This is a genomic window from Pseudoalteromonas sp. NZS127_1 (assembly GCF_015864295.1).
GTDB lineage: Bacteria > Pseudomonadota > Gammaproteobacteria > Enterobacterales > Alteromonadaceae > Pseudoalteromonas > Pseudoalteromonas arctica.
Genome location: NZ_JADYXO010000001.1, coordinates 634,385 through 741,892 on the forward strand (window position 1 = coordinate 634,385; position 107,508 = coordinate 741,892).

At 39.1% G+C, this 107,508-nt stretch carries 86 protein-coding genes and 1 pseudogene; 38 read left to right on the forward strand and 49 right to left on the reverse strand.

Features of this window, described 5'->3' with window-relative positions; translation table 11 throughout:
* Window positions 1-335 precede the first annotated feature (335 nt).
* The 5 genes from I6F50_RS02635 to I6F50_RS02655 form a co-directional block, all read right to left on the reverse strand.
* Window positions 336-809 (reverse strand): DUF1456 family protein, encoded by a 474-nt coding sequence (locus I6F50_RS02635; protein WP_165721539.1) that lies wholly within the window; start codon window positions 807-809, stop codon window positions 336-338.
* 117 nt (window positions 810-926) lie between these two features.
* Window positions 927-2,171 carry a lipoprotein-releasing ABC transporter permease subunit gene (locus tag I6F50_RS02640; protein ID WP_197175245.1) on the reverse strand — a complete coding sequence of 415 codons (1,245 nt, stop codon included), beginning with the start codon at window positions 2,169-2,171 and terminating at the stop codon, window positions 927-929.
* Window positions 2,161-2,859, reverse strand: a complete 699-nt coding sequence (gene lolD, locus I6F50_RS02645) for a lipoprotein-releasing ABC transporter ATP-binding protein LolD (protein WP_165727441.1) — start codon at window positions 2,857-2,859, stop codon at window positions 2,161-2,163. Before lolD ends, I6F50_RS02640 begins: the two co-directional genes overlap by 11 nt.
* Window positions 2,852-4,069 (reverse strand): lipoprotein-releasing ABC transporter permease subunit, encoded by a 1,218-nt coding sequence (locus I6F50_RS02650; RefSeq protein WP_197175246.1) that lies wholly within the window; start codon window positions 4,067-4,069, stop codon window positions 2,852-2,854. Before I6F50_RS02650 ends, lolD begins: the two co-directional genes overlap by 8 nt.
* A 147-nt stretch (window positions 4,070-4,216) precedes the next feature.
* Window positions 4,217-5,089 carry a LysR family transcriptional regulator gene (locus I6F50_RS02655; protein ID WP_197175247.1) on the reverse strand — a complete coding sequence of 291 codons (873 nt, stop codon included), beginning with the start codon at window positions 5,087-5,089 and terminating at the stop codon, window positions 4,217-4,219.
* A 134-nt stretch (window positions 5,090-5,223) separates the two neighbouring features.
* Here I6F50_RS02655 and I6F50_RS02660 point away from each other — a divergent pair, with 134 nt between their 5' ends.
* Both I6F50_RS02660 and fghA read left to right on the forward strand, forming a co-directional pair.
* On the forward strand, window positions 5,224-6,345 hold the full coding sequence (locus I6F50_RS02660; RefSeq protein WP_007375333.1) for an S-(hydroxymethyl)glutathione dehydrogenase/class III alcohol dehydrogenase: 1,122 nt from the start codon (window positions 5,224-5,226) through the stop codon (window positions 6,343-6,345).
* Window positions 6,346-6,417: 72 nt separating this feature from the next.
* Window positions 6,418-7,260: an S-formylglutathione hydrolase gene (gene fghA, locus I6F50_RS02665; protein WP_197119184.1), complete on the forward strand. Its 843-nt coding sequence runs from the start codon at window positions 6,418-6,420 to the stop codon at window positions 7,258-7,260.
* Here the strand turns inward: fghA and I6F50_RS02670 are convergent.
* The gene (locus I6F50_RS02670) at window positions 7,214-7,552 is read right to left on the reverse strand and encodes a hypothetical protein (RefSeq protein WP_165727437.1); all 339 of its coding nucleotides are present in this window, start codon (window positions 7,550-7,552) and stop codon (window positions 7,214-7,216) included. The two genes, fghA and I6F50_RS02670, sit on opposite strands and share 47 nt — an antisense overlap.
* 72 nt (window positions 7,553-7,624) lie before the next feature.
* Entirely contained in the window at window positions 7,625-9,142 is a 1,518-nt protein-coding gene (locus tag I6F50_RS02675; RefSeq protein ID WP_331458694.1) for a BCCT family transporter, read from the reverse strand.
* A gap of 213 nt (window positions 9,143-9,355) precedes the next feature.
* On the opposite strand from I6F50_RS02675, the gene I6F50_RS02680 reads away from it, so the two are divergent.
* Complete coding sequence (locus tag I6F50_RS02680) at window positions 9,356-9,772, forward strand: MgtC/SapB family protein (RefSeq protein ID WP_024590122.1); 417 nt, start codon at window positions 9,356-9,358, stop codon at window positions 9,770-9,772.
* A gap of 107 nt (window positions 9,773-9,879) precedes the next feature.
* Here I6F50_RS02680 and I6F50_RS02685 read toward each other — a convergent pair whose 3' ends face one another.
* Both I6F50_RS02685 and I6F50_RS02690 read right to left on the reverse strand, forming a co-directional pair.
* Window positions 9,880-10,905 carry an energy transducer TonB gene (locus tag I6F50_RS02685; protein ID WP_165742269.1) on the reverse strand — a complete coding sequence of 342 codons (1,026 nt, stop codon included), beginning with the start codon at window positions 10,903-10,905 and terminating at the stop codon, window positions 9,880-9,882.
* A 180-nt stretch (window positions 10,906-11,085) separates the two neighbouring features.
* Entirely contained in the window at window positions 11,086-12,993 is a 1,908-nt protein-coding gene (locus tag I6F50_RS02690; protein WP_165727434.1) for a beta-ketoacyl synthase, read from the reverse strand.
* Between the two features lie 125 nt (window positions 12,994-13,118).
* Between I6F50_RS02690 and I6F50_RS02695 the strand changes: the two genes are divergently transcribed.
* Both I6F50_RS02695 and I6F50_RS02700 read left to right on the forward strand, forming a co-directional pair.
* Window positions 13,119-14,129 (forward strand): GlxA family transcriptional regulator, encoded by a 1,011-nt coding sequence (locus I6F50_RS02695; RefSeq protein WP_101217300.1) that lies wholly within the window; start codon window positions 13,119-13,121, stop codon window positions 14,127-14,129.
* Window positions 14,130-14,217: 88 nt separating this feature from the next.
* Entirely contained in the window at window positions 14,218-15,444 is a 1,227-nt protein-coding gene (locus I6F50_RS02700; RefSeq protein ID WP_197175248.1) for an EAL domain-containing protein, read from the forward strand.
* A gap of 16 nt (window positions 15,445-15,460) precedes the next feature.
* On the opposite strand, the gene I6F50_RS02705 is transcribed toward I6F50_RS02700, so the two are convergent.
* Genes I6F50_RS02705 through I6F50_RS02715 form a run of 3 tightly spaced genes read right to left on the reverse strand, consistent with a single transcriptional unit; the run spans window position 15,461 to window position 18,493 of the window.
* Window positions 15,461-15,973 (reverse strand): MgtC/SapB family protein, encoded by a 513-nt coding sequence (locus tag I6F50_RS02705; RefSeq protein WP_002960746.1) that lies wholly within the window; start codon window positions 15,971-15,973, stop codon window positions 15,461-15,463.
* Between the two features lie 8 nt (window positions 15,974-15,981).
* The gene (locus I6F50_RS02710) at window positions 15,982-17,094 is read right to left on the reverse strand and encodes a GNAT family N-acetyltransferase/peptidase C39 family protein (RefSeq protein ID WP_197175249.1); all 1,113 of its coding nucleotides are present in this window, start codon (window positions 17,092-17,094) and stop codon (window positions 15,982-15,984) included.
* 4 nt (window positions 17,095-17,098) lie between these two features.
* Window positions 17,099-18,493: a RimK family protein gene (locus I6F50_RS02715; RefSeq protein WP_197175251.1), complete on the reverse strand. Its 1,395-nt coding sequence runs from the start codon at window positions 18,491-18,493 to the stop codon at window positions 17,099-17,101.
* A gap of 297 nt (window positions 18,494-18,790) precedes the next feature.
* Between I6F50_RS02715 and I6F50_RS02720 the strand changes: the two genes are divergently transcribed.
* Complete coding sequence (locus I6F50_RS02720; RefSeq protein ID WP_197175253.1) at window positions 18,791-19,129, forward strand: zinc ribbon domain-containing protein YjdM; 339 nt, start codon at window positions 18,791-18,793, stop codon at window positions 19,127-19,129.
* A 273-nt stretch (window positions 19,130-19,402) separates the two neighbouring features.
* On the opposite strand, the gene I6F50_RS02725 is transcribed toward I6F50_RS02720, so the two are convergent.
* From I6F50_RS02725 to I6F50_RS02755, 7 genes are all read right to left on the reverse strand, one after another.
* Window positions 19,403-19,612, reverse strand: a complete 210-nt coding sequence (locus tag I6F50_RS02725) for a zinc ribbon domain-containing protein (RefSeq protein ID WP_007582647.1) — start codon at window positions 19,610-19,612, stop codon at window positions 19,403-19,405.
* A 198-nt stretch (window positions 19,613-19,810) separates the two neighbouring features.
* Complete coding sequence (locus I6F50_RS02730; RefSeq protein WP_024592928.1) at window positions 19,811-20,128, reverse strand: type II toxin-antitoxin system RelE/ParE family toxin; 318 nt, start codon at window positions 20,126-20,128, stop codon at window positions 19,811-19,813.
* Window positions 20,116-20,373, reverse strand: a complete 258-nt coding sequence (locus I6F50_RS02735) for a type II toxin-antitoxin system Phd/YefM family antitoxin (protein WP_010555056.1) — start codon at window positions 20,371-20,373, stop codon at window positions 20,116-20,118. Before I6F50_RS02735 ends, I6F50_RS02730 begins: the two co-directional genes overlap by 13 nt.
* A gap of 323 nt (window positions 20,374-20,696) precedes the next feature.
* A complete protein-coding gene (locus I6F50_RS02740; RefSeq protein WP_007582643.1) occupies window positions 20,697-21,173 on the reverse strand; it encodes a GreA/GreB family elongation factor in 477 nt (158 codons plus the stop codon).
* 181 nt (window positions 21,174-21,354) lie between these two features.
* Window positions 21,355-22,299 carry a protein translocase subunit SecF gene (gene secF, locus I6F50_RS02745; protein WP_165740706.1) on the reverse strand — a complete coding sequence of 315 codons (945 nt, stop codon included), beginning with the start codon at window positions 22,297-22,299 and terminating at the stop codon, window positions 21,355-21,357.
* Window positions 22,292-24,130 (reverse strand): protein translocase subunit SecD, encoded by a 1,839-nt coding sequence (secD, locus tag I6F50_RS02750; RefSeq protein ID WP_197175254.1) that lies wholly within the window; start codon window positions 24,128-24,130, stop codon window positions 22,292-22,294. The genes secF and secD overlap by 8 nt, the downstream gene beginning before the upstream one ends.
* Window positions 24,131-24,238: 108 nt before the next feature.
* On the reverse strand, window positions 24,239-24,700 hold the full coding sequence (locus I6F50_RS02755) for a hypothetical protein (RefSeq protein ID WP_165721524.1): 462 nt from the start codon (window positions 24,698-24,700) through the stop codon (window positions 24,239-24,241).
* Window positions 24,701-24,808: 108 nt separating this feature from the next.
* Here I6F50_RS02755 and I6F50_RS02760 point away from each other — a divergent pair, with 108 nt between their 5' ends.
* From I6F50_RS02760 to I6F50_RS02775, 4 genes are all read left to right on the forward strand, one after another.
* Window positions 24,809-26,587: an ABC transporter ATP-binding protein/permease gene (locus I6F50_RS02760; protein WP_197175255.1), complete on the forward strand. Its 1,779-nt coding sequence runs from the start codon at window positions 24,809-24,811 to the stop codon at window positions 26,585-26,587.
* A 676-nt stretch (window positions 26,588-27,263) separates the two neighbouring features.
* Complete coding sequence (locus I6F50_RS02765) at window positions 27,264-29,342, forward strand: M13 family metallopeptidase (RefSeq protein ID WP_197175256.1); 2,079 nt, start codon at window positions 27,264-27,266, stop codon at window positions 29,340-29,342.
* A gap of 257 nt (window positions 29,343-29,599) precedes the next feature.
* Window positions 29,600-30,313, forward strand: coding sequence for a YebC/PmpR family DNA-binding transcriptional regulator (locus I6F50_RS02770; protein ID WP_010555049.1), 714 nt, complete (start codon window positions 29,600-29,602; stop codon window positions 30,311-30,313).
* A 79-nt stretch (window positions 30,314-30,392) separates the two neighbouring features.
* Window positions 30,393-31,682, forward strand: a complete 1,290-nt coding sequence (locus I6F50_RS02775; RefSeq protein ID WP_197175257.1) for a leucine-rich repeat domain-containing protein — start codon at window positions 30,393-30,395, stop codon at window positions 31,680-31,682.
* A gap of 93 nt (window positions 31,683-31,775) precedes the next feature.
* On the opposite strand, the gene I6F50_RS02780 is transcribed toward I6F50_RS02775, so the two are convergent.
* The 6 genes from I6F50_RS02780 to glk all read right to left on the reverse strand — a co-directional run bounded on the left by I6F50_RS02780 (window position 31,776) and on the right by glk (window position 39,010).
* Entirely contained in the window at window positions 31,776-32,900 is a 1,125-nt protein-coding gene (locus I6F50_RS02780; RefSeq protein WP_165727418.1) for a sterol desaturase family protein, read from the reverse strand.
* A 212-nt stretch (window positions 32,901-33,112) separates the two neighbouring features.
* Complete coding sequence (gene gap / locus I6F50_RS02785) at window positions 33,113-34,117, reverse strand: type I glyceraldehyde-3-phosphate dehydrogenase (protein ID WP_165727417.1); 1,005 nt, start codon at window positions 34,115-34,117, stop codon at window positions 33,113-33,115.
* 9 nt (window positions 34,118-34,126) lie between these two features.
* Complete coding sequence (eda, locus tag I6F50_RS02790) at window positions 34,127-34,747, reverse strand: bifunctional 4-hydroxy-2-oxoglutarate aldolase/2-dehydro-3-deoxy-phosphogluconate aldolase (protein ID WP_002959756.1); 621 nt, start codon at window positions 34,745-34,747, stop codon at window positions 34,127-34,129.
* A 33-nt stretch (window positions 34,748-34,780) separates the two neighbouring features.
* The gene (gene edd / locus I6F50_RS02795) at window positions 34,781-36,631 is read right to left on the reverse strand and encodes a phosphogluconate dehydratase (RefSeq protein ID WP_007582619.1); all 1,851 of its coding nucleotides are present in this window, start codon (window positions 36,629-36,631) and stop codon (window positions 34,781-34,783) included.
* Between the two features lie 336 nt (window positions 36,632-36,967).
* Window positions 36,968-37,981 carry a LacI family DNA-binding transcriptional regulator gene (locus I6F50_RS02800; protein ID WP_197175258.1) on the reverse strand — a complete coding sequence of 338 codons (1,014 nt, stop codon included), beginning with the start codon at window positions 37,979-37,981 and terminating at the stop codon, window positions 36,968-36,970.
* A gap of 36 nt (window positions 37,982-38,017) precedes the next feature.
* On the reverse strand, window positions 38,018-39,010 hold the full coding sequence (gene glk / locus I6F50_RS02805; RefSeq protein WP_010555044.1) for a glucokinase: 993 nt from the start codon (window positions 39,008-39,010) through the stop codon (window positions 38,018-38,020).
* Window positions 39,011-39,301: 291 nt separating this feature from the next.
* Here glk and I6F50_RS02810 point away from each other — a divergent pair, with 291 nt between their 5' ends.
* Window positions 39,302-40,318: a LacI family DNA-binding transcriptional regulator gene (locus I6F50_RS02810; protein ID WP_007582612.1), complete on the forward strand. Its 1,017-nt coding sequence runs from the start codon at window positions 39,302-39,304 to the stop codon at window positions 40,316-40,318.
* 207 nt (window positions 40,319-40,525) lie between these two features.
* On the opposite strand, the gene I6F50_RS02815 is transcribed toward I6F50_RS02810, so the two are convergent.
* A complete protein-coding gene (locus tag I6F50_RS02815) occupies window positions 40,526-43,453 on the reverse strand; it encodes a TonB-dependent receptor (protein WP_197175259.1) in 2,928 nt (975 codons plus the stop codon).
* 777 nt (window positions 43,454-44,230) lie between these two features.
* Between I6F50_RS02815 and I6F50_RS20480 the strand changes: the two are divergent.
* The 3 genes and pseudogenes from I6F50_RS20480 to I6F50_RS02825 all read left to right on the forward strand — a co-directional run.
* Window positions 44,231-44,554 (forward strand): annotated as a pseudogene (locus tag I6F50_RS20480) (substrate-binding domain-containing protein); the annotation flags it as partial.
* A gap of 318 nt (window positions 44,555-44,872) precedes the next feature.
* Window positions 44,873-48,058: a TonB-dependent receptor gene (locus I6F50_RS02820; RefSeq protein WP_197175260.1), complete on the forward strand. Its 3,186-nt coding sequence runs from the start codon at window positions 44,873-44,875 to the stop codon at window positions 48,056-48,058.
* A gap of 72 nt (window positions 48,059-48,130) precedes the next feature.
* The gene (locus tag I6F50_RS02825) at window positions 48,131-50,038 is read left to right on the forward strand and encodes a S9 family peptidase (protein ID WP_197175261.1); all 1,908 of its coding nucleotides are present in this window, start codon (window positions 48,131-48,133) and stop codon (window positions 50,036-50,038) included.
* Between the two features lie 128 nt (window positions 50,039-50,166).
* On the opposite strand, the gene I6F50_RS02830 is transcribed toward I6F50_RS02825, so the two are convergent.
* From I6F50_RS02830 to I6F50_RS02855, 6 genes are all read right to left on the reverse strand, one after another.
* A complete protein-coding gene (locus I6F50_RS02830; protein ID WP_197175262.1) occupies window positions 50,167-52,584 on the reverse strand; it encodes a glucan 1,4-alpha-glucosidase in 2,418 nt (805 codons plus the stop codon).
* A gap of 10 nt (window positions 52,585-52,594) precedes the next feature.
* The gene (locus I6F50_RS02835) at window positions 52,595-54,100 is read right to left on the reverse strand and encodes an MFS transporter (protein ID WP_010555040.1); all 1,506 of its coding nucleotides are present in this window, start codon (window positions 54,098-54,100) and stop codon (window positions 52,595-52,597) included.
* Window positions 54,093-55,952 carry an alpha-amylase family glycosyl hydrolase gene (locus tag I6F50_RS02840; protein ID WP_197175264.1) on the reverse strand — a complete coding sequence of 620 codons (1,860 nt, stop codon included), beginning with the start codon at window positions 55,950-55,952 and terminating at the stop codon, window positions 54,093-54,095. Before I6F50_RS02840 ends, I6F50_RS02835 begins: the two co-directional genes overlap by 8 nt.
* Before the next feature lie 90 nt (window positions 55,953-56,042).
* Window positions 56,043-57,893: a glycoside hydrolase family 13 protein gene (locus tag I6F50_RS02845; protein WP_165740482.1), complete on the reverse strand. Its 1,851-nt coding sequence runs from the start codon at window positions 57,891-57,893 to the stop codon at window positions 56,043-56,045.
* Window positions 57,894-57,895: 2 nt separating this feature from the next.
* A complete protein-coding gene (locus I6F50_RS02850) occupies window positions 57,896-59,386 on the reverse strand; it encodes a tryptophan halogenase family protein (RefSeq protein ID WP_165740484.1) in 1,491 nt (496 codons plus the stop codon).
* Between the two features lie 109 nt (window positions 59,387-59,495).
* Window positions 59,496-62,279 (reverse strand): TonB-dependent receptor, encoded by a 2,784-nt coding sequence (locus tag I6F50_RS02855; protein ID WP_197175266.1) that lies wholly within the window; start codon window positions 62,277-62,279, stop codon window positions 59,496-59,498.
* 662 nt (window positions 62,280-62,941) lie between these two features.
* Between I6F50_RS02855 and I6F50_RS02860 the strand changes: the two genes are divergently transcribed.
* Complete coding sequence (locus tag I6F50_RS02860; RefSeq protein ID WP_165727403.1) at window positions 62,942-64,564, forward strand: alpha-glucosidase family protein; 1,623 nt, start codon at window positions 62,942-62,944, stop codon at window positions 64,562-64,564.
* 92 nt (window positions 64,565-64,656) lie between these two features.
* On the opposite strand, the gene I6F50_RS02865 is transcribed toward I6F50_RS02860, so the two are convergent.
* Entirely contained in the window at window positions 64,657-65,202 is a 546-nt protein-coding gene (locus I6F50_RS02865; RefSeq protein WP_007582598.1) for a TIGR00645 family protein, read from the reverse strand.
* A gap of 239 nt (window positions 65,203-65,441) precedes the next feature.
* Here I6F50_RS02865 and I6F50_RS02870 point away from each other — a divergent pair, with 239 nt between their 5' ends.
* Window positions 65,442-65,684: a hypothetical protein gene (locus I6F50_RS02870; RefSeq protein ID WP_007582596.1), complete on the forward strand. Its 243-nt coding sequence runs from the start codon at window positions 65,442-65,444 to the stop codon at window positions 65,682-65,684.
* Between the two features lie 316 nt (window positions 65,685-66,000).
* On the opposite strand, the gene topA is transcribed toward I6F50_RS02870, so the two are convergent.
* Window positions 66,001-68,709: a type I DNA topoisomerase gene (topA, locus tag I6F50_RS02875; RefSeq protein ID WP_165727402.1), complete on the reverse strand. Its 2,709-nt coding sequence runs from the start codon at window positions 68,707-68,709 to the stop codon at window positions 66,001-66,003.
* Between the two features lie 248 nt (window positions 68,710-68,957).
* Complete coding sequence (locus I6F50_RS02880) at window positions 68,958-72,293, reverse strand: hypothetical protein (protein WP_197175268.1); 3,336 nt, start codon at window positions 72,291-72,293, stop codon at window positions 68,958-68,960.
* 193 nt (window positions 72,294-72,486) lie between these two features.
* On the opposite strand from I6F50_RS02880, the gene I6F50_RS02885 reads away from it, so the two are divergent.
* Window positions 72,487-73,821, forward strand: a complete 1,335-nt coding sequence (locus tag I6F50_RS02885) for a dicarboxylate/amino acid:cation symporter (RefSeq protein WP_197175270.1) — start codon at window positions 72,487-72,489, stop codon at window positions 73,819-73,821.
* Between the two features lie 96 nt (window positions 73,822-73,917).
* Here I6F50_RS02885 and sohB read toward each other — a convergent pair whose 3' ends face one another.
* Entirely contained in the window at window positions 73,918-74,934 is a 1,017-nt protein-coding gene (gene sohB / locus I6F50_RS02890; protein ID WP_197139506.1) for a protease SohB, read from the reverse strand.
* 100 nt (window positions 74,935-75,034) lie between these two features.
* Window positions 75,035-77,464, reverse strand: a complete 2,430-nt coding sequence (locus I6F50_RS02895) for a VolA/Pla-1 family phospholipase (RefSeq protein WP_197175272.1) — start codon at window positions 77,462-77,464, stop codon at window positions 75,035-75,037.
* 206 nt (window positions 77,465-77,670) lie between these two features.
* Here I6F50_RS02895 and I6F50_RS02900 point away from each other — a divergent pair, with 206 nt between their 5' ends.
* The gene (locus tag I6F50_RS02900; RefSeq protein ID WP_197119730.1) at window positions 77,671-78,417 is read left to right on the forward strand and encodes a YciK family oxidoreductase; all 747 of its coding nucleotides are present in this window, start codon (window positions 77,671-77,673) and stop codon (window positions 78,415-78,417) included.
* 83 nt (window positions 78,418-78,500) lie between these two features.
* On the opposite strand, the gene rluB is transcribed toward I6F50_RS02900, so the two are convergent.
* The 4 genes from rluB to I6F50_RS02920 all read right to left on the reverse strand — a co-directional run bounded on the left by rluB (window position 78,501) and on the right by I6F50_RS02920 (window position 81,292).
* Window positions 78,501-79,373 carry a 23S rRNA pseudouridine(2605) synthase RluB gene (rluB, locus tag I6F50_RS02905; RefSeq protein WP_007582584.1) on the reverse strand — a complete coding sequence of 291 codons (873 nt, stop codon included), beginning with the start codon at window positions 79,371-79,373 and terminating at the stop codon, window positions 78,501-78,503.
* The gene (gene scpB, locus I6F50_RS02910; RefSeq protein WP_024590449.1) at window positions 79,370-79,960 is read right to left on the reverse strand and encodes an SMC-Scp complex subunit ScpB; all 591 of its coding nucleotides are present in this window, start codon (window positions 79,958-79,960) and stop codon (window positions 79,370-79,372) included. Before scpB ends, rluB begins: the two co-directional genes overlap by 4 nt.
* 151 nt (window positions 79,961-80,111) lie before the next feature.
* Window positions 80,112-80,633 carry an EF-hand domain-containing protein gene (locus I6F50_RS02915; protein WP_165721507.1) on the reverse strand — a complete coding sequence of 174 codons (522 nt, stop codon included), beginning with the start codon at window positions 80,631-80,633 and terminating at the stop codon, window positions 80,112-80,114.
* A gap of 227 nt (window positions 80,634-80,860) precedes the next feature.
* Window positions 80,861-81,292 carry a hypothetical protein gene (locus I6F50_RS02920; protein ID WP_007582577.1) on the reverse strand — a complete coding sequence of 144 codons (432 nt, stop codon included), beginning with the start codon at window positions 81,290-81,292 and terminating at the stop codon, window positions 80,861-80,863.
* 240 nt (window positions 81,293-81,532) lie between these two features.
* Here I6F50_RS02920 and xthA point away from each other — a divergent pair, with 240 nt between their 5' ends.
* The 3 genes from xthA to I6F50_RS02935 are packed head-to-tail and all read left to right on the forward strand — an operon-like array spanning window position 81,533 to window position 83,804.
* Window positions 81,533-82,339 carry an exodeoxyribonuclease III gene (gene xthA, locus I6F50_RS02925; protein WP_165727397.1) on the forward strand — a complete coding sequence of 269 codons (807 nt, stop codon included), beginning with the start codon at window positions 81,533-81,535 and terminating at the stop codon, window positions 82,337-82,339.
* A 5-nt stretch (window positions 82,340-82,344) separates the two neighbouring features.
* A complete protein-coding gene (locus tag I6F50_RS02930) occupies window positions 82,345-82,992 on the forward strand; it encodes an energy-coupling factor ABC transporter permease (RefSeq protein ID WP_197119731.1) in 648 nt (215 codons plus the stop codon).
* Complete coding sequence (locus tag I6F50_RS02935) at window positions 82,989-83,804, forward strand: putative RNA methyltransferase (RefSeq protein ID WP_165727395.1); 816 nt, start codon at window positions 82,989-82,991, stop codon at window positions 83,802-83,804. The genes I6F50_RS02930 and I6F50_RS02935 overlap by 4 nt, the downstream gene beginning before the upstream one ends.
* Here I6F50_RS02935 and yfbV read toward each other — a convergent pair.
* Window positions 83,801-84,247 (reverse strand): terminus macrodomain insulation protein YfbV, encoded by a 447-nt coding sequence (gene yfbV / locus I6F50_RS02940; protein WP_007582569.1) that lies wholly within the window; start codon window positions 84,245-84,247, stop codon window positions 83,801-83,803. The two genes, I6F50_RS02935 and yfbV, sit on opposite strands and share 4 nt — an antisense overlap.
* A 284-nt stretch (window positions 84,248-84,531) precedes the next feature.
* On the opposite strand from yfbV, the gene I6F50_RS02945 reads away from it, so the two are divergent.
* From I6F50_RS02945 to I6F50_RS02975, 7 genes are all read left to right on the forward strand, one after another.
* Window positions 84,532-85,746 carry an acetate kinase gene (locus I6F50_RS02945; RefSeq protein ID WP_165727394.1) on the forward strand — a complete coding sequence of 405 codons (1,215 nt, stop codon included), beginning with the start codon at window positions 84,532-84,534 and terminating at the stop codon, window positions 85,744-85,746.
* 1 nt (window position 85,747) lies between these two features.
* Complete coding sequence (gene pta / locus I6F50_RS02950) at window positions 85,748-87,907, forward strand: phosphate acetyltransferase (protein WP_165727393.1); 2,160 nt, start codon at window positions 85,748-85,750, stop codon at window positions 87,905-87,907.
* A 226-nt stretch (window positions 87,908-88,133) separates the two neighbouring features.
* Window positions 88,134-88,520, forward strand: coding sequence for an ACT domain-containing protein (locus I6F50_RS02955; protein ID WP_007582563.1), 387 nt, complete (start codon window positions 88,134-88,136; stop codon window positions 88,518-88,520).
* A gap of 3 nt (window positions 88,521-88,523) precedes the next feature.
* Window positions 88,524-89,021 (forward strand): PTS glucose transporter subunit IIA, encoded by a 498-nt coding sequence (locus tag I6F50_RS02960; protein ID WP_197175274.1) that lies wholly within the window; start codon window positions 88,524-88,526, stop codon window positions 89,019-89,021.
* Between the two features lie 4 nt (window positions 89,022-89,025).
* Window positions 89,026-89,370: an ArsC family reductase gene (locus tag I6F50_RS02965; protein WP_197175276.1), complete on the forward strand. Its 345-nt coding sequence runs from the start codon at window positions 89,026-89,028 to the stop codon at window positions 89,368-89,370.
* Window positions 89,370-90,500 (forward strand): succinyl-diaminopimelate desuccinylase, encoded by a 1,131-nt coding sequence (dapE, locus tag I6F50_RS02970; RefSeq protein WP_197175278.1) that lies wholly within the window; start codon window positions 89,370-89,372, stop codon window positions 90,498-90,500. Before I6F50_RS02965 ends, dapE begins: the two co-directional genes overlap by 1 nt.
* Window positions 90,500-91,186 carry a M15 family metallopeptidase gene (locus I6F50_RS02975; RefSeq protein ID WP_010554242.1) on the forward strand — a complete coding sequence of 229 codons (687 nt, stop codon included), beginning with the start codon at window positions 90,500-90,502 and terminating at the stop codon, window positions 91,184-91,186. Before dapE ends, I6F50_RS02975 begins: the two co-directional genes overlap by 1 nt.
* 19 nt (window positions 91,187-91,205) lie before the next feature.
* Here the strand turns inward: I6F50_RS02975 and I6F50_RS02980 are convergent, their stop codons facing one another.
* Entirely contained in the window at window positions 91,206-92,075 is an 870-nt protein-coding gene (locus I6F50_RS02980) for a DMT family transporter (RefSeq protein WP_197119733.1), read from the reverse strand.
* A 511-nt stretch (window positions 92,076-92,586) separates the two neighbouring features.
* Here I6F50_RS02980 and I6F50_RS02985 point away from each other — a divergent pair.
* The 4 genes from I6F50_RS02985 (at window position 92,587) to I6F50_RS03000 (ending at window position 95,662) form a co-directional block, all read left to right on the forward strand.
* Complete coding sequence (locus I6F50_RS02985) at window positions 92,587-93,951, forward strand: COG3014 family protein (RefSeq protein ID WP_165727387.1); 1,365 nt, start codon at window positions 92,587-92,589, stop codon at window positions 93,949-93,951.
* An 8-nt stretch (window positions 93,952-93,959) separates the two neighbouring features.
* The gene (locus tag I6F50_RS02990; protein WP_007582549.1) at window positions 93,960-94,385 is read left to right on the forward strand and encodes a YcfL family protein; all 426 of its coding nucleotides are present in this window, start codon (window positions 93,960-93,962) and stop codon (window positions 94,383-94,385) included.
* 11 nt (window positions 94,386-94,396) lie between these two features.
* A complete protein-coding gene (gene lpoB / locus I6F50_RS02995) occupies window positions 94,397-95,017 on the forward strand; it encodes a penicillin-binding protein activator LpoB (protein WP_007375407.1) in 621 nt (206 codons plus the stop codon).
* Between the two features lie 177 nt (window positions 95,018-95,194).
* A complete protein-coding gene (locus tag I6F50_RS03000) occupies window positions 95,195-95,662 on the forward strand; it encodes a glycine zipper 2TM domain-containing protein (protein WP_165740185.1) in 468 nt (155 codons plus the stop codon).
* Between the two features lie 333 nt (window positions 95,663-95,995).
* On the opposite strand, the gene I6F50_RS03005 is transcribed toward I6F50_RS03000, so the two are convergent.
* On the reverse strand, window positions 95,996-97,213 hold the full coding sequence (locus tag I6F50_RS03005) for a pyridoxal phosphate-dependent aminotransferase (RefSeq protein ID WP_010554238.1): 1,218 nt from the start codon (window positions 97,211-97,213) through the stop codon (window positions 95,996-95,998).
* 367 nt (window positions 97,214-97,580) lie between these two features.
* Complete coding sequence (locus I6F50_RS03010) at window positions 97,581-97,925, reverse strand: Hpt domain-containing protein (protein ID WP_007582543.1); 345 nt, start codon at window positions 97,923-97,925, stop codon at window positions 97,581-97,583.
* A 137-nt stretch (window positions 97,926-98,062) separates the two neighbouring features.
* On the opposite strand from I6F50_RS03010, the gene I6F50_RS03015 reads away from it, so the two are divergent.
* Together I6F50_RS03015 and I6F50_RS03020 are read left to right on the forward strand one after the other, a co-directional pair.
* On the forward strand, window positions 98,063-98,659 hold the full coding sequence (locus I6F50_RS03015) for a tRNA-uridine aminocarboxypropyltransferase (protein ID WP_024590433.1): 597 nt from the start codon (window positions 98,063-98,065) through the stop codon (window positions 98,657-98,659).
* Window positions 98,660-98,683: 24 nt separating this feature from the next.
* The gene (locus tag I6F50_RS03020; RefSeq protein WP_165727525.1) at window positions 98,684-99,466 is read left to right on the forward strand and encodes a CLCA_X family protein; all 783 of its coding nucleotides are present in this window, start codon (window positions 98,684-98,686) and stop codon (window positions 99,464-99,466) included.
* A 48-nt stretch (window positions 99,467-99,514) separates the two neighbouring features.
* Here the strand turns inward: I6F50_RS03020 and I6F50_RS03025 are convergent, their stop codons facing one another.
* Window positions 99,515-100,078, reverse strand: a complete 564-nt coding sequence (locus tag I6F50_RS03025; RefSeq protein ID WP_197175279.1) for a cysteine hydrolase family protein — start codon at window positions 100,076-100,078, stop codon at window positions 99,515-99,517.
* Window positions 100,079-100,177: 99 nt separating this feature from the next.
* Between I6F50_RS03025 and I6F50_RS03030 the strand changes: the two genes are divergently transcribed.
* The gene (locus I6F50_RS03030; RefSeq protein WP_166421413.1) at window positions 100,178-101,101 is read left to right on the forward strand and encodes a GlxA family transcriptional regulator; all 924 of its coding nucleotides are present in this window, start codon (window positions 100,178-100,180) and stop codon (window positions 101,099-101,101) included.
* A 229-nt stretch (window positions 101,102-101,330) separates the two neighbouring features.
* Here I6F50_RS03030 and dcd read toward each other — a convergent pair whose 3' ends face one another.
* Together dcd and apbC are read right to left on the reverse strand one after the other, a co-directional pair.
* On the reverse strand, window positions 101,331-101,915 hold the full coding sequence (dcd, locus tag I6F50_RS03035) for a dCTP deaminase (RefSeq protein ID WP_007582539.1): 585 nt from the start codon (window positions 101,913-101,915) through the stop codon (window positions 101,331-101,333).
* A 6-nt stretch (window positions 101,916-101,921) separates the two neighbouring features.
* Window positions 101,922-102,998, reverse strand: a complete 1,077-nt coding sequence (gene apbC, locus I6F50_RS03040) for an iron-sulfur cluster carrier protein ApbC (protein WP_197175281.1) — start codon at window positions 102,996-102,998, stop codon at window positions 101,922-101,924.
* A 187-nt stretch (window positions 102,999-103,185) separates the two neighbouring features.
* Between apbC and metG the strand changes: the two genes are divergently transcribed.
* Both metG and I6F50_RS03050 read left to right on the forward strand, forming a co-directional pair.
* Window positions 103,186-105,207, forward strand: a complete 2,022-nt coding sequence (metG, locus tag I6F50_RS03045; RefSeq protein ID WP_197175283.1) for a methionine--tRNA ligase — start codon at window positions 103,186-103,188, stop codon at window positions 105,205-105,207.
* A gap of 121 nt (window positions 105,208-105,328) precedes the next feature.
* Window positions 105,329-105,976, forward strand: a complete 648-nt coding sequence (locus tag I6F50_RS03050) for a bifunctional 4-hydroxy-2-oxoglutarate aldolase/2-dehydro-3-deoxy-phosphogluconate aldolase (protein ID WP_165727382.1) — start codon at window positions 105,329-105,331, stop codon at window positions 105,974-105,976.
* An 81-nt stretch (window positions 105,977-106,057) separates the two neighbouring features.
* Here the strand turns inward: I6F50_RS03050 and lepB are convergent, their stop codons facing one another.
* On the reverse strand, window positions 106,058-106,708 hold the full coding sequence (gene lepB, locus I6F50_RS03055; protein ID WP_197175285.1) for a signal peptidase I: 651 nt from the start codon (window positions 106,706-106,708) through the stop codon (window positions 106,058-106,060).
* Between the two features lie 183 nt (window positions 106,709-106,891).
* Here lepB and I6F50_RS03060 point away from each other — a divergent pair, with 183 nt between their 5' ends.
* Window positions 106,892-107,392 carry a fasciclin domain-containing protein gene (locus tag I6F50_RS03060; RefSeq protein WP_165727380.1) on the forward strand — a complete coding sequence of 167 codons (501 nt, stop codon included), beginning with the start codon at window positions 106,892-106,894 and terminating at the stop codon, window positions 107,390-107,392.
* Window positions 107,393-107,508 lie beyond the last annotated feature (116 nt).

Below are 107,508 nucleotides of genomic sequence, written 5' to 3' on the forward strand. Positions count from 1 at the left end.
ATGTTAAAGTAAACGTGATCAAGTTTATGATTCATGCTTTAAGGTCTTAATTTAATATAATTAACTATTACCTTAGCATGAAAAATTGAGATATTTAACGCCAGCTACGTGAATTATTTTTGATTGGAAGTTTGATTTTTATTTATTAAAGATGAATTTAAATTCACAGATTTAAAATCGAAACAGTGCCAAGTGAGTTTTTATATTTTCAAAAGGGAGTTTTAGAAGTATTAGGTTAGGTGTGGATTTGTTTAAAAATATAACAATTAATGGGCTTTATACTGCATTGCGCTCGCAAAAAACCCATTAACTAAAAGCTAATTAGCTAAAACCAGTTACTCAGCAGGCTCTTCTGGACGGTGCTGCTTTTGTACGCCGGTTAAAAACAAGCGTAATATTTGATCGTTACAAACACGGTAATGTTTGTTATCTACTTTTCGAGAAAACGCGCTTAACTCATGCTTACTTAGATCAAAATCAACAAGTGCAAGTGTTGCTATAACATCTTCTGCTTTCATATTTAAAGCAATACGTAGCTTCATAAAGATAATATTGTTGTTTAGCTTTTTCTCAGGCTCTGGTTGCTCACCTTCGCGTTTGCCACGTTGGGTATTAATAAACCCATTTAAAAAGCTAGCAAACTCAGTATCACTTATTGGGGTAAAAGCCTCTTCACCTTCTTTAGTTAACCATGCAATTACTTGCTCTTTGGTGACCGTATGCTCTGCTGATGCAAAAACATTGACCATAGCAGTATCAGTTAAGTTAAAAGTGTAGCGAATGCGGCGTAAAATATCGTTATTAGTCAAAGTAAATCCCAAAGTGAGGTATAGCAACCAAGCAGTTATTGCTTAATTTTAAATAAGCACCTAGTTTAACAGGTTTACTAATACCACCCTATTAATTTTTATCTGAGCTTCTTATACCTAGTTACCAAGCACCTTGGCAGGATCTACGCGCGTTGCTTGCCATGCAGGATAAATAGTGGCAAGTATCGCAAGCACAAACGTAACAATCACTGTAATACCAATGTCTTCAAGTACTAATTTACTTGGTAAAAACTCTATAAAATAAACGCCCTCAAGTGGATTGGCTCCAAATAATTGGCTTATCCACGTAAAAAGCTCACTTATATTAAGCGCTAATACCACACCAATTAGTGTTCCTAGTGCCACGCCTACAAATGCTTGCATTAAGCCTTGCATTACAAAGGTGGCTAAAATAGTACTGTCTTTCGCGCCCATGGTTTTTAAAATTGCGATATTGCCTTGTTTTTCGCGTACTTCCATTACCAAGGAGGACACAATATTAAAACTGGCTACCGCTATAATTAAAAACACCACAATATAAACAATGGTACGTACCATTTGAATATCTTGATAAAGGCTGCCTTGGGTTCTAAACCAACTGGAAACATACACGTAGTCGTCAATAGTTTGGCCCACTTTTAGCGCTATTTGGTGCGCCGAAAACACATCATCAACACTTAACCGCAGCCCTGTTACTTGAGTTTCATCGTAACCCAATGTTTGCTGCGCTTTATTAAGATGTATAAACGCAGCGGTACTATCAATGGGGCCGCCCATTTCTATAACACCTGCAAGGTTAAGTGTTACGCGTTTAGGCGCTAATAATGACTGACCTTTTTGGCCTATTTGCGGAATAAGTAACGTAATGTTGTCGCCTACTTTTGCATCTAACTGTTTTACTATTTGCTTACCTAAAATTACATCGTCAAGGGCTAACTGACTCACTAATTTACCACTGGTAAACTGGTTTACCGCCGATACATTACTCTCGAGCGATGGCTCAACACCTCGAATTTCTATCGCTTTTAGCTGGCTTTTATATTGCGCCATCCCATTCACTGCAATAAATGGCGCAGCCCCTGTTACATGCGGTTGTGTTTGTAAATCCTCAACTTTTTGCGACCAATTTGCAATGGGTCTACTTGGTGCTACATATTCAACCTGCGGCACAACACTTAGCAATCTATGTACTAGTTGCTGCTCAAAACCATTAATTACCGACAGCGCCACAATTAAAACCGCGACACCTAATAAAATACCAATAGTCGACGCTTTAGCGATAAAACTAACAAAGCCGTTTTTTTCATCTTTGTGGCCTGAATAGGCTCTAAAACGTTTACTTAAAAATGCACTAAGCAACATGCTGCGACTCTTTAATAGCTAGTTTTCCATCGTCTAAATAAGCTATTTTGCCTAGCTTATCGGCAAGTTCTAAATCGTGTGTAACTACCACAAAACTGGTGTTTAAGCTTTGGTTAAGCTCATTAATTAAATCGTAAATTTTAATCGCATTTTGTTTATCTAAATTACCGGTTGGTTCATCAGCAAGCACAAGCGCAGGTTTAGTAACCAGTGCACGGGCTATTGCCACGCGTTGGCGCTCTCCACCAGAAAGCGCAGACGGTTTATGCGAGCTGCGATGTGCAAGGCCTACTTTTTCGAGCATATCGAGCGCTTGTACTTTAGCCTCTTTTGCACTTAAGCCTTTAATTAATAATGGCATAGCTACGTTTTCTACCGCGCTAAACTCCATTAATAAATGATGAAATTGATAGATAAACCCTAAGTTTTGGTTTCTAAATGCGGCTTGCTCTGTTCGCGAAAGCTTGGCAACTTCTTGGTTTTTGATTTTAGCGCTACCCGAACTTGCGGTATCTAATGTACCAAGTATGTGTAAAAGCGTACTTTTACCAGAGCCTGAACTCCCCACAATAGCGAGCATTTCACCTTGCTGAAGCGCTAAATCAACGCCTTTTAATACTTCAACTTGGTTGCTGCCATCTTGATAAACCTTACTTAAATTTTCACAACTAATTACTAAATCATTCATAACGTAATACCTCTGCTGGTTTTACTTTTGCGGCTTTACGCGCAGGATATAAGGTAGCTAAAAAGCTCATAGCAATACTGGCAAACGCTATTATTACTAAACTCAAAATATCAAATTTTACCGGAAGCTCTATACCCGCCAATAAGTTTAAGCCCACTAATGCAAGTAGCTCATTTATATATAAACTAAATATTACACCTAAAAATGCGCCTATTGCAGTACCAATTACGCCGTTATATAGGCCTTGCACCATAAACACTTTTTGCACTTGCGAAGGTGTTAAACCTAACGTTTGTAGTATGGCTACTTCACCTTGTTTTTCGCTTACCATCATGGTTAATGCCGATACAATATTAAATACAGCCACCAATACAATGAGGGCAAGCAACATAGACATAATGCGCTTTTCCATAGCAACGGCTGCAAATAGAGTACCTTGGGTACTGCGCCAATCACTGTAATTGTGATCTTTTAAAATACGTTGGCTTGCTTCAATAAATTCATCTAGTTCGAAAGGTTCGTGCAATGAAACACTTAAATTTGGGGCGGTGTTTTTATCCAGCTTTAATACCCGTTGTAGCGAAGCGCCACTCGTAAACGCAAGTGCCATATCTATCTCAGATCCGGTTTCGTATATTGCGGCAACTTTAAATAAACGCTGGCTGGGTACTCGCCCAAGAGGTGTATACGTTGAAGCATTAGGCATAATAACGCGAAGCTTATCACCCACGCTAACGCCTAATTTACGACTCAAATAACGGCTTATAGCAATGTTGTAATTTTTGTTTAATACAGTTTTCCAATCGCCTTGCACTATTTTACCGGTAATTTTATACAAAGAACCGCTGTCGTTATAAAGGCCTTGTAATAAAACGCCGTGCAAGTCTTTATTTGTTTGCACAATAGCTTCGCCGTGGCGATATAAGCTTACATGATCAACATAAGGAGATTGTTCGAGGTCGGTTTTAAGGGTGTTCATTTGGGTGGCAGTGTTTTTACCTGCGCTAACTTCAACATGTGGAATAAGTCCAAGCATATTGGTTTTTAGGCTATTTTCAAACCCGTTCATTACACTGCTTACCGTAAATAATGCCATTAAACCAATAGCGATACCGGCAATAGAAAAAAACGAAATAAACGATATAAACGCATTTCCTTTAGAGGAGCGACTATATCTAAGCCCTATAAATAAGCTAACCGGTTGAAACATATTATTTTTAACACTTATCGTAAAAGTATTGAGCAATAGTAGCACGAAAAAAGTGCCTTTGGGTATGGCGTAAAATGTAAGAAATAATTTAAAAATCTGATACTTGGCTATATTTACAGCAATATGTATTTAACCATTAATTCGCGGTTAAGTTTTCAGCCCTTTAACTAAATAATCGAGCAATACCCGTACATTAGTGGCCACAAACTGCCTTGGTGGATATACGCCCCATACCCCTTCTTGCTGTGGTTGATAGGGTGTTAAAATAGGCACCAATTGCCCTGAGTTAATTTCGTTTTCAATGTAGTAGTCTGGGAGCTGTACAATACCGAGCCCCTTTTTTGCGCCATCCACCAGCGCCCAACCACTATTACACTGTAGCCGCCCCGCTATTTTAATGTGTTTATCGCGCCCATTTTCGTTTACGCGCCAGTAGCTACTATTCCCAATTAAACATTCATGGCTGTTTAGCTCGCCTAAAGTATGCGGCTCACCAAATCGCGCTAAATACTGTGGTGCCGCGCACATAATAAACCGCCGCGCACTTAACCTACGCGCTTTTAAGCTCGAATCTTTTAAGTGCCCAAGCCTTATTGCTAAATCAAATCCGCCCTCTAATAAGTTTTCTTGCTCGTTACTTAGTGTGGCAACAACTTCTACCTCGGGATGATCCTTCATAAAATTATGCACTATAGGCATAATGAACGTTTCCCCATACATAACAGGGGCTGTGAGCTTAATTTTACCCTTTGGTGTAGTTTGGTGCGTGGCAAGACCTTGAGTTGCCTCATCCATAGCATGTTGTAAGTGCTTTATTTGATGTAAATACACTTCGCCTTCTTTAGTTAAAACCACTTTACGAGTAGTACGGGTTAAAAGCTGGGTATTTAAACGTTTCTCAAGCGCCGTAACATGGCGGCTAATATGCGCAACCGAAAGCCCAAGCATTTTTGCAGCCGCAGTAAAGCTGCCCTCCTCCCCTACAGCTATAAACTCATCTATTCCATCCCAACGCGCCATTATTACCATACTGTAAAAGTGTTTTAATAAAATTGAGATTATCATTATTTGAGAAACAAATACAATAAGCACATCACCCAAGCAAATTGGGTCTACAATTATTTTTTAATAGCCAGTTAAAGGAAATAAAACACATGTCTGAATTTATTAAATCAAAAGCTGCCATTGCTTGGGGTCCTAATCAACCACTTAGTGTTGAAGAAGTTGATGTGATGATGCCTAAAAAAGGCGAAGTAATGGTAAAAATTACCGCTACAGGTGTGTGTCATACCGATGCATTTACATTATCAGGCCAAGATCCTGAAGGCATATTTCCTGCTATTTTAGGTCACGAAGGCGCTGGTGTTGTCTATGCTGTTGGCGAAGGCGTAACGAGTGTTGAAGTTGGGGATCATGTTATTCCTTTATACACTGCAGAATGTGGCGTATGTAAAATGTGTACTTCAGGTAAAACTAACCTGTGTTCAGCCGTGCGCGAAACACAAGGTAAAGGCCTAATGCCAGACGGCACTACACGCTTTTTTAAAGATGGCCAACCAATTTATCACTACATGGGGACATCAACGTTCTCTGAGTACACTGTATTGCCAGAAATCTCACTCGCTAAAGTAAATAAAGAAGCATCACTAGAAGAGATTTGCTTACTCGGCTGTGGTGTAACAACAGGCATGGGCGCAGTTACCAACACAGCTAAAGTAAAGCCTGGCGACACTGTTGCTATATTTGGCTTAGGCGGTATTGGTTTGTCTGCGATTATTGGCGCAAAAATGGCCGGTGCGGGTCGTATTATTGGTGTTGATATAAACACCACTAAATTCGATTTAGCTACAAAACTAGGTGCAACTGATTTAATTAACCCAAAAGATTTCGACAAGCCAATTCAAGAAGTTATTGTTGAAATGACAGACGGCGGCGTTGACTACTCGTTTGAATGTATCGGTAATGTTGACGTAATGCGCTCAGCGCTTGAGTGTTGCCACAAAGGTTGGGGAGAGTCAGTAATTATTGGGGTGGCGGGTGCAGGCCAAGAAATATCAACCCGCCCGTTTCAACTAGTAACTGGGCGTGTATGGCGTGGTAGTGCATTTGGTGGTGTTAAGGGCCGTTCACAACTTCCTGAAATTGTTGAGCGTTACATGGCGGGTGAATTTGCTCTTAGCGACTTTATTACTCACACAATGGGCCTTGAAGATATTAATGAAGCGTTTGATTTAATGCACGAAGGCAAAAGTATTCGTACAGTCATTCATTACTAATAAACTGCATTCGTAAAATAGCTTATTAATAAGCCGTAATACTTTTAAGTTTACGGCTTTTAAGGATTAAGTATGTTAGAAAATATCTCAAGTGTAAAAGTGTCTGGCGGTTGGCATAAACAATATACTCACAGCTCGCAAAGTACACATAGCACTATGCGCTTTGCCGTATTTTTACCACCTGGCGCAAGTGAGACAAACAAAGTACCGGTACTTTATTGGTTATCGGGTTTAACCTGTACAGACGAAAATTTTATGCAAAAAGCCGGTGCATTTAAAAAAGCAGCAGAGCTGGGTATTGCTATTGTAGCGCCAGACACTAGCCCGCGTGGCGAGAACGTACCTAATGAAGACAGCTACGACTTTGCACAAGGCGCAGGCTTTTACGTAAATGCCACGCAAGCTCCTTACAACACCCATTTTAATATGTACGATTATGTTGTTAGTGAATTACCAGCACTTATTGAACAACATTTTCCAATAACAAGCACAAAAGCAATTAGTGGTCACTCTATGGGCGGACACGGTGCATTAATGGCTGCACTTAAAAACCCGACTGCGTTTGTAAGTGCCTCGGCTTTTAGCCCTATTGTAAATCCGATTGAATCCCCTTGGGGTGTAAAAGCATTTACTGGTTATTTAGGAAATGATAAAGCGCTTTGGGCACAATATGATAGCTGCGAGTTGATGAAAAACGCAGAGCAAGCTCATTACTTACCCATGTTAGTGAGTCAAGGTGATGCTGATGGCTTTTTACAAGAGCAACTTAAGCCAGAAAGCTTAGTCGCTATTGCTGATAAAAAAGGCTATCCGCTTACACTTGAAATGCAAGCAGGCTATGATCATAGTTACTTTTTTATAAGCAGTTTTATTGACCAACACTTATTATTTCATCATCAGTTTTTAACTGCATAGGCTCATTAGTGTGTAGGGATGACTTTTCTAACTCTACACACTCTTTCAATACTTTACTCACTTGCCTGCATACTTGTACCGTATTGTTATTGCCCTTACCTTTAATAAATTCAACTATAGCCATATCGGCTTCAACACCGAGTTTAGTAAAGCTAAAGCCCTCTTTATCTTTTACAACAGGCCCCGCATTTACTGGGCCAGGTTGAGAGCGCGCTGCCCCATCTAAAATTATACCCGCAGCAGCGCAACCAATTAATACATTTGTAAATAGAATAATCAATAAAGTACGCATTATTAACCCCACCAATATAATTACCTAAATTATATACAATTTTAAAAATAGCATTGTAAAAAAATGTAAGCCTTAGTGCTTAAATTCACGTATGAACTCTTTAATAAAACCCACCAGCTGTAAAATAAAAATAACCAAAAAAGGAAGCGCTCCAATAATAGCAACGCTTCTGTTTAATGGTTCATTATTTTGTACTAGCAAAACAAAAGCGCATAAACCTAGTGCAAACGACCAAGCATACAAGCTCCATGTTTGAACTTCACTTGCACCACTTAATTGGCGAATAACCAAAACAGCAGAGTCTGCTGATGTGGCTACAAAAATGAGTAACAGTAATAAACTTGACCAAATTAATAAACCGCCTTGCCACCCTAATTGCTCAAAAAATACAAACAGCCCTTGCGTATAATCGGCTTTAATAGCCACTAAAATGCCTGCATTGTGCGTTTGATCCCACGCAATTGCAGAGCCCGAAAACACACTAAACCAAATAATTGTCACAAAAGTTGGTACAAATACAACACCTAAAATGTATTGCCAAACCGGCCGTCCTTGGCTAATTTTTGCCAAAAACACACCAACGAACGGGCCCCAAGCTAACCACCAAAAATAGTAATTGTATGTCCAACCTGTTGCCCATGCGGGGTCATTAAGTACGCTTTCAAACTGCCATGTACCTGTGGTTATGAGCTGAATGTAATCCAATGTTCCTCCTACAGCTATGTCTATAATTGGCTTTATAGGCACAAAAATTAATAGCCATGCTATAAGTGAAAATGCTAAAAACACATTAAACTTACTTAGAGTTTGAATTCCTTTTTTAAGCCCCAACTTTGCAGAAATGGTATAAAGCAGCGCAATTAGAAAAATTATAATAAACCCCGAAAATAAAGCCGATTCAACCCCTAGCTCAAGCTCGAGCCCTTTACGCAGTAATAAAGTTGAATTAGCAATTGTGCCCACGACACCAAAAAATATTGCAAGTATGGCAATTAATTTAATGCTAAAGCTCAACTGTAACTGCCAAGCCCGATTAATAACGCCTTTAGTTGCACTGATCACAGGAGCACTAATATCGCCCGCTTTACCACTATTGCGAGTAAGCCCACCTAATAACAAGCCAAATACTGCATAGAGCGCCCATGCATGCGCGCCCCAATTAACTAAGGTAAGTGCCAAACCACTTGTTTGATTGTTAGGATACAAGCTTTGCTTTAAAGGCGAATTAACCGTGTGTAGTGCAGGCTCTGCTACTCCCCAAAATATAAGTCCTGAGCCCATTCCTGCTGCAAACAACATAGAAAGCCAACCAAAGGTACTAAACTCAACAAGTGCTTGCGCTCCTCCTATTTTTCGTTGCCCTAATGGGCTTATAGCAATAGCTATCACAGAAAAAAGTAACAAGTTTACCAATATAAAAAATGGCGAGCCTAAATAACCTAAAATTTTATTAATAGCGGGTTGTAAGTGCTCTGTGAGTAATTCAGGAAATAAAAAAGCAATAACAGATAACCCAACGCAAAATAGTAAGGCTGTTTTTTCAAGCTTAGTGGGTGTGCTTAATGTTTTATTTAAAGGCAAGAGATTCACATAGGTGTCTTTTAGTCTGGATAAAAGAATACGGGGCTTTAAAACTCAGATCAAATTAACTATTGCGTAAAATAGTAATAAAAACATGTAAAAGTTTCCTCAATAATTCTTGTTAAATACAGGTATTAACAATAACTAATTGATTAATAGTCATTTATTCTATGGCTTGCTGTTTGCTTATTATTAACAAAGTTAACCAGCACAGGCTCAATAATGGAAATTGATTTACAGTGGAATGAAATCATCGATAACTTAATACACTTAGGTATTGCATACCTACTTGCACTACCCATGGCTTACGACAGAGAGCGTAGTAATGATGGCGCAGGCCTTCGTACCTTTCCTCTTGTTGCTGTTGCATCGTGTGGGTATGCATTAATTGCTATGTCGGTTTTAGATGGCGCAGAAGCTCAATCAAAAATGTTGCAAGGCATCATTACTGGTATTGGTTTTATTGGCGGTGGCGCAATTTTGAAAAATAACAAATCAACCTCCGGCACAGCAACCGCAGCCAGTATTTGGAATATGGGCTTAATTGGTATAGCTGTAGCGTACAGCCGTTACGAAATAGCCATTTTACTTGCCATTATTAATTTTATAACGCTTAGGTATGTAAAAAAGTTTAAGTAACAGTTTTTTTAATAAGTATTGCAGCAAAATTCCAATGCATTATTTGAATAGCCAAAACTTATTAATGCAATAACTCCCCATAATTTATATGTGGGGAGTTACAATTTTTATAAAAAGCTTTCACCGCTTTGCTTAAGTGTAATTGTTTGTGCTTGAGCGCTTTTTATTAATAATCCACAACGCAAATCATTTTTCGAAATAACAATTTTATCAATTGTATTAGTGTCATAGTCAACGACTTTGTTTTCGCATCTAAGTTGCACTTTGCTCAGTGGTAATTCTGATTCTAATTTAACTTCAGACTTCGACATCATAGGCATTACAGCTTGTTCTGAAGCTAAACTAAATTGTTGCTTAATATCTCCCGAGTTTTTATAAATATCGTTCACTTGAGTTAACAACTGTTCCTTGTTTTGCTCTGTAAAGGTTATGGATTCAATATTGCCTAGTGCATCTATTGCATCATAAGCACGTACATAATCTTGTTTTGATATAAACCACTGTAAAGCGTTTTTAATCACACGTTTTTGAATTTGATCCGGTAGATTAGCTCTAAATAAAAACGCTTCGTAGATATGCTGATCAAAGCTCTTCCAGTCTTGCACAAAATAACTGTGCTGGCTTTTAAGCCATGCAAGCAAAACAATCTCAACCGTATTTTTTGTATGTTCATTTTCTAATTCATCGATACGGCTTTTAGCTTCATCGTATTTCTTTTCGTCGATTAATTTACTAGCTTGCTCATAATCATTAAAAAAGCCGCGAGACGCTTTATCGTTTGAAAAATTAATATGTAAATTTTGCGAACTTACAGTAATGGTTTTTGCTACAGGTATAGTCTCACCATTTAATTTTGCACTTTTGTAGTTGAGCTTAGACACGTAATCCATTACTTCTCTTTGGTACTTTTTTTGCCCAACCGTAGCTACAATTTCTATATCACTAACCTGCCCGCTTTTATCAACCAAGTAACTGCTCAAATTAATCCCCTCTAACCTCGAAGCGCGCGAAGAAGTATTAGTGAGCTGATCGTAGTTTTTATTAATTACTTCTGCAGGAATAAAGTCGTCAGCAAAAACAGAGAGTTGAGTAAAAGTACAAGTTAAAGAAAGCGCTAATATGAGTTTTTTCATCAGTTTTATCCATCCTAGATAGTGTTTATATAATAGAAACAAACGATCAACATAAAAGCAAGTGTAAACACAAAAGATTAGTTCATTTAATGAGCTTTACTTAGAAAAAACTTAATAGTAAATATATTTGAGGCATTAAAAAAGGCGCTTAAAAAGCGCCTTGCTAACAAGTATGTGTGCTTAAAACATATCTTGATAGGAATTTGTTGTGCTAAACGTAATTGCTTTTTCAAAGCCAGGTAACTGAATACTTTGCTCGTCTATTACAATATCGTTGTCGTCAATAAGTCCGTCGCCAAAGCGGTAAATAAGTTCGTACTGGCCTAAATCGGCTTGAGCTTGATACGTTTGTTGCGCGGCTTTAATTGCCACGTTTTTCTGCGCGTAACTACTCATAACTTCATCGCCATGGCGCTTAGCGAGCATTTGCATTGTTACTTTTGGTGAAAGTACGGTAGCTGTTGCATTGTTACCGCCAAAGCCTTTTGAATTTATAAAAGCAATATCCATATCGGCGCATTCGTAATGGCTATTACGAATATCAAGATGATCGGTGTAAACATCATCAGCCACTTTATCAATTGTGGTAATACCCGGCATAATATTATGGCTAAATACACCTAAAGCTATCGCTAATTGGTCGCCACTTGCAGGAGCTATAGTATGACCAACATAGGCTTTTGGCGCTGTCACTTTCCAATTATCAATAGCGAACGTTTGTGCCACTTTGTGATATATCAGCGACTCTGTTACGCGGTTTAGTGGTGTACTTGAGCCATGCGCTAAAATAAAGCTACGTTCTTGCAAAGCTTCTTTGCCTAAAAGGCTCGTTGCTAAAGCAGCCGATTTAGCCATGGTAATATAGTTACCAGGACCAGGTGACGTGATTGATTTTTTTATGCCATCTGCATTTACAAATACATCCGGTACGCAGCCCATAATGTCAGCGCCTAGTTCAAGGGCTAAGGCATCGTCCATTAAAATAGCAACTTGTGCGCCTTCACCTAATGTAAAGCCGCAGTTGTCGCCAAATGGGCGGCTACTTTTGCGATAATCTGGTTCTTCATCACTTGATAAGTTATCTAAACGGCGCAAACCTTCAACATTTGCAAGTGCGCTCATGTTACCAAAGCCTTCAATCACTTCTGGTGTAATAGCACACTCAACACTTGCGACAACCGCAACGCGTGTACGCCCTGCCTGTATGTCGTTAACCGCTGCACGTAAGTTGTATAAAAACGTAGCACAGGCGCCCGAGGTCGAAAACGTAGTACCTACATTGCCCGTAACATACGCGTTAATAAAGTCGGTCGACATTGTATTTAAACCCAGTGCTAACTGCTTAGTACTAACACGGTCGCCTTGTTGGCGCGCCTTTACTAAACCGCCTAGGCCTTTGTCGTCCATTTGGCCAATTACCGATGCTGAATAGGTACCAATTTTATCTGGCTCTACGCTATTCATAATATGCTGCCAATCAAGCCCTGTTGATTTAATAGCATCGGTAGCTGCAAAAATAGTAGCTTGCAGACCACGAGGCTGATAGCGGCTGTTATACATAACAGACGGATCAAACCCAGTCGGAAATTGCCCTGCAGATTTAATCGGGTTATCACGTGTTGAGTCATGCTTAACATCTAAGTCGGCTGCAATAGTTACTTTTACTTTTTTGCCTTCAAGTTCTTCAACTTGCCAGCTAGCTGGAACAGGTGTAGGTAAGTCGCGAGCGCGCGTTTCAAACACAATTGCGTTATCGCTTGATGCGTTTAGCGTCATTTTTTGCTGCCACGGTGTGGCATCTGCATCAAAGTGTTCTTTTTCAATTTTACGAATAAGCGTACCAGCAATAATTTGCTCACCAAAGCGTGCTTCTATGTCGCTTTGCTCAACATTATTACCTTGTGTATCTTGTAATTGGCCGTTTACAACGCTTACTAGATTCATCAGTGTGGCGAGGCCTAAGAATGTTTCACTGCGATCTTGAGCATTTAAACTATCTAACACGATACGGCGATAACCTTGATGAAAAGAAGTACGGCCAGCGGCGTTAATGCCACCCATGCCTACTATAACGGGTAATGCTGTCATAATTTACCTTTAAAAACGTGTTATTAGAAGAACAGGCAGTTTAAATGGATTATGCACTATGCATTGTGCTTTAATAGCCAAATATTCAGCACAAAAGGCCAAAATATACTGGTCGGAGCATTTATATGACTGAAAAAAACACTAATCCACCACTAAACATTGCTATAGCGGTATATCCGCATTTATTAGTTACCAGTTTAACGCTGCCTATCGAGATGTTAAGAGCCGGCGAGGCCTTTGCTAAAGGCCATCTTGATAAGCAAAGCTTTAGACCGCTTGCTATAAATTTAGTGGCTAAAAATGCTGAATTTATACCCACTCGCGCAGGCCTTGCGATAATTCCTGATTGCATAACAACTAACGCCCCCTACAGTGATTTAATTATAGTGCCCGGAATTTGGCGAAACCCGCGCCCTGTAGTGCGTACAAATCAAGGCGTAGTTGATTGGCTAAGCGAGAGCTTTAGCGCAGGCAGCCATATAATTGGTGTAGGCACTGGCAACTGCTTAGTAGCTGAGGCTGGCTTACTTGATGGGCACCCTGCTACAACCCATTGGCACTACGCCAATCAATTTAGCCACGACTACCCGTTAGTGCGTTTAAAACCCGACTTTTTTATAACCCAGTCAGAACGCATGTACACCGTAGCAAGCCTTAATGCCCTTGCAGATGTGATCGTACATATTATTAGTCAGTACTATGGAAAAGCCGCCGCTCAACATGTAGAGCGAAACTTTTCGCACGAAATACGTAAACCCTACGAAGATCAACGCTACTTAGAAGGTGCAGTTGACCGTCATCCCGACGAGCTAATTGCGCAAATTCAGTTTTGGCTAAAAACAAATTTAGCCACCGAGTTAAACCTGCAAGAAGTCGCTGCCCAATTTAGCTTGAGCTACCGTACTTTTACCCGCCGTTTTAGAGCCGCCACTAATCAAAGCCCTATTGAGTATTGGCAACAATTACGCGTAGAGGGTGCGAAGGAGTTATTAGCATCATCAAATTTATCAATTCAAGAAGTGGCTTTAGAAGTGGGATATAACGACCAAGGTCATTTAACACGCGTGTTTAAAAAAGTATTAAGCCAAACGCCTAGTGGTTATAGAAAAGTAGTTAGACGAAAGTTATTTGGATAACCAGGGACGACACTCTAAATTGGCATTTTTTTATACATAAATTATACTCTTATCAATAATATAATTTACGCTATACCAAGGTAACTGCATGAGAGATAAACTTAGTAAGCACCTTTTTGATCCACAAAGCGATGCTTCTATTGAATCAAAGTTATTAAAGTTACTTTCACTTGTACGAAAACATTTGAGTATGGAAGTCGCGTTTATTTCAGAATTCACCAATACTGATCGCGTTTTTAAAGTGGTAGATAATCAAACTACAAATACCTGCGTATCAGAAGGTAATTCAGATCCAATTTGCGAAACTTACTGTAAAAAAATATCCGATAACGAGCTAGAACAAATAATCCCTAATACTCTTGAGCATCCAATAACCCGCAACATGCCAGTCACAGAAAAGCTAAATATTGGCTCTTATATTGGTGTACCCATTATCTTATCCACCGGGAAAATTTATGGAACTTTTTGCTGTTATAAAACCGTATTAGACAATACCTTGAACGACAGAGATTTGTCATTTCTTAGGCTGATTTCTGAAATAGCTACTGAGTTAATCGAAAAAAAGGTTCAATCTGACATTTTAAATAATGAGTCAAAGTCGCTTATTGAAAATATTATAAAAACAAACGATATTACGATTTATTTTCAGTCCATATTTAATTTATCAACCAATCAACTTTCGGGTTATGAGTCTCTGTCACGCTTTTTTATTGAACCCTATAAAACACCTGATATTTGGTTTAAAGATGCTGAAAAACTGGGTTTAGGAGAAGCATTAGAAATACTTGCTATACAAAATACATTACGTTACTTAGATCAATTTGATGAAAAAGCTTATATCACTATAAATACTTCACCTCAGCATATTTTATCAGGCTCAATAGACAAAGTATTACAAAGCATCGATTGTAATAGAATAATTTTAGAAGTGACTGAACATTCACCTATTTTAGACTACCAAGCTATGAGAACCGCACTTCGACCATTAAGAAACCGGGGTGTAAAGCTAGCTATCGATGATGTAGGTGCTGGATTTTCATCTTTTCAGCATATTTTAGAATTAGAGGCAGATATCATTAAGTTAGACATAAGCCTCACTCAAAATATAAACACAGACCGTAGAAAGTTTTTATTAGCTAAAGCACTATGCGGATTTGCCAAAGCAATTAATTGCTCAATAGTTGCAGAGGGGATAGAAAATCAAGAAGAATTAAGCACACTGAGAAAGCTAGGCGTTGATAACGTGCAAGGCTATTTTATTGGGCGCCCAGCTCCGCTTGAAGATGCCATTCAATATCAAACAGTTACGCTCTAATTAAAAAACGCCACTTTTAGTGGCGCTCTGACTCGTTAAACTCTTTTCGATAGTAGCGCTTTTGATAATTTTTTACTTTAGTGTGAACGCCTTTACTTAAGCTTTTAAATTTAGCCTCAAGCACGTCTACACCATATAAAATACCCACCACCAGTACCGAGAGCTTTATAGCAGCGCCTAAGTTTTCAGTCGCTATCATAACGCCTATTGATGCTAGCACCCAAATGGTTGCAGCAGAGGTTACGCCCACTACCGCACCATCTTTTGCGAGCATAACGCCTGCGCCTAAAAAACCAATACCTGTAATTATTTGCCCAACTACACGAGAATGATCTATTACATCCCCTTGTAAATTAAACGCAGTGGATAAAAACAAATACGTACCCAAGGTTATTAACGCAGAGGTACGAATACCGACAGGCTTGCCGCGCAACTGGCGCTCTATACCAATAATGGCACCGCAAAAAGCCGCAGTACCAATTGCCGCCCACGAATACGGGGCTACATCAATTAAATCTAAAAAAGTCACTGTTAACCTTATATTTTATTAGCTATAGCCACCGCCGTTCGTAAACGTTGGCTACCAAATGCTGACATTTTACTAAAATCACTTCGTGCAATAGGCACATATTGGCAATCTATTGCGAGTTGTTTGTCGTTACCGGGCTCACAAAACGGGTCGTGAACATACACGCAATGCTCATCAAGGTGCGTAACACACACCCAATGTGGCGATTTTTTACCATCAAAGCTGTATGTACTAATTAATAACAGCACACTAAAGCCTTTACTTAACCACTGCTCAATATGTTCAAGCTCTACATCTTTATACGTAAGCGGTATATTTGCTTGCGCTATACCATCTACAAATTGCTGATGCACTGTGGCAAGTACCACTTTTTTGTTCTCGTTACGTACGCCATCTAAAAACAAAGGCTCTGTGGTATTAACCATTACCTCGCTTTTAAAACCCCGCTTGTTAGCGGCAAGTGCCAAACCAAACGGATGGCAACCACCATGACCCGATGTCATAAAAATAGTGGTACCTTCACGCCAAAGTGCTAACTCATGTGATTGAGTAAGCTCTGTAGTTGGCTTAAGTGCACCCATAGCCATTAATAGCGCAGCAGGCCCGCACGTAAACTCGGTAGTTTGCTGATACCACGGCGTTAAACGCGCCACCTTTAACTCACTCGTTTGCCGAATGTTTTTTTGCATCCGTAGTGCGTCACTGTGATCGTCGTAATAATCGCTGTATTGACCAAACACCCTGTAACCTAGGCTTTTATAAAGCCCAATTGCACTTTCGTTATTTACAGCTACCTCTAAGCGAAGGTAAATACGAGCCCGCTCACACGTTTCTTTTTCAAGGCTAGTAAGCAGCGCTTTTGCAATGCCCTTACCTTGCATTGTGGGTAGTACAGCAAGCGAATATAAACGCGCTAAACGTGTGCCTTTATGGCACCACACTAGCCCATAGCCGCATATTTGCTCGCCACACTCTGCAACGAGCAAAATACCGTGTTTGGCACTTAGCCAGCGTTTTAAACTACGTGGGCTCAATTTATCGTTATTAAAGCAGGCGCTTTCAACGTCAATCAGTGCAGTTAAATCACTACCAATAGCTTTTCGAATAACAAGCTTGCTCATGTTATTAGCCACGGCCTCGCGCTTCTAAACGTTGTTTAAATTCATCCATAATGATCATGTAAAGTTCGTCGCCTAAATAGCCGTCTTCTACCTTGTGATCAATACTTGGGTTGTCGTTTACTTCAAGCACGTATGCTTTGCCTTGATGCTCTTTAACATCTACGCCATATAAACCCCTACCTACCGTTTTACACGCTTTTAATGCTGCATCTAACACGGCTTTTGGTAACTCAAAGGTTGGCAATGTTTCAAAGCCACCAGAGAAAAACCGTTTAGCGTCGTGGTTATAAATTTGCCAATGGTTACGCGCCATTAAATAACGACATGCATAAATAGCACGGCCATTTAACACACCCACTCGCCAATCGTATTCGGTATACATGTACTCTTGCGCGAGCACTAATGCGCTAAATTCAAACAGCTCTGTAAGCTTAGCTTCAAGCTCATCACGGTTTGACACTTTATAAACACCTTTTGAGAAAGACCCTTCAGGCATTTTTAAAACAAGCGGATACGTAAACGCGTCTTCTAATTGAGCAAGCGTTTCACTTGATTGATCAGCGACTACAACCGTTTTTAAACTTGGCACTTTTTGATAATTAAATGCATCGTGTAAATACACTTTATTACAACAACGTAAAATAGACTCAGCATCGTCAATAACCACTAAACCAAGGCTTTGCGCTTTGCTCGCAAGGCGATACGTTGGGTGGTCAATCGCTGTAGTTTGGCGAATAAATAACGCATCAAACTGAGCAATATTATCAATTTCGTCAAAGCTTAATGCTTGTGCATTAATGCCGTGTTTAGCAGCGGCTTTAATAAAGCGTGCAATGGCGTCTTTATCGCTCGGCGGTACTTTTTCGTTATGATCAACAAGTATTGCCATGTCCCATCTAAAACGACGTTGCACTGAGCCAATGCGCCATTGTGTTTTAGTAAAGTTATCTAGCTTGGCAACAAAGTCGCTGTACTGCTGCTCATTTAAAGACGACAACGAACCTTGTTGTAATAAGCCTTGCTCATCAACAAATAAAATAGGCGCTGGGTATTGTTTAAATACCGACTTTGCTGCTTTTGATTGTAAATCGTTTAGTGCATTACCAAAGTAAAGTGTGCCGTCTATTTGGCCCACATTTAACATAGGGGCTTGGCCACTACGAAGTGCGTTTATTGTTTTTACACTTGGCAAAACTTGGTGCTTGCGCGCCTCAGCAAGTAACGAGCAGTAGTAACCTTTGCTCAAGTATTGGCTTGAGTCGCACAGATTAATAATGCGTGTTTTTGGTTCATTTTGTTTTGGGTAATCACGTAAGTAGGTATTAAACGTAATTACATTTTCGAACGATTGAGCAAGCGTTTGCTCGTTGTTATCAACCACAATTAAGGTTTTAAACACGACTTTTCCTAGTTAAGTCAAAATATAAAAAGCATGCTTAAGTAACATTACTAAGCATTATAAATAGAAACACCCATCGTACTAAGTGGAGCATTGTTGCAAATCACTTAATACGATGGGTGCTTTAACAGGTACCTACTGTACGAGTTAGCGCTTAAATTGCTTAAGCGACATGTGCTTTATATACCCTTTTTTAAAAACGCACAAACGAGATATTTTTAGCGTGAAGATAAAAAATATTGATTAACTAATAACGCAGATTAAAATACGCAAAACAATACCTTATGAGAGTTAAAAATGTCGCTGCCTGCTTGCCCAAAATGCCAATGTGAATATGTTTACGAAGACCAACAACTGCTTATTTGCCCCGAGTGCGCCCATGAGTGGAACCCAAATAATACAAGCGATGAAGACGCAATTTTAGTTAAAGATGCCAATGGCACTTTGCTAAATGATGGTGACAAAGTGACAGTAGCCAAAGATTTAAAAATTAAAGGCAGCTCGCAAGTAATTAAAATTGGCACCAAAGCGGTAGTTAGAAGAGTACTTGATAAAAAAGATCACGAACTTGATTGTAAAGTAGAAGGCATTGGCGAAATGATGGTAACAGCAAAGTTTGTGAAAAAAGCTACCTAAAATTAGATATTTAAAATATAAGGATGTTAGATGAAAAATCATAAAAATAAATTCATCCAAGCCTTATGGTCTGTTATTGAAGCTTATTATTAGTGCGTGTAATAGATTTTGTTTAACTGCTATTAGTTGGTGTATATCTAAAGGTCCACCTACATTTAATAAGGCGAATTATCGCTTAGGTGTGTTTAAGCATTTAACCTCCTCACCTTAATGAGGAGGTATCTCTTGAACTGATCAGTTTACATTTCAGTTAAAGTGCTTTTTAAGCTTTGATTACCCAGTAAAGAAATCAAATACGTTACCAAGTGTTGATGATGAACCTTTATAAAATTCAGTAAAACTACATCGACTGCATGTCACAGCGGTGTACTTTTTATTTTGAACATCAAAAATTCTTGACCAAAAGCCACCCGAAACTCTTATTTCACCGGTATCAAATTCGTTATTATTACACTTAGAGCAAGACCAATTGTTATGTCTCATATTTCAACCTCCATATTATTTATGTACGGTATATTAAACACTTAAGGAACGTGTGTAGCAATTTTTTTAATAAACAAACTATAATTTAGTTCTTATATTGGTTAAGTTGGAATTTTGATAGATGTTTGGATGGCTTTTTAATAATTGCTTTTTATAATAATTAGTATGGGGGTCATACTAATTTCACTCAGGGATTACCTACTTGTTAGCTGTATATTGCGTTAACAACAAAAATTTTCGTAAGTCTCGCTCTTGTCTCATTACGTGCAAAATATATACTTTATCGTTATCTTTTTTGTAAAATATACGACAAGGATTCACGACCAGTTCAAGATAATTTAGGTTAGCTAACTCAATTGGTTTTTTACCTGATTCAGGAAAGAGTTCGAGACGTTCAACTTTTTCAAATATTTTGGAAACCAATTTTTTCGCTGACTGCAAATTGCTTAATGCGATATATTCAGCGATATCGTTAAGATCATCCAAAGCTGGATTAGTCCAAATTATTTCAGCCATTTATTCATTTTATCTTTAGCTTCAACATTCGACATAGTTTCACCACGACTTATTGCCTGCTCTCCTTTTGCAAGAGACTCAAGAATTTGCATACGCTTTTGCATAAATTCATAATCATCAACATCTACTAAGTATGCAGATGGTTGTCCATGTTCAGTTATCAACACAGGTTCTTTAGAGGAATGAAGTTCAGATAATATCTTCGTTGCTTGACGCTTCAATGTTGTTACTAGTTCTACTCTCATAATAATCCCCAAACAAATGTATCACTATAGTAGCACCGAGTAGCCAACTTGGGAAATACAACTAACGAGGCTGTATAACCACTAAAATCAATTAAAAAGGGAGCACCTAACGTCAACCCTGCTCATTTTTAAACTATTAGGTACTTCTCATAATATGCCTTTGTAGAAATTGAAATAAACACCACGTTACGCTATAAAAACATAGCTGTAGGTTGGATAAATGGCGGAGCCATACCATCCGACAATTAATTTATGAATATAAATAAGCGATTATTACGTTGGTATGGCTCTGCCAGCAAACGCTTCTCTTAAAAACCAAAGCTTTATAAAATCTCTACCACCACATATTCGTGGGCTTTACCTGCAATTGTTAACGTAATTTCATCATCAATCTGTTTATTTAGTAACTGCTTACCCATTGGTGCGCCGGGTGTTACAACAGCAATTGCGTGCTGTTTAACGTTTACTGTTAAACCACCAGCTGCAGGGCCTAAATAAAACCATTTTTGGGCTGCGTTATCATCTTCTAAACACACCAGCGAACCGATAGCTATTTTGTCGGTTGGTTTTTCGTTAAATGCAGGCTCAAACAATTCTATGCTTTTATAGCAATCGTTTACGCGCTGGGCTTGGCCTTGTGCTAAATAAGCGGCTTCGAGCCCTAGAGTATCGTATTTATTTTCGGCTATATTTTCTTCATGTGTGGCGGTGTCGTGCGCAGTTTTTGCCGCTACTTTTGCTGTTGTAAGCTGCGCTTCTAGCGCAAAGCGAAGATGTTCGATAACGTGGGTTTTATTCATGGGGATTAGTACAATACAGGCTGTAAAAATAAGGCAGCTAGTTTAACATTTTTGCGGGGCTTAAAACCATTGTTTTAAACCCCGCAAGCTTGGTGGGAATACTAGTGGGGCTTAAATTTGCATTAAACTAACAAAGAGCCGTTGGTTGGTGCAGCTCTTTGCTTGTGTTTTATTAAAAACCTTATGGCATATCTAATAATGTTTGCGTGTGGGCATCTACTTTAACTTCGTAGTTTTTAGCGCTTAAGCCCAATAGTTCCGGCAAGGTTGCCGCTATACAAATAGACGAGAACGTACCCACTACAATGCCGGTAAATAATGCAATAGCAAAGCCTTGCAGTGGTGCACCTGCAAGCAACCAAACGCTCGCAACCGTTGCAAGTGTGGTACCCGACGTTATTAAGGTACGTGTTAGCGTACTTTTAATCGCATTATTAATAATAGTCGCTGGACTAAGTACATTGTTTGATTGAACACGTAAAAGCTCGCGTACTCTATCCCCTACTATTATTGAGTCGTTAAGTGAGTAACCAATAATAGCCAGTAAACTTGCCAGTACGGTTAGGTTAAATTCAATTTGTAATAGTGAAAATAATCCAAGTACGAGTATTAAATCGTGCACTAGCGCTACCACAGAGCCAACGGCTAATCGCCATTCAAAACGTACTGCAAGGTAGATCATTACTGCAATCATTGCAGCAAACATTGCTAAACAGCCTTGATCAAATAACTCATCGCCCACTTGCGAGCCAATATAGGCCGACGATAAAACCTGTGCGTTTATATAATCGTTTTGTGTAACAGCGCTTTGCCAATCAAGGCTATTAGCTGTTGTTGATGTAGTTGATGCACTTGGCGCTTCTCTTAATTGAAAATGACTATTACCTTGCGCAGTTAGCTCAAACTCACCGTTGTGATTTTTAGCAATAAACGATTGAAGCTCTTTTAGTTCAACACTTTGGCTGGTTGTAAACTCAGTTAAATAACCGCCTGTAAAATCTAAGCCAAAATTTAGACCTTTTTGCGTAAGTGTAAATACTGATAGTAGCACTAAGATGGCGCTTAAAAGCATGCCCATAAAACGTAAACGTGTGCCCTTTTCACCTTTCAAAAAAGTGTTAAGCATGTGCTTTTACTCCTGCTTTTTTACCCATTTTTAAATACAACGTTTGGCTTAATATTTTTGATACGTACACACCTGTAAATACAGATGTTAAAAGCCCCAATGCGAGTGTAATGGCAAAACCTTTAACTGGCCCATAGCCTATGCCGTATAAAATAAGTGCAGTGATCATGGTAGTTATATTGGCATCAAATATTGTATTTGCGGCTTGTTTATAACCCTCTTGAATAGCCTGATACGGTGCACGGCCTTGGCGGCGTTCTTCTTTAATGCGTTCAAATATTATTACGTTAGTGTCTACCGCCATACCTATGGTTAGTACTAGGCCTGCAATACCCGGCAGCGTTAACACAACCCCTGGTAATAATGACATTAAGCCCACAAGCGACGTTAAATTTAATATAAGTGCCACGTTTGCAATAAGGCCTAAACGGCGATACCAAAGCGCCATAAATGCAAGCGTAATACCCATGCCTAGCATAAGCGCGGCTAAGCCATTACTAATGTTTTCGCTGCCAAGGCTTGGCCCTATTGTTTGTTCGTGCACAATTGTAACGGGCGCGGTAAGCGAGCCTGCACGTAATAACAATGCTAGGTCGGCTGCAGCTTGTTGGCTTTTCATATTGGTAATACTAAAACGCGAACTTAAATGCTGAGCAATATTGGCAACATTAATAACTTCGCTTTTTTTAACTACTTCGCCTTTAGCATTTTGAGAGTACTCAGAGTAGACCGTCGCCATTGGCTTACCAATATTGGCTTTTGAAAACGCCGACATTGCATCACCACCTTGGCCGTCTAAGCTTAGTTGTACCAATGGTTTACCCCAATCGTCGCGGCCTATGTTTGCATTATTAATATGATCGCCTGTAAAAATTGGCACAGGATCGAGCTTTATCGTTCCGCCCGATTGCATATTAAATGTTTGCCCGCCAATTTCTTTTAATTGATAAAAACCAAGCGATGCTGTTGCACCAATAATACGTTTTGCTTCGGTTGGATCTTGCACGCCTGGTAGCTCTATACGAATGCGATGTTTGCCTTGTTGCTGTGTTACCGCTTCGGTAATGCCTAACTCTTCAATACGCGAACGAAGGGTTGTAAGTGTTTGCCCCATAACCTCTTTATCAAAGCTGCTGCGGCCTTGCTCTGAATAACTAAATTTGGCAGTTTTAACGCTGCCGTTATTGCTTGTTACAACGGCTAAATTAACAAATCGGCTTTGTAGCTCTTCAATAACGGGGGTTAACTTGTCGGTTGCATTAGGCAATGCGTTTATTTCAAACCCCTGCTGAGTTTGCTGCGTTTTTACGCCATGTGCTTTTTGCTTAATAATAATTGATTTAGCTTGTTGATACGCACTGACTAACTGCTCATCAACGGCTTTATCTAAATCTACGTCTAGTACAAATAGCACACCGCCATTTAAATCAAGGCCCAGCTTTATTGGTGATAAACCAAAATCTTGTAACCATGTTGGGCTGGTTGCATGCTCAACAATTTTAACTTGCGTGTTTGGATATTGCGCTTTTATAGCCGCTTGCGCCTGAGCGCTTTTAGTTGGCTCGTTTAAAAGTATATTAATAGTCGATTGCTTATCTAAACCCTGCTCAACCTCTAGCCCTTGTTTATTTAAAAAAGTAACTAGCGTTTTAGTGCTCGGTAAAGATTGCGTTTCGCTGTGCGGCGTACTACTTACGTGCAACCACGATTTATTTGGATATAGGTTTGGTAATGCGCTGATAGCTAATAAAACCAATACTATTAGCATGGCTATATAGCTTAATTTGAACTTAGCCGAAGACGGCTTTTTATCTTTTTTAAAACTTAACATGTTGAATCCTTATTGCCAGCAAAGCTAGCAACGTGCTTTTTAAAAGCACAATTAATCTGCAGGCTAAAACTTTAAAAGTTAAAACCTAATAAAATTAAATAAGGAAAATTAAGCGTGGTAGGTAGTTACAGCTCTGTAGAGTAAGTTTACGTCTTTCCAGCCACTCAAGCGCGACTTTTTACTATTAGTTACAAGCGTATACCAAGGCTGTATAGGATTAATCGCTCTTGGTCGTAAGAATATATGCCTAACAAGATTTTGAGCAAAAAATTCAAAAACCACATCGTATTCTGGCTCACTTTGAACAGTGTGCAAAAACAATGATGAATTATTGGCTGTTAACCTTGGTTGGTGCGCGTCAAAATCGGTTTGATGCGTTTTTTTATGCTGCGAAGTATCTACAGACTTACTAATAGGCTGTATTTTAGTTAAATCGGCAATATCAGTAAGCGAAACCTGCGTACTAATATTGATATTTAAATTTTGTGAGGCGCCCATAGCATTGCTCTGCACACTAAAAAGTGCAGCAAGTAGCAAAAAGGCAGTTAAAAACACTCTAAATTTAAACATTCACGTTTTAAAACTAAAATAAGGGATGCGTAGTATATAAGGGCTAGTATTTGAAATACAATAGCCCTTAGCTATTTACTATCTAATTTAATTTTACTGAGACTTTTAATGCGCCCCAGACAAAGCAGTGAAAAACGACCAGACGCCATGAATTTACGCCAAAGTGTAAAAACACTGTGGCCCTACCTTACAAAATTTAAAGGCCGTGTTTTTATTGCACTTATGGCGCTTATAGGCGCAAAAGGTGCCACGCTTTTAATGCCTTGGGCACTTAAAGAAATTATAGACTCGGTAGATAAGTCGATTAACCCACTGTTGGTTATTCCCGCTTTATTGTTATTGATGTACGGTGCACTGCGTTTTGCCAGTGTATTTTTAGGTGAGATAAGGGATGCTGTATTTTCTCGTGTAACCGAGCACGCCATGCGTGATATTGGTTTAAAAGTATTTAAGCATTTGCACTCACTTGAGCTGGCTTTTCATTTAGATAGGCAAACCGGTGGCATTAGCCGCGATATAGAACGCGGTACGAGTGGCTTAAGCTTTTTAATGCGCTTTTTAATGTTTAATATTGTGCCTACTTTATTTGAAATACTGACCGTTGCGATTATTTTTGGCACGTTGTTTTCTGTTTGGTTTGCGCTTATTACATTACTGGCAGTTGCTATTTATATTACCTTTACTGTGGTGGTTACTCAGTGGAGAAACCGCTTTATTAGAGAAGCAAATGCTGCCGACAATCAAAGTAATACCCGCGCCATAGACAGCCTACTTAATTATGAAACTGTAAAGTATTTTAATAATGAGCAGTTTGAAGCAAAAACGTACGACACCTTTTTAGCAAACTGGGAAAAAGCCCGTTTAAAAAATAGAATGTCGTTGCTCGCGCTCAATTCAGGCCAAGCACTTATTATTGCTTGTGCTATTACCGCGTTAATGTGGTTGGGCTCAACCGAGGTAGTTGCAGGTACGCTTTCTATTGGTGAACTTGTGATGATTAACGCATATATGATTCAGCTATTTTTACCGCTTAACTTTTTAGGTTTTGTGTACCGCGAAATAAGACGCGCCCTAACCGATCTTGAAAATATGCTTGGGCTACTTAACAAAAAACCACAAATAACCGATGCACTTAATGCAAAAGAACTCAATATTAGCCAAGGTGAAATAACATTTAACAATGTAAGCTTTAGTTACGATGCGCATCGCCCTATTCTTAATAACCTTAGCTTTAGTGTTAAAGCAGGCAGCAAAGTAGCCATTGTTGGAGCCAGTGGTGCAGGTAAAAGCTCATTAGCCCGACTGCTTTATCGTTTTTATGATGTAAGCGCTGGTGAAATTAGTATTGATAATCAAGCTATAAATTCAGTAACACTTAATAGTTTACGAAAAGCCATTGCAATAGTCCCGCAAGATACTGTGCTGTTTAACACGACTATTCGTGAAAATATCGCTTACGGTAGGCCATCAGCTAGCGATGCAGAAATTGATGAAGCCATTGCTATGGCGCATTTAAAAGACTTTATAGCCACACTTGATAAAGGCGATAAAACGCTTGTTGGCGAGCGCGGTTTAAAAGTATCCGGCGGCGAAAAACAGCGTATTGCTATTGCGCGCGCTATTTTGAAAAAGTCCCCTATTTTAATTTTTGATGAAGCAACTTCTGCTCTCGACTCTCATTCTGAGCAAGCAATACTCGCAGCAATGCGTGAAGTGGCCAGTAACCATACGAGTATTGTTATTGCTCATCGCCTTTCTACTATTACCGATGCAGACACCATTATTGTGCTCAAAGCCGGACAAATTATTGAGCAAGGTAAGCACGATGAGTTACTTACACTCGCCGGAGAATACGCCCGTATGTGGGAACTACAGCATAAAAAATAAGGGATAGTAGGCGTGAGTTTACCTCGCGCTTTTTGAGCTAATTTAAACAAGCGCGGCATAAAGCCTCGCCTACACATAAATTTAAGCCCCAGCCCACGAATACATCTAAGCATCGCTATTAAATATAGGCAGGAGTTTACCTCGCGCTTTTTGAGCCAATTTAAACAAGCGCGGCATAAAGCCCCGCCTACACATAAATTTAAGCCCCAGCCCACGAATACATCTAAACATCGCTATTAAACCGTAGGCGTGAGTTTACCTCGTGCTTTTTGAGCTAACTTAAACAAGCGCGGCATAAAGCCGCGCCTACAAATAAATTAAAGCCGTAGCCCACGAATAAATCGAAACATTGCTGTTAAACCGTAGGTGTGAGTTTACCTCGCACTTTTTGAGCTAACTTAAACAAGCGCGGCATAAAGCCCCGCCTACACATAAATTTAAGCCTCAAGCCCACGAATAAATCGAAACATCGCTATTAACTGTGGGCGGGAGTTTACCTCGCGCTTTTAATCTTGCTCTTCTTGCTTAATCTAAGCTTTATCGAGCGCTGTGGTGATTCACCTCAAAAGGTTTGTTTGTATGATTAATATCAATAACAATCGATAAGTTAAATATTCATAACAATAAAAATGATTCATACCTATTTGAATCCAAAAAAGCTCCTCAGGGGAACATAATGAAAAAGAGTTTAATTGCCGCAGCATTAGCTGCCACATTTATTACCGGTTGTTCAGAGCCGCAAACAACAAAAACAGACGAGCAACAACCTAAAGTAGCCACAGCAACAGTGGCAGAAAAAGCAGAATTAGGTAGTTTTGGTGTTGATTTAACAGCCCGTAACGAAGCCGTTAAACCAGGCGATGACTTTTTTATGTATGCCAGTGGCACATGGTATGACAACTACGAAATGCCTGCAGATAAAACCCGCTACGGTGCATTTTCAGGGTTAGCTGAGCGAAGCGAAGGCGATGTTAAAGCTATTATTGAAGAAATAGCAGCACGTAAAGATTTAAACGCAGAAGAAAAACTCGTTGCTGATTTTTACAACGCCTATATGGATACCGAGACACTTAATAAACTAGGTGTAGCGCCTATCAAGCCATTGTTAAGTGAAATTAGTGATATATCGTCGACTGACGATTTAGCTGAAATGTTTGGTAAGTCTTGGTTAACCGGTAATAAAGCCCCTTTTGGCGGCGGTATGTGGTTTAATCGCCTAGACCCTAACAAATATGAAATGTCACTAGGTGCGGGTGGGTTAGGCCTACCAGATCGCTCTTACTACCTTGAAGACGCTGAGCGCTTTGTAAAAACCCGTACAGCTTATGTTGCTCACATTGCTGACATGCTTGAGTTTGCAGGCACTGAAAATACAGCTAAGCGTGCTCAAGCAATTGTTGATCTTGAAACTAAAATTGCACAAGGTCATTGGCCTCGTGAAAAGCGCCGTAATCGCGATTTAACCCTAAACCAAGTTGAACGTGCCGATTTAAGCACTGCTTATCCTGGCTTTAACTGGGATTTATACTTTGCGCAAACAGGTTATAAAGTACCTCAGTTAAATGTATCTCAGCCTGAGCCAATAAAAGCGATGATTGAGCTAATCAATCAAGAAGATATTGCAGTATGGAAAGACTACCTAACGTATCACGCTATTAGCGGTAACGCAGGTTTACTATCAGAGGACGTATTTAATACTAATTTTGCTTTTTTTGGTAAAGAACTAAACGGACAACAAGAACCTCGTCCTCGATGGAAACGTGCAATAAGTGAAATGTCAGGCACAAGTTCGCTTGGTTTTGCTATTGGTAAAATATACGTAGCGCGTTACTTCCCTGAGTCATCAAAACAACAAATGTCAGAGCTAGTTGAAAACCTTCGTACAGCCCTTGGTGAACGTATTGATAACCTAGAGTGGATGGGCGATGCAACTAAAGTAAATGCGCGCGCTAAACTGGCTGCATTTGTACCAAAAATTGGTTACCCCGATGTATGGCAGTCTTATGATGGTTTAAGCATTACTAAAAACGATTTGATTGGTAATGTGAAAAACATGCGTGATTTTTTCCACGCAGAAAGTGTTGAAAAAGAGCTACAAAAAACAGACCGTAACCGCTGGGGCATGACGCCACAACGCGTAAACGCTTACTACAATAGCTCGTTTAATGAAATTGTATTTCCGGCTGCGATATTACAACCGCCGTTTTTCGATCCAAATGCCGATCCGGCTGTAAACTATGGCGGTATTGGCGCTGTAATTGGTCACGAAATGGGTCATGGATTTGACGATCAGGGTTCAAAATCAGACGAAAACGGTGTGCAACGTAATTGGTGGACTGATGCTGACCGCGCTGCATTTGACAAAAAAGCCGATCAACTGGCTGCGCAGTACAGTAAATACGAGCCAATTGAAGGTAATTTTGTTAATGGTCGAAATAGCCTTGGCGAAAATATTGGTGATGTGGGTGGTTTGTCAATGGCCTATCATGCGTACAAGCTAAGTTTAAATGGTAAAGAAGCGCCTGTAATAGACGGCGTGACTGGCGATCAACGTTTCTTCCTTGCGTGGGCACAAGTATGGAAAGAAAAACGTACTGAGCAAAGCATGCTTAACCAACTGCGTGGTGGCACGCATGCCCCAGGTCGCTTTAGAGCACAAGCGCCACGTAACCACGATGCATGGTACAAAGCGTTTGATGTAAAGCAAGGCGATGAGTTATACCTTCCTGAAGATGAACGTGTACGTATTTGGTAAGTAATACTTACATTTTATTACTTAGTAAGGCAACCTGTTATACAGGTTGCCTTTTTTATTGAGTTAAATTTACAATAATAGATATAATTCCAACGTCTAAATCCCTCGATAATCCCTCACTAAAATGCACTTTAGATGGACTTTAAACGCTACAGTTTTAATCGGCTTTAATACTTACTAGCCCTTGAATGCATTTACCTTTAGAATACGCATTATAATTTTATTCTATTATTTACATATATTAAGGCGAAACGCAGATGGGAAGAGCTTACCAAAACAAAAAAGATTCAATGGCTAAGACTGCGGGTGCTAAAACTAAAGTTTATTCTAAGTACGGCAAAGAAATTTATATTTGTGCTAAAAACGGCGGTGTAGATCCAGATGGTAACTTATCATTACGTCGTTTAATTGAACGCGCTAAAAAAGACCAAGTACCAGCACACGTTATTGACCGCGCAATCGACAAAGCAAAAGGTGGCGGCGGCGAAGACTACTCAGCAACACGTTACGAAGGTTACGGCCCTGGTAACTGTATGATTATTGTTGACTGTTTAACAGACAACAACAAGCGTACCTTTGCTGATGTACGTGTTTGTTTTACCAAAGCAAATGCTAAAATTGGCGCTCAAAACTCTGTTTCACATTTATTTGATCACCTTGCTATTTTTGTATTTGACGGTGATGACGACGAAGCAGTACTTGAAGCCCTTATGATGGCTGATGTTGATGTAACTGACGTAGAAGTAGATGACGGTAAAGTCACTGTTTTTGCTCCTCACACAGAGTATAACAATACACGTACAGCGCTTGAAGAAATGGGCGTGACTGAATTTGACGAAGACCTAATTAGCTTTGTGCCACAAATTGAAACGCCAATTGAAGGCGAAGACGTTGAAGTTATGGAACGCTTTTTAGCCATGCTAGAAGATTGCGACGACGTACAAAACGTTTACCATAACGCGCAATTCTAAAGAACAATTTAGTAAGTTAGAACGATTTTAAGCCAACAGCTATGTTGGCTTTTTTATTTTTAGAACGTGGTATAAATATATGAATTCCCTTGAAGAGCTTAAAAGTGGCAAGCTTGTTGGTGCTACTCGCCTGCAATTAGTAGAAGAGCTAACCACATTTCCTGAAGAAATTTTTAGCTTAGCTAACACGCTTGAAGTGCTCGATTTATCAAATAATAAATTATCAACACTACCTGATGTATTTGCCTGTTTAACACGCCTTAAGCGAGTATTTTTATCGTTTAATCAGTTTAAGCATATTCCTGCGGTTTTAGCTAAGTGCCCTGCTCTGATAATGGTTGCATTTAAGGGCTGTAAAATAACTGAGTTTAGTGATTATTGTTTACCAAAAAATATTGAATGGCTCATACTCACCGACAACAACATTACTGAGCTGCCTCAAACTTTTGGCCAATTTACACAGCTTAAAAAGCTCGCACTTGCGGGCAATCAACTTAAGCAACTGCCAAGTAGCATGGCGCAGTGTAAAAACCTTGAGCTTGTTAGGCTCTCTGCTAATAACTTAACACACGTAGACGACTGGCTTTTTGAACTGCCTAAACTTGCTTGGCTGGCGTTTGCCGGTAACGATTTTAATAAAGCTCAGTGCCTTACAAAGTGCAGCTTAGAAAATAAACCGCTTAACGATTACACGCTTAGCCATGTTATTGGTCAAGGTGCCTCGGGCGTTATTCATTTAGCAAAATCGGCTGATAACTCTGTAGCAATTAAATTATTTAAAGGTGCAATTACCAGCGACGGCTACCCGCTTGATGAAGTAAATTGCTGCTTACAAGCAGGCGACCACGCTAGTTTAATTAAGGTGCTTGCTTATATTGAACAAAGTGATCAGCTAGGCTTAGTGATGGAACTAATAGATAAGAGCTTCGCTAATTTAGGCCTGCCTCCAAGCCTCGAAACCTGTACGCGTGATACCTTTAACAATGATTGCCATTACTCAACTCAGGCTATTTTAAAAATTGCACAGCAAATGGTAAGTACCTTACATCACTTGCATGTTTTTAAAGTAAGTCACGGCGACATTTATGCGCACAACACTATGGTAAACCAAGACCATGATGTTTTGTTTGGTGATTTTGGTGCGGCAACTAATTTAACAATGCTAAGTGAGTATCAACAAAAGCAGTTAGAGCTTATAGAAGTACGTGCATTAGGGTGTTTAATTGAAGACTTATTAGGCACGGTAACTGGCGATGATAGGCAAAGTGAGCTATTTGGTAAAATGTCCGATATGGCAAAACGTGCGATGCAACCTTTATTAAATCAAAGACCTACATTTACTGAGTTATTAGAAGAGCTAAATATATAACTCAGTATTAATTAAATAAATTGCAAAAAGGAGCAACGTATAACACGTTGCTCCTTTTTAGTTTATATTGTGTATTTATTCGAAAATTCGAATTTATTTAGTGCGCTTAAACGGGTAAACCTGTTGTTTAAACATACCTACTGGCATGTAATCCCCGACTACACCGTATGCTTTTGGCCACTCTTTTTGGCCTTTAACAGCAGTACCAAACGCGTAATCTAAAAACGAAAAATGCGCAGCATAATTGCGGTCAATCGCGGCTTTATCTGATGCATGATGCCAATGATGAAACTGCGGTGTAACCATAAAATATTTTAGCCAACCAAATCTAACGCGTACATTTGCATGGTTAAATACCGCTTGTAAGCCTACAATAATGACGTACAAACTAATTATTTGCTGTGAAAATCCAAGTACAAATATTGGCGTGAGCACTAAGCTGCGAGTAACCAGTATTTCAAGAATATGCTGGCGAGAGCCCGCTAACCAATCCATTTCTTTGGCGCTGTGATGTACGCCATGAAAACGCCATAGTAAAGGGACTTCGTGATAAGCGCGATGCACCCAATATTGCATTAAATCGGCCACGAGTATAATTAAAAACAACTGCACTACAAATGGTGTTTGCTCTATATAACCTTGAATAGTCGTTGATACAGCCCAGCCAAAGCCATAATGCACAAAGTGGTTAGTAACGAGTAATACAAAGCCAATAATTAAATGATTTACAAGAAAGTGGTTTAAATCGCCCCGCCATTCACTACGTAATATTTTTTGCTCTTTTCGATGGGGTAGTAGCTTTTCAATCACGATAAATATGAGCGTTGAGCCGAGTAAATCTAAAATAAACCAATCAAGCCCTATGTAAGGTGTGTCGCTGGCAAACTCGTTTACCTCAACGTTTGGTCCGCCAAACATAATTGCCAGAATAATAAAAAACCACGCTGTAGCTCCTAAGCGTTTATTGGTATTACGTACAAAGTTAAGTAGCCCCAAACTGCCCGAGACCAATAATGATGCAAACATAAGCTGACGTAAAAAATCGACACTGTAGCTTTTTCTCAGCTCTGGTGTGGTTAAGTATTCAGGAAAGTGAAACGCTAATACGCCTAAGCAACTCAGTATTGCTAAAAAGCAGGCTATGTAACCACTTATGTTGCCCTCACCTATCTGAAGATGATTTGTGCGAAATACCTTTCGTGATAAAGCTCTGATCATTTTTATTATTCCTTGCTTCGTTGAGTTGATTAAATACAACGAAATTCCATTGATTTACACACCCACATATTAACAAAATTTAGGGTATAAAAAATACAAATAGTTCCCTCCATAGTCTGAGTTGCAAATATACAGATAAACCAAACGCAAAAAAGCCACGCAATGCGTGGCTTGGTTGGATAAAGCTAAAACTTTACATCATTAGGGCTGTATTATAAAAACGCGCCTAATGCTTTAACTTGGTCTAACATGCGGTTTGAGAAACCCCATTCGTTGTCGTACCAAGCCATTACTTTTACTAGATTGCCATCGGCTTTAGTTTGCGTAGCATCAAAGATAGATGACGCAGGGTTATGGTTAAAGTCGATAGAAACAAGCGGAAGCTCATTATATTGTAAAATATCTTTCATTGAACCCGTTGACGCTTCTTTCATGATTGCATTGATTTCTTCTGCAGTCGTGTCGCGTTTGGTGATAAACGTAAAATCAACTAAAGATACGTTGATTGTTGGTACACGTACCGACATACCGTCTAATTTACCAGCAAGTTCTGGTAATACTAAACCAACAGCTGCCGCAGCACCTGTTTTAGTTGGGATCATAGATTGAGTTGCACTACGAGCACGGTATAGATCAGGGTGGTATACGTCAGATAAATTTTGATCATTCGTATAAGAATGAATAGTAGTCATGCTACCTTTTTCAATACCTACTGTGTCGTTAATTGCTTTTGCAAGCGGTGCTAAACAGTTAGTAGTACAAGAAGCATTTGAGATGATGTGGCTATCAGCGTTAATTACATCGCTATTTACACCATGAACCACTGTTGCATCCATATCTTTACCTGGAGCAGAAACGATTACTTTTTTAGCGCCTGCAGTAATATGTTTAGCTGCATCTTCGCGTTTAGTGAAAAAACCAGTACATTCTAAAACGATATCTACGTTTAGTGCTTTCCACGGTAAATTTGCAGGGTCACGCTCTTGCGTTAACGTAATTACGTCATCGTCAATTAACATGGTGTTATTTTCAAGTGTTACTTTTTTAGAAAATTGACCATGAACTGAGTCATACTGCGTTAAATGTGCATTAACGTTAGCAGGTGCTAAATCGTTAATTGCTACAATTTTAATTTCGCTGTTTTGAGCTGACTCATAAAGTGCACGTAAAACATTTCTACCGATACGGCCGTAACCGTTAATTGCTACATTAATCATTTTAGACTCCTATTTAAGTTCACTTGCTTGGCGAGCAAGCGCTTCAATTGCTTGCCAGTCTTTATTTTCAATTAGTTGTTTATCTAGCATCCACGTACCACCAACACATATAACGTTATTAAGCGCTAAATAATTAGGTGCGGTTGCTAGGCTAATGCCGCCAGTTGGGCAAAAAGTAATATGTGGTAATGGGCCACCGATTGATTTAAGCATTGCTGTTCCGCCTGCTGCTTCTGCAGGGAAGAATTTTAAATACTTAAAACCATGCGACGCAAGTTGCATAACTTCACTTGCAGTTGCAGCGCCTGGTAAAAATGGTATATCTGATGTTTTAGCCAAAGCAATAAGCTCATCGCTCACACCTGGACTCACCATAAAATCTGCACCTGCGGCAACCGAAAGATCAAAACTTGCTTTATCTACTACCGTACCAGTACCTACATAGGCTTCAGGTACTTCTGCTTTCATCAGCTTTACAGCTTCTGCAGCAATAGGTGTACGTAGTGTTATTTCTAAGGCTTTTAAGCCACCGTTATATAACGCTCTTGCAAGTGGTGCTGCATCTTCTAATTTTTCGATTACAACCACTGGCACTACGGGTGCCGATGCTAAGATTTTTTCAATACTCATTACTTGTTCCTCATTACCCAGTATGGCTAATATTTATTCAAGTCCAAAAGCACTCGCGCCTAAATCGGCACTGCTTACGATATTTCTAAATCCAGTAAATAATTCGCGACCTGTACCAAATGTTGCACTTGGCAGGCTAAGTTCTGCTTCACGTTTAGCAAGTTCTTCGTCGCTAACGTGTACTTTTAATATTCCGTTTGGCGCATCAAGTGTCACTAAATCACCTTCTCGGATTTTAGCAATAATGCCGCCTTCTACTGCCTCTGGTGCTAAGTGAATAGCAGCTGGTACTTTACCTGATGCACCCGACATACGACCGTCAGTAACAATGGCTACTTTAAAGCCTTCATCTTGAAGCGTTGCCATTACTGGCGTTAATTTATGTAGCTCTGGCATACCTTTCGCTTTAGGACCTTGCTCTTTTAGCACGGCAATAAAGTCTTGGTTTAATTCGCCACGCGTGTATGCATCTTGCAGAGCACTTTGTGAGCTAAATACTTTTGCAGGAGCAGTAACAACCTGATGTTCGATAGCAACAGCTGACACTTTAATAACAGCTTTACCTAAGTTACCCGTTAGAAGTTGCAGACCACCTTGCTTACTAAAAGGGTTACTCACTGGGCGAAGTACTTCTTCATCATGTGAGTTTGCTGGGCAATCTACCCATTTAACTTTAGTTGGGCCGGTTGAGTTGCTCATGATCAGACTATCGTCTTTATCCAAACGAGGCTCTGTCATGTAAGGTGCTAAACCATCGCCTAGCATTGTTTTAACGTCTGTGTGTAAGTAACCAGCGCTTGCTAGCTCTCGCATTAAGAAACCCATACCACCAGCTGCTTGGAAGTGGTTTACATCTGCAGAGCCGTTAGGGTAAATACGTGTAAGTAGTGGTACAACTTCTGATAAATCAGACATATCTTTCCACGTAACCTGAATGCCGGCAGCTTTTGCTATCGCAACAATATGAATTGCATGGTTAGTAGAACCACCTGTAGAAAGCAGGCCTACTAAACCGTTTATAATCGTTTTTTCGCTGATCACATCGGCCAAACACGGGCTTTCTTTATCATCTGTAAGCTGCTTAAGCATAGTTTCTACAGCATTACCTGTAAGACCATCGCGAAGCTCAGTGTAAGGATTAATAAACGAACTACCAGGAAGGTGTAAGCCCATTATTTCCATTAACATTTGGTTTGAGTTTGCAGTACCGTAGAACGTACAAGTACCTGCGCTGTGGTAAGACGCGCTTTCAGCCTCTAATAAGTCTTCGCGACTTACTAGACCTTGTGCAAATTTTTGACGAATACGTGCTTTTTCTTTATTAGGAATACCTGATTGCATTGGACCTGCTGGTAAAAAGAACACAGGTAAATGACCAAACGACAATGCACCAATTAATAAACCCGGGACGATTTTGTCGCAAACGCCTAAACAAAAAACGCCATCAAACACATCGTGTGAAAGCGATATTGCCGTAGACATAGCAATTACATCACGAGAAAAAAGCGAAAGTTCCATGCCGTCACGCCCTTGCGTAACACCATCACACATTGCAGGAACGCCACCAGCAACTTGTGCTGTAGCATCGTATTTGGTAGCAATGTCTTTAATTAAATCTGGGTAGTCTTTGTATGGCACATGAGCCGATAGCATATCGTTATATGAGTTGATAATAGCAAGATTTGGCTGCTCATCAGCCTTTAAGCGCGCTTTGTCATCACTGCTACATGCAGCCATAACATGGGCTATATTTCCGCAACCTAAACCGGCACGAACTCTTGTTTGTTTTTTTGCGTGCGAAATACGTTCTAAATAATCTTGACGGGTATTTTTACTGCGTTCGATAACGCGCTGGGTAACTTCTTGAATACGAGGGTGTAACATAATTTAACTCATCTCTATTAGTTAGAGGATAAAGGCTCAGTAGCAACTACAGACTCCACGTAAATAACTGTACTGAGCATCTTTGATTTACCCGTTCAAAGGTACGCTACCAGGGAGCCTCTCACAACAGCCCTGACACCGGTGTCACTGTATTAACGCATAGCAATGACACCGGTGTCAACCCCGGGTAACAAAAATAGTTTAATATTTTAACATGACCGAATAATGACCTAATTGATTTTTAGGCACAAAGTATATTGTAGCAAGTTCAGAGCAAAAAAAAGCCCGAATAAGCGTCACTCATATTCGGGCTACTGTGAAAGTGTTTTTAACTTACTATTGTACAGCTGCGGTAGACTCGCGTGTAATCAAGCGTGACTCAAGCGTTACCTGATACGGCTGTTCTTGCGGTTGAGCTATGTGTGAAATAAGTTGAGTTACGGCTTGTTTAGTCATTTCTTCAACGGGCTGTGCAATAGTCGTTAAACCAGGCCAAATATGACGTGCAATGGGTGCATTATCAAAGCCGGCTATTGAAATGTCATCAGGCACTTTTAATTGGCGCTGGGTAGCTAATTTTAATACCGCTGCCGCCATGTAATCGTTTGATGCAAATACAGCTGTTGGCCTAGGAGATAAATCTAAAATACTGCGTGCACTATCTACACCTGAGTGATAACTAAAGTTACCCTCCTCTACTAAGCGCTCATCAAACTCTATTGAATGGTTTGCAAGTGAACGCCTGTAGCCTTTAAAGCGTTGTTGCGTGGCACTGTGATCCGGGTGCCCTTTAATAAACGCTATAGATTTATGCCCAAGGCTAATTAGATGCTCAGTAATTTCAAATGCGCCTTGTTCATCATTACTACGAACTGAAATAGAATCATCTTGAAGTAAAGCTGACGCAACTCTTGCGTAAGGAATTTTTTTAGATTTTAAAAAAGCAACAAGCTCAGCAAAATCACCAAAAGGAGGTGTTAGCACTATGCCATCTAATCGAGAAGTCTGTAGTAATTGCTCAATATTATTTATAAGGGCTTCACCACGAAACTCACAAGGATGTATCAATAAATTATAGTTATTTTCTTTGCATGCTTCTAAAGCACCCGTTTGCACGCGAGTAATGTAGCTTTTACTTGGGTTATCGTAAAGACACCCAATAATAAAGCTACGATTTTGTGCAAGGCCTCGTGCAATTGGATTTGGGGTGTAATCGAGTTCTTTAAATACCGCAAGCACCTTTTCTCGGGTTGCAGCACTAACATTAGGCTCGTTATTTAAAACGCGTGATACGGTTTTTTTAGAAACACCAGCATGACTTGCCACACTGTTTATTGTTACTTTTTTCATCACTCTATTTTTCCAAATGCGAACAAGGAAAGCTCCTTATTTGCTGTTGTGCAAACACGCTGCGGCACCAATTAGTGGAATATTATCTTGTGTTACAAGTATTACAGGAATTTGCCCTGCGTATTGCGACATAATACCCTTTTGAGAAAATCGTTCAACAAAACGGCTCTCTAGAAGTCTTGCTTGCATACGAGGCAGTATTCCACCGCCAATAAATAGTCCGCCTAAAGCACCGTAAACAACGGCTAAATCGCCAGCTACACTGCCGATCCAATCACAAAATTGATTGAGCGTTGCATCGCACACAGCACACTCACCGCTATTTGCTAGACTACTTATTTGCGCAGCATCTAAATTTTTAGCTGTTACACCCTTAACCGCAGACATCGCTTTGTATAAATGCGTTATACCAGGGCCTGAAAATACAGTTTCGATAGAAACATGGGGATGATCTTTACGTAACTCATTTAATAGTAAAGTATCGAGTTCATTAACTGGTGCAAGCGATATATGCCCCCCTTCTGAACTTAAAACAGCGGTAGATTGCGACGTTCTAACTAAGCACGCGGCACCAAAACCAGTACCGGGACCTATAACACCAATGTTTGCATTATCATCAGCTTGGCCTGATTTAACAATGACATTTTGTTTAGGATCTAAGTAAGGAGCCGCATATGCAAAGGCAGCAAAATCGTTAATGACTTCTAGTTGCTGTAAATCAAAATGAGTTTTAAATTCACTAACACTAAAATGCCAACCTAAATTGGTTAAATGTACCTGCCCAGCTTTTATTGGACCTGCAACGGCTAAACATGCGCGTTTAGGTGTAATATGCGAGACTGTTTGTAAATATTGCTCAAGCGCACTTTCAAGTGAACCAAAATTAGCACTAGGAAAAATATTAATGTGCTCTATTACAAATTGGTTAGTATGTTCATTAAAAGCAGTTATTAAAGCAAAGCGGGCATTAGTGCCGCCAACATCAGCAACTAAGATGGGATCAAATTGGGCAGAAGAGTTTAGGCTCATAGTATTATCTCTTTTGTTAAGCGACTCGTGCTTATTATTTTACAATGGTATACCATTGTTATTTATACTTTGAGCTATCACCTCAAAGTAGCTATCACAGTAAAAAATGCTGCCTATAAAATATATAAACAGCGAATACGTTTTGACAACAAAATGATAAAACATTTATATTATGACACCGGTGTCAGCCGTTTATCAATAAAAATATACGTTAATTCACAAAAAGCTTGAAATTATTCATTAATAACCGAAAATGGCACAATTATTTATCAAATTAATTAAGTTGTAACAATGAAAGGTAAAGCCACCTCATTTGATATTGCCCACTATGCAGGGGTATCTCAATCAACTGTATCTCGCGCTTTACGTAACAGCCATCTTGTTAATGAAGAAACACGTAAACGTGTTTTCGATATAGCTAAAAAGCTTAATTATAAAGTTGATAAAAATGCCAGCAACTTGCGTACACAACAAAGCAGCACACTTGCATTACTTCTTTTCGAAGACCCTACTTCTGATGAGTCACAAATTAATCCTTTCTTTTTAGCCATGCTTGGCAGCATTACCCGTGCTTGCGCTAAAGAAGGTTACGATTTATTAGTATCATTTCAATCGGCCAGTGCTGATTGGCAAGCAGACTATGAAGATAGCCACAGAGCCGATGGTATTATTTTACTCGGTTATGGCGATTACATTGATTACCAACCAAAATTTAATACCTTACTTGAACAAAACACTAAGTTTGTTTGTTGGGGTGCAACGGTCGATAATCGCCCAGATTTAACTGTTTGTTGTGATAACTACGGTGGCGGTAAGCTTGCCGCTGAGCACTTTATTGCTCACAGCAGAACTGACTGCGCTTTTATTGGTGATGCATCTGATCATAGCCCTGAATTCTTTAGTCGTTTTCAGGGCTTTAAAGATGAGCTACTGGCTAACAACGTAAAAATAAACGAACGTAAAATGGCTAATGCTATATCTACTGAAGAATCTGGATATCACGCCACTCGTTCGCTTATCGCTAATAATATTAAATTTAACGCCTTATTTGCTGCAAGTGACTTAATTGCTATTGGGGCTATACGTGCACTTAAAGAAGCAAATATTAACGTGCCAAAAGATGTTGCGGTAGTCGGCTTTGATAACATAGCCATTGCTAGTTATGTAAACCCACCGCTGACGACGATAGAGCAAAACACCACTGTTGCTGGGCAAATGCTCGTAGAGAACTTATTAAAACTGATACGTGGTGAAGAAGTGCAAAGTACCCTATTAGCTCCTATTCTAATTCCTAGAAGGTCAAGCTGAGCCTGCCTGATAAAATAAATCAGAATTAACAAACGGTTTTAATTGGCAGTTACAACTACTTAAATTTTATTCAGTATATTTTTATCTATTCATTTCACTTTTCTTTCTGATGTATTCATATCTCACAAAAATTCAAAATTTAGATATAAAAAAAGCCTCTAACGAGGCTTTTTTATTAAACAACTTTTAACTCATACTAGCAAGTTATTAGAAATCGTAAGACGCTGATAATTGAATTCTACGAGGAGACTGGTAAGACTGAGCTAAACCAAATGTAGCATTTCCATCGCCAGCAGCTATTTCTGCAGCTTCGTCGTAACGAGTTTCAGTAGAAGCATCAAATACGTTAAATACATCCATAGCTAAACGAACTTTCTGATCATTAAAGCGAAGGTTATAAGTAAAGTTAAGATCTAAACGTGCTGTCCATGGTGTAGTACCCATGCTGCCACGAGGGAAACGTTTGTCACCTACATAGTAAGTATCACCGTATACGTATTGATCAGGGTCTGGAGTATAACCTTGACCTAAAGCAGTCCAAGGACGTCCAGATGCGATATTAACATTAGCACCAATTAAGAAGTCTTCTGTAACAGCAAATGCACCATAAATTTTAATGTTATGACGACGATCTGCAGGTAGATTACCATTAGCACCATCCATTAAATAAGGGTAATCCCAATCTTGCGTAAGACCAGCATCATCTTGACCATTATCAGATTTAACAAAACCTTCTGTATTACCATAGTTGTGAGACCATGTGTATAGCGCTTTTAAAGACCAAACCTGATCCCATGTTTTTTCTAATGTTAAATCAACTGATGCGTATTTACGCTTAGCTTCCGGGTAACCTAACTCTTGTGCAGTAAAGCTATATTCTTCAGTGGTGCCGTCACCATCAAGATCGAAATTGAAAGTAGCGCCATTGCCAGGATTAAATAAGAACCAGTTCTCACCTAAATATTCACCATTTTCATCATTAAAGATATAAGAACCATCATCAATTTGATTACCTAAAACACGGTAAGTTGCCTTGATACCCCATGACCAATCATCATTAATTGCTGCTTGATAACCAATCATATACTCATCGTTATACATTGGTTCAAGATCTTTATCAGATAAGGTATTTGATGGTTTTGCAGTACCGTCACCACCATTAGAAATAGCAGGATCACCTAGCTGAGTACCTAAACCAACAGGAGTACCGTCTGCGTTTAAGCCTTCATATGCATACCATGTTTGAATATAAGTCTCTGCACCCGCTAAACGAATATTTGTATTAGCTGCAACTGGTAGGTAATAACGACCAGCAGTGAAGAACAACTTACTATCGCCATCTCCATTAATATCCCAAGAACCACCTATACGAGGGGCAATTTGGTTATCAATAGAAACAAACTCTTCGCCATCTGCATTGTAGTTAGTAAAACTATCATTACGAAGGCCTAATGTTAATGTTAAATCTTCAGTAACTGACCATTGATCTTCAATATAAATAGCCCAGTTTTCTACTTCAAACGAACCGCCATTTTTATAATCGCGTACACGTGTTGTCTTCATTTCTTCAGGTAAGACATAACCATTAGCCAGTCTAGCGCCTTCTTCGTATGTACGATAATAGTAGTAAACGCCACCAGAGTTTTGTGTTGTTGAATCAGCTGTATTAGTTTCAGAATCATAACCAAATTTTAACGTATGCTCATCGTTTAGGTAATAATCAAAGTCAACGCGCAATTGCTCACGTTTATCTTCATTTTCACCAACGGTAAAGTTTACATAACACGTAGTATCCTCACCTAAATCGGCATCATAACCTGTAGGACAATCATCAAAGTCTGAGTAATCAGTTTCTGAAAACTTAACCTGACCAAACATTGCTGACATACTTAGATCATCTGTAAGGTTACCAGTATAACGCAATGCAAAACTTTCTCCGCCTCGCTTATGGTAAGCTGTACCACCATCTTCAGTGTAATTACCATTTCCTTGAGGGTCTGAAATTGTTTTTTCAGAATAAGTTCGTTTATCACTAAAGCCCCAAAGCATTAGTTGATGATCTTCGTTAATATTCCAGTCAAAACGAGCTAGGTAATATGGGTCATCATCTTTTTCAACTGTTAAATCTGTTTGAGATGCATTACCGTATTCGTAGTCATTATCTCTTGCAGTGTAAATACCATAGAAGAATAATGTGTCTTCAACTATTGCACCTGAAGCATAAATACTTGTTTCAAATGAATTGTCGTAGTCGTCTTGGTTATTAACATATAAATCGCCAATACAATGGCCATCCGCGTCTTCACAGCGATCATTTTGCTTGTAAAGTGAATCAGGAGCTTGCTCACTTAACGAGTCAGATGAATAAATCGTTTCAACACCAAAGTGAAAATCATTAGAACCAGATTTAGTAACTGATGAGATTAATCCACCGGTAGTACGCCCGAACTCTGCAGAATAACCACCCGTTTTAACTTGGAAGCTATCGTACGCGGTAAATGGGATTGTTGCACCGCCAAGACCATTTCGGAAATTAGTCATATTTAGACCATTCACGTAATAAGCATTTTCAGCTACAGAAGCACCACCAAATGAAGCTTGGTCGCCAAAACGACTATCCCCTTCAGTTGCGCCAGGCGCAAGCAATGCTACTGAAGTTACTGAGCGAGATATTGGTAGTAGCGCTAGTTCTTCAGAGCTAATATTTAATGAAGACTCTGATGCAGAAACATCTATTGCACGAATAGAGCCACCTACAACAGCAATTCTTTCGATATTACCTGTAGTTAGTGGAATTTGAATGAGAGCTGTTTTACCTACCCCTATAACAACATCTTTAACTTGAGCTTGGTCAAAACCAGATTGGGATACTGTAATATCATACTTACCTACTGGCACTTGCTTAAGATCAAACTCACCATTTGCATCAGCAGTTAGTGTTTTAGAATAACCTTTGCTTTTATCTGTTATTGTTATTGATGCACCCGCTAATGAAACACCTGACTGAGCCGTTAAGCTACCTTTGATAGCGCCATTAACGTTATCTGCCATTGCTGGCATTGCCGCACTTAACGTCATTGCAACTGCTGCAGCAGTGAATGAGCGTTTAAATGTCTTAGAAAAATTATGGTTCATTTTTGATTTATCCCTAGATAATTAGATTATTATTTTTTATGTCTTACGTTAAATACTTTATATAACGCCTACTAATTTAAAGTATTTAACCCCCTTAACGTGTAAGGAGAAACAAATTAATAACACAATAAAAACAAACTTGCCAACAAAATGCGACAGCAATTAACAGTAAAATTACCATAAAAAACAATAAATTAACAAAAAACCAAGGATAAAACCAAAAAACAAAATAAAAACAAAAAAACAAACATATAATTTACATTGTTAGTTGTTTGCAAAACCAACAAAATGAATAAAAAGCAGGCTCCATTATTTATAAAAACAGCGCCATAAACACCATTAAAGAACAACTCTTATACAATTGACTTAAAACCCCTATCAAAATACTATCCCACTTAATTAGCATAAATATTCACACTACACTTCACAAACCCTATACCGTTGCAAAAAACGGAATTTAATTTAGAAAAAAAAACGCCTAATTAAAATCTTTTTTTATGTCATATAATTTCTAAATCATTACTTAAATGACTCGAAAACCACCAAATAATGATCCCAAACTCGTTTACCACGGAGTAAACGTACCTGCTTAATATATTTTGCATGTATCCAAACTTTAGGTGTAGCTGAGTTTGTGTCCTCACCCAACTTATAACCTGCTTTATTTACACCTATACATCCCACGCTTATTTTGGTAAAAAAATGCCGCTATTAGCAAATTACCCTAACTCTTTTACATAACTATTTTTAATATCAGCTTGTTTTACATCATTTAGCGCATTACTTGCTAATAACGTTAAAATAAGAGAGCGAAAAATGGCTAATACTATACCCACTGAATAATTGAAGTATCACGCCGTTCACTTATCGCTAATAATATTAAATTTAACGCCTTATTTGCTGCAAGCGACTTAATTGCTATTGGCGCTATACGTGCACTTAAAGAAGCTAATATTAACGTACCAAAATTTGTTGCATCGGCTTTGTTATTACAGTCATTGCAAATTACGTAAACTCACAACTAACTACAATAGATCGAAACACCACTGTTGCTGGGCAAATGTAGTAGAGAACTTATTAAAATTGATATGTGGTGAATAAGTACAAAGTGCCCTAGTAAATCCTATTCTCACTTCTAGAAGGTCAAGCTGAGCCTTCTTAATTAAGCAAATACTGATTACATCTGTTCACATTCATTTACAAACAATAAAATCATATAATAAACAATAAATTAAAAAAAACACCACCCAAAAAACTATACTTTTTCATCAAAAAAACATCAATTACACATTCCTTAGCAACAGTAAATTGTTAACTGTATTTACTATTTTGTTTCTATAATGTAAATTTATTGTACCGCTATGATCTTGATCTGTAACTTTATAGCCTAAATAACAACAATATCTCAGGGATTTACATATGTTTAAAACTAAAGCTCTATCAAATGCAATAAGGTACTCTTTATTGCTAGGCTCTGTAGCCTTAGCGCCTAACGCGCTAGCTCAAGAAAATGACTTGAATTCAGACGTAGAATTAGAAGAAGAAGCACCTGAACGAATAGTTGTAACAGGCTCACGTATAAGAAAAGCTGAATTTTCAAATGCATCACCAATTCAAATTATCAATGGCGACTTATCTCGTGAAATGGGTTTATTTGATGCAGGCTCAATGCTTCAATCGACCAGCCAAGCGGCTGGTGCTCAAATAGATAATACATTTGGTGGTTTTGTACTAGATAACGGTCCGGGCGCTGCAACAATCGGATTTCGTGGTTTAGGTGCTGAACGAACTCTTGTGCTTATTAATGGCCGAAGAATGGCTCCTGCTGGCGTTGGTGGTGCACCAACATCCCCTGATTTGAATTTAATACCTGGCGTAATGATTGAGCGTGTAGAGAATTTATTTGATGGCGCATCAACCGTTTATGGTTCTGATGCGGTAGCGGGTGTAGCTAACGTAATATTGAAAAAAGATGTTGAAGGTTTTATTTTTGATGCATCTTATCGTCAACCTAAAGGTGAAGGCGGTGAAGAAACTGTACTTTCGGGTATGTGGGGCAAAACCATGGATAATGGTTTTATCACTGTAGGCGTTGAATATTCAGAACAAAAATCTCAATCTTTATCTGGTAACCCTTTTGTTAAAGGGTGTGAAGAGCGTATTTGGGAAGCTGAAGATGGCAGTATCGTAACGAGAAACAGTGGCTATGGTCCTGTGGCGAGTGGTGAAGATTCATGTGATATTTTCCCTCTAACAAATCGTATTAGCGTACCTTCTTTCTTTGGTAGTGTTTATTACACTCCTAACTTTACAAACACTGGTATTCCAAACTTCAGCGAATCAACTGTACCATCAAGTCTTGAAGGATTTTTACCTTCATGGGTAGCTGGCGATTTCGATGGCGATGGTATTAATGATGGTGTCTTTGTTGATGGTAACGGAGATGGTTTTCGTGACGTTGATTTCCAAGACCCTCTATACGCTTTCCAACAATCTGATTACTACAAAAGTGGTGATTACAGAAGTAAAAATGAACGTATTTCACTAATGCTTAATGGTGAATATAACTTCCAAGATGATAACGATACAACTTTCTACTACGAAGGTTTATATGCGAGTCGTAAATCACCAATTTTTAGCCCAGGTGCACAAATATTTCAACAAGTAGCGGCATCAAACCCATATAACCCTTGTGGAACAAACGGTATTGACTGTTTTGGCGTGTTAGGTGTGGGCCCTGGTGGACCAGAAGCCGTTCAGCCAATCATCAACATTCGTGGTGACCGTGATCAAACTGAGGTTGAAGTATCACAATATCGTTTAGTTACCGGTGTTACTGGTAATCTTGGTATGTTCGAAAACATTGGTTTAGACAATTGGTACTACGACGCGTCTGTATCGTACAGCGCATCTAAAGGTACTGACCACCGTGTTGGCATTGATGAAGAGCGCTTAATTAACTCATTAGAAACCGCTGTTCTTAATGATGATGGTACTGTTACCTGTGGTACCGGTTCTGATGGATGTGTTCCTGTTAATTTATTTGCAGACAGTATTTACCAAGAAGGTGGCGGTACGCTTTCACCTGAAGAAGCGGCCTATTTATTTATTGATCGCGACATCGAAACTAAAGTAAACCAGTTTGTTTTTAATGCATTCATGGGTGGTGACTTCTTTGCACTACCATGGAATAACGAAACTGTTGCAGGTATCGTTGGTATTGAATATCGTCGTGATGAGATTGAATCAAATCCTAATGCAGCAGCATCACAAGGTTTACTATGGGGCTACTTTGCTGACCAAGGCGCTGATGGTTCTCGTAATCTAAAAGAAATATTCACAGAAGTTGACTTCCCTTTACTTAAAGGAGTTAAAGGTGCTGAAGAACTTACATTTACAGCTTCTGGCCGTGTTTCTGAAGAATCTTTCTACGATGCTGAATCAACTTATAGTCTTAAAACTATCTACCGTCCTGTTGATTGGTTTACTCTTCGTGCTACAAAAGGTACTTCTTATAGAGCGCCAAACTTACGTGAACGTTTCTTAAACGGTACGTCTGGTTTTAATACAGTTGCCGATCCATGTGTTGTTCCGGAAGATGCTCGTGATATTGACCCATTGAACCCAGGTTCAGCAGCTACATATAATGCAGCTGAAGAAACACGTGACACAGCGGTACTAAACGCTTGTCAAGCATCAGGTATTGATCCAACCACTCTTGGTTTAGGTCAAGGTGGGACTGATTCATATACTGGAACTTATAGCGCTGAGATTGAAACTGGCGGTACAACTGAGCTTAGTGCTGAAACATCAGTGGCTAAAACATACGGTTTTATCTTTGAACAACCGTTCACTGATGCATTTGATTTAACAATGTCATTAACTCGTTTTGATATTGAAGTAACAAATAGTATTGCAGAGCCAAGCGCTGGTTACAGTATTGGTCAGTGTTATTCTGCTGATGGTAATGATGCTTTTTGTAGCCGTATAGGGCGTGACGAAAATGGTCAAATTGATTTAGTTGATGCTAGCTTTATCAATATTGGTTTAATCTCTTCTAAAGGTTTTGATTACAATATCTACTTTGAAACAGATACGGTAATTGCAGAAGAAAACTTAGGTATTACACTAGACCTTCAAGCTACGCGTATGACAGAGCAAGTTTTTGATGTACTTGGTACTATTGATGACAATATGGGTGAGCCAGATTCACCAGAATGGCGCGGTACAGCACGCTTACAACTTAAATATTCTGATTTTAGGTTTAACTGGGAAACACGTTTCATCGGTAAAGGTCGTGAAGATGAAGATGATTTAGGTGAATTCGAAGAAGGTACTGCAGGTTGTCGTGGTTTAACTGACGCAAATGGTGCTCCACTTAAATGTCGCCCTGTTGGTTTCACTGATGACTACTTTGTACATAACATCGGTATGACTTGGTCTAACGATGCGTATAAAGTGAACTTTGGTGTACGTAACGTATTTAATGAAGCTCCACCAAAAGTAGATCCAAATGGTTCTTTCTCAAATACTAACATCCCTCTAGGTGTTGGTTATGATACTTCAGGACGTAGCCCATACATCAGTTTTACAGCTTCTTTTTAATTAGAATTGGCTGAGTATATATTCAATCCAGATGGCCTAAAATTTTAGGCCATTTTTTTGAGGGAATAAAAAATGAAACTTAAAAAAAGAATGTTAGTAGGATTTACCTTACTAAGCCTATCTTCTTTCGCTAATAGCGAAACTGAAGATGCGACACAAGTGAGCAGTATCGATGCTTTCTCAATGTCATCGGCTATCCGTAGTGTTGTAGCATCACCTGATGGTAAGAAGCTTGCTATTTTAAGAGCGACTACCAAAAATGGTGACTATATAATTGAGATAAGAGATCCAAATAACCTAGAAGCAGACCCCGTAAGGTTGGGCGCTGATAAAATGCTGATATCTTCCATCGTATGGTTAAACGATGAAAAAATTGGCGTTATGTTTAGACAAATACTAGAAGATGGAAGTCGCAAATACTGGGTTAATAAGTTTGCAATAACTGATGCTGATGGTAAAGGCGACTGGTTATTACCATTTAAGAAAAAGCGAAATGTTCAATTTAATATAATAAATATACTTCCAGACAAAAAAGATGAAGTACTTGTAGAAGTTGATATTAATAATAACTACATTCCAGATGTAGTGAGATTTAATATTAACACTGGACGAAGCGTTACTGTAATGCGCGGAAATGAAAAAGTATCAGGCTCGTTTGTTTCTGACTACGATGGTGAAATAAGAATAGCCCAAGGTTGGAATAAATCTGATAACGCAATCGATTATTATGCCCGAGATAAAGGCAATGATGATTGGAAAGTAATTAAGCAAGTTAGTCCTAAAAAGCGTGAAAACTTTGAGATATTAGGATTTGCAAAAGGTAATCCTAACGAAGTTTATGTTAACGCCAACTTAGGCGAAAATACGACTGGCATTTATATTTACAATATTAAAACAGGTCAGTATTCTGAACGTCAATTTGGTCTTAAATCTGTAGATACAGACGGTGTTATACTTGATACCGACGGTACTTTACAAGGCTTTCGCTATACAACCAAGCAGCCTAAGTTTTATTTCACAGACCCAAACCTTCAAGCACTTAACGAATCTGTTGCTTCTTTATTTAAAGATAAATTTGTACAAATCATTAGTAGCTCTGATAGCGATAACGTATTAGTGGTGAGAGTATCTGCTGACGATAACCCAGGCAGCTATTACATTGTTACTAATAAGCAGAAGCTGACTAAAATTGGTGATCGACTTCCGTTTATTGATAAAAGTAAATTAGGATCCGTTAAATATATCTCTTATAAAGCAAGAGATGGACGCAAAATAAAAGCGTATGTAACCATCCCTGCGACTAAAGGTCCTTACCCTGCGATAGTACTTCCTCACGGTGGTCCTTGGGTGCGTGACTCTGTTGTATTTGATGACTGGGCGCAGTTACTCGCCTATCATGGTTACGTAGTTATTCAACCAAACTATCGTGGATCTACGGGGTACGGTCTGGAGCATTGGATAGCCGGTGATAATAACTGGGGTTTGAAAAAACAAGATGATTTAGACGACGCGGCACAATATTTAATAGATAAAGGTTTAGCAACAAAAGATAAGCTTGCTTTATTTGGTTGGAGTTATGGCGGTTATGCTGCATTTGCTGCATCTATGCGTGAAAACAACATATATAAATGTGTTGTTGCCGGTGCGGGTGTAAGTGATTTAAGCCGTATTAATGCAACTCTTAACGAAAATCGCTTTTTAAGTATTTTACAACGCCCTACGATTACAGGTGTATCCCCTGTAGAGCAAGTAAATAAAGTAAATATTCCTATACTGGTTGTGCATGGTGATATCGACAGTCGTGTTCCAGTAAAACACAGTAGAGACTTCGTATCTGAGCTTGAAAAGTACAAAAAAGACTTTAAATATATTGAGCTTGAAGATGCCGATCACTTTTCTGATACGCTTTTCTACGATCATAAAAAAGAATTTTATACCGAGTTGTTATCATGGTTTGATAATAAGTGTGGCCTCAAATAATGTAACTAAAAAGTGACACTCATTTTATTTGAAGAGCATTCTTTTCTTTTAATATTAAGTGAGTACATAACAAAAAGGCTTCTAAATTTATTTAGAAGCCTTTTTTAATAACTACAGCATGCTTTATATTAGTCTTTAAGCGATTCGGCAACCACCGGATAATAGTCCCAAACTTGTTTATCACTGAGTGAGCGTACAAGCTTGATGTATTCTGCGTGTGTCCAAGCCAGAGGTGTTGCTGAGTTTGTGCCCTCACCTAACGCATAACCTGCTTTATTTACGCCAACGCCATCCCATACTTGCTCAGGTAGCATCATGCCGCTATTGGCAAACTGCTCTAAACCTTTTACGTAACTATTTTTAATGTCCGCTTGTTTTGCATCATCTAGCGTATTATTTGCGTTTGCGGCCGCTATTTCATAGTGTCCGCGTTCGCCTGTAAAAAATGGCCATACACGACCACGTTGGCCTGGCGTGTTGCTCCCGCTTTCGGCGTAATTAGTACCTGTGGTTTCATCTTCGCCGTAACCGTCGTTGCCATAACGGCGATAGCCTGCAAATGTGCCGCTACCATCGGTAAAGTTAAAGCTGTATTTAACTTGTAAGTTATCTTCAAGCGTTTCGTCGTCATACTCAGGCAGGGTTTTAACTATACTTGAATCGTTGGCACTTCTTACTCCATAGCGGACTAATTCTAAAAAACCACCGTCTAAAATCTGCTTTTTGTTAAAACCTTCACGGCCATTGTTGGCGTTAATTTTAGTATTAGAGTTAGCGTCGGTGTCTTGACCTATACGAATAAAATACTCGCCATCGGTGCTATCACCTTTTAAATTACCTTCGGTGGTAAACATTTGCGATTCTATATCACTGTTGTACTTTTTAGCCGTTGCTAAATAACGTTCTGCATTTTGAGTATCACCACTGAGTGTTGCTATGTCACTGGCTGTTATAAGGCCAGCAACAACGGCAGCCGTTGTAGAGGGAGAATAACCACTTTGCTCTTCCCAGCGCTCTTGCTGTGTTGCGGGTGGAGTGATTTGCATGTCGTTCCATAAAATTTTAGCTCTTCCGCCATCAACTAAAAAGTCAGCTGCCGGTTTTAGCATGCGTGCGTACCAATCTTTAAGTTCGTTATCACTTAGTACGTTTGCTTGATGTAACTTCCACGCGAGCATAATTGGCATCGCCGTTTGATCTAGCTGTACCCCTACCCATTCAAGTTCACCATCAACATGTGTTTTTTGTAAAAACCATCCTGTATCACCATTGTTACCGGGGGTTTTGCTAGTAACTTGTACTTTTTCAAGGTATTCGAAGGCCGTTTTTGCAGTCGCTGTATCGCCTAAGGCCATAAATGCCATAGCTACTTGATAAAAATCACGAACCCATACCGCTTTGTAACCAGTCGAACCCTCTTTGGCTGAAACAGTTTCACCCCAAGGATTAGAAAGTGAGGCAATGAGCGCACCCGCATTAGTTTTGTCTTCTTGCGCTTTTAGTACCATTGCACTGGTATAAAGTAGCTTACCGTCATCGGCTGTTTGCTTAACCATTGTATTTAATGGCTCAAGGCTTTGTAAATAATCTTCCCAGCCTAGCGCTTCACCTTTACCGTTGTAGGCATCAAGCACATTTTGATAACCTTTAGATAAGCTCTGTGCACCTTGTTGCTGGCTTTGCTGCTGCGTTTTACCAAAGCTTAGTGCTAAATCAAATGTGGTATTACTATCGATATTACCAAGCTCTGCCAGCAGAGTGACGTTACCGGCCTTATCGCCAGTGTTTGAATATTGTTTGCTTAGTGTGTTTTGTTTTTTAAGTGAGGTGATGCCATCGCTCACACCTGTAAAGCCTACACTTTGCATTTTGAATGGCGTAGATGATTGCAACGTTAAAAAATTATCATCTTCCCATGCTACTAAGCCTTGCTCAGTGGTTTTTGCAAAATCACCTAAGCCGTTGTTGTTTATATAAGGGTTAACAGCAACATACGCTTTCACGCCTTTAAGTGATGTATTAAAAATACTGCGTACAAACAATGTTTGTCCGTCAGGGTCGGTGAATATGTGTTTTTCGAGGGTAAAACGCCCTTTCTTATCTGTACTTGTTACTTTGTAAGCAAGCGATAGTGGTCTGCCTTTATCGTCTTTATGTAAGTAATCAATTGTAACGTCTAAGTCGTCAGCTTCAGTGACTGTAAAATCTTTACCGGTTACTACAAACTGCATATCTTTAATTTGAGCTTGGTGAATGAGTCCAAACATAGTTTCGGTGATCATACCTTTGGCAATTGAAAACCATACTTTTGATACTTCACCTGTCGCAGCATTGTTATTATATTGGCCGTTTTGGTATTGCTCAAAAGAAGTACCAATTCCGGTTTTACCCGCGTAAGCCCAATATGGTTCAGCACCTGGTGCACCTGGTGCGCCAGGAGCTGCTGAAACTGTAGCGTCAATATTTTCGTTATTCGTATTTTGTGCACCACAGGCTGTTAAGCCCAAAGTTAAAAGAGCGGTAGTAATAAGGTTATATTTTTTCATTGTGTGACCCTTAGTTTGAATTTTTAACGCGCATTACAGCAATCGCAGCAACAACGAATGATGCAGCACCAATTAATAATGCGTAAATAGGCTGGTTAGAAAATACGTGGCGTAAAATAAGCCCTAAAATACTAGCGGCAAGCAATTGCGGTATAACAATAAAGAAGTTAAAAATCCCCATATACACGCCCATTTTATTACTCGGTAGTGCATTACTTAACATTGCATAAGGAAGTGATAAAATAGAAGCCCATGCAAAACCAACGCCTATCATTGGAATAAGAAGCATTTTTGGGTCTGTTATAAACATAAAGCTCGCAAGGCCCAATGCACCTAGTAGTAAGTTAAAGCAATGTGCGCCTTTTAAGCCCATCTTTTTAACTAAGAATGGAATACACATAGCGGCAATAGCCGCAAAGCCATTGTAAGCTGCAAATAAAATGCCGACCCAATCAGCCCCATCGTTAAAGGCTTTACTTGTTGCATCACTGCTGCCGTAATGAAAGCTTGTTACTGCGGCTGTGGTGTATATCCACATAGCAAATAACGTAAACCAGCTAAAAAACTGCACCCAAGCAAGCTGCTTCATTGCCTCTGGCATGGTAAATACATCTTGTACTACTTGGTAAAAACCGCCTTGTATTTTGTTAGCAGCCTTTAATGCGCTTGCTATCCACTGCACAATACCAAACGCTAGTAAGCCACCAGCAAGTAGGTATAACTCTTTTTCAAGCGATAAACCCATTACTAATGCAAGGGTTGCTAAACCTAGCACCACAAAAATAATGGCACCTTTATTAAAGTTGATATCTACTAATGCGGTGTTAGTCGGTTTGGCAGTGTGGTTTTCAAAAGCAGCTAATTGCTCAGGACTATATTCTTTGGTTCGCATAACTGTCCAAAGAACTGCGACTAGCAATACGACCCCACCCCAATAAAATGAATATTTAACAGATTCAGGGATTTGCCCTGGCGCAGCGGTATTACTTACGTCAAACCAATTGGTCATCATCCATGGTAGCGCTGAGGCTAATACCGCACCAATACCAATAAAAAAGCTTTGCAAGCCATAGCCCGTAGCACGTTGTTTTTCTGGCAGGTTATCGCCTACAAGTGCTCTAAAAGGTTCCATAGTGACATTGATTGAGGCATCCATAATCCATAACATACCTGCAGCAATCCAAAGGGTTGGTGAATGCGGCATGATAAAGAGTGAGATAGTAGTAAGTACCGCCCCTATGAAAAAGAATGGACGACGACGACCAAAACGCCCCCATGTTTTATCACTCCAATAACCAATTATTGGTTGCACTATTAAGCCCGTTAGCGGTGCTGCAACCCATAAAATAGGAATATCATCCACTTGTGCGCCTAGGGTTTGAAAAATACGGCTCACATTGCCGTTTTGTAGTGCAAAACCAAATTGAATACCCAAAAAGCCAAAGCACATATTCCATATTTGCCAAAAACTTAGATTTGGTTTGTTGCTGTCATAATTATTATTTTGATTATTCATGATTAGCCTTATTAGTTAAAACTGCGCTACTAAATGCATCTAGCGAAAGCATAAGCTTTGTAACTTCTTTGTCAGTGATGATCTTTACCGTGTTTTGTTCAAGTAAGTCGTGTAGCGGTTTATTTCGCTCAAAGGTATTAGCTTGCTCTGGTGTTAAATTAATTAATACCGTTTGTGGCTCCTCACTAAAATTACTAAAAACATAAACAGATTGCTGTCCCAGCGAGCGTACAAAACCAACAACGCGTTCGCTATTGCTAAGTAAAAGCTCTGATATGGTTCCACCTACAACAGCGGGCAAACTATTGAGAGCCATTATTGATTTATAATAATCACGAAGTGATGCTTGCTCGCTCGATAAGTTAGCGCCGTCGAATTTGCCGTTGTTCATCCATGCTTGATGCGCTGGTACACCAATGTAGTCAAAAATACTGGTGCGGGTAGATGTGCCAAAACCTGCGTTTTCAGATCCGTCCTCCCCCACATCTTGGGCAAAATATAATAAAGTAGGTGCGCGACTCATTAAGCTAGAAACGACCATTGCTGGTTTCCCCCAGCGTGCATCACCTGCAAAATCAGGGCTCGCAATGCGTTGTTCGTCGTGATTTTCTAAAAAGTGCAGCATGTGCGCTTCAATATCACCCACTTGGCTTTGGGCTGCAAAAATAGTATTAGCAGCTTGCTTACCCTGCATAATGGCTTTTAATGTGTCGTAAAAGCCGACTTTGTCATACAAGTAATCCATTTTTCCTTGCTGAATATACGCTCTGTACATTTGTGGGTTGTAAACTTCAGCCAATAAAAACGCATCGGGCTTTTGCATTTTTATTGATGAATTTAAAAAGCTCCAAAATTCAACCGGCACCATTTCGGCCATATCGTACCTAAAGCCATCTACGCCTTTATCAAGCCAGTACAAAGTGATGTCTCTAAATTTATACCAACTATTAGGAAGCTCTTTATTTTGCCAAAACGCATAATGAGCGCGATAATCTTGGTTTTCTAACTCTTTAGGTAATACAGGAAAGTCATAGCTGCCATCAGGCTTAACGCCATAATTCACTCTTACGGTTTCGTACCAATCGTTAATATCTGGCTTGGGTGCACGCGCACCATTACCCGTCCATTTTGCTGGCGTTTCATCAAAAAAAACGTCAGCTAAAGGGTGAGTATTACCCCCTAAAACTGTATAGCTTTGTGATGTTGGAACCTGAAAAGACTGGCCTGGTACATAATAAAAGTTATTATTTTTATCGTACTCTTTGCTGGTGTCGTCTTGTTCACCAAAGTCTTTTATTCCTTTGGGTTTTGCTACTGATTTATAATTACGAGCCACATGGTTAGGTACAATATCTATAACCACTTTCATGCCATGCTCATGAGTACGCTCAATCAGATCACTAAACTCACCCATTCTATTGGTCACATTTATGGCTAAATCTGGATTTACGTCGTAGTAATCTTTGATTGCATAAGGTGAACCTGCACGGCCTTTTACTACATCCGGATCGTCTTGGCTAATGCCGTACTGTGTATAGTCGCCCACTAACGCATGGTGCAAAACACCGGTATACCAAACATGGGTCGTCCCTAGCTCTTTAATGCCAGCTAATGCAGCATCGTTAAAGTCAGCAAATTTGCCTACACCATTTTGCTCTTTTGTACCCCAAGGTACATTTGCGGTTTGTGTGTTACCAAATAAACGTGTAAACACTTGGTATACAACAGGCTTTGTTAACTCATTTTGCGCCTGTTTAGGCATTTGCTGTTGTTCGATTTCATTATTGTCTGAGCACGCACTTGTTATAAGTGCGCTACACAGTAATGCGGGTACATAAACTGATTTTTTCATTGTGTGTCTTTTTGTCAGTAGTGTTATAGCTTTATACTAAAGATAACTGCAGCAAGCATACAGTTGCTGCATACGTATTCACTTAAACATTCACGGCGTATTAATCACTAATACCGTAGCAGCCATTGGCTCTAAGTTAATACTGTTAGTTAGTTTAAAAGTGTGTTGTGTGAATAATGCCTGCGCATTGGCATTTTTTGGTATGGCTTCTTGCATGTAATCAAGATTATGCTTTTGTTTTACTTTGTTTTTATTCATAAAAACTAATACTGTTTGCGTATCACTAACGCGAGCATAACTATAAACACCATTATTCGGACTGAAATGAACGAGCTTACCCTTTGCAAGCGCCGGGCTTTGCTTTCTAAAGTTAAGTAGCGTGCTTATAGTTTCGTGCATATCGCGCTGATCTTTACTTAACCCGACTCCAGTAAACGCATTAGCGTTTTGATTTTTGAACCCACCAGGAAAATCAATGCGTATATCACCATGATCTTTACTCGGCGTATTATCCAATAATATTTCGGTTCCATAATATATTTGAGCAATGCCGCGCGTTGTTAAAAACAAAGTCATCGCCATTTTAGTTTTAGCTAAGTCTTGCCCAAGCTCCGTATATACACGGCTCATATCGTGGTTATCAGCAAACACCATAATGTTATTGGTGTCTGGGTATAAAAAATCGTTAGCTAATGACTGATATACTTTAACCCAGCCTGTGCTCCAACTTTCATCTTCATTTAAAGCTCGAATTACCGCCTCTTGCAACGAAAAGTCCATCACACTGGGTAAGCTTGACACATACCCATCTTGATTTACTTTACCGCGCTGCCAATACGACGCTATTGCAGGGTTTGAAGTCCACTCCTCACCAACAATATTAAAGTGTGGGTATTCGTCCATAATGGCTTTTGTCCAATCACTTAAAAATGCTTTGTCTGAGTAAGAGTAAGTATCAACACGAATACCACTCAAATCCGCGTATTCAATCCACCAAATAGCATTTTGAATTAAATATTCACTTAATAATGGTTGGCGCTGATTTAAATCAGGCATGCTAGCAACAAACCAACCATCGCTAAATTGGCGTTTATCGTAGTTGCTAGCGTGCGGGTCTTGAATTGTTTGGCGCGCATGGCTTGTCGCATTTTTACCATTTTTAAATTCGCCATTAAAGTTAATCCAATCTTGGGTGGGTTTGTCTTTAACCCAAACATGTTCAGAGCCAAAATGATTAAGTACCATATCCATAACAAGGCCTATGCCTTGCTCTTTTGCTTTTACAGATAACGTTTTGTACAACTGGTTTGAACCCATACGTGGATCAACGTTATAAAAGTCTGTGATCGCGTAACCATGATAAGAATAATCTGGCATGTTGTTTTCAAGTACTGGCGTTAGCCAAAGCTGTGTCACGCCTAAATTATTTAAATACGGTAATGCGTTAATAACACCTTGAATATCCCCTCCATGTCGCCCGCCTTTAAAGCCTGGATTTGCAGCTTCTAGCATGCTTTTAACGGTGTCATTTGTGGAGTCGCCATTTACAAAGCGATCTGGGTTAATTAAATATAAAGCATCTGCACTTGTGAAACCTTGGCGTTGCGCGCTATTTTTATCTCGAGTAAATAAAGGAAACTCAAAGCTATGCGCTGTATTAGTGCTGTTAAACTTGAGCGTTCCTGCTTTGGCGTTATCGCTAATATTTAAATGAAGGAAAGCATAATTAGGGTTGTCGGTACGTGTTACGTTATTAAGTTCAACCCCTTTATACTTATCTAATTTAAATTCTTCGTTAGCTATATTTTGCTCATGCACGAGTACTGTAATGTTATTTTTATTCATTCCGACCCACCAATTGGCCGGCTCTACATTAAGTGCATAACTAAAGCTTGGTAAGCTACATGCGCTTACTAGTAAAAGTGTGTTTAAAAATCGCATTATTAAACCTTTTTAATACTGGCTAAAAAATCTTGATGAGTTGGTAGCTGCGCAACTGTTGAGTTTATCAATGTTTTTAAGGTAGAAAATAAATCGCTCAGTTGCTCATCACTTAACGAATCCACAATACTATTGTAGTCATCAGGGATAAGCCCTTGCCCTATCATTACTTGCTGCCAAGCAACCTCAGCAAATAGCTCGTCGTCTTCGCGTACTACCTTGCCTGTTTGCTTAAATAAATTCATTTTTTGGCTCAGGGAGTTAGGTATATCCATTTGCCTACATTGGCGCCAAAATGAGGAGTCTTCTCGCTCGGTGAGTTTATAATGCAAAATAATAAAATCACGTATGTGCTCTAATTCAATAACGCTTTGTTTATTAAACTCCGTTACTAACGCATCGCTAATACCGTTGTGTGGAAATAGCTTAATTAAACGCGTAACCGCAGTTTGAATTAAATGAATACTGGTTGACTCTAGCGGCTCTAAAAAACCACTTGAGAGGCCAACCGACACCACATTTTTATGCCATTGCTTTAAACGCCGACCTGTTTTGAATTTTATAATACGGGGCTCTGTAATTGGCTCAGCGGGTAAGCTTTTTAGCAGTAACTGCTTAGCATCATCATCTGACAAGTATCTACTGCAATAAACAAGGCCATTACCAATACGATTTTGCAGTGGTATTTGCCATTGCCAACCAGCACTATGTGCAATAGATCGCGTATAGGGCTTAAGCTCATGAGTACTTTTTGTTTGTACGGCTACTGCACTATCGCATGGTAAGTAATGAGACCAATCAATAAAACCTGTATTTAGTGTTTGTTCAATTAATAGTGCACGCAGCCCGGTGCAATCTATAAATAAATCCCCACTAATTTGACTGTCGTTATCAAGTGCTAGGCTTTTAACATTGCCTGTATCGCATTGTTCAACATGGCTTATTTTTGCATCTATGTGTTTAACACCGCGCGATATAGCCAACTTTTTTAAGTATTCAGCGTAAAGCGTCGCATCAAAATGATATGCGTAACTCAGCCCAGGTAGTTGGGTATTAGGAATGGTATTTAAAGGGGCAAATTTATGCTGTTTAGCCGCTTGGTAATTGAGTGAAAAATCCCATAGTTCGTCTTCGCACCCCGTAACTTGGCCTTTTAACCAAAAATTATAAAAATCACAAAAAGGAAAGTCTTTACCAAACGAGCCAAACGCATGCATGTAGCTATGCCCTGGCGTTTTCCAATTTTCGAACTCAATACCTAATTTTATTGAAGCATTAGTGGCATTAATAAAATCTTGCTCGTTTATACCCAGCGCGTTATTAAGTTGAACAATCGGCGGTATAGTGGCTTCGCCAACCCCCACGGACCCAATAGACGATGATTCTATCAATGTGATATTAATTACTTTACCTAACACTTTATTAAGCAAGGCTGCTGTTATCCAACCTGCGGTACCACCGCCTGCAATTACCACGTGTTTTATTGGTTTCATATTATTATCCACGTTTTATTAAATTTAAGTACGGTTAAAAAGTTAGGTAAACTAGCTATAAAAAAGCCCCTGTAACACAAATTACAAGGGCTTCTACACACAGTTTTTATTATAGCTTGTAGCTAAAGCCTAACAAGTAAGTACGCCCGTAATCTTGGTAATCACGTACTTGTAGAGCATTATCGCCTGAAAGCGACGTAAACGGTTCCTCTGTCAAGTTTTGTACTTGAAACTGAATTGATAAACCTTCAAGGCTTTCAATGCCGGCCTCAGAGAAGTCATAACCTGCTTGAACATCCCAAATAGTTTCACCTAAAATATCAACTTGTTCAGTGTTAAAACCTAAACCATATACATCACCTTTAAAGGCACTGCGTTTGCGCATACTGGTACGTAATTGCATACCATGCATTTCGTAGTAAACTGTTAAGCTTTGAATTTTATCCGAAAGACCTGGTAGCTCGTAATCGTTACCGTTTTGATCTTCAATATCAGACTCAATACCAGTATGGCTGGCAATTAAACCAAAACCTTCAAGAGATGGATGGAATATTTTAAATGGTAACGCCAGTGAAAGCTCGTAACCATATAAATCGCCACCGCCGCCATTTATTTTACCGCTGCCTGTACCTGATGATGTTGCAGGAACTTCACCTGTTGAAGGGTCAGCTACGCCTGACATATCAATTGCATACGTGCCGTCAAAAATCCACTGAGTTAAATCTTTATAGAAAAACGCAGCAGAGAAGTAACCTTCATCGCTAAAGTAATTCTCGTAAGTAAAATCGTAGCCGGTTGCTTCTTTAGGTTCTAAATTTGGGTTACCACCCGATACAGACCAATAGTTGCCATTTTCATCAGGTGTTTGATTATATGAAGCATTAACTGATGAATTCATTTCATCTAAGCGTGCACGAGAAATTGTTTTAGCAGCACCAAAACGTATCGTTTGTTGCTCATCAATCGCAAGTGACAAGTTTAAGCTAGGTAATACGTGCGAGTAATCATGACTTATGTTTGTAGGTGATGTAACAACCACACCATCAACAGTACTAAATGCATTACCTTGTGATGATTGATCAGTTTGTACATAACGCACGCCCACGTTACCCGTTAATGCAAGGCCACTTACTTCAGCATTAATATTAGCTTGAACAAATGCAGAAGTAATTTCTTCTTTTACAGTCCACGATTTAGTCGCATGACTTGTATTTGTTAAGCTCTCTGCCAGTAAGTCGTAATAACCGTCGTTAACTAAGCCATTTACGTCATAAGCAATCATATCGCCCATGCCTATAAAACCTAAATCAACACTTCCGTTACGGTACTGTTCTGGCACATTAAGCATGCCTGGGTTATCAAGCGAAAAGCTAGATAACGTCATAAAGTAACCTTCTGAATCTTTTGTTTTCTCACGTTCTTTGTAAGACATACCAAATTCAATAGAACTTATGTACTCGTTTTCTAATACCTTTGAAGCCGCTATTTTTAATGTTGATAGCTCATCTTCAATGGTCGGTGCATTAATAAAACCATCTTGCGCTTGGTTTTCATACTCAGTACCAGTTAAACCATATTTATCGTTAAGTGCAGAGCTTGCACCCCACGATAGCGGGCCACCTAACTGTATTAAACCATAATCGCTATAATCTAAGTCATGAGTAAAACTTGCGCCGGTATTTCCACCATTAAATGTATAACCTAAGTTATCTGCAACACCGCGAGCATCACCACGCCCTGTACCTGAGTAGCTCTCAACACTCCAGATTTTGCGGTCTACTTGTGAATAACTTGCATCAAACTCTACTGACCACGAATCGTCAATATCATATTTAGTATTAAAACCAAAAGCTGTAAGTTCCGCTTCGCGTTCTTCATAATCGTTTCGAACTACTACACGTTGGCCTTGTGTTACTGCACTTGTTATAAAGCCAGATGCTTCATCAACTACAACACTATTTGCATCAATACTACCTTGACCCCATGCAAATGGAACTTCAATACCGCGTAGAATTTTTTCATCTGTAAAATCTACATATAATGCATCAAACGTCATGTTTAATTTGTCAGTAGGGGCTGCTTCAAGTACTAGCATTGCCGAATCACGCTCAAGGGTTGATGAACGTACAAATGGTTTAGCGCCGCCTAAAATTGAATAATCGTTACCATTTTCGGTGAATTCTGGGTAGCCCCATGAATTCCAACGTTTTTCTTGATTTGGTGAACTCATTGTATTTAAAGCAAATGCAACGCCAATTGTATCGTCAGCAAACTGATCAATGTATGAGATAGTGCCTCGATAGCCGTCATCATTACCGTCTGGATTTAATTTACCAAAGCTGGTTTGCTCATACTGCCCATTTACTTGTACAACACGTTCGCCTTTACTTAAAGGGCGCACGGTTTGCATATTAATAACACCGGCAATACCTTCAGCATCAATACTTGCATTTGGCGTTTTATAAACGGTTACACCGCTCATTATTTCTGATGGATAAAGGTCAAACTCTACACCACGGTTATCACCAATCGATACCTGCTCACGACCGTTAAACGTTGTGCCACTTTCATTCTCGCCAAAACCACGAATAGAGACACGACTTGCTCGCCCGTCTAAGCGCTGAGCTGTTAAGCCTGGTAAACGTGCAATTGATTCAGCAATTGAAGAATCTGGCAATTTGCCAATGTCTTCAGCCGATATAGATTCTACAACCTGTGTAGAGAAGCGTTTTGTGTTAATAGACTCAACCACACTGCCACGAAAGCCTTTAACTTCGATAACTTCTACATCATCTTTTTTTATTGTATCTTCTTGAGCAGCCTGTGTAGCAAAGCTTGATAAGCCTGCAGCTGTTAATGCCAAAGTTAATATACTTGGTTTGAACATAGACATAATGTTTTCCCGTTACCCATATTGTGATACCCGCGTTCAATGTTTAAGTGATAGTTAAACAAGGCGAGCTAATTTTGTTGTCAGGATGAATATTAACGCCAGATTTATTTTATTAACAACTTTATGCATACGTATTCAACAATTTCAATGTAGCCTAACATTAACATACATTACACACACATAACTTTAACCATATGATTTTATTAAAAATAAACAAAACAAAAAACACTGAAAGAGCATGACAGATTAAATCTATTTTGTAGAAAACTAATAGCCTTTCTACTTGAATGTAAACAAGATGAAATTAATTGGCACTGTTATATAACGTTTAAATAATTGCACATTTACTAAGTGTTAAATTGGTCAGACCATTTCTAGTAAAACCAAGGGTATATTTCCTTTATAGTACAAACTGTTAGGTTAAATTTAACTAAAAAATGAATGAATAACATAATTGGTAAACATTAAACACACAAAACGAACACCGCCAAAGAGGCGCTAAGCGCTTATTTTAAATAATTTTATTGCATTATTTTTAGTGCATACGTATGCAGACTTTTTACAGAATTACAGGCTTCACGTATGCTTTTTGAAAATAACGTGATTAATCGTAATCACAATAAAGAATAGTCTAAATACTGTGTGGAATGACGGAGAAAAGCATGACCCAAAAGCAGTGGTATAAAGGTGCGGTTATTTATCAAGTTTATCCGCGTAGCTTTCAAGATAGCAACAACGATGGTATTGGTGACTTAAAAGGGATTATTAATCGTATTGATTACATTAAAAGCTTAGGCGTTGATGCAATTTGGATTTCACCTTTTTTCAAATCGCCGATGAAAGACTTTGGCTACGATATTAGTGACTACCGTGACATTGACCCGCTTTTTGGTGATTTAAACGATTTTGATGAACTTATTAGCCAAGCCCACGATCGCAACATTAAAATTATAATTGACCAAGTACTAAGCCATACATCAGATCAACACCAATGGTTTACAGATAGCCGCGAAAATCAAAATAACGATAAAGCGGATTGGTATGTTTGGGCTGAAGCTAAAGATGACGGCACAGCACCTAATAATTGGCTGTCTATTTTTGGTGGTGGCGCGTGGCAGTGGGAACCTCGCCGTGGGCAATATTATTTGCATAACTTTTTAACCGAACAACCCGATTTAAACTTTCATAATCCTGACGTAAGACAAGCTGTACTTGATAACGTAGAGTTTTGGCTTAAAAAAGGCGTTGATGGCTTTAGATTAGATGCTATTAACTTTTGTTATCACGATGCACAACTTCGCGATAACCCAGCTAAACCAAAAGATAAGCGCCAGGGTCGTGGTTTTAGTGAAGATAACCCATACGCATTTCAGTATCATTACTACAACAACACTCAGCCAGAAAATATTGAGTTTATGCAAGACATTCGCACATTACTTAATAAATACCCAGGTACTGTATCGCTTGGCGAAATCTCATCAGAGGATTCATTGGCGACAATGGCGCAGTACACCCAAGGTGGCGATAAGCTACACATGGGATATAGCTTTGAGCTCTTAACAAATGATTATTCAAGTGAATATATTAGAACTACGGTTCAAACTCTTGAACAACGTATGACTGAGGGTTGGCCGTGTTGGGCATTTAGCAACCATGATGTAGAGCGCGTAGCAAGTCGCTGGAGTGAAAATGGCGAAATAAACCCTCAGCAATGTAAAATGCTAACCGCCCTACTTGCTTCCCTTCGTGGCAGTGTATGTATGTACCAAGGTGAAGAATTAGGTTTAGGTGAGGCAAGTGTTGCCTTTGAAGACTTACAAGACCCATATGGCATAACATTTTGGCCTAATTTTAAAGGGCGTGATGGCTGTAGAACGCCAATGCCTTGGGAGCAAGCTGATTCACCTCATGCGGGTTTTAGTGACGTAAAACCTTGGCTACCTGTTGATGATGCACACAAACAGCAATCAGTCGCTGTGCAAACTAATGATAGCAACTCAATTTTAAACGCCTACCGTGAGTTTATGGCGTGGCGCAAGAGCCAAACTGTTTTACTTGAGGGTGATATTGAGTTTATTGAAACGCCTGAGCCTGTGCTTGCTTTTTATAGAACGCTTGGACCGCAAAAAATGCTGTGCATATTTAATCTAAACTCTCAACAAACAAGTATTGATATGCCAACATCAATCGTTAAAGAATACAATGAGCTTAGCCACCACAGCGCAAAATTAAGCCAAGACACACTTACGCTTGAGCCTTTCGCTTGCTTTTATGCAAAGTGTTAATGACATCAAGAATTACACTTAATATTACAGCTAAGTTCTAAACATAAAAAGCCCAAGTAAATTACTTGGGCTTTTTTGTGCATTTAATTTTTCTAATGACTTTGGGTTTTACTGTTTAAGTAGTCAGTTAAAGCAAATAAAACGCCTGACATTACAAACGTGACATGAATAGTCACTTTCCAAAGTAGCTCATCACTTGGATATGCGCCTGAGTTTATAAATACTTTTAATAACTCAACAGCAGAAATAGCGACTATCGCACTTATTAATTTCATCTTTAGACCTGAAAAACCAACCTTTCCCATCCAAGATGGTCTGTCTTCGTGATTATCAATATTAAGCTTAGAAACAAAGTTCTCGTAACCACTAAATGTAATGATCAGCAATAACCCCGCTAATAATGCTGTATCAACTAAAGTTAGAATACCGACAAGTAACTCTTGATTGGTTGCTGTAAATGTCGCAATACCCATTAAATAAAGCTGCTTAAAAAACTTTATTAACAACAGTACAACTGCAAATAGTAAACCCACAAAAAATGGGGCTAGTAGCCAACGCCCTTTAAAAATAAAAGATTCTAATGCATGCTCTACTTTATTAGCTTGGCGTGGTTTTTTATTAGGGGTGTGTGATGACATTGATTTGTCTTTTAATTAAAAAAGCGACCTTAGCTTATAAACCACTGCAACACAATGCTGCGAAATCCTGACAAGTAAATTACTCATCCTCACGATAAAAAAATTTCGTTATCTTTTATTTCGTTTTCGTTTAAAAATCAGTATACCAACAGAGTTGTTCTGGATTGGGCACTACTGGTTTAAACCTAATCTTAAACTGGGTAAATCAGTCATCACACCATTTTTTTAGGAATAAACGAATGAAAAAAGCATTGCTAGCATTAATCGTAGCTCCACTATTTGCAGTATCTGCGACTTACGCGGTAGCAGACGATGCGCCAACAGCTTCAGCCGAAATGGTAAAAGAATACACAGAAATGTGTGTTAACTGGGCTAAAGATGATGACGTAAGCAATGAAGAGCTAAATGCCTACGTATTAAAATGCGTAAATGATGAGCTTGAATCTGAAGGCTATAAAAAAGTATCTTCTGTTAAGATTTAATCATACCAATTGCATTAAATTAATGTTCTATTATACCGCTAAGAAAATAGCTCAATAGCAAGTGAAATAGCATGACATATAGTTGTTTTATATGAATGTTTTTTAACGCAGTGAGTGGGTTATTTAGTGCAATATAATGACCATTTTTTAATAAAATTGGTATCTCCAATACGCTTAGTTGAATGTACTGCTAATAAAGCCGTTGCGAAAACATTCAACTAAGCACAAAAAAACCGGAATAGACACAAGCTGTGCGTTCCGGTTTTTTTATGGTTTTTTAAAACCTATAAAAAGTTATGAATAAGCGATAACGTGCTTATTCATCTTCTTTTTTAGCTTTCGCTTTAGGCTTTGCTTTAGCTGGTGCCTTTTTTGCAGCAGCTTTCTTTTTAGGTGCTGCCTTTTTCTTCGCTTCTTCTGTCCATTTACCTGCTTCATAATGAGCAGTCCAGCCAGTAGCTTTACCGTCAACTTCAGTCATAACATACTGAGCTTTATTTTTACGGCTATAGCGTACAACAGCAAGATTACCATCAGGATCTTTAGCAGGTGCATCTGCTAAGTAATAAAACTTAGGCGAAATACGGTCTCTAAAGCGTTTTAACTCTTCTACTTTAGGTGCACGTGTTTCACGAGACTTAGGAAAAGTATTTGCAGCTAAAAATATACCCGCGGCGCCATCACGTAATACAAAATACGCATCTGACTTTTCACATTCTAATTCAGTAATGTGAACAGGGTCTTCTTTTGGTGGAGCAGCTTCGCCACTTTTAAGTAGTTTACGTGTATTTTTACACTCGTCATTATTACAGCCAAAGTACTTACCAAAGCGACCAGATTTAAGCTCCATGTCAGAGCCACATTTATCACATTCGATAATTGGTCCGTCATAGCCTTTAATTTTAAAGGTACCTTCTTCAACTATATGCCCTTTACATGCTGGATTATTACCACACACATGTAATTTACGGGTTTCGTCAATTAGGTATGAATCCATTGCCGTTTCACAAATCGGGCAACGTTTCATCTGCATTAGCTTTTCAGTTTCTTCGTCTTCGACATCGGCTGCAACCGCTTCATCGCCCGACACTAAGTTCATTGTCGTTGTACAACGCTCTTTAGGTGGTAAGCTATAGCCAGTACACCCTAAGAAAACACCAGTTGATGCTGTGCGTATACCCATTTTTCGGCTACACGTAGGACATTCAATATCCGTTTCAACCATCTCGTTGAGACGCATACCGCCATTTTCTGGCTCATCTTTAGCGACAGTTAATTGCGTTGAAAAATCAGCATAAAATTTATCAAGAACTTCAGTCCATACTCGCTCGCCTTCAGCGATGTCATCTAAACGGCCTTCCATTTTTGCTGTAAAATCAAAATTCATTAAATCAGTGAAGTTTTCAACCAAACGATCGGTAACTATTTCACCCATTTTTTCAGCAAAGAAACGGCGATTTTCTACACGTACATAACCACGATCTTGAATCGTTGATATAATTGACGCATAAGTAGATGGACGACCAATACCGCGTTTTTCAAGCTCTTTTACTAAACTTGCTTCACTAAAGCGCGCTGGCGGTTTAGTAAAATGTTGCTTAGGATCAAGTTCGATTAAAGTAAGGACTTCACCTTCTTTAACAGCCGGTAGTGATTGATCTTCTTCGTTTTTCTTACGTATCGCAGGTTGTACTTTTGTCCAACCATCAAAGCGGAGCACACGGCCTTTCGCTTTAAGCTGGAAGTCGTTAGCTGCAACAGTTAGTGTTGTTAAATCGTATTCAGCAGGTACCATTTGGCACGCTACAAACTGACGCCAAATTAGCTCGTACAGTTTTTTAGCATCAGCATCTACACCTTCAACATGCCCAGATAACACGGTAACGCTTGAAGGACGTATTGCTTCATGCGCTTCTTGTGCATTACCTTTAGAGCTGTAGCTAATTGGATCTTTTGGTAAATATTTAGCACCAAACTCGTTTGTTACATACTCACGACACATTTCAACCGCGTCTTTTGAAAGATTAGTTGAATCGGTACGCATATACGTAATATAACCGCCTTCATACAAACGCTGAGCAAGCATCATGGTCTTTTTAACGCCATAACCTAAACGTGTACTTGCCGCTTGCTGCATGGTTGAAGTAATTAATGGCGCACTTGGGCGACTTTTACTTGGTTTTTCTTCAACGCTAATTACTTTATATTCTGCATTCTCAAGGCTTTTAACCGCTGCGCTAGCCTGAGCTTCATTTACAGGCTTAAATGGCTTTCCTGCTTGTTTGGCTACTTCTAAGCGTAACTCAGACTCAGTATTTTTAACGTCAGCGTGAATATCCCAAAATTCTTCTGGAATAAATGCTTTAATTTCACGTTCACGCTCTACTAATAAACGTACAGCAACAGACTGAACTCGTCCTGCAGAAAGTCCGCGGGCCACTTTAGCCCACAATAAAGGTGATACCATAAAGCCAACAACACGGTCTAAAAAGCGACGTGTTTGCTGAGCGTAAACCATATCAGTATTAAGCTCGCCAGGTGTTTCAAACGCTTGCTGTATTGCGTTTTTAGTAATTTCGTTAAAAACTACGCGCTTATATTTAGCAGGATCACCACCAATGATTTCTTGAAGGTGCCAAGCAATTGCTTCCCCTTCTCTATCCAAATCCGTTGCGAGATATATTTGGTCTGCATTTTCAGCCAGCTTTTGTAATTCTTGAACAACTTTTTCTTTACCAGGCAGTATTTCGTAATGCGGATCCCAGCCTTGGTTTGGGTCTATACCCATACGCGCGACTAAGTTTGTATAATCTCGTTGCTTTTTATACGCTGCTTTCTCTTCAGGTTCCATTTTACGAACTTCTGCTGGCGTTTTAGTTGCCGGCACTTTAGCTTTGCTCGAACCTGAAGTAGGTAAATCTCGTACATGCCCAATACTGGACTTTACGATGAAGTCATTACCTAAATATTTATTAATTGTTTTAGCCTTAGCAGGAGACTCTACAATTACTAGCGATTTGCCCATAGTTGCCTATTTCTAACCAAATATTGAAAATGTGTTTTGCCGACATAAGCGGCGCGAATATTTATAGGTATATCTACAAACACTAGTTGTTACAAGCTTTTAATACAAACTTTTCAGTATTTACTGAATAAACGAACAATTTTTGTCGTTAAATTAAACAAACTAGTGTTTTTAGATTAATTGATGTGGAATATATAGAACAGAAACAAAAATGCCAACCTAAAGGTTGGCATTTTTAAAATAAAGCCTTATTTACTATCGTAAATTTCGATTCCTTTGGAGACTGTTTTAGTGCCACCAGCCTGAGTAGTAAACTCAAATGTTATTGAAAGTACACCGTCAAATTTATCATTACCATCCGCTTCACGAGAAATACGAACATCTGAATACATTGGTTTATCCGTATTCGTACTTGGAATAATAGCGTTATTTTCGATAATAGATAAGTCGCCATTTGTAGAGGCTATAGATACAGTTGTACCCGCTGGTAGTGGATTACCAAACTCATCTGTGTAGTGAATACGAACTGTAATACCACTTAAACCTATATCAATAGTAAGTGTTTCAGGATCTGTTTCATCTGGATCCGTATCATCATAATCTGGGTTATCAATAATAACGTTAACCGTAGATAAATTAATAGATTCAGCATCACAACGTTCTAGCACATCAGAACCTTCCAGAGAAGCAACAATAGAGCTTGAGCAATCTGCTGGTACGTAAACAGGATACGGCGCATCAAGAATATCCGTAGTTTTCAGTACAGAAAAACGAACGTATGGATCATCTCCAGACATAACCAATTCTATTTGTTTACGTACTTCAATTAGCTCTCGAGAACATTTTTCATCTATTTGTGCAGCTTCACTACATAACAAACCGTTATATAAGCCATCAGCGAAGTTATAGGTACCGTTATTGTCTAAATCGCGCCACGTTTCATTATGGCCGCCCCGTGAGTTTTTCTCTGAACACGCATCCTCATCAGCATTATAATCACCACCACGCGCATCACTACAGTTTGCTTTATCGAAGGCTGCATTTTCATTGTGATCTATAAATGCTTCAGGTAAATCGTAACTAGTATAATACTCACCAATATCAAACAAGCCATTGGTGCGTTTAACATCATCAGTGGTTTGCTCATCTACAAAGTTCTCTTGTCCTTTAGTGACAGCGAGAACACTTACACGTCCTCCCATAACAACGCCATCAGCATTATTTTTAGCGCGTGTAATACCATTTATACAAGGAGCTGCAATACCAAAATATGGGTCACAATTTATAATACCTGTTTTTGGATTAATACCTTCTGTAGTTGTTGCGTCCCCGTCAATATCGCCAATTCGGTTACCCCATTTGTAATCATAAAATGGACGGTCTCCTTGAGAGCGCCAGGTTACAACACAAGTAGCATCGTCAGTTTTACAAGTAACTTCATTGCTAGATGAGCCAATGACACCAGCTTCAGCTAAAATAGTTGCCTCTACACCGTCACCGTTATAATTATTAAATTGGTCACCAAAATATACCGTAATATCATTTAAAACACCGTTATAATTAAGTGAGTTAGTATTGAACGTATTTGGGCTTGCATCAAAACTGTTTTGGTCTGTTACGCCTGAAGCGAGCGTTAATTGAGCCGATACAGAACTTATCTGCTCGCTCAATGGTACTAAAGTAAGTGTTCCGTCTGGACAAATTTCATTGCTTGGTTCTGATGTACACAGTTCTACATCATCAACCCAACACGTTAAATCATCACCTTCAGGTAAATTATTAACATCTTCTTTAGAAATAAAACACGCTTTTACCACTAATGGACCAGGCACTATGCCAGATTCAACCGTTGTCTGAACAAAGCCTTCATTATTTGTATCACTTGTTCTAAGTGACAGTTTAGCTGCACCCACTGAATCTGTTAACTTAAAATCAATACGTTGCTGCGTGGATGCAAGGCCATCCGCATCTATTAGCTTAAATCTAACAATCGATTGAGTCGGGGCGCCGCCTTCACCTGGAGGTAATGCAATAAATGTTTCGCTGACATCAACAAACTGTATTGATTGTACCGCTGATGTTTCCACAGGAATAATCGTAGTAGCAGTAAAGTTTTTACCACCTGTCTCAACCGTGATATTAATATCATCGTCAATACTACAACCTGTAGCTCGGTATGTTGATGTTGCGATACCACTTGATGATTTTACTGATGCATCAATTACTGAATCGCCGCTAATTACACACGTTGAGCTGAACTCAACATCTGTTGGAGTTAAGTATAAATTACCATCTTCATCTAAAAGCGTTACTTCAATAACGGTACTACCACCTGCTTTTAAAGGGATAACATTTCCTGAAGTATCTGTATTAAGCCCGTTATCAACCTCTAGGGTTAAATCAGCAATACCTACAGCAAAATTAGTTGAATTACTTTCACCTACAGACGTTACAGTAACAGTACCTGCACCACCAGTATTACCAGGTTGCAATTTTAGTAAAGCAATACCAAAGTTATCGGTAAGGGCTGTTCCAGATGAAGGAAGAACAGAACCTAAATTTGTTGAAATATTAACAAGCGAATTTTTACTACCTTCACCACTTTGCTCATCAATGACTTCAACAAATAATTCACCTAGTTCTGATGAAGAGATAGTATTAGCTACCGTACAACCCGACGCTATTTGTGTAGGGTCAAGTTTTACACTAGAACGATTATCGTCCCAGCCAACGTTACAGCCTGTTAAAAGCTTTACTGATATAGAGAATTGTGCCAAATCAACAGGTGCAGAATCACCTGATGAATAAAATACAGCTGTATTACTCACTTCTGTAGAGTTAGTAGGGTTATAAGTTGCAACAACTTGACCTGCACCTTTAAAACTACCACTAGAGAGAGTTACTTTTGCTTCACCCGCTGAGTTTGTAATTGCAGTTCCTAAGTCTGGCGTTATTTTACCTGTGAAGTTTGTAGTAAAAGTAACAAGCTGCTCGCTAAGTGCAACTCCATCATTTTTTAAAGTCGCTGTAACCGTGCCTAAGTTGTCAGTTGTAACCGGGTTTGTATCCGAATACTTAGCACCATTTTCATCGACAATATTTACTGTTAGAGTTGTTGACCCACTAACACCAGTATCATCACCCTGCCCACCGCTTGATTGAAAAGCAAAAGTACTTGTATAAGATTCACCATCGACTGTATAAGTAGCAGTTACTTCTCCAGCACCGGCTTGAGCACCGGCTGTAAGTTCAACCGTTGCAATACCATCGTTTTGAGTTAATGCACTTGATGGAGACAGTTCACCAATCTCATCTTCTAATGTAAACGTAATGCGCTTACCCGCAACAATTACACCGTCTTGAGTAAGAATTGCGCGTAAATCTAAAGAGGAGGTAGCGGTAACAGAATTTGACTCTGTTGCGTCTGTTTGAGAACACCCCTTTAATGAAACCGAGTATGTAGCAGCCTCTGTAGTGGAATCACCATCACTTATAGAACCGTCTTTTTCAAGTGACCCACCGCCACCACAGGCTGTGAGTAAAAAACTTAGCAATGAAATGCCGAGCAGTCGCATTAAAGGCATGAACCTCTCCCTAGCGTTGTTATTATAATTAAAATTAATTTACACTTAATATTAACCTATAACTTAGTCTAAAATCACAGTTTTTTATTACTTTTTTGTGCAAAATATTTTTAAATAAATACTAACTTTTTCTGTAGTAAATATTTCCTTGCTGGTAGTCTATGGCAAATTTATAAAATGTAGATCAGGAAATATGTCAAAAATCCGTTCAATGAGTTTAACCACTCGCATCATGATTGGTATGGCGCTTGGGGTTACAGTAGGTTTTATATTTCAGGCTATATTAGCTGGTGAAGACGATTATCTAATACCACTTGGGTTATTCTCTTTGCCAATTAAAGCCTTTTTTGTTGATGGTATTTTCCATGTTGGTGGTCAAATATTCATTGCCAGCTTGAAAATGTTAGTTGTGCCTCTTGTTTTTGTATCGCTTGTTTGTGGTACCTGTAGCTTAAGCGACCCTAAAAAACTAGGTCGATTAGGTGGTAAATCTATTGGTTTATATTTATTAACTACAGCTATTGCTATAACAGTGGCGATTACACTTGCCTTATTATTTAGCCCGGGTGAAGGTATAAGCTTGCCATCTAATGCAACCTACGATGCTAAAGAAGCACCTACCCTTGCACGTGTAATTATAGACATGTTTCCTACAAATCCTTTTGAAGCAATGGCCAAAGGCAATATGCTTCAAGTTATTGTGTTTGCACTTTTATTTGGTGTATCAATGGCATTAAGTGGTAAAGCAGGAAAACGCGTTGCTACCGTATTTGAAGATTTAAACACTGTGATTTTAAAACTAGTTACGCTTTTAATGAATATTGCCCCTTATGGCGTGTTCTTTTTAATGGCAAAACTGTTTACAACAATTGAGCTTAACTTAATTGTGAGCTTAGCGAAGTACTTTGGCGTTGTAGTACTTGCACTGTTATTACATGCTTTTGTAAACTACACATTGCTTTTAAAAATATTAACGGGCTTAAACCCGCTTATTTTCTTAGCAAAAATGAAGCACACATGCTTATTTGCATTTAGTACCTCGAGTTCAAGCGCAACTATGCCTATTACACTTGAAACTGCTACTAAAAAGTTAGGTGCTAATAACTCGGTTGCCTCATTTACTATCCCACTGGGTGCTACCATTAACATGGATGGCACTGCCATCATGCAAGGTGTGGCTACCGTGTTCATTGCACAAGTGTTTAGTGTCGATTTGACAATATCTGATTATTTAATGGTTATATTAACAGCAACACTTGCCTCTGTAGGTACAGCAGGCGTACCTGGTGTTGGTTTAATAATGCTGGCAATGGTACTTACCCAAGTTGGCTTACCTGTAGAAGGGATTGCAATTATTATCGGTGTAGATAGATTACTTGATATGACACGTACAGCAGTTAATGTAACCGGCGATTGTATGGTTACCTGTGTTGTTGCCAAGTCTGAAGGTGAGCTAGATGAGAGCATCTTTAACGACCCTAATGCAGCTAAAGACTTAGAAGATTATCATAAATCTATTGACTCATAAGCTACATTTATATAGCTATAAAAAAACCTTGATGCAATCCATCAAGGTTTTTTTCGAGTAAAAATAATTTAACTGAATCCTGAAAAAGATTCTAATCTAAGGATTTAACGACTTAAACTTAGAAAGTAAGTTTATTCCCACTTTATTTACACCACTACTCAAGCCAAGAGCTAGCTTATCGCTCAACCCTTTTTTAACTTTGTATTTAATCTTATAAATTTGGCGCTCATGTTGCTGCTCTAGCAATGCATCATCACTTGTTTTTATAACATCTACCAAACCTTTATCAATTGCTTGAGTTGCAAACCAATGCTCACCTGTCGCAACTAAGTTTATATCTAAGCTTGGACGTTGAGTGCTTACAAACGTTTTAAATAAACCATGTGTTTGTTCAATTTCTTCACGAAATTTTTCACGGGCTTTATCTGTGTTTTCACCAAATAAAGTAAGTGTGCGTTTAAATTCACCTGCTGTTATTTGCTCAAATTCAACATCATTTTTCTTTAATATTTTATTAAAGTTAGGTATTTGAGCTATCACACCAATAGATCCAACTATTGCAAAAGGCGCTGCAAGTATCTCGTCCGCGACACACGCCATCATGTAACCGCCACTTGCTGCCACTTTATCAATTGCAACACTCAGAGGAATACCCGCACTTTTAATACGCTGTAACTGAGATGCAGCAAGTCCGTAGCCATGTACAACACCGCCACCACTTTCTAAACGAATAAGTACTTTGTCTTTACTTGGATCGGCAATAGAGATAATAGCCGTTATTTCTTCTCGTAAGCTTTCTACTTCGTGAGCGTCCATACTACCCACAAAGTCAATTACATATAAACGAGGTTTAGGCTCATCTTTATCTGCTTTTTTACTCTTTGATTTAAGTTGTTTTTGATGCGCTTTAAGCTCTTTTTTACCCAACGTATTTTGTAAAAAACTTTCTTTAAGTTCAACTAGCTGCTCTGATATATCATCAATTTGTATTTCACCTTTTTTGGCCTTTGGCTTAACTGCAGCGCCAACTATTAGCATTAAAACAACTGCGATAGCGATAACAAAAGTAACTGTTTTAGCAAAAAACAAACCGTATTCGTATAAAAATTCCAACTGGTTTCTCCATTTATAAATTTCAGCTAATTTAGCATGCTTTAAAGCAAAAAAAAGCCACTTTTCAGTGGCTTTTAAAGGTTAATTATTTTACTGGTTATTAATCAGTCACAACCTCAGGGTTGGAAACTAATAACATCCGTCCGCGAGCAGCTAAGTAAGTAGCTACTTGCAACTGCATTTCTGCATTAGCGGCAGCACTGCCTTCAACAGTTGCAGCCTGTGCAGCATCTTGAGCTGGTGTTAATATAGAACCATGATGCCCTTTAGTAAATTTAACTAAGTAGCTTGCTGGTGTTTCACTCAATGCTTGCGAAGAACTTACTGTCTCAAGACCCATCAAGTTAGCTAATGGAATTGTGCCAGAAATAGGATTATTAGCTGCCATTGGTGGTATCACTTGGTCAGGCTTGTTATCAACACCATCACCCACAACAACATTAGTATAAACAGGAGTACCTAATGCTTTCACAGTGGCTGCGTAGTTCGTTGGATCACCACTATCTAGCGCTGTTTGCGCCGCAAAAGCAAACTGTGTAAATACACCTTGAATGTTAGTAAGTTTAGTCGTTTCACCCGCAGTGGTAAGTGATGCAATATATTCGTTGTAACCACACGTCAAGTAAGCTTCCATGTCTGGTATTAATGAGCCACAGTTAGAAACTGCATCTCCTTGTAAGTATGCAGTAAATTCATCAGCTTCTGTTGTACCCGCTTGTGAAAGTACTGAACCTTGAATAAATGGACCAAACGCAGCAGATTCAAGTAAGAAGCTTGCTATACCGCCACCACCACTTGCAAGAGCTACTGTGTTTACATTAAATAGCGGATCAAGCGTTTCTGCCATTGGCGTATTAGCTTGAGCAATAAATGCTGGAGCAACAATAGAACCTAGCGAATGCCCAATGTAGGTAACGTCTTTACTATTAATAGTTGTATCGTTAATAAAGTTTAAGCCTAAACGAAGGCCTAATAAATCAGCAGCCGATTGACGTAAGCTATCACGTGCAACAAGTAATGAACTTAAGTTCATGTAACTAAGCACAGAACCTGTTGTTGCATTAAAGTCGTCTGTTCCATCACCATCAACATCTATCCCGCGCTCACCATGTCTTGGATGGTCAATAGCAACCGTTGCAAAGCCTTGAATAGAAAGCTGCGCAGTTAAAGCAAGCATACTTTCTTTTTGTGTTGTAATACCGTGCTGCATAATCACAACAGGCCATCCACCTTCAGGCATAGCGATAGGATCTAATTGTAACTGTGCACGGACACCATTAATTATCGGTAAAATAGGTTTAGTAACTTGCACTGGCACATTTGCCATGCTTTGTACTTTTGGAATTGAGTTGTATTTTGTTAAATGACGTGTGCTGTCTAGTCCTAAGTCACGTAATTGTCCGTCACTTAATGCAGAACATAAACCATCATTTTCACTAATAGGATCTGTCGGAAATGCATCGCCTGCAACGGCCTTATAACCAATTATTGCCACCGCGTTATCACACATACCTTGCCAATATGTATCACTTAAATCACTAATATCAGTACCCGTTGGCGTACCTAAATACATCGGTAACATAATGCTACCTTTTTGATATTGCACACCAGAGAAAGCAGCAGAGACTTCTACACCCTGAGAAGCAAATACTTGTTGTACATTTACCATAGGCTGTTCAGGAACTTGAAGCGCAGGAGTTGGTAACGCAGGCTGTTGCAAGCTTGCAGCTAGCAATTTTTTAATTGTCCCGAGTACCGGGCCTGCTGATTGAATAGTCATCGCACTAGAAAAAATAATATCTTCTTTTGCGATATTTCCTGAACTTACAACTACATTTTCGTAACTGTTAACAGCACCCTGCAAACCAAGTTGAGCTTCTGTAATTAATGGCGCTTCTTGTTTAACCAGCCCATAAGTAGAAGAAGGCTCAATAGAACGCCCTAATGAATCTTTAAGACCAGTAGTTAATACATTGATGTATGAGCTACCTGCCGTAAATGGTTTTAAAGGAATAATTGCAACGCCATCACCTGAAGCTTGAGTAACAAAGTCAACACCAAAAGTAAGCTCACCGACCAATTTACAAGCAGTACCGGCAGCTACAACTGAACATTCTGCATCAGTTAAACTTGCACCCATTACAACTTCAAAAATTCTTACTGTACCAGGGGTCCCAGCAGACGCTTCATCTAAACTCACATTTGGTGGGAATGTTAAATCGATTTTATAAGGAACCTGCGAAGACCAACCATCAAGTGCACCTAGTGCAAGTTGAGGGTTTGCATAAGCTGCGCGCGAAATAGACACATTGTTGTCATCTAATTCACCAGGAATATTAAGTGTACCGTCTTGAGTTCCACTCATTAATAAATCATTAGGTACCGATAAGATACCTGCTGCTGGATCAAATGTAACTGTTGCTGTTGGGATAACTGGTGCTGTGTCGTTCTTGACATCTGTTAACGTTTCTCCACCGCCACAACCTGCTAAAGCAGCTGTAACCGAGAGTGAAAGTAGCATTTTTTTCATATTGTTGGCTCCGCACGTATTTTATTTTTATAGTGTGTTTAATCAGTGTATTAAGTTAAAACAATGTAATCAGGTTATTAATGAGACATTAGACCAGTTAAACTTAACGTAAAGTTTCTATTTTCGCCACCTAATTTTACAATAAATTCGATTACTTCACGTTTCGCTATGTTAAAATCAAAAAAATTATATGAATTGGTACTTTTATGCACACATATCAAGCAGCTGAAAACGCACTTAAAGATAAAGTTATTTTAATAACAGGCGCCGGTGATGGTATTGGCCGAGTTGCAGCAATTACGTATGCAAAATACGGCGCTACAGTTATCTTATTAGGAAAAACAACTAATAAACTTGAATGTGTTTACGATGAAATTGTTAATGCTGGCTACCCTAAACCTGCAATAGTCCCTATGGATTTTAAAGGCGCAACGAAGCAAAACTACCGTGACCTTGCTGCAACAATCGAATATCAGTTTGGACGCCTTGATGGGTTGCTTAATAATGCAGGTATTTTAGGGTCGCTTGGTCCACTTGAACATTTTTGCTCATCTACGTTCGAAAACATAATGAAAGTAAACGTCACTGCACAAGCTATGATCACTAAAGCACTTTTTCCCGTTCTTCGTAAATCTGATAATGCATCGATAGTATTCACGTCATCAGGTGTAGGCCGCAAAGGTCGTGAATTTTGGGGGCCTTATGCCATCTCAAAATTTGCAGTAGAAGGTATGATGCAAACATGGGCATGTGAAGTAGGTAAAACGAATATTCGTATAAACTGTATTAATCCAGGTGCAACGCGTACATCTATGCGTGCAGCTGCATATCCTGGCGAAGATAGAGATACCCTTGCTACACCAGAGGATTTAATGCCAACCTACTTATACTTGATGAGCGATGATTCTAGTGAAGTGAATGGCAAATCGTTAGATGCTCAAGTAAAAAAGTAGTTTGGAGTTTAAATAGTTTAAACAACTCACATTAAAAAAGCCGCAATTAGCGGCTTTTTTGTGTTCAATAAATAACTAATTGATTATTTACGTTTAGTCGGCTTAACACGCTGATTGTGTTTTTTAACTGCTTTACGAATTTGGTTGATTTTAGCGCGTTTATCTTTGCGTTTTTCAGGCATAACAGAAAGCTTAGTTTGTGTTTCGCGGCCTAATTTAACGGTTTTACGCAAGTAGTTTACTGTTTCTAAATCATACTCCATCCAACCACCTTGTGGCACGCGCTTATCAAGCTCTAGTTTACCGTAACGAATACGAATAAGACGAGATACTTCCGCATCTTGAGACTGCCATAAACGACGAACTTCACGGTTACGCCCTTCATTTAACGTTACGTTAAACCAACGGTTAACGCCTTCGCCACCCATAGGGGTTACAGTCGTGAATTTGGCTGGACCATCTTCAAGCTCAACACCACGTAGTAAGTTTTTAACCGTCTCGTTGGTTACTTCACCAAATACACGTGCAGAGTATTCACGCTCTACTTCATAGCTTGGGTGCATTAAACGGTTTGCCAGTTCACCATCGTTTGTAAAAAGCATTAAACCCGATGTATTAACGTCTAGTCGACCAACCGCAATCCAGCGATCGCCATCAATACGAGGAAGTCGGTCAAATACAGTACGACGCCCTTCAGGATCTTTACGTGTGCTTAACTCACCTTCTGGTTTGTTATACATAATCACACGACAGATTCGGTCTGCTTTTTCTTCGATTTTTACACTGTGTCCGTCAACACGAATCAAATCGGTTTCTTCAACACGGTCACCTAACTTTGCCACTTTACCGTTTACACTAACGCGGTTTGCGTCAATGTATTTTTCCATTTCACGGCGTGAGCCTACGCCTGCACGGGCTAAGACTTTTTGTAACTTTTCACCTTGTATAATACTCATTCGGATGGTTCTCTCACAGAAGGATCGCTCAATAACTGGTTAATTTTACTTTGCTGCTCTGTTGGCAACGCAGGTAAATTTTCAAGTCCAGTTAACGAAAAATAATCTAAAAATTGCTTAGTAGTTGCATATAAAGCCGGCTTTCCCGGAACCTCTTTATGCCCTACCACTTTAACCCACTCTCTTTCGAGTAAGGTTTTAATAATATTCGAACCCGTAGTAACACCCCTTACTTGCTCAATTTCGCCGCGTGTAATGGGCTGCCTGTATGCAATAAGTGATAATGTTTCCAGTAAAGCACGCGAGTATTTTGGTGCGCGTTCTTGCCACAAGTTATTTAACCAAGGGCTTAAACTACTGCATGCCTGAAACCGATACCCACTACCAACTTCAACTAAGCGAATACCACGAGTTTGAAAATGCTCTTGTATTGTATCTATTGCGTCATTTATTCGTGCCATAGAAATAGCTAAATCTATTAATACGATGTCTTTAAGGTGGCGTTTACTAACAGGCTTATCTGCAACAAAAATAGCTGCTTCAATGATCTCAACTAGTTGTTCATCACTAATTCGCCGACCCGCCATACACACTCCTAACAAATAAAAATACACAGCCATCTATTATGACAGAACAACACCAAACTAGGAAAATATATCTATCAAATAACTAAATTTAAAACACAAAAAAGCCAGTGCCTAGCACTGGCTTTAATCTTACTTACTAAAATGGTAACTATTAGTTACTTTTAAAAGCTTCTAATGCATCATCTTCAGCTACTGCGTTACCGTATTTTTTAATGTAACCCATAAACTCGCTTTTACTGATGCGCTTATCTTGGTTTTTATCCATGTAACCAAAATGATTTGAAATATCATCATCGTTACCTTCAACTACCGAGATATAGCCATTGCTGTCGTTATCTAGACTTGCAAAGCTGCTTTCAATTTTATCGAATTTAGCAATTTCAGCTTTAAATGCCGACTCACTTACTTCAGAATCAGTGGCTACTTTGCCATTATTAAGCTTCATATAAGTGTTAAATTCTTTGCGGCTAATTTCGTTATCCATATTGGTATCAATATTTGAAAAATGGCCCCAAATGCTATCGTCATCAGCTTCAACTTTTGAGATGTAGCCATCGCTATCATTATCTAAACTTGCAAAGTCACTGTCTATTCTTTCAAGACCTTGATTAGATGAACAAGCCGCTAAGCTTAATGATGCTAAAATAGTGGCTGCTAATGTTAACTTTTTCATAAGACGTATCCTTCGTAATTAATTAAATGTCACTTTAACTAATACAAATCCAATGCCAATAATAGTTAACTTATAATAATCAATAACTTAATCTCGATCGGTATATTTATTAAACAGTTTCAATAAGTTAAGCTTGCAAGCTTTGCAAACAACCTTGTAATTTTTGCAAAAAAATACCCGGTAAAAACCAGGCATTTCAAATTTACTTATTATAGTTAAGCTAATAATTAGATTGCTGCGTTTTGGTAGCGTTTAACAAACTCAGTAACGTTTTGACCATTACATTTTAATGAGTTTAGGTTACCAATTTTTTGACGAACAGGTGCTAAACCTTGTTTTAAAGCCGTCATACATAATTGAGTTTCTTGTTGAGCGTCTTTTGCAAATACTTCTACTTTCTCAACTGATGCGTTGCTTAATGTCGTTTTTTTAGCAATATCACGAATATCTTCACCATTACATAAAATGCTTTTAGAAAAACGAGATAGGTAAACACCGTGCTGGGCAGCTTCTTTACGAGCAACGCTAAAGCCTTCGTTTGCACTTAGTACACATAACTTAGACTCAATTTTGTTATCTTGGCTAAAGTAAGTATTGCTTTGAGCTGACGCAGTTGCAGATGCTAGTAAAGCAGTGGCTAAAAGTAGTTGAGTTTTCATGAGAGATCCTATTTGAACGAGCTAAACAAGTGAATTTCGCGCATTATATATTCAATAAAGTTAAGTTCAATTGAATTTTTTATTTATTTAAATAATTAATATTGTATTCACAATGTTTAAACTTTACCCATCATTTGATCAACATTTGCGCAGCTATTATCTCAATTCAGTCATGTTATGTGCGCGTATTTACTGATACAATTTAATCTATTAAATAGAACCAATTTTAAGGTAAATTTTATGAAAGTGATTTCTTTCAATATCAATGGTCTGCGTGCTCGTCTTCACCAATTACAAGCAATTATCGACAAACATCAACCAGACGTTATTGGCTTGCAAGAGATTAAAGTTCACGACGAAGCATTCCCATTAGAAGATGTTCAAAAAATGGGATATCACGTCTACTTTCATGGTCAAAAAGCGCATTATGGCGTAGCTATGTTATGCAAAAAAGAGCCTAAATCGGTCTTAAAAGGTTTTGCCACCGATACAGATGAATCGCAAAAACGCATGATAAGCGTCACTGTTGAACAAGAAAACGGTCGCGACCTTACTGTCATGAATGGCTATTTCCCACAAGGTGATAATATTAATCACGAAACTAAATTCCCTTATAAACGTCAATTTTATAAAGATTTAATGACACACCTTGAAACCAATCACACACCCGATCAAGACGTCATCGTTATGGGTGATATCAACATATCACCTACCGATTTAGATATTGGTATTGGCGAAGTAAATGCTAAACGTTGGTTAAAAACGGGTAAATGTTCTTTTCAACCGGTAGAGCGTGAATGGCTTGCAACATTACTTAATTGGGGTTTTAAAGACACCTTTAGAGAGCAAAACCCCGAAACAGACGATCAATACTCATGGTTTGACTATCGCTCTAAAGGGTTTGTAGATAATCGAGGACTTCGTATAGATGTAGTGCTTGCAACCAATGAGCTTGCAGCACGCTGCATAGATACAGGTATTGATTACGAACTTCGCGGTATTGAAAAACCGTCAGATCATGCCCCTATATGGTCAACATTTAAGTAATTATTATGCTCAGCCTAACAATGCAGGGGCTACTTTTGGCTCTTGTAATTATTATTGCTCTATTAAGCTTTGATAAAAAAACATATAAAACATTGCTTAATACGCCAGTCCGTCAAACTGGCGTACTTGCGTGTGCGTTAGTGTTTGCAGTGCTTTGGCGAATAAAGGCTGGCATTTTAACTGGCCTTGATTTACACATACTAGGTGTTACGGCTGCTACATTAATTTTAGGCTGGCGGTTGACTATTTTAAGTAGCCTACTTGCCACAGCCCTACTCGCTGCCTTTGGTCAAATTGAACTTGAGCTGTTACCAGTACAACTGCTTATTGGTGCGTTTATTCCTATTTTATTGAGCTATCTTGGCTTTATAATTAGTTACCAATATTTACCTCGTCATTTTTTTGTCTATATATTTGTTTGTGCGTTTATAACCGCAGGATTTATAGCCTGTATAAAAATAAGCCTAGGTGCTTTATTTTACTTAGCTATAGGGCAATACAATTGGCAAGAACTTGCAGATAACTACGTTTATTTAAGTGCCATAATTTGGTTTCCTGAAGCAATGCTCAACGGCATGGCTATAACAATTATGATCACCTATCGCCCGCATTGGGTAAAAACTTTTTACGATAAGGACTACCTAGGCTCATGAGTCTTGAATATCAATGCCCCCTGTGTAACCTAGCACTTTTGAAAACTGATTCAACACTTCGTTGTGCTAACAACCACAGCTTTGATTTTGCTAAAGAAGGCTATGTTAATTTACTGCCTGTGCAACAGAAAAATTCAAAACAGCCGGGTGATTCACTTGAAATGGTACAAGCCAGACGTGCATTTTTAGAGCGTGGGTATTATCGTTTTTTACAGCAAAGCCTTAGTGATATAATCAGTAATATAAGTGCAAAAACTATTATTGATTTAGGATGCGGTGAAGGGTTTTATACCCAAGCAATAGCGAATAAAACAAATGCTGTTGTATACGGTGTCGATATTTCAAAATCAGCGGTTAAATATGCAGCAAAGCGCTACCCTAATTGCCATTTTAGTGTGGCATCAATCAGCCAAGCTCCCTTTAAAAGCCAATTTGCTGATGTACTTGTTAGCGTATTTGCACCTTTATTTGAGCAAGAGCTTGAACGCCTAGCAAATCAAAACGCAACATTAGTGGTTGCAAGCCCAGGACCCTGTCATTTAAAAGAGCTAAAATCGTATATATATTCAGAAGTAAACGAACATACTGAAATAGCCACTCCAAAAGGGTTTCAAAAATCAGAGCAGATCCTTTTAACAGAGCATGTAGCGCTTAGCTTTACTGATATTAAAAACTTAATAATGATGACGCCATTTGCATGGAAATTTAGACCCGAGCACTGGACAGCACTCGAAGAAAAAGGTGAACACACTGTCACCTTATCGTTTTATATTACTCAGTTTACCAAAATAGATAATGATGTAACTCTCTAAAACTGCTCTTTAGTAAACGCCCTGTCCATTTTATCAAACATATCTTTAAGTAAATTGGCAAGCTCCATATAACGGGGCTTGTTTTCACTTAACTGCGTTTGATATCCATTAGCTGCCATTTTAGTGTACAGCTCGTTATACCATTTTTGCATCGCAGGCTCTAAAGGCGTTTGCGCTCGCTTACCCAACCAAAATAAACCTTGTAATGGTAGCGATATAAAAAATAATGCACTTGCAATGGCTTGCGGTAAAAAATCAGAACCCAAGTAATTTAGCTGAAAAAACAATGTTAGCATGGCTAAGATTGGCATTACTGTAATGGCAAGCTCAGTCGCTCTAATTACTCTAAACTCTAAAAATAAGGGCGCAAGCTCTTTGCGCATTGGCCATTTTTTACCATACAAACGGCCAGTTTGTAGTTGTGACATCACACTTTTTTGCATCATGACTCCTCACAGATACTGCTTTTAAATACAATGGAAAAACGAGCTATACGCAAAGTGTAACACAAAATGAAAGAGTTACACTTTCTCAGTAAAACAGCTTAAATTTACCTTTTAATGGCGAACAATCCTAACTTAAACATCTCAATTAAGGTAAAGTATTTAACATTGCGTTAACCACTTTGCAATTGAACATTCAATTGTTTTAGCTTTACTTAATACCGTAAGTGTAACGATTACGAATTAACGTTTACTTACTAAATTTGTTTATGGAAATTGAATCTATGCCAACAACCTCTCCTGAATCACAACACGTTTTAGTTTTAAATTGTGGTAGCTCTAGCTTAAAGTTTGCCATTATTGATGCGAACGATGGTCACGAAATTATTTCAGGCCTTGCTGAACGCTTAGGCGCTAAAGCACCCTCTATTAAATACAAATTTAATGGTACTAAAACAGTTATCGACTTAGCGGCTAATCAAGCACATGCTAAGGCTATAAATACGCTTGTAAGCTTAATAAAAGATCACAACTTAGACGAGCAACTTATCGCAGTGGGCCATCGTGTTGTACATGGCGGCGAGCACTTTACGCGATCGGTATTGATTGACGAAAAAGTAATTGCAGGCATTACACAGTCGGCAACGCTTGCGCCGCTTCATGGGCACGCTAATTTACTAGGTATATCGTCGGCGCAGGCATCGTTTGAAGGTTTGCCACAAGTCGCGGTGTTTGATACTGCATTTCACCAAACTATGAATGAAGTTGCCTTTCTTTACGCTCTTCCATATAAGTTGTACACCGAGTTTGGTGTTAGGCGTTATGGTTTTCACGGCACAAGTCATTTTTATGTTGCAGGGCAAACAGCAAAGTTACTTGAGCAACCTATCGAGCAAAGCAATTTTATTAGTGCCCACTTAGGCAACGGCTGTTCTGTATGCGCTATTAAAAATGGTAAGAGTGTTGATACCAGCATGGGACTAACGCCTCTAGAGGGGCTGATAATGGGCACACGTAGCGGCGATATTGACCCTGGTTTATTTAACTTTTTAACCACTCAACTTGATTACACAGCCCAGCAAATAGATAACCTACTAAATCAAAAAAGTGGCTTGTTAGGTATTAGCGAGCTTTCTAACGATTGCCGTACCATTGAAGAAGCCGCTATAGCCGGTGATAAAAAAGCGATACTCGCAATTGAAATGTTTTGCTACCGACTTTCAAAACAAATCGCGGCGTATATGGTGCCATTACAGCGCCTTGATGCTGTTATATTTACTGGTGGTATTGGTGAAAACTCAGATATTATTCGTGAAAAAGTAATTACACAACTTGCCTTTTTAGGCATTAATTGTAATCCGCAAGCCAACCTCAATGCGCGCTTTGGTCAAGAAGGCGTTATTAGCTGTAAAAATTCACACGTCAAAGCAGTTGTAATGCCAACCAATGAAGAATGGGTTATTGCCCTTGATGCTGCAAATATTGTAAAGGAGCTTTAATATGGCACGTCGTATTATGTTAATTCCTGTTTCTACCGGTGTGGGTTTGACGTCGGTATCAGTTGGTTTAGTGCGTGCACTTGAACAAAAAACAGTTAAAGTTAACTTTTTTAAACCAATAGCTCAGCCACGTTCTGGTGAAACAGGCCCTGAAAAATCAACGCAAATAGTTACTCAAGGCTCACCTATCAACCCACCAATGCCTTTTGCACTTGATTATGCTGAGCAAATGATTGGCGACGGTAAAGGTGATGACCTCCTAGAGGAAATTGTTGAACGCTTTGAAAGTAAAATAAACGATAACGAAGTCGCTATTATTGAAGGTATGGTACCTACTCGTCGCCAACCTTATGCTGGGCGTGTAAACCGCGAAATTGCGCAAACACTCGGCGCCGAAATTGTATTTGTACTTACCCCAGGTAATTACACCATTACTCAAATAGAAGACCGCCTTGAAATTGCAGCAGGTAACTACGGTGGTATCGATCATCCTCGCGTACTGGGCTGTATTTTTAATAAAGTAAATGCGCCACTTGATGAAGAAGGTCGTGCACGCGCCGATTTAGTCGATGCCTATAAACCTGAAGAGCTTGAAAACGAGTTAAATCGTTTAGCCTCCCTGCCTATTTTTAAAAAAAATCCGTTTATGTTACTTGGTGCAATCCCGTGGGATTTTGACTTAGTAGCGCCGCGCGTAAAAGACTTAAGCGCATACTTAAAAGCCACGATTATTAACGAAGGCGATATGCTTCATCGTCGTCTGCGCCGTATTACTTTTTGTGCTCGTACGGTTTCAAATATTTTAAATTATTTTACGCCAGGCGCTTTATTAGTAACACCGGGCGATCGCTCTGACATACTTGTTGCTGCGTGCTTATCTGCTATGAACGGCACTAAACTTGGTGCTATATTACTCACCGGTGGTTTTGAGCCAGAGCCACGTATTATGGCCTTGTGTGAGCAAGCCATGCAAACCGGCTTACCAATACTCGCAACCGATGCAGACACGTGGCGTACATCATTACTACTGCATAACTTTAATATGGAAGTACCAAATGATGATGACCAGCGTATTGAAAAAGTAAAAGATCACAACGCAGAGCATATCAATTCAAGCTGGCTAGATACTCTAGCTAAAAGTGTAGGTAAAACTCGTAAGTTATCACCACCCGCATTTCGTTACTTACTTACCACTAAAGCGCGTAAAGCAGGTAAAACCGTGGTTCTACCAGAAGGTAATGAACCTCGTACAATTAAAGCGGCTGCTATTTGTGGTCAACGCGGAATTGCTAAAACTATATTACTAGGCGATCGCGAAGAAATAATGCGCATTGCACAGCAGCAAGGTATTGAGCTAAACGAACATGTAAGTATTATCGAGCCTCAAAGCATTATTAATGATTATATTGCGCCTATGGTCGAAATTCGTAAAAGCAAAGGCCTAACTGCCGTAGTAGCACAAGAGCAACTACAAGATAACGTCGTACTGGGTACAATGATGCTTGAGCAAGGTAAAGTAGACGGTTTAGTATCGGGTGCAGTAAACACTACGGCAAATACAATTCGCCCACCACTGCAATTGATTAAAACAGCACCAGGGTCATCACTAGTATCATCTGTATTTTTTATGCTACTGCCTGACCAAGTGTTAGTTTACGGTGACTGTGCGATTAACCCAGACCCTAATGCTGAACAACTTGCAGACATAGCGATTCAATCTGCCGACTCTGCAGCTGCATTTGGCATAGAGCCGCGTGTTGCCATGATCAGCTACAGCACGGGCACTTCTGGTACAGGTGCCGATGTTGAAAAAGTACGTGAAGCCACAAAAATAGCAAAACAAAAACGTCCTGATCTAATTATCGACGGCCCACTACAATACGATGCAGCTATAATGGAAAACGTAGCACTTAAAAAAGCACCTAACAGCCCTGTAGCCGGTAAAGCGACCGTATTTATATTCCCAGATTTGAATACGGGTAATACCACGTATAAAGCAGTACAACGTAGTGCCGACTTGATAAGTATTGGCCCAATGCTGCAAGGTATGCGTAAACCTGTAAACGATTTAAGCCGTGGTGCATTAGTTGATGATATTGTGTATACAATCGCCTTAACTGCCATTCAGGCAGCTCAAACAGAAGCGCTAATTACTCATTAAACGTAACGTGTGCTTTTTATAGCCTAGCTATTATTTATTTAATAATTAACTAGTTAGGTTATTTATACCCTGCAACCCCCATACTTATCCACAGAAATTGTGGGTAAGTTTTTACTCCCTTCTTTTATCTACTTATTTACTGCTGAGTTAGTCGTTGTTACACCTTTAATTTAAAGCCAATAATCTATACTATAAAGCTATCAATATTGCTGTTCGCAGGCTTTTAATGTCAAAACAAACATTACAATTACACAGCACCATTTTATCTATACACAGTTTAGATGTAGATGCCGACATACCTGCGGCACTTTTAAAGCAATCTTTGTTTTTTATTTCTAAAACCCATGATGAACTTTCAATTGTATGCCCAAGCGATTTTGAAGTAAAAAGCCTGGATACCGAACCCGACTGGCAAGCTTTAGAGGTTGTAGGTCCACTTGGCTTTTCGTTAACCGGAATTATGGCTAATATTTCAGGGGTATTAGCGCGCGCTAAAATTTCTATCTTTTCAATCTCAACCTACGATACTGATTATATTCTCATAAAAAAACACACTGCAGAAAATGCTATTTCCGCTTTAAAAAAAGAGGGTTATAACGTGGTGGTAAATTAACTTATGAAAGCTCAAAAAATTGACTATTTAGCTCAAAATAAAACGCCTCTTAATGCAATAAATATTACCAGCCCATTTACAGGTAAAGTAATTGAACTGAATGAGCACCCAGAACCTTTTTTTCGTTTTGGCACTCTGGGCCCTGGTATTATGGTGCAACTAACAAGTCATAAAATTTTAGCACCGTTTGATGGAACTTTATTACAAGTAAAAAATGCAGGTACTGAGTTTATTCTACAAGCTAATAATGGTCTAAAAGTCTTGATTAACTTAACTATTTTTGATTCGCAATCAATTACGCATACCCATATTGCGCAACTCAATGGTAGCAAAATATGCAAAGGTCAACGCCTTGCTTATTTTGATTTACGAGAACTTGATACTCCAATGCTTGCTAGTTTAATTTTACTAAACGGCCATAACCTTGGCACATTTCATTACTCGCATTCGCATGTAAATGCGGGTGAAGACACACTATTAACTATTATTAAGAAGAACTAGATTTATGAGCACTCTATACGGCATTAGCAACTGCGATACGATAAAAAAAGCTAAAAAACATTTAACTGATAACAACATCGAATTTACGTTTCATGACTACCGCAAAGATGGCGTAAATGAGCAAATGGTGAGTGAATTTGCAGACAAGCTCGATTGGGAACAACTCGTTAATAAACGTGGAACAACTTATCGCGCATTAACTGATGAGCAAAAACGGAGTCTAACTAAAGAAAGTGCTATCCCATTGTTGGTTGAACAACCTGCCATGATCAAACGTCCAGTACTGGTAAACAATGGCAGTTACCATTTAGGTTTTAAAGCAGCCCAATACGACGAGATTTTTAAATAATGACTAATGACGTAATTCAACTCGCCCAAGCGCTAATCCAACGTGAATCGGTAACGCCCGAAGATGCTGGCTGCCAACAAATGATGAACGATCGCCTTGCTGCGGTTGGTTTTAATATAGAATCATTATTTTTTACCGACACACTTAATACTTGGGCTCGAAAAGGCACACAATCGCCGCACTTTTGTTTTGCTGGTCACACCGACGTTGTACCAACAGGTCCTGAAAAAAATTGGCAACATCCGCCGTTTTCAGGATTAATAAAAGATGGCCTATTACATGGGCGTGGCGCTGCCGATATGAAAGGCTCGTTAGCTGCAATGCTTGTAGCAACCGAGCGCTTTGTTACTAAAAATCCTGATCATAAAGGTTCGATTTCTTTTTTAATTACTTCTGACGAAGAAGGCCCGTTTGTAAACGGGACTACTCGCGTAATTGATACATTAGAAGCACGCGGTGAAAAAATTGATATGTGCCTTGTAGGCGAGCCATCATCACGCGATGTACTCGGTGATGTGGTTAAAAATGGCCGCAGAGGTTCACTTACCGCTTACCTAACGGTTAAAGGCGTACAAGGTCATGTCGCCTACCCACATTTAGCACAAAACCCAATTCATCTAGCAACGCCTGCCCTTACTGAACTTAGCCAAACTGTGTGGGATAATGGAAATGAATACTTCCCTGCTACCAGCTTTCAAATTTCGAATATTAATGGCGGCACAGGTGCTGGTAATGTTATTCCGGGTGATCTAGAAGTACAGTTTAACTTTAGATTTAGCACGCAAGTAACACATGAGCAATTACAACAGCGTGTAAATGACATTCTACAAAAGCATAACTTAAATTATGAATTAAGCTGGATAGTAAATGGCTTGCCTTTTATTACCGAGCACGGCCCACTTGTTGATGCCACAGTAAAAGCGATTAAATCAGTAACCGGTTTAACCACGAATCTAGAAACTACCGGCGGCACATCAGATGGTCGTTTTATTGCACAAACAGGGGCTAAAGTAATTGAACTTGGACCACGTAACGCCACTATTCATAAAATAGATGAATGCGTAAGTACCGATGACTTAATAGCCCTTGCCGACATTTACGAGCAAATACTAGAGCAACTTTTAGCATAATGGATGTAACTAAACCAACACCAATAATGTGTATCACAGGGCAAAGTGATACACATTTAACTGATATACAAAATCATCGCTTGCACAGCGCTATTATCAGCGACTTTTTAGCGCTGCAAAGTGCAGCACAAAAAGCAGGATTTGAGCTTACTATTGCCTCAAGTTTTCGCGACTTTAATCGTCAATCAATTATTTGGAATAATAAGTTTTTAGGTATTCGACCTGTTTATAATAAACAGCAAAAGGTTGTAGATTTAACTAAATTAAATGATGTAGATAAATGCATAGCAATAATGCTCTACTCTGCATTACCTGGGGCAAGCAGGCACCATTTAGGCACCGATTTAGATGTGTTTGATAAAGCTGCGGTAAGCGATGATTATAAACTACAGCTAACACCTGATGAATACCTGCAAGGTGGGCCGTTTGCGCCTTTAAGTAATTGGCTTGATACTAACTTAGATAAATTTGGCTTTTATCGCCCTTACCAGCATGATTTAGGTGGTGTCGCACCTGAGCTTTGGCATATAAGCCATATTAAGCAATCGCAATTATTAGTGAATAAGCTTAGTGAACAAGTACTTTTTGAATGCATAAAAAACAGTGAACTACAGGGTAAGCAGGCAATACTTGATAACTTACCCGCTATTTATACACGCTTTGTAACGAACGTTAGTCCGCCATAAAGAACTTGTTTAAGTGGTATCACACCTTCTTTTTATTTAAGATAAATACCAGCACAGCGCCTAATATTAATGAGCTTGCTACAATAAATTCCATTGTGACCTGCTCTGATAAAAACAAGACCCCGGCCAAGGCTGCAAGTACAGGTACACAAAGCTGCACAACAGCAGCTTGGGTACTTTTAAGCAGTGGCATAGCCACATACCAAACACTGTAACCAATTCCAGACGCTATCGCACCCGAGGCACATGCAAGCAAAACCCCTTCAATACTCATATTTTTTAAATAACTCATACCAACAAGTAATAAAACAGGGATAGCCACTAAGCTTCTTATAAAGTTAAACCCCGTAGTACGCAGTGGCGATACGCACACTTTACCGCGAATACTGTAAATACCCCATGCCACACCACTGAGTGCCATAAGTGATGCACCTAATAATGAAGGTACAGCAGCAGATGGCAGCATTAAATATACAAACCCACCTAGCGCCACTATAAACGCGCACCACTGAAGCACACTCAACTGCTCTTTTTGATATATACCCCAGCCAATCATAGTGAGTTGCACGGCTGAAAACAAAATCAGTGCACCGGTGCCTGTATCCAGCTCTACGTATGCAATCGAAAAACAAAGTGCATAAACTAATAGGCTTATACTGCTTCGCCAGCTTCCTTTATCGCTTAAAATAGCGGGGTTAAAAGTGCCTTTTCGTTTTAAATTATGAGTATAAATAGCCATTATAATGCCCAAACACGCAGCACCACTGAGTAAGCGAATAACTGTAAAGTTCCAAGCATCTATATAGCCTTCGGCTAAAGCCATTCTGCAAAAAAGAGAGTTTGCAGCAAACGCAATTAAAGCAATTATTGTGTACAACGTAGCTTTCAAAAAAATTCCTTAGCAATAAAAACAAATTACAGCGTTATTTCAATTAATTAATTAACCTACTAAGCTAAAAACATTGTCATAAGCGCCTATAAAACCGCTTACTGAGCAGCACATTTAAACAGGATTGGTATAACTGTGCAAAGGGAGTATTTAGTTTTAATAAATTAGATTATTTATACTAAAATCTTAGCCGCATTTGCAAAATACGGTGTCTACAACACAAGATATCCTTTTAGTATTTTTCGTATACGACTTAGTGAATATCAATTACTTCATTTAAAAAATTCATTTATCATTACGCTTTAGGGATCATTGTATTCAATAAGACCAATAAAGTACCTTAAGTATTTCAATATTGTTACCCAACAAGAAAATTCACACTTTGTTCACCAATGTCATTTTATATTTCTTTATTAGCAGGCAGTTTTACTCTACGATTTTTTACAATATTTCACACATTTAGCTAAAAATAATATGTTAATGTATACAGGTGAATTTAGAGGAGTGCGCAGTGCGCCTAAGTATAATTTTAAGCTTTTGTTGTATTTTAAGTGGGTGTAGCACAATGGGCTTTAATGACCTATTTAATGACTATGCCACGCAAATGACACCAATAAGAAATGCGATCGAGAAAAACAATATCGAAGAAGCGCAATCCCTTATTGCCGATAATAGCACCATGCACAGCAGCTACTTACTCAACCAACTTGAGCAAGCTCGCTTAAACGACTTAGCCAATATGCCACAAGAGGCACAAGGTAAATTTGAGAACGTGTATACGCAAATGCAAAAAAAACGTGAAGCCGCCAAAATACAAGTAAGTGCGGGGCTTGAGCAAAGCAATGCGTTATTTACTAACGACTCAGCCATAACTTATGTGCCACCGGCTTACGAAATGAGTATGCTTCATAGTTATAAAGCACTTAACTACGTGTATAAAAATGATGTAGAAGGCGCTTTGGTCGAAATTCGCCGCGCTAATAAAGTACAAGTTGATGCACTAAGCGAAAATAAAACAGATGGCGACTCAACAGTTAAAGAAGCGCAGCAGCACTACCCTAGCATGGGCAATGTAACCAGAGATGTAAAAAATGGCTTTCAAAATGCCTACACATTTTATTTATCTGCTTTGCTTTATCAAAGTGCTAAACAGTATGACGATGCTTATATTGATTATAAAAAAGCACTGGCTATACAACCTAACAATATTTATTTACAGCAGGACGTAATGCGCCTTGCTAAAAAACAAGGGTTTGACCAAGACCTAAGTGAATTTAAAAAACGTTTTAGTGATGCACCCACAATTTCTGCAACGCAAGGCGAAGTAATTGTTTTATTTGAACAAGGCTTAGTACCAAAACAAGATGAATTTAAACTGCGCTTACCAATTTATTCATCACGCGGCGATGCACGCTTTTACAGCCTTGCAATGCCAGTGTATAAAGATAATGCCTATGTGCGCCGCCTTAATAATATAAACATAGATGCACAAAGCATAGAGCTGAGCCCATTAGTACACATTGAAGCACTTGCAGCAAAAACATTAGAAGATCAAATACCTGCAAAAGTAGCTCGCCAAGTACTCAGATTAGTAGCTAAAGAGAAAGTGCGTGCAGAACTTGCTCGCAGTGCCGGTGATGTAGGTAACATACTTGCTAATATTTATAATTTGGCGTCTGAGCAAGCTGATACACGTAGCTGGCTTACACTTCCAAATCAAATAAGTGTTGCAAGGCAAAGCCTAAATACAGGTGAGCATTCTCTGCATATAGGCACACAAGCACCTATAAATTTTACCGTTAGTAAGCAAGGGTTAACGTTAATTTACTTAACCTCCGTTAATAACTACTTTAATTACCACGTAGTTCAACTTTAGGAGCCATCATGAAATACATAGCGCCATTATTAGCAGTCTTAATGCTCAGTGCATGTTCCAGTAAACCGGTTACATCGGGTATTTCCGTTGAACAAAATAAAAATCAGTTTAATGAGCAATTACGTGTAGATAATCCAGAGCTCGGTAAAAAGCTGGCCATTACTGATGTTAAAACACGTCAAACCAACCAGTTAACCGATGTAGTAGTGACACTTTCGAGCCAGTATAAAAAATCACAGTATTTGCAGTATCAATTTAATTGGTTTGATAAAGACGGCTTTGTTATTAAAGGCAATCATTCACCTTGGCAAGCACTTACCTTATTTGGTTTTGCAAAAACACAATTACCGGGCTTAGCACCTAGCTCTGATGCGGTTACCTTTTCTTTAGCAGTAAGAGAAGTGTCTACCGAATCACAAGAATTTAAAGATTAAAGGAAACAACCATGATCATCAGTAACAAATTTAAAACAGCATCAACTTACGCTTTAGTTGGCTTGAGCGCTTTAGTATTAAGTGGCTGTGCTAATAAAGCCGTAGTAAGTTATGGCGATGCACAAGCAGTAGAAACAACAGATATTAATTTTGGTTCTACCGACTTACAAAAAGTAGCGAGCCAAATGACCGACTCATTACTCAGCTCACCTGTTGTTGGCACAATGACCGCTAATAAACGCCCTGTAGTATTTGTTGAGCGTATTAAAAATAAAACCAGCGAGCACATTGATACAGAATCAATCACCGATTCAATCTCAACACAAATGCTACGCAGCGGTAAGTTCCGTTTTGTAGATATGACCCGTGTTGAGTCAGTACGTGAGCAATTAACGTTTCAAAATGAAGATGCTCTTGTTAACCCTGCAACAGCCGTTGCATTTGGTAAACAAATTGGTGCGCAATATATGTTATACGGAAACTTATCAAGCATCGTTAAATCAAATGCCGATAAATCAGACGTATACTACAAATTTACAATGCGTTTAATGGATATGGAAAGCGGCCTAGTTGAGTGGGCAGACGAAACTGAAATTCGTAAAACTAAAGAAAAATCAACCTTTGGCTGGTAGCCAATACCAATCTGCTTATATATGGGGTCTATTTAACGTTAAGAAAATTACGCTAGTACTAGGCAAAAATTTTTGTATTTAGTTGTTCTAAATAAAAATTTTTAACGACGTTATAGCGCAATTTAATTCGTTAAATTGATCAAAGATTTATGCAGGTTGGTATAAAAGGAGCAAGTTATGAAAGCAATTACTGTAATTATATGCGCTTTACTTACAATAAGCGCGCCTACGTTTGCTAAATACGAGCGCAATAAAGCAGTCCCTGTGCAGCAAGTTTTATTTGGTGGCGTAAAATCGGTACGCAATATTACCGAGCAAGAAATCATTCAAGACAAAAACAACGGCTGGCAAACCTTTGGTGGTGCATTACTCGGCGGCGTAGTAGGCAACCAGTTTGGTGGTGGTAGCGGCCGTACAGTAGCAACAATATTAGGTTCGGTAATTGGCGGCAGTGTTGCACATAATAGGCAGCAGCAAAGTCATTATCAGCAAAATCACTTTGTAGAGTTATTAATACAAGTTGAAAATGGCGACCAGTTTATGGTTGTTCAAGATCAGGACCAATCAATGCGTTTTAGCAAAGGCGATAACGTAAGATTAGTGTACTTGAACGACAACACAGTGCGTGTAGATAAAGCGTACTAGGCCGTGCTGAACTTTGGTGGTTGAATTTGCAGCAGAATGTTTGGTATTTAGACAAGGCAGAGCCTATGAAATGTGGTTTTTCCCTATAAATAGGCGATAACGCAGCATAAATGCCAAACATGCGCTGCCCGAAGGGTTCTGCCTAGCGGCAATTAACTCTTTGTTGCTCGGTTTTTACTTAGCCCACTAGGTTACAAACCTCGCTTCGCGATTTAATCGCCCCTAGATTGAACAAATTTCAATCCACAAAGATCAACACGCCCTGTTAATATATTCATGACTAAAGTAAAAAACGAGCCAAATTTGGCTCGTTTTTTTATTATTTTTTAATAACTATACTTGGCGATAATCTTTAAAAAAGCGCTTCATTTTTAACATCGCATCCGATAAATCATCTTTGCTTGGTAAAAAGACCAACCTAAAATGATCAGGATCTGGCCAATTAAACGCCCTGCCATGCACAAGTAATATTTTTTCGGCTTTTAGCAAATCGTACATCATCTTTTCATCATCTTTGACGTTAAAAAGTGCTGTATCTACTTTGGCAAACGCATAGAGTGCGCCTTTAGGTTTTTTACAACTAATGCCTTCAATATCATTTAATCCACGCCATGCAATATCACGCTGCTCATATAAGCGCCCACCCGGGTTTATTAGACTATCAATTGATTGCACGCCGCCAAGTGCTTGTTGAATCGCATACTGCGCAGGTACATTGGCGCACAAACGCATAGATGAAAGTATTTCTAGGCCTTTGCGTAAATCATCCATTACCGAGGTACGACCGCTTAGAACCATCCACCCCATTCTCAGCCCCGCTGCACGGTATGTTTTTGCTAAACCATTAAAAGTAATAATAGGCACATCGTCGCAAAGTGAGCCGATTGAAGTATGCGTTATACCATCGTATAAAATCTTTTCGTAAATCTCATCGCTCAATAACAGCAGTTTATGTTCACGCGCTATATCAATTAATTGCATTAACAAATCATCACTGTAAACCGCACCAGTAGGATTATTAGGATTAATTAATACCAGAGCTTTAGTTTTAGACGTGATTTTACTTTTTATATCTGCAATGTCCGGAAACCAATCTTGCTCTTCATCACATAAATAATGCACGGGATTACCACCCGATAACGTGACCGAAGCAGTCCAAAGTGGATAATCTGGAGCAGGAATAAGCACTTCGTCGCCATTATTTAATAGCGCTTGGGTGATCATCTGAATAAGTTCGCTTACGCCATTACCAATATAAATGTTATCTACATCTAAATTATGTAATCCACGTTGTTGATAGTGTTGATAAATAGCCACGCGGGCAGAATAGAGGCCTTTAGAGTCACAGTAACCTTGGGCTGAATATAAGTTGCGGATAATATCTCGGTGCATATCTTCTGGCATATCAAAACCAAAAGCAGCCGGATTACCTATATTCAATTTTAATACTTTTTGACCTTCGTCTTCCATTTTTTTAGCTTGCGCTAAAACCGGCCCACGAATGTCATAACATACACCTTCTAATTTGTGACTCTTTTTAATATCAGACATTTTTACCTCTTTAGGGCGTATTGACTTTATGGATTAAATTTGTTCAACCTAGGGGCGATTTAATCGCGGCGCGAGATTTGTAACCTAGTGGGCTAAGTAAAAATTGAGTAACAAAGAGAAAATAGCCCCTAGGAAGAACCCTCTGGGCAATGCGTGTTTGGATTTTATGTGTTGTTATCGCCTATTTATGTGGGAAAACCACACTGCATAGGCTCTGCCTAACCTAAAAACCAAACACTCGTTGCAAATTCAATCCCGAAAGATCAACACGCCCTAGTGAGTCTTTAGACTAACCTAGTAAAGGCGTAAAATGCCAGCCTATTTAAACGCTTAATACTGAAATAAATTCACGTTTCAGTTTCAATAATTAACGAGATGCTAACCATTCATTTAGCTTAGCTTGAGAGCCTGTTACTTGAGCCATTAAGCTATTAGATGCGTCGATGGCTTCAGCTAAGTTATCTAGGTTTAAATTTTGTTCAATAACGCGAGATACTTCAGCAAGGCTTGAAGCACCAAACTGAGCAGCGTTAGATTTTAAGCTATGAGAATGACGAATCGCCGCTTCTCTGTCTTTTCCAATGGTTGCTAAAACTTCAGAGCCTAAACGCTCAAACTCCGAGCAGCAAAAATCAAGTGTATCAGCAAACTGCTCACCCAATAACGATTCCATACTCTCTAATGCTGATGTATCAATATTTATTTCTGTCATATTTTAAGCCCTTAAAACAATCCATGTAAATTACAGTTTAATAGTACTACTTTATATTGATGCGTAAAAAAAACCAACTTAATTACCTCATAAATGTATAATTGCGAGGATCATACTGGCAACAAAAAGTTTATTAAATGGCACGCACACTTTGTAATCATTGTAACTTTGCACTTAACACCTGTATTTGCAGCGCAATTACAAATATAAACAACAAAGTTAAGGTTATTATTCTACAGCACCCAAGCGAAGAAAAAATAGCAAAAAATACCGCTAAACTACTCAATTTGTGTCTAACTGATTGCCAAATAGTCAAAGGCGAAAATAATGACGACTTTTCTATTCTTAAATCACTGCCCGTAAGCTCAACTGTTTTGCTCTACCCTAACGAAAACGCTATTAATTTAGACGATAGCGCTGAGCAATCTAATATAAAAAACATCACCCATTTAATCGTGGTTGATGGTACATGGAAAAAAGCCTACAAAATTTTGCAGCTCACCACATTGCTAAATCAATTCAAAACGGTCAGTTTTAAACAGTTACCTAAAAATCGTTATGCTATTCGTAAAGCCCCTAGGGCTGACAGCCTATCCACACTTGAAGCTGTAGCGCATAGTTTGTTTTTAATAGAGCAGCTAAATCCTGCACCACTTTATAATGTGCTTGATGAATTAATACAAAAACAAACCCAACACATGCCCGAGCACGTAAAAGCACGTTACTTAGATTAAATTCGTTACTATATGAAACTTGCAATGCGTAACTACCCTAACAGGCTAAAACGTGGCTTTACTCGCCAAGGCCCCGACTATCGCTTTGACGACCAAGTCGACTTTAGCGATATAAGAGATACCTTTGGCTTTAGATCAATGGTCGTCGGTAAATGGGTAACTAAAGAAGAGCGCTACATTAGCGCTAATTTAATTTACGATGCACTGGCCGACCTTGCACAAATACTGCATTTACCGCCCAAAGCTATTGGTCTTCGTGGCAAACTTAATTTTGCATTTGGGCATGGCGGTCAAAAAGGTGTACAAGCGCATTATAATGCAGCTTCTCAAACGCTTGCCCTTGCAAAAAATGCAGGCGGTGGTGCACTTGCTCACGAATGGTTTCATGCGTTTGACCATCATATAAGCGAGCATTTATTTGCAGCAAAACCACGATTTGGTTTTGCCTCAAAATTATGGCTTTCAAACACGCCTAATTTATCGCATCCACTTAATAATGCTTTGAACAGTTTTTATAAACATGTATTTTTAGATGAGCACGGCGTTGATGCAAATAACTTTGTACAAACGTGTATAGAACACGATAAAGCCCACAATATGAATTATATGAGCATGCCAGAAGAGCTTGCAGCACGGTGTTTTGAAGCCTGTATTGAGCAGCATTCAAATATAAAAAATAGCTTTTTAGTGGGGGGCTTACAAAGTAGTAATTTAATATACCCAAATATTGGGCATATTAATAAAGCAAATGAAGCGCTTAACCAGTACTTTGAACTACTGGGTTATGCGCTTCATAAAATGGATTAAATCAGCTCTTAAAGTGATGCTTAGCTAAACCATTACCTGTACTAATGGTTAGCGAACTAAATCTAGTAATTTGTCTGTGCTCTGAACATTACAATAACCAAAGCTCAATGCAGCCATAAATGCATGATGAACATTATGTGCAGATACTACCACCCCATTAAATTCAAGATCTAATGTAGCACAAGCATCATGTGCTACATGACATTCATAGCCAAAATCTACTGCAGCACAAGTGACAGCATCAATACACATATGGCTCATAGCACCAACAATAATCAACCTTTCAACGTTGAGCTCTTCTAGTACTCTTTGTAAATCTGTATCGCGAAAACTATTTATTTGATGCTTTAAAACGACCGGCTCACCTTCAATTGGAGTAACCGTAGGATGGATTTTCGCACCATCAGAGTTAGGCACAAAGAACGGAGCCTCGTCAGAAGGAAACTCATGACGAACATGAACTACAGGCATACCATTATCACGAAATTGAGCTAGTAGTATTGCTGCATTTTCTGAGGCTTTTTCAGTTCCAGACAGAGGCCATTTAGCTCCTTCGAATGTAGAGTAATAATCGTTTTGTAAATCAATAAGTAGTAATGCTATGTTAGACATAATAATCTCTCTTATGTTGTTTAGGTTATCTGTTGAGACTATTATGCAAAACATCAACTCATTACACCGATGGCGAAATAGCCATAAATCAGTTTAAAAATGACAAAGCATGTTCAGATCACAATTATCGACTACCCCAACGCCCTACAAAGTGCAGTACAAGGCTTTAAAGAGTTATTTTTTTTGGCAAACAGGATAGTTATAGAAAGCCAGCTTGAAGTTCAGTTCTCTGTAAAGGTCATTCAGCCCGATATAGATTTAGATGGGATGAGCCAAAATGATATTATTATTCTCCCACCAAACTTAGATGGTGATTATTTCTTCACGCCTCAACCCAAGTTGTTGCAATACCTCAACGAGGCTCATCAAAAAGGGACTATATTATGCTCTGCTTGCGCTGGTGCATTTATACTTGCCAAAACAGGCTTATTAAATAATCGTGTTGCTACAACACATTGGCAATTAGCTGATGAATTTCATGAGGCATTCCCTAAAGTATCTCTTGAGATTGAAAGTTTACTAATTAATGACGGTGATATTATTAGCGCAGGTGGGCTGATGTCATGGATTGATCTAGGGCTAGAAATCGTGGCTCAATTCACAAAACCACACGTTATGCGTACACTTGGAAAGTTTCTTATCGTTGATACGGGTAGAAGAGAACAACGCTATTACGGTAGTTTTTCGCCAAAACTTAATCACGGGAATAAACAAATATTACTAGTTCAGCATTTCATTCAAGCAAATTATAGTAAAACACTGAATGTTTCTGTACTAGCAGCTTTGGCCTGTATGAGCGAGCGAACATTTCTTCGACAATTTACCCATGCCACAACATTAAAGCCGATACAGTATATTCAAAAAATAAGAGTGCAAAAGGCATGTGAGCTATTAGAATCGACCACTCACAGTTTTGAGCGAGTGGCTCTGAATATTGGCTATGACGATGTAAACAGTTTTCGCAAAGTATTTATTAAGATAATCGGATTAAGCCCTACGGCGTTTAAAGAAAGATTTGTTTGAATAGATAGTACCAAAGGGAAGAATCATTAATTACCGTTGTATTCTCACTTCACTATTAAAATAAATGGCTATTATTGTAAATATTGAATTAAAGGTATAAAGCTTTCATCTTTATACTTAGCAAACTTGTTGCACCCACTTAATAAAGCAAATGAAGCGCTTAACCAGTATTTTGCACTACTGGGTTATGCGCTTCATAAAATGGACGAATAAAAGCTTTATTTAGTGGTTACTTATCGTCACTAATACGACTTGCTACTGCACTGTTTTGATCTTTATATTTTGCATCTTTACGGATGTTGTATGGGTTTTCACACGGGCCCGATAGCATTTCAAAGCTCATAGCCCCAATTTTCATCAGTGGGCGAAGCGCCAGTGGTAATTTACCTGAGTTGTAAAACTCTAAAACAATATTACCGCTCCAGCCTGGGTCTATTCGGTGCGCAGTTACATGCACCATTAAACCTAAACGTGCAAGCGACGAGCGTCCATCTAACCACCCTACTATGTCTGCTGGCAACGTTACTTTTTCGTGTGTAATAGCTAGAGCAAGCTCACCTGGGTGTAAAAAGAATGCTTCACCTTCATCAAGCACTATTTCTTCACTCATGATTGATTCCATTGCTTTATTTAACTGATCTTTTGGACCACTTAAATCGACGTATGCCGCGTTGTGTGCATTAAAAGTTCTAAATTTATTACCTAATCGCAAATCGGCAGTTACGCCTGAAATCATGTCACTTGTTGGCGCAGGCTCAATAACAATGCGACCATCGCTTAGGTATTCATTAATATGTGTGTCTGAAAGTCTCATTATTTATTAATCTTCTGTAATCACAATTTCAATTGCATTGTGATGCTGTTGATAATAGAGCGTGCTGGCTATAAGCCTCGCTGCTGCGCTGTATGTTTTGCTTATTGCCGCGTCGTTATCGTTTGCAATAAGTTTACCTTGCTCAGAATACTCACGTATATCTATTGCAAGTGGAATATGGCTAAGTACTGGCACGCCATGCTTGTGCGCCAGCTTTTGTGCACCGTCTTTACCAAATACGTGATTTGCCTCACCGCAGTGGCTGCAAATGTAGTGGCTCATATTTTCTATTAAGCCTAGCACCGGCACGTTTACTTTATTAAACATAGCAATGCCTTTTTGTGCATCGGCTAGCGCTAAGTCTTGCGGCGTAGTGACAATAACAGTGCCACTCGCTGGTACTTTTTGGCTCATTGTAAGTTGAATATCACCAGTGCCCGGTGGCATATCAACAATTAAGTAGTCAAGCTCGCCCCAATCAGTCTCGTTAAGTAACTGACTCAGCGCGCCAGACGCCATTGGCCCACGCCATACGGTGGCATCATCACTTGGCACTAAAAAGCCAATTGACTGCGCTTTAATGCCGTTGGCATCAAAAGGCTGTAGCTGTTTGTTATCTTTAGTGACGGGCTCTGCGCCCACCAAGCCTAAAAGCATTGGAATCGACGGGCCATAAATATCGGCGTCTAAAATACCGACCTTCGCGCCTTCGTTTTTAAGGGCGCCCGCCAAGTTAACAGCAGTAGTCGACTTACCTACTCCGCCTTTGCCTGAGGCAATAAGCACAATATGCTTAATCGCCTTAAATTTAGCCGCCTCTTTAATGGTAACCTTGGCGCTAATTGTTACAGGCACATTTAAGCTTTCACTTACGTGTAGCTCAACTAAAGGCATTTCTGATTGCCCAGCAAATGGCAGGGTTAATTTAATGTGTAGTGATTTATCGTCATTTTGAGTAATAGTATTAATGAAGCTTTCGTCAATACCGACGGCAAAAGCCGCACTACGATATGCCGCTAAGGCAGTAATAATCGGTTGTTTTTGCACCGATTTAGAAGAGAATAGTTTCGACAGTCCAAACATAGCAATTAAATAGCGTTTCTTTGATGAAAAGTGCCACGGAATTATGTAACATTCAGGGCATTAACACCAGTCAATTAATAAAAATCCATAAGCTGTGCGCACTCTAAGCAGATAGCTTGTAGATAAATTAATGATAATTGCCGTTTGTATAATAAAAACGGCGTTTTATCCTCAATTCGGAATGATTATGACGCAGCGAAAGATCCTGATTACCAGCGCATTACCTTATGCAAATGGCCCTACTCACCTAGGTCATTTATTGGAATATATTCAAACTGATATTTGGTCACGTTTTCAAAAACTACAGGGCCACGAAGCTTATTATGTTTGCGCAGACGATGCCCACGGCACGCCAATTATGCTTAATGCGCAAAAGCAAGGGATCACGCCTGAAGAAATGGTAAAACAAGTGAGCATAGAGCGCCAACGCGACTTCGCTGACTTTAATATCAAATTTGATAACTACCACAGCACGCATAGCCAAGAAAACAAAGAATTAAGCGAACTTATTTATAGCCGCCTAAACGATGCCGGTCATATTAAAAAGCACACTATTTCGCAATTATTCGATCCAGAAAAAGGTATTTTCTTACCCGATCGTTTTGTAACTGGTACTTGCCCAACGTGTAAATCTGAAAACCAAAACGGCGACAGTTGTGATTCGTGTGGTGCTACATACAGCCCTACCGAACTCATTAATCCGCGTTCTGTAATGTCAGGTGCAGAGCCTGTACTTAAAGATTCTGAACATTACTTTTTTGACCTGCCAGCATTTGAAGGCATGCTAAAAGAGTGGTTACACTCGGGCACTATTCAACAAGAAATGGCTAACAAGCTAGACGAATGGTTTACCGATGGCCTGCAGCAGTGGGATATTAGCCGTGATGCGCCTTACTTTGGTTTTGAAATTCCAAATGCACCGGGCAAATATTTTTACGTTTGGTTAGATGCACCTATTGGTTACATGGCGAGCTTTAAAAACCTATGTGATAAAAAAGGCATCAACTTTGATGAGTTTTGGGCTGAAGGTTCAGACGCTGAGCTTTATCACTTTATTGGTAAAGACATCATTTATTTCCACAGCTTATTTTGGCCAGCAATGTTAGAAGGCGCTAATTTTAGAAAGCCAACTAACGTATTCGCTCATGGTTTTGTTACTGTAAATGGCGAAAAAATGTCTAAATCAAAGGGTACGTTTATTAAAGCGCGTACTTATTTAGATAACTTAAACCCAGAGTACTTACGTTACTACTACGCAGCAAAATTAAGCAGCGGTATTGTTGATCTTGATTTAAACCTAGAAGACTTTGCACAACGCGTAAATTCAGACCTAGTAGGTAAAGTAGTAAACATAGCGAGCCGTTGTGCTGGCTTTATTACTAAAAAGTTTGATGGCAAGCTAAGCAGCACTATTATGCAACCAGAGCTGTTAGCAGAGTTTCAAGCGGCTGCACCTAGCATTACAACACACTATGAGAACCGCGATTACAGCCGCGCAATTCGCGAAATAATGGCGCTTGCCGACAAAGCAAACCAATTTATTGATGGCGCAGCACCTTGGGTATTAATTAAAGACGAAACTAAGCAACAAGAAGCACACGAAGTGTGTTCTCTTGGTCTTAACTTGTTCCGCGTTTTAATTACTTACTTAAAACCAGTGCTACCAGAAATGGCCGACAACGTACAAGCATTTTTAAATGACGACCTTGCATGGGACGGCGTTCAAAATGCTCTCGTAAGCCACCCTATCAATAAATTTAAACCGTTAATGCAGCGTGTTGAAATGGATAAAGTAAATAAAATGGTTGAAGAATCTAAAGAAAGCTTAGCGCCAAAAGTAACTATTGACCCTAACAGCCCACTTGCAAAAGAGCCGATTAGCGACGAAATAGAATTTGATGACTTTGCAAAAGTAGACTTACGCGTAGCTAAAATTGCTAAAGCAGAGCACGTAGAAGGCGCTGATAAACTACTTAAGCTAACACTTGATTTAGGCGGCGAAACTCGCCAAGTGTTTGCAGGTATTAAATCAGCTTACGCACCAGAGGATCTCGAAGGTAAGTTAACCGTTATGGTCGCTAACCTTAAGCCTCGTAAAATGCGCTTTGGTATGTCTGAGGGCATGGTATTAGCAGCAGGTCCTGGCGGAAAAGAAATTTATATTCTTAACCCAGATGACGGCTCAGAGCCTGGTATGCGCGTAATGTAATATTACTCATACAATAAAAACCGCTGATACATCAGCGGTTTTTTTATGGGCTTCCCTATTTGCTTTATAAGCATTATTTAAATAATATCAGTGTATTAAAATATTTTTTAGATCAACAACCATGACCAGCAACCTTGATACCCAAAGACTAAATACCAGTGCGCTAATCAAGCAATATAAGTTACTCGCAATCTTACGCTTAAAACAACAAAGCGACGTAGCTCCATTAATTGATTGCTTAGTTAATGCAGGCATAAACGCACTCGAAATCACTTCAAACACGCCTGGCTTTGAGCAAGAAATAACAAAAGCACGCGCAGCTCATAAAAACGCACTTATTGGTGCAGGCACAATAATTAACACCACCCTTGCTCAGCAAGCAATTGATGCAGGCGCGCAGTTTATTGTAACGCCAAATACCAACAAATCGGTTGTCGAACTTGCCCACCAGCACGGGTTGCCGGTATTAATGGGCGCGCTAACACCTACCGATGTAGCAAATGCAATTGAATATAAGGCAGATATTATTAAGGTATTTCCTGCGGGCAGTATGGGCGTTGGTTACTTTAAAGCATTAACAGGTCCATTTTCAGAAGCACAATTAATACCTGTTGGTGGTGTGAATTTAGATAATTTATCACAATGGTTTGAAGCAGGTGCTTGTGGCGCGGCAGTAAGTGGCGATTTTTGTAAGGTATTAAATACCGAACAAGAGCGTAGCCACCTTACCAAGCTTGTAAAAAACTATATAAGTAAACTGCCTAAATAGGCAGTTTATTTTATTTATAAAATAGCCAAATGTGTGCTCATAAAATTTGATTGGGCGCTATACAAAATTAATTACTACTAATTAATTCAGCTTTTTCAATACGCGATCTTTTCTTGGTAGGTAATAATTATCGTAATCAAGTGACACTATAACGCGTTCTGCTTTTCCTAATAACTCGTTACGCGGAATTAAACCTATTACACGCGAGTCAGCGCTATTGTCGCGGTTATCGCCCATTGCTAAGTAATAATCATCAGGAATTGTAATTGCATCAAACCCCGATAAACGTGAAGGAATATTTGCCACTCTTATCGAATGCTCTAATCCGTTTAAATTTTCAATTTTATCAAGCGAGTCTATGTTGCTTCGCTGATCTGCATAATTAAGTTTTTTACCATTAATAATGAGCTCATTATTTTCAAGCGCAACGGTGTCTCCTTGCACACCAATTACACGTTTAATTAAACGGTTATCGGCAGCTTGTGAGTCAAAAACAATAATATCACCAGCTTGTGGATCCGCTAATTTAAGTAATTTTATGTGCGTAAATGGGACGCGAATATCGTAGGCCATTTTATCGGTAAGTATTCTGTCACCTTCTTGAATTGTCGGTTTCATTGAGCCTGTTGGCACTTCGTACCAATCGGCAACAGCGCTTCTAAATACGCTCATCAGTGCAATAAATACGATAAGAGAGCGGTTATTTTTCCAAAACTTATAAACTAATTTCATGCCTATTCCCTTCAATTGAACAAGTCTTTAATTGAGTAACTATTTATATGACTTTGCTAACTAGCTGCAGTTCAATCAATGATGTAACAAAACATGTTGACTACTAATTTTAATTGATCGATTAAATTTAGAGCGTCGTAACATTTAACGAAACCAACGGGTATTAACTTAAAGGAAAATAAAATGTTTAAGAAAATTACTACTGCATTATTGTTTACAACTGCAAGCCTTGGATTTACTACAATGGCTTATGCTGATCATCATGGTATGAAAAAAGACGTTGTTGAAGTAGCCGTTGAAAATGGTTCGTTCACTACTCTTGTTGCTGCTGTTAAAGCCGCAGGTTTAGTTGAAACACTGCAAGGTAAAGGACCATTTACTATTTTTGCACCAACAGATGCTGCATTTTCTAAATTACCTGAAGGCACTGTTGAAATGCTACTCAAGCCTGAAAACAAAGACAAGCTAACGGCGGTATTAACTTATCACGTAGTGTCTGGAAAAGTGATGGGAGCCGATGTAATGAAGGTAGACAGTGCGAAAACACTACAAGGCCAATCAGTTATGGTTAAAGCCGACAGCATGGGCGTAATGATAAATGATGCTAAAGTTGTAAAAGCTGATGTAAAAGCAAGCAACGGCGTAATTCATGTTATCGACACCGTACTACTTCCAAAAGAGTAGTCATAAAAGAATAAGTCAAATAAAAAAGCATAAGTAAATGAGGGCGTTCAGAATTCTGTGTCAGCCTAAATTGCTAAATATCTAGCACACCATCTAACCTACCTTCGAAGTGGATG

Excerpts from the sequence above, each read along its gene's own strand:
- I6F50_RS02640 (WP_197175245.1), bottom strand. The coding sequence starts at position 2,171 with ATGTTGCTTAGTGCATTTTTAAGTAAACGTTTTAGAGCCTATTCAGGC.
- lolD (WP_165727441.1), bottom strand. The coding sequence starts at position 2,859 with ATGAATGATTTAGTAATTAGTTGTGAAAATTTAAGTAAGGTTTATCAA.
- I6F50_RS02650 (WP_197175246.1), bottom strand. The coding sequence starts at position 4,069 with ATGTTTCAACCGGTTAGCTTATTTATAGGGCTTAGATATAGTCGCTCC.
- I6F50_RS02655 (WP_197175247.1), bottom strand. The coding sequence starts at position 5,089 with ATGGCGCGTTGGGATGGAATAGATGAGTTTATAGCTGTAGGGGAGGAG.
- I6F50_RS02660 (WP_007375333.1), top strand. The coding sequence starts at position 5,224 with ATGTCTGAATTTATTAAATCAAAAGCTGCCATTGCTTGGGGTCCTAAT.
- fghA (WP_197119184.1), top strand. The coding sequence starts at position 6,418 with ATGTTAGAAAATATCTCAAGTGTAAAAGTGTCTGGCGGTTGGCATAAA.
- I6F50_RS02670 (WP_165727437.1), bottom strand. The coding sequence starts at position 7,552 with ATGCGTACTTTATTGATTATTCTATTTACAAATGTATTAATTGGTTGC.
- I6F50_RS02680 (WP_024590122.1), top strand. The coding sequence starts at position 9,356 with ATGGAAATTGATTTACAGTGGAATGAAATCATCGATAACTTAATACAC.
- I6F50_RS02685 (WP_165742269.1), bottom strand. The coding sequence starts at position 10,905 with ATGAAAAAACTCATATTAGCGCTTTCTTTAACTTGTACTTTTACTCAA.
- I6F50_RS02690 (WP_165727434.1), bottom strand. The coding sequence starts at position 12,993 with ATGACAGCATTACCCGTTATAGTAGGCATGGGTGGCATTAACGCCGCT.
- I6F50_RS02695 (WP_101217300.1), top strand. The coding sequence starts at position 13,119 with ATGACTGAAAAAAACACTAATCCACCACTAAACATTGCTATAGCGGTA.
- I6F50_RS02700 (WP_197175248.1), top strand. The coding sequence starts at position 14,218 with ATGAGAGATAAACTTAGTAAGCACCTTTTTGATCCACAAAGCGATGCT.
- I6F50_RS02710 (WP_197175249.1), bottom strand. The coding sequence starts at position 17,094 with ATGAGCAAGCTTGTTATTCGAAAAGCTATTGGTAGTGATTTAACTGCA.
- I6F50_RS02720 (WP_197175253.1), top strand. The coding sequence starts at position 18,791 with ATGTCGCTGCCTGCTTGCCCAAAATGCCAATGTGAATATGTTTACGAA.
- I6F50_RS02725 (WP_007582647.1), bottom strand. The coding sequence starts at position 19,612 with ATGAGACATAACAATTGGTCTTGCTCTAAGTGTAATAATAACGAATTT.
- I6F50_RS02730 (WP_024592928.1), bottom strand. The coding sequence starts at position 20,128 with ATGGCTGAAATAATTTGGACTAATCCAGCTTTGGATGATCTTAACGAT.
- I6F50_RS02735 (WP_010555056.1), bottom strand. The coding sequence starts at position 20,373 with ATGAGAGTAGAACTAGTAACAACATTGAAGCGTCAAGCAACGAAGATA.
- I6F50_RS02740 (WP_007582643.1), bottom strand. The coding sequence starts at position 21,173 with ATGAATAAAACCCACGTTATCGAACATCTTCGCTTTGCGCTAGAAGCG.
- secF (WP_165740706.1), bottom strand. The coding sequence starts at position 22,299 with ATGCTTAACACTTTTTTGAAAGGTGAAAAGGGCACACGTTTACGTTTT.
- secD (WP_197175254.1), bottom strand. The coding sequence starts at position 24,130 with ATGTTAAGTTTTAAAAAAGATAAAAAGCCGTCTTCGGCTAAGTTCAAA.
- I6F50_RS02755 (WP_165721524.1), bottom strand. The coding sequence starts at position 24,700 with ATGTTTAAATTTAGAGTGTTTTTAACTGCCTTTTTGCTACTTGCTGCA.
- I6F50_RS02760 (WP_197175255.1), top strand. The coding sequence starts at position 24,809 with ATGCGCCCCAGACAAAGCAGTGAAAAACGACCAGACGCCATGAATTTA.
- I6F50_RS02765 (WP_197175256.1), top strand. The coding sequence starts at position 27,264 with ATGAAAAAGAGTTTAATTGCCGCAGCATTAGCTGCCACATTTATTACC.
- I6F50_RS02770 (WP_010555049.1), top strand. The coding sequence starts at position 29,600 with ATGGGAAGAGCTTACCAAAACAAAAAAGATTCAATGGCTAAGACTGCG.
- I6F50_RS02775 (WP_197175257.1), top strand. The coding sequence starts at position 30,393 with ATGAATTCCCTTGAAGAGCTTAAAAGTGGCAAGCTTGTTGGTGCTACT.
- I6F50_RS02780 (WP_165727418.1), bottom strand. The coding sequence starts at position 32,900 with ATGATCAGAGCTTTATCACGAAAGGTATTTCGCACAAATCATCTTCAG.
- gap (WP_165727417.1), bottom strand. The coding sequence starts at position 34,117 with ATGATTAATGTAGCAATTAACGGTTACGGCCGTATCGGTAGAAATGTT.
- eda (WP_002959756.1), bottom strand. The coding sequence starts at position 34,747 with ATGAGTATTGAAAAAATCTTAGCATCGGCACCCGTAGTGCCAGTGGTT.
- edd (WP_007582619.1), bottom strand. The coding sequence starts at position 36,631 with ATGTTACACCCTCGTATTCAAGAAGTTACCCAGCGCGTTATCGAACGC.
- I6F50_RS02800 (WP_197175258.1), bottom strand. The coding sequence starts at position 37,981 with ATGAAAAAAGTAACAATAAACAGTGTGGCAAGTCATGCTGGTGTTTCT.
- glk (WP_010555044.1), bottom strand. The coding sequence starts at position 39,010 with ATGAGCCTAAACTCTTCTGCCCAATTTGATCCCATCTTAGTTGCTGAT.
- I6F50_RS02810 (WP_007582612.1), top strand. The coding sequence starts at position 39,302 with ATGAAAGGTAAAGCCACCTCATTTGATATTGCCCACTATGCAGGGGTA.
- I6F50_RS02815 (WP_197175259.1), bottom strand. The coding sequence starts at position 43,453 with ATGAACCATAATTTTTCTAAGACATTTAAACGCTCATTCACTGCTGCA.
- I6F50_RS02820 (WP_197175260.1), top strand. The coding sequence starts at position 44,873 with ATGTTTAAAACTAAAGCTCTATCAAATGCAATAAGGTACTCTTTATTG.
- I6F50_RS02825 (WP_197175261.1), top strand. The coding sequence starts at position 48,131 with ATGAAACTTAAAAAAAGAATGTTAGTAGGATTTACCTTACTAAGCCTA.
- I6F50_RS02830 (WP_197175262.1), bottom strand. The coding sequence starts at position 52,584 with ATGAAAAAATATAACCTTATTACTACCGCTCTTTTAACTTTGGGCTTA.
- I6F50_RS02835 (WP_010555040.1), bottom strand. The coding sequence starts at position 54,100 with ATGAATAATCAAAATAATAATTATGACAGCAACAAACCAAATCTAAGT.
- I6F50_RS02840 (WP_197175264.1), bottom strand. The coding sequence starts at position 55,952 with ATGAAAAAATCAGTTTATGTACCCGCATTACTGTGTAGCGCACTTATA.
- I6F50_RS02845 (WP_165740482.1), bottom strand. The coding sequence starts at position 57,893 with ATGCGATTTTTAAACACACTTTTACTAGTAAGCGCATGTAGCTTACCA.
- I6F50_RS02850 (WP_165740484.1), bottom strand. The coding sequence starts at position 59,386 with ATGAAACCAATAAAACACGTGGTAATTGCAGGCGGTGGTACCGCAGGT.
- I6F50_RS02855 (WP_197175266.1), bottom strand. The coding sequence starts at position 62,279 with ATGTCTATGTTCAAACCAAGTATATTAACTTTGGCATTAACAGCTGCA.
- I6F50_RS02860 (WP_165727403.1), top strand. The coding sequence starts at position 62,942 with ATGACCCAAAAGCAGTGGTATAAAGGTGCGGTTATTTATCAAGTTTAT.
- I6F50_RS02865 (WP_007582598.1), bottom strand. The coding sequence starts at position 65,202 with ATGTCATCACACACCCCTAATAAAAAACCACGCCAAGCTAATAAAGTA.
- I6F50_RS02870 (WP_007582596.1), top strand. The coding sequence starts at position 65,442 with ATGAAAAAAGCATTGCTAGCATTAATCGTAGCTCCACTATTTGCAGTA.
- topA (WP_165727402.1), bottom strand. The coding sequence starts at position 68,709 with ATGGGCAAATCGCTAGTAATTGTAGAGTCTCCTGCTAAGGCTAAAACA.
- I6F50_RS02880 (WP_197175268.1), bottom strand. The coding sequence starts at position 72,293 with ATGCCTTTAATGCGACTGCTCGGCATTTCATTGCTAAGTTTTTTACTC.
- I6F50_RS02885 (WP_197175270.1), top strand. The coding sequence starts at position 72,487 with ATGTCAAAAATCCGTTCAATGAGTTTAACCACTCGCATCATGATTGGT.
- I6F50_RS02895 (WP_197175272.1), bottom strand. The coding sequence starts at position 77,464 with ATGAAAAAAATGCTACTTTCACTCTCGGTTACAGCTGCTTTAGCAGGT.
- I6F50_RS02900 (WP_197119730.1), top strand. The coding sequence starts at position 77,671 with ATGCACACATATCAAGCAGCTGAAAACGCACTTAAAGATAAAGTTATT.
- rluB (WP_007582584.1), bottom strand. The coding sequence starts at position 79,373 with ATGAGTATTATACAAGGTGAAAAGTTACAAAAAGTCTTAGCCCGTGCA.
- scpB (WP_024590449.1), bottom strand. The coding sequence starts at position 79,960 with ATGGCGGGTCGGCGAATTAGTGATGAACAACTAGTTGAGATCATTGAA.
- I6F50_RS02915 (WP_165721507.1), bottom strand. The coding sequence starts at position 80,633 with ATGAAAAAGTTAACATTAGCAGCCACTATTTTAGCATCATTAAGCTTA.
- I6F50_RS02920 (WP_007582577.1), bottom strand. The coding sequence starts at position 81,292 with ATGAAAACTCAACTACTTTTAGCCACTGCTTTACTAGCATCTGCAACT.
- xthA (WP_165727397.1), top strand. The coding sequence starts at position 81,533 with ATGAAAGTGATTTCTTTCAATATCAATGGTCTGCGTGCTCGTCTTCAC.
- I6F50_RS02930 (WP_197119731.1), top strand. The coding sequence starts at position 82,345 with ATGCTCAGCCTAACAATGCAGGGGCTACTTTTGGCTCTTGTAATTATT.
- I6F50_RS02935 (WP_165727395.1), top strand. The coding sequence starts at position 82,989 with ATGAGTCTTGAATATCAATGCCCCCTGTGTAACCTAGCACTTTTGAAA.
- yfbV (WP_007582569.1), bottom strand. The coding sequence starts at position 84,247 with ATGCAAAAAAGTGTGATGTCACAACTACAAACTGGCCGTTTGTATGGT.
- I6F50_RS02945 (WP_165727394.1), top strand. The coding sequence starts at position 84,532 with ATGCCAACAACCTCTCCTGAATCACAACACGTTTTAGTTTTAAATTGT.
- pta (WP_165727393.1), top strand. The coding sequence starts at position 85,748 with ATGGCACGTCGTATTATGTTAATTCCTGTTTCTACCGGTGTGGGTTTG.
- I6F50_RS02955 (WP_007582563.1), top strand. The coding sequence starts at position 88,134 with ATGTCAAAACAAACATTACAATTACACAGCACCATTTTATCTATACAC.
- I6F50_RS02960 (WP_197175274.1), top strand. The coding sequence starts at position 88,524 with ATGAAAGCTCAAAAAATTGACTATTTAGCTCAAAATAAAACGCCTCTT.
- I6F50_RS02965 (WP_197175276.1), top strand. The coding sequence starts at position 89,026 with ATGAGCACTCTATACGGCATTAGCAACTGCGATACGATAAAAAAAGCT.
- dapE (WP_197175278.1), top strand. The coding sequence starts at position 89,370 with ATGACTAATGACGTAATTCAACTCGCCCAAGCGCTAATCCAACGTGAA.
- I6F50_RS02975 (WP_010554242.1), top strand. The coding sequence starts at position 90,500 with ATGGATGTAACTAAACCAACACCAATAATGTGTATCACAGGGCAAAGT.
- I6F50_RS02990 (WP_007582549.1), top strand. The coding sequence starts at position 93,960 with ATGAAATACATAGCGCCATTATTAGCAGTCTTAATGCTCAGTGCATGT.
- lpoB (WP_007375407.1), top strand. The coding sequence starts at position 94,397 with ATGATCATCAGTAACAAATTTAAAACAGCATCAACTTACGCTTTAGTT.
- I6F50_RS03000 (WP_165740185.1), top strand. The coding sequence starts at position 95,195 with ATGAAAGCAATTACTGTAATTATATGCGCTTTACTTACAATAAGCGCG.
- I6F50_RS03005 (WP_010554238.1), bottom strand. The coding sequence starts at position 97,213 with ATGTCTGATATTAAAAAGAGTCACAAATTAGAAGGTGTATGTTATGAC.
- I6F50_RS03010 (WP_007582543.1), bottom strand. The coding sequence starts at position 97,925 with ATGACAGAAATAAATATTGATACATCAGCATTAGAGAGTATGGAATCG.
- I6F50_RS03015 (WP_024590433.1), top strand. The coding sequence starts at position 98,063 with ATGGCACGCACACTTTGTAATCATTGTAACTTTGCACTTAACACCTGT.
- I6F50_RS03020 (WP_165727525.1), top strand. The coding sequence starts at position 98,684 with ATGCGTAACTACCCTAACAGGCTAAAACGTGGCTTTACTCGCCAAGGC.
- I6F50_RS03025 (WP_197175279.1), bottom strand. The coding sequence starts at position 100,078 with ATGTCTAACATAGCATTACTACTTATTGATTTACAAAACGATTATTAC.
- I6F50_RS03030 (WP_166421413.1), top strand. The coding sequence starts at position 100,178 with ATGACAAAGCATGTTCAGATCACAATTATCGACTACCCCAACGCCCTA.
- dcd (WP_007582539.1), bottom strand. The coding sequence starts at position 101,915 with ATGAGACTTTCAGACACACATATTAATGAATACCTAAGCGATGGTCGC.
- apbC (WP_197175281.1), bottom strand. The coding sequence starts at position 102,998 with ATGTTTGGACTGTCGAAACTATTCTCTTCTAAATCGGTGCAAAAACAA.
- metG (WP_197175283.1), top strand. The coding sequence starts at position 103,186 with ATGACGCAGCGAAAGATCCTGATTACCAGCGCATTACCTTATGCAAAT.
- I6F50_RS03050 (WP_165727382.1), top strand. The coding sequence starts at position 105,329 with ATGACCAGCAACCTTGATACCCAAAGACTAAATACCAGTGCGCTAATC.
- lepB (WP_197175285.1), bottom strand. The coding sequence starts at position 106,708 with ATGAAATTAGTTTATAAGTTTTGGAAAAATAACCGCTCTCTTATCGTA.
- I6F50_RS03060 (WP_165727380.1), top strand. The coding sequence starts at position 106,892 with ATGTTTAAGAAAATTACTACTGCATTATTGTTTACAACTGCAAGCCTT.